This window comes from Dactylosporangium sp. McL0621 (genome assembly GCF_049995355.1).
Classification (GTDB): domain Bacteria; phylum Actinomycetota; class Actinomycetes; order Mycobacteriales; family Micromonosporaceae; genus Dactylosporangium.
Genome location: NZ_CP188259.1, coordinates 8,861,157 through 8,971,990, shown reverse-complemented (window position 1 = coordinate 8,971,990; position 110,834 = coordinate 8,861,157). Strand labels below are relative to the sequence as shown.

Here is a 110,834-nt window from a genome sequence, read left to right as displayed (position 1 = left end):
GCGTTCGACAACGCGGCCCGGGCCATGCAGACGCGCCTGGAGGACGGGCAGCGCCGGGTCGAGCCGCGCCTGGCCGCGCTGCAGCAGACCGTCGAGCAGATGGTGCCGCAGCTGGAGGCACTTGCCGCGGAGCAGGCAGCCAGAAACTCTGTCGCGCAGCAGGCCGCCCAGCGCGCGGTCGAGAACAGTTAACAATCCTGGCGGATAAACCCGGCATAGCGCACCTTTGACCGGACGGATGGTTGACGTCCGGGCGGAGCAGCGTCAACACTCGTCAGGACTTCAGCGGCCGGAGCAGTATCCGCAAACCCCGGCCACTGCCCTCACCCTCCGGTGGTCAGTAGGATGGGGTGCGGCAGCTCGAATACAGTGAGGTGGCTTCACATGGGTGCAGTAAGGCCGTGGCACATCATCGTCCTGGTGGTGGTGCTGATCCTGCTGTTCGGCGCGAAGCGCCTGCCTGACGCGGCGCGTTCGCTCGGCCGTTCGATGCGGATCATCAAGGCGGAGACCAAGGGCCTCGCCGACGACGACGTCGACGCCAAGGCCGAGGCGCAGTCGGGCCGGCAGCCGCTCCAGGGCGAGATCGCCGACAACCAGCCGTCGCCGACTCCTCGCGTCGATCCTGTTGACCACGCTCGCGAGCGCTGAGGCGCGCTCCGGTCGTGAGCATCCTCGCACGGCGGCGGGATAAGCAGCCGTCGAAATTCGAGCGTGCCGCAGATGGCTCCATGACCCTTTTGGAGCATCTGCGGGAGCTCCGGACGCGGCTCTTCCGAGCGTCGATCGCCATCGTGATCGGCCTCATCATCGGATACCTGCTGCACAATTACATCCTGCACATCCTGCAGGATCCGTACTGCCTGCTGTCCGAGAAGCAGGTCCGGCAGGCCAACCACGGGAACCTGCCGGCCGGCTGGCAGTGCCAGTTCGTGGCCCTGAAGGTGACCGACCCGCTGCTGCTGACGCTGAAAATTTCGCTGTACACCGGCCTGATTCTCGCGTCGCCCTTCTGGATGTACCAGCTGTGGGCCTTCGTCGCCCCCGGCCTGCATCGCAGCGAGCGGAAATGGGCCTACGTGTTCGCCGGCCTCGCCGCCCCGCTGTTCGCGGCCGGCGCGGTGCTCGCGTTCGTCGTGGTCTCGAAGGGCCTCGAGTTCCTGATCAACTTCATGCCACCGTCGACGTCGCTGCTGCTGGAGGCGATGTCGTACGTCGACTTCGTCACCGGCATGATGCTGGTCTTCGGCGTCGCCTTCGAGTTCCCGCTCGGGATCATGCTGGCCAACATCGCCGGCATCGCCACGGGCAAGCGGCTCCTGGGCTGGTGGCGCATCGCGGTCTTCATCTTCTTCGTCTTCGCCGCGATCGCGACCCCGACCGCCGACCCGTTCGGCATGACGTTCCTGGCGCTGTGCATGTCGGTCCTCTACTTCGGCGCGGTCATCTTCGCCCTGGTCAACGACAAGCGCCGGGGTCGCAACCGGCCGTCGTACGCGGGCATCGGCGACGACGAGGTCTCCTCGCTGGACGACTACGAGGTCGAACCGGTGGAGGCGGCGAGCCCGATCGACGGGTACGACCCGGTCGACGCCCCGACCCCGGTGGCGGCCCCGACGTCGGTCGAGCGGCCGAAGCCGCTGGACGCCCGGTTCGACGACATCACGTAGGCGCTCCGCGTCTGTGCGGCGCCTCGGTCCAACTCGGACCGGGGCGCCGTTTTCGCGGCGAATCGGGGCCGACGGTGCGGGAAACGGGGTTGAACCTTTACAGTCTCGCCCGTGAACATCGCGCTGCTCGCGAACCCCACCGCCGGCAAGGGGCGGCGCGCCGCGTTGCTGCCCGCGGTCCGTGAACGGCTCGGCGCCGGCGGGGCCGAGGTCACGCTGGTGCCCGGGAGCAGCGCCGCCGCGGTCAAGGAGCAGGCGCGCCGCGCGGTCGCCGAAAAACGGTGCGACGCGCTGGTGGCGATGGGCGGGGACGGGACCGTGCACCTGGGGCTGCAGGCCGTGGCCGGGACCGGGGTGCCGTTCGGGATCGTGCCCGCCGGGACCGGCAACGACTTCGCCGTGCGGCTCGGGGTGCCGCCGTCGCCCGTCGCGGCGGCCGGGAGCGTCGCCGACGCGCTGCGTGACGGGCGGGTGCGGGCGATCGACCTCGCGCGCCTCGAAGGGGGCGACGGGACGAGCGTGTGGTTCGGGGCGGTGCTCGCGGCCGGGTTCGACGCCTTCGTCAACGAGCGCGCCAACCGGATGCGGTGGCCGAAGGGGCCGCAGCGGTACAACCGGGCGATCGTCGAGGAGCTGCTGGCGCTGCGGCCGCGGCGGTACACCATGAAACTGGACGGGGCGGAGTCCGTCTTCGAGTCCGTTCTCGTCGCGATCGGCAACACCGAGAGTTACGGTGGCGGGTTCCGGATCGCGCCCGGGGCCGACCCCACCGACGGGCTGCTCGACGTCGTCGTCGCCGAGCCGCTCGGCCGGCTCACGCTGATGCGGCTGCGGCCCAAGGTGCTCAAGGGCACCCACGTGCGCGACCGGCGGGTCAGCACCCACCGCGCGCGGGTCGTCGAGCTCGACGGGGCGGGGATCACCGCATACGCCGACGGGGAGCGGATCTGCCCACTCCCCGTGACCATCACTTGTGTACCCGGAGCGCTGCGACTGGCCCAGTAGGTCAGGCCGCGTTGCGGATGCGGACCTTCACGCCGTTGCCCGACGGCTCGGTCGACACGTCGGACTGCTCGACGCCGTCGGGCACCGAGAAGCTGCGCGAGAACGACGACGAGCTCGACGAGGACGACGAGAAGTGCGCGCCGCCGGCGTCGTGGCTCTCCGAGGTGCTGCCGCCGCCGGAGCCCTTGATGGTCAGCCGGCCGCCGGAGACCTGGACGTCGACGTCGGACGGGTCGATGCCCTCGACGGTGATGACGAGATCGTCGCCGTCGGTCGCGGTGCGCACCGACGCGGCGTGGGCGTGCTGCGCGGCGCTGCCCATGTCCTGCTCCAGGCGGGCGAGCGCGTTCGTGGGGTCCCAGCGGTTCAACGGCATGACGTACCTCCGCAAATTGAAAGAAGTTGCCTGCACTGTCGTCGGCGGAATCGGCCGCGACAAGCACACAGCCGGTGTTGCGACACTGATTTCCCGGCGCGGCCGGAATTCAATCCCACCTCACAACAACCGCAGGATTCCTCCCAGTCCGTGTACCTTGCCCGGTTCACTCTCCGGGAGGACGAGCACCGGGCAGCCGGCCGCCGCCGCGCCCGCGTCCGCCGGGGTGTCGCCGACCATCAGCGCCCGCTCCGGGTCGACGCGCAGGGCCGCGCACGCGTTCCAGAAGATGGCCGGGTCCGGCTTGATCCGCCCGACCTCGTAGGAGAGCACGAACGCGTCCACGAGGTCGGCGAAGCCGAGATCGTGGGCGAGCGCGCGCAGGTCGAAGCCGATGTTGCTGACCACGGCGACGGGTACCCCGGCCGCGCGCAGGGCCCGCAGCGTCGGCACGGTGTCGGCGTAGAGCTGCCAGCCGTCGGCGAGCAGCAGCCGGTCGTACAGCGGCGTGGCCAGGCCCTCGTCGACGGTCGCGGCCAGGCCCGTGTAGCAGGCGCGGTGCGCGTCGGCCGACAGGTCGCGGTCGGCCCAGACTTCGGCCAGGTGCGCGGGCACCCGCTGCGGCTTCGGCCCGCCGGCGCGGCCGGCCGTGGTGAGCCGGTCGGCCAGCACCGTCGCCCGGCCGCGCTCAAGGGTGTCGCCGAGGCTCTGCGCGGCGCGGGTCACCCACCGCACCGCGTCCTCGACCTGCGCAAGCGTCCCGTGGAAGTCCAGCAGCACCGCCTCGATCGGCCGTCGGGAAGTGAGTGACTCGTCGCTTTCCGGCACGCCAGCACGATACCTATGAGCGGATCCGGGCGTGCTTCGCCTAGCCTTGGGGGCGTGAGCGGTACGGAGCGAAGCGGAGTGGCCGCGAACCAGAGGTGCAGGGCGGGGCTTGCGCCGGCGCCGGAGCTTGCGGAGGCGGTGGCGTGAGCGGTACTGAGGAGTCTGGAATGAGCCCTGCAGACCGCTACGAGGCGGCTCGGCAGCGGGCCGAGAGCGCCTCGCAGCAGCCCGCGCTCACCGAGTTCATCGAGGAGCTGGACTTCGCCCTCGACCCGTTCCAGGCCGAGGCCTGCGCGGCCCTGGAGCGCGGCACGGGCGTGCTGGTGTGCGCCCCCACCGGCGCCGGCAAGACGGTCGTCGGGGAGTTCGCCGTGCACCTGGCCCTGCGGCAGGGGCGCAAGTGCTTCTACACGACGCCGATCAAGGCCCTGTCCAACCAGAAGTACAACGACCTCGTCGCGCGCTACGGCGCCGAGCGGGTCGGCCTGCTCACCGGCGACAATGCGATAAACGGCGACGCGCCCGTGGTGGTCATGACCACCGAGGTGCTGCGCAACATGCTCTACGCCGGGTCGGCGACGCTGCAGGGCCTGTCGTACGTGGTCATGGACGAGGTGCACTACCTCGCCGACCGGTTCCGCGGCGCCGTGTGGGAAGAGGTGATCATCCACCTGCCGGAGTCGGTGATGCTCGTGTCGCTGTCCGCGACCGTCTCCAACGCCGAGGAGTTCGCCGACTGGCTCGTGACCGTGCGCGGCGAGACGTCCGTGGTCGTCAGCGAGCACCGGCCGGTGCCGCTGTGGCAGCACATGCTCCTGGGCAAGCGCATGTTCGACCTGTTCCACGACGCGGAGGCGGCGCAGAAGCACGATGTACATCCGGAGCTGCTGCGGTACCACCGCGAGATGCTCCGCCGCGTCGAACTGGCCGGGGGCGACCTGCGCCGCGGCAAACGCGGCCGCTGGACCGGCCCCTACCGCCAGGAGATCGTCGAGCGGCTCGACCGCGAGGGTCTGCTGCCGGCGATCCTGTTCATCTTCAGCCGGGCCGGCTGCGACGCCGCCGTGCAGCAGTGCCTGGGCGCCGGGCTGCGCCTGACCGGGCCGGACGAGCGCGCCGAGATCCGCACCATCGTCGAGGAGCGCACCAAGCACATCCCGAGCGAGGACCTGCAGGTCCTGGGGTACTGGGACTGGCTCGACGGCCTCGAGCGCGGCCTCGCCGCCCACCACGCCGGCATGCTGCCCGCGTTCAAGGAGGTCGTCGAGGAGCTGTTCGTCCGCGGGCTGGTCAAGGCCGTGTTCGCCACCGAGACCCTGGCGCTGGGCATCAACATGCCGGCCCGGTGCGTCGTGCTGGAACGGCTGGTCAAGTTCAACGGCGAGGCGCACGTCGACCTGACGCCGGGGGAGTACACGCAGCTGACCGGCCGGGCCGGGCGCCGCGGCATCGACGTGGAGGGCCACGCCGTCGTCGTGTGGGCGCCCGAGGTCGATCCCCGCCACGTCGCCGGCCTCGCCTCCACCCGGACGTACCCGCTCAAGTCGAGCTTCCGCCCGTCGTACAACATGGCCGTCAACCTCGTCGGCAGCGTCGGCTCGGCCGCCGCGCGCGAGCTGCTGGAGAGCTCGTTCGCGCAGTTCCAGGCCGACCGCTCGGTCGTCGGCCTGGCCCGCCAGGTGCAGCGCAACGTCGAGACCATGGCGACCTACGCCGGGGAGATGGCCTGCCACCTCGGCGACTTCGAGCAGTACTTCTCCATCCGCGTCGCCATCGCCGAGCGCGAGAAGACGATCGCCCGCCAGGGCGCCCAGCAGCGCCGGGCGGCCGCGCTGGAGTCGCTGGAGCGGCTGCGGGCCGGCGACGTGATCCGGGTGCCGGCCGGGCGCCGCTCGGGCCTGGCGATCGTGATCGACCCGGGCACCGGCGGCTTCGGCGAGCCGCGCCCGCTGGTGCTCACCGAGGACCGCTGGGCCGGGCGCATCTCCGGCGCCGACTTCACCAGCCCGGTCGAGCCGATCGGGCGGGTGCGGGTGCCGCGGCAGTTCAACTTCCGCTCGGCCCAGGACCGCCGCGACCTCGCCTCCCAGCTGCGCCGCGTCGAGTTCGAGCCGGAGGAGCGCGGGCGCCCCGGGCGCTCCCGCAACACCGCCGCGGCCGACGACCACGAGCTGGAGTCGCTGCGCGCGTCGCTGCGCCGCCACCCCTGCCACCGCTGCCCCGAGCGCGAGGAGCACGCGCGCTGGGCCGAGCGCCGCCACCGCCTCGAGCGCGACACCGAGGCCCTGCGCGGCAAGGTCGCCAGCCGCACCGGCTCCCTCGCGCGCACCTTTGACCGGGTCTGCGGGCTGCTGACCGACCGCGGCTACCTCAGCGAGGCCGGCGAGGTCACCGACGCCGGGCGGATGCTGGCGCGGATCTGGTCGGAGACCGACCTGCTCGTCGCCGAGTGCCTGCGCCGCGGAGTGTGGGACAAGCTCGGCCCGGCCGAGCTGGCCGCGGCGGCCAGCGTGCTGGTCTACGAGGCCCGGCGGGAAGCGGAGGACCGGGCTTCGGTACCGCGGGGCGAGGTCACCGACGCCATCGACGCGACCCTGAAGCTCTGGGCCGACCTGCGCGACGAGGAGGACTCGCGGGGCCTGCAGCTGACCCGGGAGCTGGACCTCGGGTTCGTGTGGCCGGTGTACCGCTGGGCCCGCGGCGAGTCGCTCACCAAGGTGCTCGGCAGCGTGCACGGGCTGGAGGGTGACATGCCGGCCGGGGACTTCGTACGCTGGTCGCGCCAGGTTCTCGACCTGCTGGGGCAGCTCGCCGAGGCCTCCGGCGCCCCGGAAACGGTACGGCGCACGGCGCGGCAGGCGATGACGGCGATCACGCGGGGCGTGCTTGCATACAGCCTAATGGGATAATTTTGGCGTTTTCTCACCTGATGTGAATTCGCAAAAATCGTTTGGATCCGCAATGATGATCCGGCCGGCTCGCCGTGCAATTCTGCGCGCGTGCCCTGGACGGAGGACCTCGTGGGTCAGCTGCACCATTTCACGTACGGCGCCATCACGCCGATCTTCGCCTTCGCCATGTCATTCCTGGGCTCCCTGCTGGGCCTGGTGAGCACCGCGCGGGCCCGTATCGCCACCGACACCCGCCGCCGGGCGTGGCTGCTGGTGCTGGCCGCCTGGTCGATCGGCGGCACCGGCATCTGGGTCATGCACTTCATGGCGATGGTCGGCTTCAGCGTGCAGGACAGCCCGCTGCGCTTCGACGTGCCGATCACGGTTGCGAGCTTCATCATCGCGGTCGTCACCGTGGGCCTCGGCCTGTTCATCGTCGGGATGGGCCGGCCGAAGCTGTGGAAGGTCCTCATCGGCGGCCCGATCACGGGCGTGTCGGTCGCGTTCATGCACTACACGGGCATGAAGGCGATGAACATCAACGGCAGCTTCGAGTACAAGCCGAGCCTGTACATCGCCTCGTACGCGATCGCCATCGTCGCCGCGACCGTGGCCCTGTGGTTCACGATCGTCGTGCGCGGCATGATCGCCACGACCGCCGCGGCGGTCGTGATGGGCGTGGCCGTCTGCGGCATGCACTACACGGGCATGTACGCCATGCAGGTCCACCTCGCCCACAGCACCGACACCGTGCCGGGCGTCGACGTGAACTGGTTCCTGGCCCCGATCGTGCTCTTCGTCCTCGTCGTGGTGATCGCCCTGGCCAGCGCCGTGATGGTGGTACCGTCGGAGCGCGAACAGGCCGAGGCGGCCGCGGTGCGCGACAAGATCGCCGCGGGGCAGGCGATCCGCGCGGAGTCGGGTGCGGTCTTCGGGGGCGCCCCGATGCCGGGCAACGCGGCGGGCGGCACGTTCGGCGGTTCGCCGGCGGCGGCGCCGCCGGCTCCGGGCGGGGGCAAGGGGCAGGCCTTTGCGGCTCGGGCGGCCAACGGGATCGCGGACGCCCGTCGGCAGCGGGGGCGTTGATTCGCTGAGGATTGTGCGATAAGTCGGGCGCTGCGCGCCGCGACTTATCGGACTTTTCGCCTGGCGGGGGATATGTCGGTTTGAATGGTTCCCGGCGTATTCTCAGCTCGACGCGGGGCTGACAAAACAACGCGCGCGGAAGCCTCCGGCCCCCTTTCTCGCTGGTGCCCCCGGTCATGCTCTTGGCCGCGTTTTCGGCAGCGGCGGTCGTCGCCAACGACGGCGAGCGGGTCCGGTGAACGTGAAGCCCGGCGGACGCGGGGGTCCGAAGCGGATACTAGAGCGGTGACCGATCCCCGGCCCCGCCCCAGCATGCGCACCGTCGGCAACACGCTCGAGGACTTCGAGCGCGACCTCCTGAGCAACCTGTACTTCCAGCGCGGCACCACGCTCGAGTCCGCCAGCGGCTCCGACGGGTACCACACGCTCGCGCTCACAGTCCGGGACCGGCTGATCGAACGGTATGCGCGCACCGCCGCCGCGCACTACGCCGCCAACCCGCGGTTCGTGTACTACCTGTCCGCCGAGTACCTCCTCGGGCGGCAGCTGCGGCAGAACCTGCTCTACACCGGCACCGAGCGGTTCGCGCGCGCGGTCGCGGGCGAGCTCGGGACCAGTGTCGAGGACCTCGAGCACTACGACGTGGAGCCGGGGCTGGGCAACGGCGGGCTCGGGCGGCTCGCGGCGTGCCTGCTCGACTCGATGGCGACGCTCGACATCCCGGCGGTCGGCTACGGCATCCGGTACGAGTTCGGGATTTTCAAGCAGGCGTTCCGGGACGGCGCGCAGGTCGAGCGGCCCGACGACTGGACGTTCTACGGCAACCCGTGGGAGTTTCCGGCGCCCGACGACCGGCAGCTCATCGGGTTCTACGGTGGCACGGCGCCCGCGCTCGACGACCCGACGGGGCTGCGGCGGCAGTGGACGCCGGGGGAGACCGTGCGGGGCGAGCCCAGCCACATGCTCGTGCCGGGGTACGGCACGCAGACCGTCAACATCATCCGGCTCTGGCAGGCCCGGGCCAGCCGCGAGTCCTTCGACCTGTCGCGGTTCAGCGCGGGGCAGTACAAGGAGGCGGTCGAGGACATCACGAGCGCGGAGAACATCTCCAAGGTCCTCTACCCCGACGACAGCACCGAGCAGGGCCGCGAGCTGCGCCTGAAGCAGCAGTACTTCCTCGTGGCGTGCTCCCTGCGCGACATCATCCGGCGGTACCGGCTGCGCAACTCCGGCTGGGACGCGTTCCCGGCCAAGGTCGTGATCCAGCTCAACGACACCCACCCGGTCATGGCCATCACCGAGCTCATGCGGCTGCTCGTCGACGAGCAGAAGCTGGACTGGGACAAGGCGTGGTCGATCACCCGGCGCACGTTCAACTACACGTGCCACACGCTGCTGCCCGAGGCCCTGGAGACTTGGCCGGTGGCGCTGCTGGAGCGGCTGCTGCCCCGGCACCTGGAGATCATCTACGCGATCAACTACTTCTTCCTGCAGGAGGTCGAGGCGACGTACCCGGGCGATCCCGAGCGCGTCCAGCGCCTCTCGATCATCCAGGAGGCGCCCGACAAGCGGGTGCGGATGGCGCACCTGGCCGTGGTCGGCTCGACCGCGGTCAACGGGGTCGCGGAGCTGCACACGAAGCTGCTCGCCGAGACGACGCTGCGCGACTTCGCCGAGCTGTGGCCGCAGAAGTTCCACAACGTCACCAACGGGGTCACGCCGCGCCGGTTCGTGCGGATGGCCAACCCGCGGCTGTCGGAGCTGGTCACCGGGCGGCTCGGCGACGAGGGGTGGATCACCGACCTCGACCGGCTCGAGGACCTGGCGCCCGCCGCCGACGACCCGGCGTTCCTCGAGCGCTGGCGCGCGGTCAAGCGGGCCAACAAGACCGATCTCGCGGTGCTGGTGGAGAAGTCGACGGGCGTGGTGCTCGACCCGGGCGCGCTGTGCGACGTGATGATCAAGCGCTTCCACGAGTACAAACGGCAGCATTTGAAGCTTTTGCACGTCATCACGCTGTTCAACCGGCTGCGGGACGACCCGGACCTCGAGGTGGTGCCGCGCACGGTGCTGTTCGGGGGGAAGGCGGCGCCGGGGTACCACTCCATGAAGCTGCTGATCAGGCTCGTCAACGCGGTCGCCGAGGCGGTCAACACCGACCCGGTGGTGTCGCGCCAGCTCAAGGTCGTGCTCCAGCCCGACTACAACGTCACCCGCGCGCAGGTGATCATCCCGGCGGCCGACCTGTCGGAGCAGATCTCGCTCGCCGGCAAGGAGGCGTCGGGCACGGGCAACATGAAGCTCGCGCTCAACGGGGCGGTCACGATCGGCACGCTGGACGGCGCGAACATCGAGATCCGGGACCGGGTCGGGGCGGACAACTTCTTCCTGTTCGGCCTCGACGCGCCGCACGCGGCGGAGATGCGCCGGGACTACAACCCGCGGGCGTACTACGAGAGCGACCCCGAGCTGCGCGCGGCGATCGACACGATCGCGCACGGCGTGTTCGCCAAGGGCGACCGGTCCCTGTTCACGCCGGTCGTCGACGCGATGCTCGGCCGCGACGAGTACCTGTCCCTGGCCGACTACCGGCCCTACCTCGAGGCCCAGGAGCGGGTCGAGCGGGCGTGGCGGGACCAGGACGGCTGGGCCCGCATGTCGGTGCTCAACGCGGCCCGGTGCGGCTTCTTCTCCTCCGACCGGACCGTGCGCGACTACTGCGACCGGATCTGGCGCGTCGAGCCGGTCCGCGTCTCAGCCTGAGGCCTGCAGGGCGTCCACGATCCGCTTGGACGCCCCCGCCAGGCCCCACCGCTCGGCCAGGGCGATGAGCCCCTCCGGGTCGGCCGGGGCGGTGGGCAGCTTCGTCTCCAGCGGGGGCAGCGGCACCGCGCGGGAGACCGCCACGACGTCGCGGGCGCTGGCGAGGTACTCCCGGCCGGCCTCGATCTTGGCCCGCAGCCCGGGCGCGAAGCCCGACTCCGGGTCGTCGAGCGCGGTGAGGATGCCGTCGAGGCTGCCGTAGCGGTCCACGAGCCGCGCCGCGGTCTTCTCGCCGACACCGGTGACGCCGGGCAGGCCGTCGCTGGGGTCGCCGCGCAGGGCCGCGAGGTCCGCGTAGCCGGCCGCGGGCACGCCGTACTTGCCGTGCAGCGCCGTGTTGTCGAGGACCTCGAGCTTGGCGACGCCGCGGCCGCAGTACAGCACCCGCACCGGCTTGGCGTCGTCGATGACCTGGAACAGGTCGCGGTCGCCGGTGGCCACCTCGACCGGGCCGGGCTCGCGGTGGGCGAGCGTGCCGATGACGTCGTCGGCCTCGAAGTCGGCCGCGCCGACGGCCGTGATGCCCAGCGCGGCGAGGAACTCGAGGATCACCGGCACCTGCCGGGAGAGCGCGTCGGGCACCTCCTCGCCGCCGGCCGGGGTGAGCCGGTGCGCCTTGTACGAGGGCAGCAGCGCGACCCGCCAGGCCGGGCGCCAGCTCTCGTCGAGGCAGCACACCATCCGGTCGGGCTTGCGGCCCCTGATGAGGGTGGAGAGCATGTCGAGGAAGCCGCGCACCGCGTTGACCGGGGTGCCGTCGGGCGCCTTCGCGGCGGCCTCGGGCACGCCGAAGAACGCGCGGAAGTAGAGACTGGCCGAGTCGATCAGCAGCAGAGGGCGGTCCACCAGGCGGAGATTAGCGCAAGACGTGGATGCGCGTGGTGGTCCCGGTCGTGCTGGTGTGTCGCTGCACGAGGTCGGCCAGGAAGTGGACCATGACCAGGCCGCGGCCCCGGCCGTCCGGCGGGCGCAGGCGGCCGATCATCGGGTTGGCGACGTGGCCGAAGTCGCGGACCTCGCAGACCACGCGCTCGTCGTCGTGCCAGGTGCGCAGTGTCCCGGAGCCGCCGCCGTGCTGGATGCTGTTGGTGGCGAGCTCGTTGACGGCGCTCTGCAGGTCGACGATCCGGTCCGGCACCAGGTCGGCGTCCAGCCCGACCTCGGCCACCCGGCGGCGCACCTCCACGAGGCTCTCCAGCTCGAAGCGCAGCGTGGTCGCGCCGGCCGGCGGCTCGGAGAGGGGCACGTTGTACTCCTCGGCGACGCCGTGCGGGTCGTAGGTGCCCGACGGGTACCGGCCGTTGTCGTCGACCATGACCGGGTGCGTGCGGTAGGCGTCGTCGATGCGCCGCTGGTCGAGGCGGGCGAGGTCGTACGGGCACAGCAGCGTCGCCTCGCGGCCGGCCAGGGCCACGTTGATCATCGCCTCGTGCTGGACGCAGCCGGGGTACTCCTCGGCGGTGCGCTCGGGCCAGATGGGCTGCCCGATGATGCGCACCCGGCGGCCGAAGTGCTGGTCCATGAACTTGCACAGCACCCAGGGGATGATCCGGCCCGGGTTGCGCCCGGCCTCGGTCATGTCGAGGAACTCGACGCCCTCGGCGAACGCGCCCAGCCGCTCCCGCAGCAGGGTGACGTTGCAGGGCGTGGCCGCGACTATCGTGGGCTCATCGAGGGAGAACCCCTCGTAGATGAACTTCATGGTGCCGTCGAGGAAGCCGACCACGCCCTCGTACAGCAGCGCTTCGTGGACGAGCGGGTCTGCGACCCGGTCGCTGGGCGGCGGCGCGCTGGGGCGGCTCATGGAGATGCGGCAGCTCGTCTCGGTTCGGCTTTACTCAAGCGTCGTGCACAGACTACGCCACAACGGGCGGTGGAACACCTATCCATTGGGACGGCACCGCCCACTCGGGCCCCTACCGTCACACAGAAAACCAAACGAACGTTAAGCTGTTGCTCGTGGAGCTGTATTCCCCCGACCGGCTGGCCGCCGCCCGGCGCGCCACGGCCGAGGCCGGGCTCGACGCCCTGCTCATCGGCCCGAGCGCCGACCTGCGCTACCTGACCGGCTACGACGCGCACGCCCTGGAGCGCCTCACCCTGCTCGTGCTGCCCGCCGACGGCGAGGCGGTGCTCATCGTCCCCCGCCTCGAGCGCCCCGCGGCGGAGGCCTCGCCGGCGCAGTCCGTCGGCGCGCGGCTGGTCGACCACGAGGACGGCAGCGACCCGTACGACATCGTGCGGGGCCTGCTCGGCGACCGGGTCAAGGCCGTCGGGCTCGGCGACCGCATGTGGGCCGAGCAGGTGCTGGCCCTGCGCGACGCGCTGCCCGACGCCACCCAGGCCCTGGCCGGGGCCGTGCTGCGCGGGCTGCGCCTGCGCAAGACCCCGGCCGAGGTCGACGCGCTGCGCCGGGCCGGGCGGGCCATCGACGCCGTCCACGAGCGGATGGGGGAATGGCTGCGGCCCGGGCGCACCGAGGCCGAGGTCGCCGCCGACATCGCGGCCGGCATCCGCGCGGCCGGGCACGCCACGGTCGAGTTCACCATCGTGGCCGCCGGGCCCAACGGGGCCAGCCCGCACCACGGCGTCTCCGACCGGGTGATCCGGGCCGGGGAGCCGGTGGTCGTGGACATCGGCGGGGCGATGCCCGACGGGTACTGCTCCGACTCCACCCGCACCTACTGCATCGGCGAGCCGCCCGCGGACTTCGCCGCCTACTACGCCGTGCTGCACGAGGCCCAGCGGGCCGCGGTCGCGGCCGTGCGCCCCGGCGTCACCGCCGAGGCCGTCGACGCCGCCGCCCGCGACCTCATCGCGCAGGCCGGGTTCGGCGCCGCGTTCCTGCACCGCACCGGGCACGGCATCGGCCTGGACGGGCACGAGGACCCCTACATCGTGGCCGGCAACGCCACCCCGCTCGAGCCCGGCATGGCGTTCTCGATCGAGCCGGGCATCTACCTGGCCGGCCGCCACGGCGCCCGGATCGAGGACATCGTCGTGTGCACGGCCGGCGGCGTCGAGCGGCTCAACACCATCGACACGGAGCTGGTGATCCTATGAGCGGTACGCAGCGCAGCGGAGTGGCCGCTCATCGGGGGTCCAGGGATGAGTGTCGATGCCGGAGCGAAGCGGAGGTGTCGGCATGACCGTCGATCGCCCGTTTCTGACCGAGGAGGGCGAGGCGCTCATCGGCCTCGTCCGTGAGATCGCCGACGGCGAGCTGGCGCCGCGCGTCGACGAGTTCGAGGCCGAGCGCCGCTTCCCCCGCGAGCTGTTCCGGGTGCTGGGCCGGGCCGGGCTGCTCGGCCTGCCCTACCCGGAGGAGCACGGCGGGGGCGGCGTGCCCTACGAGGTGTACCTGCAGGTCCTCGAGGAGCTCGCGGCCCGCTGGCTGGCCGTGGCCGAGGGCGTCTCCGTGCACACCCTGGCCTGCTACCCGCTGGCGACGTTCGGGTCCGACGTGCAGCGCAAGCGGCTGCTGCCCGACCTGCTCGGCGGCGAGCTGCTCGGGGCCTACTGCCTCTCCGAGGCGCACAGTGGCTCCGACGCCGCCGCGCTGAAGACCCGCGCCGACGCCGGGCCGGACGGCTTCGTGGTGCGCGGCACCAAGGCCTGGATCACCCACGCCGGGCGGGCGGACTTCTACAACGTGTTCGTGCGCACCGGCGGCCCCGGCCCGGCCGGCATCTCCTGCCTGCTCGTCGACGCCGCCACCGCCGGGGTCGAGGCGCAGGCGCCGGAGAAGACCATGGGTCTGCGCTCCTCGATCGTCGCCCAGCTCGTCTTCGACGGCGCCGTCGTGCCCGGCGACCGGCTGATCGGCGAGGAGGGCCGCGGCTTCAAGATCGCCCTGAGCGCGCTGGACGGCGGCCGGCTCGGCATCGCCGCGTGCGCCGTCGGGCTCGCCCAGGCCGCCCTGGACTACGCGGCCGCCTACGCCCGCGAGCGGGAGCAGTTCGGCCGGCCGATCGCCGACTTCCAGGGCGTCGGGTTCATGCTCGCCGACATGGCCACGCAGATCGCCGCGGCCCGGGCGCTGTACCTTTCCGCCGCCCGCCTGCGCGACGCCGGACGCCCCCACACGGCCGAGGCGGCCAAGGCCAAGCTGTTCTGCACCGACACCGCGATGCGGGTCACGACCGACGCGGTGCAGGTGCTCGGCGGCGCCGGGTACGTGTCGGACCACCCGGTCGAGCGGTACATGCGCGAGGCCAAGGTCCTGCAGATCTTCGAGGGCACCAACCAGATCCAGCGGGTGGTGATCGCGCGGTCCCTGTAATGATTTGCACCGCGGGTTAGGGTTTCGCTCGTGGAAGAGACCGATCGCGCGATCGTGGCCGCCCTGGCCGTCGACGGCCGCCTGTCCTACACCGACCTGGCCGAGCGGGTCGGGCTGTCGGTGTCGGCCGTGCACCAGCGGGTCCGGCGGCTGGAGCAGCGCGGCGTCATCAAGGGCTACGCCGCGCGGATCGACCACGACGCGCTGGGCCTGTCGATGACCGCCTTCGTCGCGATCCGCCCGCTCGACCCGTCGCAGCCGGACGACGCCCCCGACCGGCTGTCCAAGCTGCCGCAGATCGAGAGCTGCTACTCGGTGGCCGGCGAGGACTTCTACATGCTGCTCGTGCGCGTGGAGACCCCGCTCGCCCTGGAGCGGCTGCTGCAGGAGATCCGCACGGCCGCCAACGTCACCACCCGCACGACCGTCGTGCTGTCGACGCCCTACGAGAACCGGCCTAGCGCGCGGCCCGCCTGATGCCGTCCAGCACCTGATCCAGGTCGGCCAGGTCGTCCAGGGTCACGTGGGCGCCCGCGGTCTCGAGCTCGCGGCGGGTGTACCGCCCGGTCGCCACCGCGACCACGCCCGCGCCGCTGCTCAGCGCGGCGAGCACGTCCTCGGGCGTGTCCCCGACCAGCACGACCTTCTCGAAGTGCCGGCCATGGCGGCCGCGGGCGTTGCGCCGCGCGATCCCCACCAGCTCGGCGCGCACCTCGTGGCTCCATCCGTACGCGCCCGCGTCGAGGTCCAGGTGCTCGGCGAACCCGAACGGGGCCACCTTCACCTCGGCGATGTGCCGCACGTTGCCGGTCAGCAGCGACTGCACCGTGCGCGTGCGCACCTCGGCCACCGCCGCGGCCGCCCCGGGCAGCGCCCGCGCCCGCACGGGCAGCAGGTGTGCGAGCTCGTCCATCGCCGCCTCGGCCCCCGCGCGCAGGTCCTCGAGGTTGCCCTCGGTCACCGGCACCGCGTTGAACCGCAGCATGTCCTTCGCGATCGCCCGGTCGGTCCGCCCGGCCATCGGCGGCTGGTGCGCGGGCGCGACCCCGAACCGGCGCGTGAAGGCCAGGTCGTACGCCTCCCGCCCGAGGCCGTCCACGTTGACCAGCGTGTGGTCCACATCCCAGAGCACCAGAACCCCGTCCACCCGGTGGAGCGTAGCCGGAACCGGCACAATGTGGAGATGGGCGAGATCGTGGTCGTACGGCACGGGCAGACCGAGTGGAGCGCCGCGGGCCGGCACACCTCCACGACCGACCTGGACCTCACCTCCGCGGGCGAGGACGGCGCCAAGTCCCTGAGCCGGGTGCTGGCCAACCGCGCCTTCGTGGCGGTGATGAGCAGCCCGCGCCGTCGCGCGCGGCGCACCGCCGAGCTGGCCGGCCTGATCGTCACGGAGGTCGACAACGACATCGCCGAGTGGGACTACGGCACCTACGAGGGCCGCACAACGTCCGAGATCCACGCCGACGCGCCGGGCTGGGACCTGTGGCGCGAGGGCTGCCCCGGGGGTGAGACCCCGGAGCAGGTGACGGTCCGCATCGACCGCTTCATCACGAAGCTGCGCCCGATGCTGGTCCTCGGCGACGTGGCGGTGACGAGCCACGGCCACGCGTCGCGGGCCCTGGCGGCGCGGTGGCTGGAGCAGCCGATCGCGTTCGGCGCGCACCTGACGCTGGGCACCGGGACGATCTCGGTCCTCGGCCACGAGCACGACGCCCCTTCGCTGCGCCTGTGGAACGCCCCGCCGGTCTGACCGGCCGGGTCACCGCGTGAAGCGGAGGCCGTCCATCAGCAGGTCCAGCACCCGGCCGCCCTGGGCCCGGCGGTCCGGCTCGGACACCCACAAAGAGACGGCGCTCAGGGCCACCAGCACGTCGTAGGGGTCGACGTCCTGGCGCAGGCCCGTGTCCGCGCCCGCGGCCAGCAGCGCGCCCAGGGCGGCCTCCATCCGGGCGCGGCTCTCGGCGAACGGGTGCCCGCCCGCCGCGATGACCGTGCGCAGCGCCTCGGCCAGGCCGCGCTTGGCCGCGGAGTAGTCGATGAAGCCGTCCATCCAGGCGCGCAGGGCGGCGTCCGGGGGCAGCTCGGCGAGCAGGCGCGGGGCGGACTCGCACAGGCGGGCGAGCTCCGCGCGGTACACCTCCTCGATCAGCGCCTCCCGGGTCGGGAAATGGCGGTAGAGGGTGCCGATGCCGACTCCGGCGTCGCGGGCCACGCGCTCCAGGGTCACCTCGTCGCTCGGCTCGCGGGAGAACGCCTCCAGGGCCGCCTCCAGCAGCCGGTCGCGGTTGCGGCGGGCGTCGGCGCGCAGCGGTCGGGCCGCGTGGGTCACGTCACACTCCAGGAGGGGGTCAAGCGGAGGCGCCTCCGGTTACGGTTGGAGCATCTGGAGGCTCCTCCGTTTGATGGTACCGCTGAAGGAGACGATCATGCCTATCACCACACCCTTCGGGGCCGGGTCGACCGCGGCCGAGGTGCTCGCGGGCGTCGACCTGGCCGGCCGCCGCGCCGTGGTCACCGGCGGCGCGTCCGGGATCGGGGTCGAGACCGCCCGCGCCCTCGCCGGGGCCGGGGCCGAGGTGACCCTCGCGGTGCGCGACACCGCGGCGGGCGAGCGGGTGGCCGCGGAGATCGCGGGGGCGGTCCACGTGGCGCCCCTCGACCTGGCCGACCAGGCGTCGGTGCGGGCGTTCGCCGGGGCCTGGGAGGGGCCGTTGCACATCCTGGTGCACAACGCCGGGGTCATGGCCCGCCCGCTCGGCCGCTCGCCCGAGGGCTGGGAGCTGCAGTTCGCCACCAACCACCTCGGCCACTTCGCGCTCGCCACCGGCCTGCTGCCGGCGCTGCGGGCCGCGCACGGCGCCCGGGTCGTCTCCGTGGCCTCCAGCGCGCACATCTTCTCGCCCGTGGTGTTCGACGACATCCACTTCGAGCACCGCGCGTACGAGCCCTGGTCGGCCTACGGGCAGTCGAAGACGGCCAACATCCTCTTCGCGGTCGAGGCGACCCGGCGCTGGTCCGGCGACGGGATCTTCGTCAACGCGCTGCACCCCGGCTCGATCCGGACCAACCTGCAGCGGTACGTCGACCCCGCCGAGCTGCAGCGCCTGCGCGAGCAGACCGGCGCCCCCGCGGCGCAGTTCAAGACCGTCGAGCAGGGCGCCGCCACGTCGGTGCTGCTCGCCGCCTCGCCGCTGCTGGACGCGGTCGGCGGGAAGTACTTCGAGGACTGCAACGAGGCCGGTCCGCACCGGCCCAACACCCGTACCGGGGTCGAGTCGTACGCCCTGGACCCCGCGGCCGCCGAGCGGCTGTGGGACGTCAGCGTCAAGGAGGTACAGCGATGAGCAGCTTCGGGTTCGAGTCCACCGCGGCCGAGGTCCTCGCGGGCGTCGACCTGGCCGGCCGCCGCGCGGTGGTCACCGGCGGCGCGTCCGGGATCGGGGTCGAGACCGCCCGCGCCCTCGCCGGGGCCGGGGCCGAGGTGACCCTCGCGGTGCGCGACACCGCGGCGGGCGAGCGGGTGGCCGCGCAGATCGCGGGGGCGGTCCACGTGGCGCCCCTCGACCTGGCCGACCAGGCGTCGGTGCGGGCGTTCGCCGACGCGTGGGACGGGCCCCTGCACATCCTCGTGAACAACGCCGGCGTGATGGCCTCGCCGCTCGGGCGCACCCCGGAGGGCTGGGAGCTGCAGTTCGCGACCAACCACCTCGGGCACTTCGCGCTCGCCGCCCGGCTGCTGCCGGCGCTGCGGGCCGCGGGCGGGGCGCGCGTGGTCGCGGTCAGCTCGACGGCGCACCTGCGCTCGCCCGTGGTGTTCGAGGACATCCACTTCGAGCGGCGCGAGTACGAGCCGTGGCTGGCCTACGGGCAGTCGAAGACGGCCAATGTGCTCTTCGCGGTCGAGGCGGACCGGCGCTGGTCCGGCGACGGCATCCGGGTCAACGCTCTCAACCCGGGCGGCATCCGCACCAACCTGCAGCGCCACGTCGACGTCGACGAGCTGGTGCGGACCGCGACCGCGGCCAACGGCGGGGTGCCGATCCGATGGAAGACCCCGGAGCAGGGCGCGGCGACCTCGGCGCTGCTGGCCGGCTCGCCGCTCGCCGACGGCGTCGGCGGGCGGTACTACGAGGACTGCCACGAGGCCGAGCCCAACCGCCCCGGCACGCGTACCGGGGTCGCCGCCTACGCCCTCGACCCGGACGCCGCGGCCCGGCTCTGGGACGTCTCCACCATCGCCACCCGCGCCGCCGCCTCCGCAAGCTCCGGCAGCGACGCGACGAAGCTGAGCCCATGGTGAGCGCCCCCTCCGCTCCGCTCCGGACCGCTCACATCACGTTGTAACGGCTCAGTGGCTCGACCAGCTCCCGCTCCTCGTACGACAGGTGCGACAGCAGCGTGTCGGTGAGCAGGTCGACCGCGGAGCGCACCGCGACGATGCTCTCGGGCCTGGAGACCATCGCCACCAGCGCCTGGTCGACCCGCTCGAGGACGTCGGCGATCACGTGGTGCTCCGCCTCGAGGCGGTCGACGACCGGCACCAGCCCGGGGTCGGCCGCCCGCAGGCGCGGGAACAGGCTCAGGTCCTCGATCGTGTGGTGGGTCGTGACCACGCGGCAGTAGCTCTCGCAGTACGTGCCGAGGGTCCAGTTGTTCTGCCGCATCGCCATCGTGTTGATCATCGAGCGGGCCCGGCCGAGGTCCATCGCGCCGGCCGCGACCTGCTCGACGAGATCCTGCAGCTGGGTCAGCTCCTCACGCAGATGATTGTGTACGTCGATGAGGTGCTGGCCCGACGCCCGCTGGCGGGCGCTGTAGCGCACGGCGGGGTCGCTCGCCGGGCCGGTCGGGCGTTCGGACTCGTCCCACGGCCGCTCGCTCGAGCGCCGGGTGCCGTCGTCGGGCGTCGGGGTCGCGAGGGTCTCGTTGCGGGTGCGGAGCTCGATCGGGGCCGGTGCGGGCTCCGGGGGTACCACCGCCGCGGTTGTCCCGGGGTGGGTGCGCTCGGCCGCGACGAGCTCGCGCACGGCCGGCACCACCTCCAGCGCGAATCGCTCCAGGTCGCTGTCGCCGCCGGCCTGGGCCATGAGGATGAACGCGCTCATGCCCTCGGTGACCGCCAGCTCGGCGAGCTGCTCGACCCACACCTTCGGCGGGCCCTGCAGGAACTCGCGGCCGTCGCCGCGGAAGGTGCCGGCGATGTTGTACAGCCGGCGCACGTCCCGGGGCCGCCGGCCCGCCGCGTCCGCGGCCTCGTCGATGCGCCGGTTGGACTCGGCGAGCTGCTCCGGCGGCACGTACGGCGAGCTGGGCAGCCACCCGTCGGCGAGCCGGCCGGTGAGCGCGAGCGCCCGCGGCTTGATCGCGCCGACCCAGATGCCGATGTCGTGCGCCGCGCCGGGGCCGGGGTGCGCGCCCTGGAGCCGGTAGTGCTCGCCGTCGACACGGGCCGAGCGCTCGTCGCTCCACAGCGCCCGGATGACCGCGATCGCCTCCTCGAGGGCCTTGAGCGCCTCGCCGCCGGTGCGCCGCGGCCCGCCCATGCCCTCGATCGCGTCCCAGAACGCGCCCGCGCCCAGGCCGAGCTCGACCCGGCCGCCGGTGAGCAGGTCGAGGCTCGCCGCGGCCCGGGCCAGCACCGCGGGCGGGCGCAGGGGCAGGTTGACGACGTTCGGGAACACCGTGATCCGCTCGGTGTGCGCGGCGATGACCGACAGCTGCGTCCAGGAGTCGAGGAAGCGGGCCTGGTACGGGTGGTCCTGCAGGCTCGTCATGTCGAGGCCGAGCTCCTCGGTGCGCACCGCGAGCCGCAGCGCCTCGGCGGCGTTGGCGGCCTCGGCGGGCAGGAAGGTCCCGAAGCGCAGGTCGTGGCCGTAGTCGGTCATGCAGATAATCTTTCGTGCAGAAGGTTCACGGGCAAAGCTTAGCGAACTCCTCGATCACGTCCAAGTGTGCGGGCGTGAGGCCGCGCCGCGGGTCCGGCCGGATGAGCAGGGCCCGGTCGTCGCGCGTGAGCTCGTCGTACAGCGGCCCGGGCTCCGGCACCTCGACGTCGTCGGTCCACACCAGCCGGCGACCCTCGCGCAGCACGGCCCGGGCCGCGGCGAGCTTGGCCACCGAGAAGTCCGGCACCTCGCCGAACGCCCGGTCCAGGCCCGGCAGCTTGAACAGCCGCTCGACCTCGCCGGGCCACGCGCACCACGTCGAGCACCAGCGCACCTCGACCACCCCGTCGCCGTGCAGGCGGCGGATGCGCTGCACGAGGCCCGGGGCCCAGCGCAGCTTCCACTCGGCGCCGAGGGCGTGCGCGCGGCCCTGGAACGGCGCGGCGCCCCAGCCCGGGCGCTTGACATTGATGACCCCGTCGACGTCGAGCAGCCACACCGGCGCTGCGTCCTGCATGGAAGGAAGGTACCGCGACGGCCGCGATAAATACATTGTGCGCGGCGCGGGGAATGCGTAACGTATTCATCAGCACCGGGAAGAACGATCGGAAGAAGGAGGAAGCCATGCAGCGGCGCCGCGAACTCGAAGCCAAGCACGCCATGGGCGGCCTGGTCCTTCCGGTCGCCGGTTATGCCTGTCTGACCGGCGATAACACCTCCGGTCGGTGGAGCGGCTGACAGCCTGTCAGCGACGCCTCCGCCGCCCACCCCACCGGGGACCGGGCGGCTTTTTCGTACCCTTTCACCACCATGCAATTCTGCGCGCCCTCGTGCATTCGTTCGTTTTGACAAATACACAGTGGATGGCACACGCAAATGGGCTCGTGGCGCAGCGGTAGCGCATCGGTCTGGCAGACCGACGGTCAGCGGTTCAAATCCGCTCGGGTCCACGTTCGGGCCCCGGCCCGGGTCGGTCCGCGCGAAGCGGCACCGAGCCGGGCTGGGTGAACTATGCCGTCGTAGCTCAGTGGTAGAGCAAGGCCCTGTCGAGGCCGAGGCCGCCGGTTCGAACCCGGTCGACGGTGCGCAGTTTGTAGTGATCATGCGGTTGTAGCTCAGTCCGGTCAGAGCGCCGCCTCGCCATGGCGGAGGCCCCGGGTTCGAATCCCGGCTGCCGCTCCACACGCCCTCGTAGCCCAACAGGCAGAGGCACGACGTTGAGGACGTCGACGGTGCGCGTTCGAATCGCGCCGGGGGCACTGGTTCGCGTGTGACACGGCGCGGTGGACGAATGGGAAGAGTCACCGGGTTTTCACCCCGGAACGTTGCGGGTTCGAGTCCCGTCCGCGCTTCGACGTGCCGCTAGCTCAACGGGTAGAGCAGCCGACTCTTAATCGGCGTGTTCGGGGTTCGAGTCCCCGGCGGCGCACTTGCAGGGTGGAGGAGTTCGGTCGTCCTCGCCGGTCTCATAAGCCGGAAACCGCGGGTTCGAATCCCGCCCCTGCCTCCAACTTTCCGATGTCGCCCAACCGGCAGGGCAGACGGCTGTTAACCGTCCAGGTCCCGGTTCGAATCCGGGCATCGGAGCCACCATCGCACCACCGCGACGGGGCCGGCCGCGTTCTAACGGGGGGCCGGCCGGTCCCGTCCCTCGCGGGCGCGCCGACGCTGGAGAGTCGGGACTGGCCGTAACCCAGTTGCAAGCGCTCAGGGGGTTCGAATCCCTCCGCCCGCACCTCGCCTTCGTAGCTCAGCGGAGAGAGCATCAGGTTCCGAACCTGAAGGCCGCTGGTTCGAGTCCAGCCGGAGGCACGCACGGCCATATGCCCGAGTGGTCAAGGGGCTCGCCTGCAAAACGAGACATGCCGGTTCGAATCCGGCTATGGCCTCTCAACGCGTGTTGCCATCCACTGTGGACCGTCCACCGCAGGCGGAGCGTCGGCTGCTCGGCCGCCCCTCATAAGGGCGGAGTGCCCGGATCGACACCGGGGCCTGCGACAAACCCTCCCGCTCAGTCGTCGTCGTCCCGCCTGTCCTTCTTCTCCTGCTGCTCCTCGTCCTTGTCGCGCTGGATCGCCAGCTCCAGGGCGAGCACCGCGCACAGGATCAGCAGGTGGTTCTCGCCGTCGGCGATGTTCACCGCGTAGCTGTCGTGGATGCTCAGCCAGCGCTTGGAGACCTGGGCCACCTCGCGGTCGCCGCGCTCCACCGTGAACTCGTGGTCGAAGAGGTCGCCGGACATGGTGAGGTCGTCCGGGCCCGGCACGTCGATGGTGAACTTCTCGCGGAACGGCGTGAAGAGCTTCTTGCGCACCTCGCCGGCCTCCTCGCCGCCGATCTCGATCTGGTACGTCGGGCGCAGCGCGATCAGCTTGCGGCGCACGGAGGCCACCTCGTTGCCGGACGGGTCCTCGATGACGAGCCGGTCGCGCAGGCTCAGCACCTTGCCGTCGACGTGCAGGACCTTGCGCCCGTGGTCGTCGGTGACGTCGAAGTCGTCGCCGAAGTCGAAGAAGCGCTCCTTGATGACATACATGCGTCAATTGTCGGCCCGCGGCGCCACTCCCGCCCGGCTCAGCCCCGCGTCGGCCCCGCGCCCCGCGTCGGCCCCGCGCCCCGCGTCGGCCCCGCGCCCCGCGTCGGCCCCGCGCCCCGCGTCGGCTCCGCGCCCCGCGTCGGCTCCGCGCCCCGCGTCGGCTCCGCGCCCCGCGTCGGCTCCGCGCCCGGCGTCGGCCCGCGCCCGGCGTCGGCCCGCGCCCGGCGTCGGCCCGCGCCCGGCGTCGGCCCGCGCCCGGCCTTGGCCCACGCCCGGCTCAGCCCCGGCGGGCCAGGACGAGGAAGCCGCGCAGGTCGAGCACCGTGCCGCCGCCGAGCGTGTCCAGCGTCGCGGCGAGGACCTCCAGGGTGTGCTCCTGCGCGGCCGGGCTCTTGGCGCGGAACGGCCCGAACGTGCGCACCAGCCGCAGGTACGCCCCGGTGTCCATCGGCAGGGTCCGGCTCGTGGTGTGCCCGCGCACGTCGGCCCACAGCCCGGACGCGAGGACATCGGCGTGGACCCAGGCGTCGTCGCGTACCGCCGCGGGGGCCTGATCCACCGTCGCGAAGGCCGCGTCGAACGCCCGCGCGTGGGCGGGGTCGGCGTAGCCGTAGCGGTGGCCGAACACGGCGAGCGTGCCGCCGGGCCGCAGCGCGTCGAACGCCAGCCGGTTGCGCCGCGCCGGGTCGAGCCAGTGCCACGCGAGGGCGCACCCGACGACGTCGGCGGGCCCGGCGCCGGCGTCCTCGAACGGCGCGACGAGCACGGTCGCCCCGGGAAAGCGCGGCCGCAGCCGGGCCGCCATCCGCGGGTCGGGCTCGACGCAGGTCAGGCGCCCGCCGAGCGCGTGCAGGACCGCGGTGCCCTTGCCCGTGCCGGCCCCGATCTCGAGCACGTCGCGCGGCGCCCGGCCGTGGTAGGCGGCGATGGTCTCGGCGAGCCCGGGCGCGTAGCCGGGCCGCGCGTCGTCGTAGACCTCCGCCACCTCGCCGAACCGCAGCCCCTCGTCCACGCCCCGACGATCCCATACGGCCGGCCGGCACCGTCTGAACCGGGCGGCAGGACGAACCTGAACGGCGAAGTTGTTCATGCGGCGATGTCCTGGCGTGACGGGATCATCTCGGGAGGTAACCGTATGGAGCTGAACGCCGCCGTCGCGCTGGTCACCGGGGCCGGGCGCGGGCTCGGGCTGCACATCGCGCGTGAGCTCCTCGCGCGCGGGGCCAAGGTCTACGCGACCGCGCGCAACCCCGCCGGGGTCGACGTGCCGGGGGGCCGTCGTGCTGCCGCTCGACGTGACCGACCAGGCGTCCGTCGACGCCGCGGCCGCCGCCGCGGCCGACGTGACGCTGCTGGTGAACAACGCCGGGGTCGCCACGTTCACGAACCTCGTCGACGGCCCGCTCGACGACGTGCGGCTGGAGATGGAGACGCACTACTTCGGCACGCTGCGCATGGTGCGCGCGTTCGCGCCGGTGCTCGCGGCCGGCGGCGGCGGGGCCGTGGTCAACGTGCTGTCGGCGCTGTCGTGGGTGACGTACCTGCACGCGACCTCGTACAGCGCCGCGAAGGCCGCCGAGTGGAGCCTGACCAACGGCGTCCGCCTCGAACTCGCCGCGCAGGGGACGGTCGTCAGCGGGGTGCACCTCGGGGCGGCCGACACCGACATGATGCGCCGGTGGGACGTGCCCAAGGTCGCGCCGGAGTTCGTCGCGGCCGCGGTCGCCGACGGTATCGAGCGCGGCGACCTGGAGATCCTCGTGGACGACGCGGCGGTGCAGGCGAAGGCGGCCCTGGCCGCGGACGTCCGGATGGTGTACCCGCAGCTGGGCTGACGTCAGCGGGCGCCGGGCGGCGGCCCCAGCGGGCGCCCGGCGCTGAGGTCAGAGGGTCAGGAGGGCCTCGGAGCCGGCCGGGCGGTAGCCGGCGGCCTGGAAGGCGCGGACGCTGCGCGCGTTGCCCGGCGCCTGCTGGGCCCACACCGGCGCCCCGCCCGGCACCAGGTGCCGGGCCGCGGCCGCCAGGGCCCGGCCGAGCCCCCGGTGCCGCAGCGGCTCGTCGACCTCGACGGCGGCCTCCCACCGGCCCGCCACCCCGCGCCCGAGCACCAGCAGCCCGCCGTCGGCGGACCAGACCCGCACGTCGTCGCGGTGGCGGCGGGCCCGCACCACCCGCGGGTGGTCCGGGTCGCCGAGCTCGCGCAGGGCCAGGGGCGGCGGCCCGGGCCGGGCGGTGGCGACGGTCAGCAGGTCGACGGTGTCGGTCCGGCGGCCGGTGCGCTGCAGCAGCGCGGCCAGGAAGCGCGGGTGCATCGGGGCCGCGAGCTGGTCGCTGCCCGTGGCCGCGAGCTCGGCGCGCAGCCAGTCCGGGTCCTCGTCGACGAAGATCACGGAGTGTGCGGTGAACGCGATGACGCCGGCGTCGCGCGCGCTCGGCTGGGGCGTGAAGGTGACGCCGCCGTCCGCGGGGGGAAAACGGCCCGCGGCGGCGGCGTCGAGCAGGTCCGCCAGTGCTTCGCCCATCGGCCCAGCCTGGCAGACGGGCGGTCAGAACGCGGCGATGGACACCGCGGTGTAGGCCGTGTCCGCGGCCGGGGGCGTGGTGAAGCGGGCGTTGGGCAGGTACAACCGGTGCCCGAACTGCGCGATCGTCGTCGGCACGTCGAAGCGCGGGTCGGTGCGCTCGGCCCGGACGCGGCCCCTCGTGCCGGCGCGGTCGAGCTCGAGCGCGACCACGGTGTTGTCGCGGTTCTGCACCACGTACAGCGTGCGCCCGGCCAGCCAGAGCCCGTCGCCGTTGACGAACGTGCGGCCGCCGGTGTCGATGCGGCGCGTGGCGCCGGTGCGCGGGTCGATGCGCAACAGCAGGCCGGTGTTGGACTGCACGGCGATCAGCGCCCGGCCGTCGGGCGTCGCGGCGATGCCGTTGAGGTTGTTGACGCCCGGCGTGAGCACGAAGTCGCCGGTGAGGGCGAGCGTCGTGAACGACTCCGGCAGCTCGCCGTGGCGGCCGTTCGTCACCTTGTACAGCACCGCCTGCCGCGAGTCGGTGAAGTACGCGGAGCCGTCGAGCAGGATCACGTCGTTCACGAACGTGGTGCCGGTCGTGAACTCGTACGAGGCCAGGACGGACCCGGTGCGGGTGTCCACGACCCGGGCGTCGCCGCCGCCCCCGCCGGCCACGAACAGCCGGCCGCGGCCGTCGGTCTTCAGGCCCAGCGAGGCGGTGCCGACCGGGGGACTGAGCTGGACGCCGGCCCCGCTGACGAGGTTCACGCGGTAGATGCGCCCGTCGGCGCGGGAGCCGAAGTACACGAACGCCCCCGGCCCGATCGCGATGCCCTCGGGCTGGAACCCGTCGGGCAGGTCGAGGGTGGTCGGCAGCGGGCGGTCGGCGCCCGATGCGTTCGCCGCGGCCGGGCCGGCCAGCAGCGAGGCCGTGATCGCGGCGGCCAGGGTGAGCACGACTGTCACGCGTCGATGTACGGTCATGGTGGGTACTACCCCCGGTTCGCGGGACGGGTTCAGGCGCCGCTGTCCACGAACCGCCGGATGCCGGCCACGACCTCCGGCGGCGGGTTCAGCAGCTGTATGCCGACCTCGGTCCGGGTGCCCTGCCGCACGCAGTGCACCACCTGGGCGTGCACGCGCACCGGCACGCCGCCGAGGTCGAGCTCGACCGCCGACGCGGTGGCCCGGTCGGCCTCGGTGACCCGCTCCTCGATGGTCCGCGCGGCCTGGCGGACCTCGCCGACCTGCGCCACGACGTCCTCGAGCTCGGCCGAGATCGCGCCGACGGACTCGTCGACGACCCCCTGGGCCCGCTCCCGCAGCTGCCGCTGGCCCTCGCGCTGCTGCTCGAAGCTGGTGTGCAGCTGCTCCTCGCGCACCTGCTGGGACTGGCGCAGCTGCTCGTCCTGCTCGACGAGGCGCTGCCGGGACCGCTCCAGGGCGCGGCCGATGTCGCCGAGCTCGTCGCGGCCGGCGGGCACCTCCCGCGGACGCAGGTCGCCCTGGGCGGTGGCGGTGACCGCGCCGACGGCGAGGCGCACGTCGTGGGCGGGTGCGCCACCACACCGAGGCGGCGAACCAGATCGCGGCGATCGCGGTGACGCCGGTGACGGTCAGGTTGACCCGGCGGTCGCGCTGCAGGTGCGAGTAGCGGGCGTCCAGCAGCCGCTGCAGCGCCGCGGTCGCGGGCGCGATCGCCGCGCGGACCGCGGCGGCGGCGGCGCTCGCGTCGACCGGGCCCGGCGTCGCGAGGCCGTCGGTCAGCCGGCCCGACAGGTCCGTGAGCGCGTCGGCGGCGGCATCGAGCGGCCGCAGGTCGCCGGCGAGCGCGCCGTCCGCGGTGTGGGCGGTCGCGGTCCTGGTACCGCTGCGCAGTGCGGCCGCGGCGTCGTCGAGCCGGCCCGCGTGCACGGCCTGGCCGGCGACCCGGTCGGCGAGGGGGGCCGACGTGTCCGGGGCGGCCGCCCCCGCGGCGGCGACCAGGGCCTTGGGCAGCTCGATGACGAGCGCGTCCATGACGTAGTAGGTGTCCAGGTCCGGGTCGAGGATCAGGCCGGAGCTGTCGCCGATGCCGGTGATGCGGTCGGCGAGGGTCTGCGCGGCGGCCGGCCCGGCGGCGAGGTCGGTCATCGTCGTGAGCACGGGCCGCACCGCCGTGGTGCCGGCGCGCTCGTTCGCGGCGAAGTCCAGCCGGTCGCCGACGGAGCTGGTGTACGCGTACGTGGTGCCGAGGCCCGGCACCAGCAGGACCACGACGAGGACCGCCAGCCGCGTGCTCGTACGCACCCGGTCCGACAGCCACGGTCCGACAGCCACAGGACCGGCACGAGCAGCGCGGGCCGGTGGAATCCGCTCATATCGGGCCGATCGGCCCGCGCGGGCACACTCCTGAGGAGAATGCGCCGCGCGGGCCGGACCGGATCGGACTACAGGAAGCGGTACGCCGTGCCGCCGCGCACCGGGGCGACGCGGATGCCGGCCGACGGGTTCGCCGCCTCGACCATCTTGCCGCCGCCGAGGTAGATGGCGACGTGCCCGGGCATGTGGATGACGTCACCCGGCATCCACTGCCCGGCCGGTACCTGCCGGCCCTTGGCCGCGATCTGCTCGCTCTGGTGCGGCAGCTTGATGCCGACCCGGGCGTACGCGGCCATCACCAGGCCGCTGCAGTCGTAGGCGTCGGGGCCCGCCTTCGCGTACACGTAGGGCTTGCCGACCTGCGCGAGCGCGAACGACACCACCGTGCCGGCGGCCCCGGAAGGGGGAGCGACCGACGTGGTGGTCTTCGACGACGTCGTGGACTTCGTGGTCTTGTTCTGCGAAGTCGTCGACTTCTTCTGCGTCGTCGTCTTGGTCTGCGCCGGGGCGGGCGGCGGGGCCGGGGCGACCGCCGCGTCGCGCACCGAGGCGGCGAGGCGGACGTACTGGTCGCGGTGGGCGCGGTCGACGCGCTCGTAGGCGGCGAGCAGGGCCTCCTGCTCGGCGAGCGTCGGAGCGGGCGAGCCCGGCTGGGCCGTCTCGGACGACTCCGTGTGCGTCGACGCGGGTGGTGCGGGTTGGGCCGCGGCAGAGGCTGAAGGGCCGAGCCAGACGGCGGAAAGGGCAAGGGCAGCGGTGCCTGCTGCAATGCGGTGCAGCGGCTGGCGTGCGTTCAGTTCGGCTCCACGGTCGGCCCGGTGCACTCTCGCGTGTCTCGGGCGGAGGCGCCGCACGTGGTGGCCGGAGCTGACCCGAAGTACCGGGCGAAACGGTTGGTTTCGTACTGCCGGCCCCAAGCAGGGCCGTTCGCGACGCTAGGCCGGATGTGACGCGCCGGAACCACCTCGTGACATTCCTCACCACCTATCTCACCCACACCTGGGCGGGTATCAACGGATTTGTCCGTACCGACCGGACAACCTTTTCCGGCCGTTAGGACGTCGCGGTTGCGCATCCCCGACCCGCCTGATTCGGGGGCTTTATGCGCTTATGCTGCGTTCATGGGTCTGGCCGCGGTACCGCGGGTCGCCGCCGTAGCCGCGGCCCTCGTCGCGCTCGCCGCATGCGGCACCCCGGGCGCCGAAAGCCCCGCCGCCGACCCCGGCTGCGCCCCCTACGCCGCCTACCGGGGCCACCGCGGCAGCACCGTCACCGTCCGCTCCTCGATCCGCGACGTCGAGTCCGACCAGCTCGTCAAGGCCTGGGAGACGTTCCAGACCTGCACCGGCATCACCATCGACTACACCGGCCGCGCCGACTTCGAGGCCGCACTGCCCGGCGACGTCGCCGCCGGGCGCATCCCCGACCTCGCCCTCTTCCCCCAGCCCGGCCTGCTCGCCGCGATGGCGCACACCGGCCGGCTCAAGCCCGCCGGCAAGGCCGTCGCCGCCAACGTCGCCCGGTACCACCCGGCCGACTGGCAGCGCTACGGCACCGTCGACGGCGTCCTCTACGCCGCCCCGCTGGACGGCAACGTCAAGTCGTTCGTGTGGTACTCCCCGAAGTACTTCGCCCAGCACGGGTACACCGTCCCGCAGACCTGGGCCGACCTGCTCGCCCTCAGCGACCGCATCGCCGCCGCCGGCATCAAGCCCTGGTGCGCCGGCATCGAGTCCGGCGGCGCCACCGGCTGGCCCGCCACCGACTGGCTCGAGGACACCCTGCTGCGCACCGCCGGCCCCGACGTCTACGACCAGTGGGTCGCCCACCGCATCCCGTTCGACGACCCCCGGGTCGTCGCGGCCATCGACCGGGTCGGGAACATCCTGCGCGACCCGCGGTACGTCAACGGCGGCTACGGCGGCGTCGACTCCATCGCCACGACCGCCTTCCAGGAGGGCGGCCTGCCGATCCTGCAGCACCAGTGCGCCCTGCACCGCCAGGCGTCCTTCTACATGAACTGGTGGCCGGCCAACGCCACCGTCGCCGAGGACGGCGACCTCTACGCCTTCTACTCCCTGGTCGTGACCGCGATCTTCACCGCGTCCGGCGTCGTCGGCCTGCTGAACCTGCGCGGGCTCGTCGCCGAACAGGACCGCGAGTACCGCGTCAACGTCGTCGCCCTCGACCGGATGACCACCGTGCGCTCCGCCGTCGGCGCCCAGCTCGAGGCCGTCCTCGCCTACATCCTGTCCGACCCCGGCTTCTACCGCGACACCTACGCCGAGGTCATCACCGAGTCCGACCGCGACATCGACGCCCGCATCGCCGAACTGCGCGCCCTGCCGCTGCCGCAGAGCGAGCAGTCGGGCCTCAAGGCGTTCGCCGCCACCGTCACCATGTGGCGCACCGCCCGCCAGGCCGCCCTCGACGCCGCGAACGCCGGCGACCAGCGCAAGGCCGCCTCCGTCGTCCTCGTGCGCTCCGAGGCCATCGCCCGCGCCGTCAAGGACCGCGCCAACTCCTTCCTCGACCAGCTCGTCGAGGCCGTCGCCGACGGCGCCCGCGAGGCCAAGGCCAACGGCATCCGCAACACCCAGCTCACCGCGGCCATGCTCGCCGCCGGCGCGCTCACCGCGATCCTGCTCGCCGTGCTCACCGCCCGCGCCATCTCCCGCCCCCTGCGCGAGGTCGTCGACGTGCTCGCCCGCGTGGCCCGCGGCGACCTCAGCCGCCGCGTCGAGCTCGACCGGGGCGACGAGGTCGGGCAGATGGGCCGCTCACTCAACGAGACCTTGGGGGTGCTGCGGGCCGCCTTCGAGGAGGTACACCACCGCGCCTCCCACGACGGCCTCACCGGCCTGGCCAACCGCGCCCTACTGCGCGAGCGCATCTCCGCCGCCCGCGCCAACGCCACCCAGGGCCGCCCCGTCGCCATGCTGCTCATCGACCTCGACGGCTTCAAACAGGTAAACGACGCCTACGGCCACAACGCCGGCGACTTCCTGCTCACCGTCGTCGCCGAACGCCTCCTCGCCGGCGTACGCGCCGCCGACACCGTGGCCCGCCTCCGCGGCGACGAGTTCGCCGTGCTGCTCGACGGCGTCGAGTCGGACGAGGCGGTGTACCTCATCGCCGACCGCCTCTGCACCGCCCTGCAGGAGCCGGCCGCGTACCGGCCCGACTGCATCATCACCCCGCGCGCCAGCATCGGCGTGAACCTCTGGGACGGCGAGGTGCCCATCGACGCCCTCATGCACGACGCCGACCAGGCCATGTACGCCGCCAAGACCGGCGGCAAGGGCCGCGTCTCGTTCTAGCCGGGGGCCTTCGCTAGATCGACACCCAGCCGTCGAAGCCGCTCGGGGACATGCAGTGCACCCGCTTCGCCAGGCGCAGCGACGGATCGGTCTCGTACCGCTTCGCCAGGCCCCGCTCCGCCGAGGCGTCCCCCCGGTCCGCGGCCAGCAGCAGCTCGGCCAGCTCGTCCGCGGTACGGTCGGTGATCGCCCCCCACTGGTCCCACAGCAGCGCCTCGTCGCCGTGGCGGTGGGCGACCTCCAGCAGCACCGAGTCGAGCAGGAACTGGTGGCCGTGGAACGGCAGCGCCGGGTCGACGCCGTAGCGGTCCGCGTCGATCAGCCCGCGCCGGTGCGCCGTCCACGCCTGCGCGGCGGTGATGAACTGCGGGAGGTCCGCGGTGTTGAACGGGTAGTCTGCCGGGTCCAGCTGCGCGTCGGCGAGCACCCACCGCGTGCCGTTCCAGTACTCGGCGACGACGTGGTCGTAGTTCCAGTCCTCGGCGAAGTACGGCGAGAACCCGACCCGGCTGCGCGCCGGCACCCCCCGCCGGCGCAGCGCCGCGATCGTGAGCAGCGTGAAGTCGCGGCAGCAGCCCAGCACCCGCTGCTCCGCGGGCCGCGGCTCGCGCAGCGGCAGCGGGAACCGCCCCTGGTCGAGCTCCAGCATCCGGGCGACCCAGCGCGAGTCGATCTCGGCCAGCCGCCCCCCGTCGAACGCGATCCCGGACGCCCGGTAGTGCACGACCAGGTTGCGCACCACCGCCATCAGCCCGGGCAGGTCGGTGGGCAGCTCGTCGAGGAGCTCGCCGAACCGGCCGGGGTCGCTGAAGCGCGACTGCTCGCGGTACCGCTGCAACATAAAACGAACCTAGCAACTTCCGAGCATGATCCGCCCTAGCGCGGCCTGGGCGCGGACGGCGGGGTGGGTCGGGCCGTAGTCGGCCGCGGCCGGCAGACCGTCCGCGAACAGGCTGTACACCACGGCCGGGGTGCCGTCCTCCGCGAAGAAGACGCCGGCCTCGTGCCGGGCCGCGCCGCGGGTGTCGCGGTCCGCGCCGTGCTTCGTGGCCACGCGGGCGCGGGCCGGGCCGGACAGGTCGCGGCGCACGCCGTCGTGGTAGCCGGCCGGGGCGCGCAGCACGCCCAGCATGAACGCGCTGCTCTGCGGGCTCAGCAGCGTGCCCGCGGCCAGGCGCGCGAGCAGGTCGTGGGTCTCGCGCGCGGTCGTGTCGCCGAGGAAGAAGCGGGCCGGGTCGGCGGTGGTCGCGACACGGGTGCGGGCGAACCCGAGCGAGGCGAGGATCTCGTTGACCTCCGGGCCCGGGACGAGCCGCCCGCACAGGCGCACCGCGGTGTTGTCGGACACGAGCAGCAGCGCCGTGAGGACGCCCGCGACCGTGAGCTCGTCGCCGTGGACGGGCTGCAGATGGTACAACCCGGAACCGCCGATGACGTCGGCTGTTTCGAGGCGCACGCGCCGGCCCGGATCCAGCTCGCCGCGGTCGGCCTTGGCCAGCAGGGCACAGGCGAGGGCCAGTTTCTGGATGCTGTACCCCTTGATGAGCCGCTCGTCGTCGTCCTCGACCGCGACGGTGGACCCGAGGGTGATCCGCGCGTGCCAGTCCCCGCCCGCGCGGCGCTTCTGCCGTGTGTACGCCTCAGCGAGTGTCACCATCGGCAGTTTAGGGTTCCTGCCATGGACGTCGTGGCCGCGCTGCAGGAACACCTGGACCGGCTCACGTTCGCCGACCGCGGCACCGACGAGGTCACCGAGCTGCTCATCGCCGCGACCGTCGAGTGGGCGACGGTGTCGGGCTGGCGGGCGTACCGCCGGGCGCGCAGTGTCGTGCCGCTGCCCCCGCCGTACGAGCAGCAGTTCTCCGTCGTCGACGTCGGCGTCGCCCGCCCGTCCGCGCCACCGCTCGTCATCGAGGTGGACCACGCCGACCGGAGGCGCACCCTGGACAAGCTCGCCGCCGAGGCGGCCGCCGGGCGCGAGGCGCTGTGGGTGCGGTGGGGGTCGGGCCGCCTGACGGTACCGCCGCCGCCGATCCGCCTCGTCCCGTTCCCGGTCATCTCGCGCCGCGGCCCGTCGGGCGCGCGGGTGCATTCGCACACAGCGAACACGAACCGGCCCGCGCCGGCGCACACGACGCCGCAGGGTTCGTACAGCATTGTGGCCATGGACCCCTCCGTGGCCACGGACCCCGACCTTGACCTCGTGCTGCGCGCCTACGCCGCCTTCGCCGCGGGCGACATCGCCGCCGCCGTGCGCGACCTCGCCCCCGACGTGGTGTGGATCGAGCCCGACGAGTTCCCCAACGGCGGCCGCCACGACGGGCGCGAAGCGGTCGCCCGGTACCTGCAGGCCTCCTACGACAGCTGGCGCGAGCTGCACTCGTCACCGGCGGCGGCGCGCGCCGAGGACTCCATCGTCGTCGTGCACCGCGTGCACGGGGTGCTGGCCGACGGTACCGAGCACACGGCCGTGGCCACGGACGTCTTCACGGTGGTGGAGGGGCGCGTGGTGCGGATGGAGGCTCAGGCGGGCGGCTGAGCGGCGTACAGCTCCTCGAAGATCGGCATCGGGTCCAGGCTCGCGTACGAGCGCACCCGGCCGCCCACGGTGTCGCCGACGACGAGCGCCGCGCAGTTGCGGTCCCCGACCACGACCAGCGGCGGGCGCTGCGTGCGCGGCTCGAACGTGACGACGAAGCTGAGCTGCGTCGGCAACGCCACGCGCAGGCACGCCTGGTCGGGCTGCGGCGCGGGAAGGCTGTTGAGCAGCTGCACGAAGCTCCCGACCCCGCGGGTGAGCACCTCGGGCGGGGCGACGGTCGGGGCCGGGGTCAGCACGGGGGTGTCGCAGCGGGTGATGGCGTCGGCGCCGTAGGGGACGAACTCGCCGCCCGCGTCGGCGGGGAGAATGCCGGAGTCGTACCGCGGGATGGCCGCACAGTCGACGGCTTGCGCACCCGGCCCGGAGACGACCGGCGACGGGTACGCGGAGGGCGGCGCCATCGAGGGCGACGGCGCGGAACCGGGCCCCCGGGCGGCGGGATGCGCTGGGCCGCCGTCATCAGAACGAGGACCCCCACACCGGCCGCGATGAGGGGCGGCTTTCGTGCGCATGCTGTGACTCAGTGTAGTTGCCTTTGGGCCGGATAAGTGACGGATTGAGCGCATGCTCGGCCTTTCACGGGCCGAGCGGCCGCAGGCTTCGCCACTGGGGGCCCTGGCCACCCTGGCCGCCCTGGCACGAGGCCAGCCACGCGCCCGGCTGGCACCAGCGAATCGCGCGCAACATCAGGCGTGGGCCCGAGAGGCGGAGCCGAGCCAGGCTGCCCCGCGTCGTTGCCGATGTCATGGCGGCCGTGCTCGAGTGGCCGCGTTCGCGGTTCCGGTCGCGGTCGCAAAGTCCGTTGAACCCCGAGACGATCACCCCCGGATGCCGACCGCCGTGGCAACGCCCGCGTGAAGCACGTGGGTCGAAGTGCGTGCCAAAAGCCGGGCCAGACCTGAGGAGCGCTGGCGAGCGACAAGTGCACATAGGTGACTGGCGCCCGCCGACCGTTCCGCTTTCCAAGCCTACCCAACCCGGAAAAGTTGGATCTTGCACCGGCTACCGAGGGCGAACTGTCGTCACGCTCCGGAGGTGGTGGCCTCTGCGGCCTTGCGTAGGCCCTCGGCCTCCATTCGAATGTATCTACGGATCAGGCTGCCGTAGAAGAGGGTTACCGCCCTGGCCAAGGGGCCCGCGAAGGACAAGGTCAGTTCAGCGGTGCACGTTCCGTCGCCGTTGTCAATGGCCCAGTGGCCGCCGATGTTGTGTACGCCCGGGACCGAGGACGAGGACCACTCGAAGCCGTTGGTGTCGACCCTCGTCACCGTCCAGGTGCCCGGGCGCAGCTTCGGCTGGGTCACCACCACGGTCTCGCCCGTCGTCAGGGGGCCTGTTGCCTTGCGGTCCACATGGGACACCGATGCGGTCCAGGACGGCCAGTCCTGGACCGCCTTCATGATGTCGCCGGCCACCGTTGCCGGGGCCGCGATCGTGATGGTGTCGCGGAAATCCACGCTCATGACAGGCAGCGTACGACCCGCCGAAAGCGGCGCTGCTCGTGGCCGGGTGGAGCGGAGCCCCACACCGCGAGCGAAGCGAGCCCGGAAACTCAGCCCAGCTTGAGCCACAGGGCGCCCAGCGGCGGGATCCGGATCTCGGCCGACGCCGGCAGGCCGTTGTGCGGCCGGCCCGTCGCCTCCACCGAGCCCATGTTCCCCACGCCCGAGCCGCCGTACACGTCCGCGTCCGTGTTCAGGATCTCCAGCCAGCGGCCCGTGAACGGCAGGCCGATGCGGTAGCCGTCGTGCGGGTGCGCCGCGAAGTTCACCACCACCGCCACGACCGAGCCGTCGCCGCCCCAGCGCAGGTACGAGAACACGTTGCCGCTCGAGTCCTCGTTGTTGATCCAGCGGAAGCCGTCCGGCGTGATGTCCTGGCTCCACAGGGCCGGCGTGCGGCGGTACGCCGCGTTGAGGTCGCGCACCAGGTGCTGCAGGCCGCCGCGCAGCGGGTCCTGCACCAGGCCCCAGTCCAGGCCGCGCTCCTCGCTCCACTCCTGCTCGTCGCCCAGCTCGCAGCCCATGAAGAGCAGCTGCTTGCCGGGGAAGGACCACATGTACGCCAGCAGCGCCCTCGCGTTGGCGATCTTCTTCCACAGGTCGCCGGGCATCTTGCCCACGAGCGAGCCCTTGCCGTGCACGACCTCGTCGTGGCTGATCGGCAGGACGTAGTTCTCGCTCCACGCGTAGACGGTCGCGAACGTCATCTGGTTGTGGTGGTACTGGCGGTAGATCGGGTCCTTCGCGACGTACGTCAGCGTGTCGTGCATCCAGCCCATGTTCCATTTGAAGCCGAAGCCGAGGCCGCCGGAGTCGGTCGGGCGGGTGACGCCGAGCCAGGCCGTCGACTCCTCGGCGATCATCATGATGCCGGGGTGGTGCTTGTAGACGGTCGCGTTCGCCTCCTGCAGGAAGGAGATCGCGTCGAGGTTCTCCCGGCCGCCGTACTGGTTCGGCGCCCACTGCCCGTTCTCGCGGGAGTAGTCCAGGTACAGCATCGAGGCCACGGCGTCGACGCGCAGCGCGTCGGCGTGGAACTCCTCGCACCAGTACAGGGCGTTGGCGACGAGGAAGTTGCGCACCTCGCTGCGGCCGAAGTCGAAGATGAGCGTGCCCCAGTCCGGGTGCTCGCCGCGGCGCCAGTCGCCGTGCTCGTACAGCGGCGTCCCGTCGAACCGGGCCAGCGCCCACGAGTCCTTGGGGAAGTGCGCGGGCACCCAGTCGAGGATGACGCCGATGTCGGCCTGGTGGAGCTTGTCGACCAGGTGGCGGAACTCGTCCGGCGAGCCGAAGCGCGCGGTCGGGGCGTAGTAGCCGGTGACCTGGTAGCCCCAGGAGCCGCCGAACGGGTGCTCCATGACGGGCAGGAACTCCACGTGTGTGAAGCCCATGTCCTTGACGTACTCGGTGAGCTGGTCGGCGAGCTCCAGGTAGGACAGGCCGGGCCGCCACGAGCCCAGGTGCACCTCGTAGATGCTGACCGGCTCCTCGTGCGTGCGGCGCTCGGCGCGCGCGGCGATCCAGTCGGCGTCCTTCCAGTCGTACGCCGAGCTGTAGACGACGCTCGCGGTGGCCGGCGGGAGCTCGGTGTGCTGGGCGAGCGGGTCGGCCTTCTCCACCCAGTCGTTGTCGGGGGTCAGGAGCCGGAATTTGTACTTCTGGCCGGCGCCCGCGTCCGGGACGTACAGCTCCCACACGCCGCTGCCGCCGAGCGAGCGCATCGGCAGCCCGTCGTGCGCGCCCCAGCCGGTGAAGTCGCCGACGACCCGCACGCCGCGGGCGTTGGGCGCCCACACCGCGAACGCGACACCGCCGGGGCGCACCTGGGCGCCGAGGACGGTCCACAGCCGCTCGTGCCGGCCCTCCTGGATGAGGTGCAGGTCGAGGTCGCCGAGGGTCGGCAGGTGCCGGTACGGGTCGTCGGTCAGCGTGCCGTCGGCGTCGATGCGGTAGTCGCTGACGACCCCCGGCACCTCGACCTCGAACACGCCTTCGCCGTGCACCTGGGTCATCGGGTAGCGCTCGCCGTCGACGACGGCGGCCACGTCCGCGGCACCGCGGCGCACGGCCCGGATGACTGTCACGTCCGGGCCGGGGTGCGCGCCGAGGATGCCGTGCGGGTCGTGGGACCGGCCGGCGATGAGGTCGTCGAGATTCATAGGAGTGCTCACCTTGTCGTCAGGTCGGAACCGTTCAGCATGCGCTCGATCGACTGCAGGGGGATCCGCAGCCAGCCCGGCCGGTACCGAGCCTCGTACGCGCTCTCGTAGACCGCCTTGTCCAGCTCGTAGGCGCGCAGCAGCGTACGGTCGTCGCGCGGGTCGTACCCGGCGGCGGCAGCATAGCCGTCGCAGAATGCGTCCCGGTTACGGTCGACCCACTGCCGGGCCCGGCGGGCGAGCTCCTCGTCGTCCTCCTGGCCGAGCAGGAGCTGGAAGGCGGCGTACTCGTAGGAGCGCAGCATGCCGGCGACGTCCCGCAGTACCGAATCCGGCTTCAGACGCTCTTCCACCGCCACCCCGGGCTCACCCTCGAAGTCGATCAGCAGCCACGACTCGGGGGTCCGCAGGACCTGGCCGAGGTGCAGGTCGCCGTGGATGCGCTGGGTGCGCACCGGCTCCTCGCCGGCGGTGCGGAGCATGGCGGCGATCTGGCCGGCCAGCGGCTCGAGGTCGGGCACGACGCGCACGGCCCGGTCGAGGCGGGCCAGCATCGACTCGACCGGCGGGGGAGCGCTCTGCGTGCCCAGCTCGGCGGCGAGGGTACCGTGCACGTGCGCGACGGCCTCGCCGAGCCGGCTGGACTCGCTGGCGAAGTCGCCGCCGACCTCGTCGGGGTTCAGGTCGTGCTCGGCGTACAGGTCGCGGGCGCTGGTGGTGGCCATCGCCCAGCCCTCGGCGGAGTTCTGCGCGTACTCCGTCACCATCGCCAGGGCCAGGTGCTCACCCTCGGGGGTGGTGCTCTCGATCGCGCCCAGCAGCCGGGCCACGTTCGGGCAGCCGGCCCGGGCGAGCACGCGGTTGAGCTCGAGGTCGGGGTTGACCCCGGCGGTGACGCGGCGGAACGCCTTGAGGATCGCGGCGCTGTCGAAAACGACGGACGTGTTGCTCTGCTCGGCGCCGGAGATGCGGGCGGGCGCGTCGACCGGCAGCGCCACCCCGGGCTCGGGCACGAACCGGACCCCGTCGACGACCGCGCCGGTGTCGATGAGCGCGAGGACGCGCTGGGCCGAGTGCTCGTCGTAGAGGGCGTCGGAGGCGGTGCGGTCGCCGTCGGCGCCGATGAGGGCGGCCGCGGACAGCTCCGAGGCGACGTCGAGGTTCCAGCCGATGAAGACCTGGTACCGCTCCGTGCCGCCGTCCTCGTAGTGCGCGTCGAGCAGCACGTGGTCGAGCCCGTCGGGCAGGTGCGTCACGACGGCGGGCTCGGCCTTCGTGAGGGTGCGGGTGCGCCCCGCGTACCACCGCTGATGCGGCAGCCAGTCGGTGTACGGCAGAGAAGTCATGGCCATCCTCATTGCCTGCGCTATCAGTTCTGCTCGACCGGTGCGGTCAGCTGGAACCAGTAGAAACCGTGCCCCGGGAGGGTCAGCAGGTACGGCAGCTGACCGACCGGCGGGAACTGGACGTGCCCCGTGAGCTCGATGGGTGTGTAGCCCGCCCAGTTCTGCAGGTTCAGCTCGATCGGCTGAGGGAACCGCGACAGGTTGTTCACGCACAGCACGACGTCTTCGCCGTGTATGCGCACGAACGCCAGGATCGAAGGGTTGGAGCCGCCCAGCTCGCGGAACTCGCCGGCGGCGAACGCCTCGTGGCGGCGGCGGACCTGCAGCATCGTGCGGGTCCAGTTGAGTACGGAGGTGGAGTTCTCCTTCTGCGCCTCGACGTTGACGGCCTGGTAGCCGTAGACGTGGTCCTGGATCGCCGGCAGGTAGAGCCGGCCCGGGTTGGCCTGGGAGAAGCCGGCGTTGCGGTCCGGGGTCCACTGCATCGGGGTGCGCACGCCGTCGCGGTCGCCGAGCCAGATGTTGTCGCCCATGCCGATCTCGTCGCCGTAGTACAGCACCGGCGAGCCGGGCAGCGACAGCAGCAGGGCGGTGAACAGCTCGATCTGGTTGCGGTCGTTCTCCAGCAGCGGGGCCAGCCGGCGCCGGATGCCGACGTTGGCGCGCATGCGCGGGTCCTTGGCGTACTCCGCGTACATGTAGTCGCGCTCCTCGTCGGTGACCATCTCCAGGGTCAGCTCGTCGTGGTTGCGCAGGAAGATGCCCCACTGGCAGTTGCCGGGGATCTGCGGGGTGTGGGCCAGGATCTCCGAGATCGGGAAGCGCGACTCGCGCCGCACCGCCATGAAGATGCGCGGCATGAGCGGGAAGTGGAACGCCATGTGGCACTCGTCGCCTTCGCCGAAGTACTCCACGACGTCGGCCGGCCACTGGTTGGCCTCGGCGAGCAGGACACGGCCCGGGAACTCGTCGTCGATGACCTTGCGGCAGCGGCGCAGGAACTCGTGCGTCTCGGGCAGGTTCTCGCAGTTGGTGCCCTCGGCCTCGAACAGGTACGGCACCGCGTCGAGCCGGAAGCCGTCGATGCCCAGGTCCAGCCAGAACCGCAGCACGTCGACCATCTCGCGCTGGACGTCGGGGTTGGCGTAGTTGAGGTCGGGCTGGTGGGAGAAGAACCGGTGCCAGAAGAACTGCCGCCGCACCGGGTCGAAGGTCCAGTTGGACTCCTCGGTGTCGACGAAGATGACCCGGGCGTCGCTGTAGGCCTTGTCGGTGTCGGACCACACGTAGTAGTCGCCGTAGGGGCCGTCGGGGTCGCGCCGGGACTCCTGGAACCACTGGTGGGAGTCCGAGGTGTGGTTCATGACCAGGTCGGTGATGACCCGGATGCCGCGCTTGTGGGCCGCGTCGAGGAGGTCGACGAAGTCCTCGACGGTGCCGAACTCGGGCAGGACCTTGTAGAAGTCCCGGATGTCGTACCCGCCGTCGCGCAGCGGCGAGTCGTAGAACGGCGGCAGCCACAGGCAGTCCACGCCGAGCCACTGCAGATAGTCGAGCTGGCCGATGAGCCCCTTGAGGTCCCCGGCGCCGTCCGCGTTGGAGTCGGCGAAGGCGCGTACCAGTACCTCGTAGAAGACCGCCCGCTGAAACCAGCGCTCCTCGGCGGGCAGTCCCCGCGCCTGGCCGAAGTCGCTTGACGACGGGTGCTCGACTGCATCGCTCATGCTGTACCCACCTTGCCTACCCGCGCCGTCACCGGTTGTTCACCGGTGGCGGTGCACCGTGAACACATGCGCCGGCTCGTAGTAGGGGTCGAGCCGGACCGCGTTGTGCTGTCCCCAGTCGAACGTCGCGCCGGTGACCTCGTCGCGCACCGTGAACCGCTCGTGCCAGTCGAAACCCAGCGCGGGCATGTCCAACGTCGTGTTACCCCACTGCACGTTGTGCGAATCCAGCGACACGATGACGAGGACGGTGTCGTCGGTCTGCGGGTCGCGCTTCGACCAGCACAGGACCTGCTCGTTGTCGATGCCGTGGAACACGGTGTTGCGCAGCCGCTGCAGCGCCTTGTGCTCGCGGCGCACGGCGTTGAGCCGGCGCAGGTAGGGCGCGAGCGACTCGCCGTTGCGCTCGGCGGCCTCCCAGTCGCGGGGGCGCAGCTGGAACTTCTCGTTGTCCAGGTACTCCTCGGCGCCCGGGCGCGCCAGGTGCTCGAAGAGCTCGAAGCCGGCGTACATCCCCCAGGACGGGCTCAGCAGCGCGGCGAGCACGGCGCGGATCTTGAACATCGGCGGGCCGCCGTGCTGCAGGTGCTCGGGGAGGATGTCGGGCGTGTTCGGCCAGAAGTTGGGGCGCATGTAGTCGGCGGCCGCGATGAGCTCCTCGACGTACTCGCGGATCTCCCAGCCCAGGACGCGCCAGGTGAAGTACGTGTACGACTGCGTGAACCCGATCTTGCCCAGCCCGTGCATCATCGCCGGGCGGGTGAAGGCCTCGGCGAGGAACAGCACGTCGGGGTCGGCCGCCTTGACCTTGCCGATGATCCAGTGCCAGAAGCCGACCGGCTTCGTGTGCGGGTTGTCGACCCGGAAGATCTTGACGCCCTGCGCGACCCAGTGCAGGACCACGCGCAGCACCTCGGCGCGGATGCCCTCCGGGTCGTTGTCGAAGTTCAGCGGGTAGATGTCCTGGTACTTCTTCGGCGGGTTCTCGGCGTAGGCGATGGAGCCGTCGGCGCGGGTGGTGAACCACTCCGGGTGCTCGGTGACCCACGGGTGGTCCGGCGCGCACTGCAGCGCCAGGTCCATGGCGATCTCGACGCCGGCCCGGTGCGCCTCGGCGATGAACGCCCTGAAGTCGTCCAGGGTGCCGAGGTCGGGGTGGATGGCGTCGTGGCCGCCCTCGGCCGCGCCGATCGCCCACGGCGAGCCGATGTCCTCCGGGCCGGCGACCAGGGTGTTGTTCGGGCCCTTGCGGTTGACGCGGCCGATGGGGTGGATCGGCGGGAGGTACACCACGTCGAAGCCCATGTCCGCGACCTGCGCCAGGCGCGGGGTGGCGGAGGCGAACGTGCCGTGCTTGACCGGCTTGCCGCGCTCGTCGACGACGGCGCCCTCGGAGCGCGGGAAGAACTCGTACCAGGCCGAGAACAGCGCCCGCTCCCGGTCGCACCACAGCGGCAGCGCCTCGGCGCGGGTCACCTGCTGGCGCAGCGGGTGCCGCCACAGCACGTCGGTGAGGCCCAGCGCGGGCGAGACTCGCGCGAACAGCGGGATGCCGGCGTCGTCGAGGGCGCCGGCCGCGCCGACCACCCGGCCGCGCTCCTGCCCGGGCATCCCCGCGGCCGCCTCGCGCAGCAGCGCCGCGCCCTCGGCCAGGTCGTTGGTGAGGTCCTCGAGGCCCTGCCCGGCGGCGATCTTCTTGGACACGGCGCTGTGCCAGGTGAGGTACGGGTCGCTGAACGCCTCGATCGCGAACTGCCAGGCGCCGACCGCGTCGGGGCGCATCTCCCCGAGCCAGGAGTCGGTGCCGGCCGGGCCGGGCCGCAGCCGGTTGAACGGCTGCTCCGTGCCGTCGGGCGCGATGAGCACGACGTTGCACCCCATCATCGCGTGGCCCTCGCGGTACGACACCGCCGAGACCGGCACCGCCTCGCCGACGACCGCCTTGGCCGCGAAGCGACCGCCCTCGATCTGCGGGGACACCTGTTCGATGGGGAACCGCTGGCCGACCCCGACCGCCGGCGCGTGGAAGAACGCGGCCGGCGACTCGGCCGTCTCCTGGGGCTGCACCGGCTCCTCGGACAGGGCGAGCTCCGTCTCGGTCGGCTTGGTGGTCGCGATCTCGGTCTTGAGCGCCTCGGGGGGATTGCCCATGATCCTCACCGTATCGAATTGTCGGGGTGGCTGCAGGGTGAAGCTACGGCTCGACCCGTTGTCCCTTGCCGATGACCACGATGCCACCCTCCGAGACGGTGAACCGCTGCCGGTCGCGCTCGAGGTCGACGCCGATCTCGGCCCCCTCCGGCACGATCACGTTCTTGTCCAGGATGGCGTTGCGCACCACGGCGTGCCGCCCGATGTCGACGCCCTCCATGAGTACCGAGCCCTCGACGTGGGCCCACGAGTGCACCTTCACGTTCGGGGAGACCACCGAGTTCTCCACCAGCGAGCCGGAGATGACCGCGCCGGGGGAGATCATCGAGCCGATCGCCCGGCCGACCCGCTCGCCCCAGCCGTGCACGAACTTCGCCGGCGGCCACGGGCTGTTGCCGGTGAAGATCGGCCAGTCGAAGTTGTACAGGTTGAAGACCGGCTGCACGTTGATGAGGTCCATGTTGGCCTCGTAGTAGGAGTCCAGCGTCCCGACGTCGCGCCAGTAGCCCCGGTCCCGCTCCGACACGCCCGGCACCACGTTCGTGCTGAAGTCGTACACGGCGGCGTCGTTCTTCTCCACGAAGTAGGGGATGATGTTGCCGCCCATGTCGTGCTTGCTGGCCGCGTCCTGCGCGTCGCGGGTCACCGCGTCGATGAGCGCGTCGGTGGTGAACACGTAGTTGCCCATCGACGCGAAGATCTCGTCGGGGCTGTCGGGCAGGCCCCGGGCGTCCTTGGGCTTCTCCCGGAAGGCGCTGATCTGCTGGCTGCTCCTGCCCGCGCCTCGATTGTCGGCGACCTCGATCACCCCGAACTGGTCGGCGGTGGACAGCGGCTGGCGGATGCCGGCCACCGTGGCCGCCGCCCCGGACTCGATGTGCTGGCGCACCATCTGCTCCGGGTCCATCCGGTAGATGTGGTCGGCGCCGAAGACGATGACGTAGTCCGGCCGCTCGTCGTTGATCAGGTTCAGGCTCTGGTAGATGGCGTCGGCGGAGCCGGCGAACCAGCGCGGGCCCAGGCGCTGCTGCGCGGGCACCGGCGTCACGTAGTTGCCAAGCAGCGTCGACATCCGCCACGTCTTGGTCACGTGCCGGTCCAGCGAGTGCGACTTGTACTGGGTCAGCACGACCATCTTGAGGTAGCCGCCGTTGGCCAGGTTGGACAGCACGAAGTCGATCAGGCGGTAGATACCCCCGAACGGCACCGCGGGCTTGGCCCGATCCGTGGTCAGAGGCATCAGGCGCTTGCCCTCGCCTCCGGCGAGGACGATCGCGAGGACGTTCTTGGCAGCCATGGGCCAGACGCTAAACGTGTCCGGCGTGTTGCGCCAGACGAACAGCAATTACTGTTTGGGGCGTGCGAGTAGACCTGCTCACTCGAGAGTACCCGCCCGACGTCTACGGCGGCGCCGGCGTACATCTGGAGTACCTTGCCCGCGAACTTCGCAACCTGCCGCTGGATGTGCGGGTGCACTGCTTCGGCGCCCCGCGCAGCGAGGCCGGCGTCACCGGCTACCCCGACCCCGCGGGCCTGGCCGGGGCCAACGCCGCCCTGCGCACCATGGGCGTCGACCTGGAGATGGCCGCCGGGTGCGCCGGCGCCGACGTCGTGCACAGCCACACCTGGTACGCGAACTTCGCCGGGCACGTGGCCAAGCTGCTGCACGGGGTACCCCATGTGGTGACGACGCACAGCCTCGAGCCGCTGCGGCCGTGGAAGGCCGAGCAGCTCGGCGGCGGCTATGCGCTGTCCTCGTGGTGCGAGCGGACCGCGATCGAGGGCGCCGACGCCGTCATCGCCGTGTCGGCCGGGATGAAGGCCGACGTGCTGCGCGCGTACCCCGACGTCGACCCCGACAAGGTCCACGTCGTCTACAACGGCATCGACACGTCGCAGTACGCCCCGGACCCCGCGGTCGACGTGCTGGAGCGCCTCGGGATCGACCCGTCCCGCCCGAGTGTCGCCTACGTCGGGCGGATCACCCGGCAGAAGGGCCTGCCGTACCTGCTGCGCGCGGCCCGGTCGCTGCCGCCGGACACCCAGATCGTGCTGCTGGCCGGCGCGCCCGACACGCCGGAGATCGGGGCCGAGGTGACGGCCCTGGCCGACGAGCTCAAGGCGACCCGCTCCGGGGTCGTGTGGGTGCAGGAGATGCTGCCGAAGCGGGAGGTCATCCAGGTCCTCACGCACGCCACGCTGTTCGTGTGCCCGTCCATCTACGAGCCGATGGGGATCGTGAACCTCGAGGCGATGGCCTGCCAGACGGCGGTCGTGGCCACCGCGACCGGCGGCATCCCCGAGGTCGTGGCCGACCGCGAGACCGGGCTGCTGGTGCCGATCGAGCAGGTCGCCGACGGCTCCGGCACGCCGCTGGACCCCGACCGGTTCGTGGCCGGCCTCGCCGACGCGATGACGGCGCTGCTGGAGGACCCGGCCCGGGCGGCCGCGTTCGGGCGGGCCGGGCGGCAGCGGGCCGTGGACCACTTCTCCTGGGCGGCGATCGCGGACCGCACGCTGGCGGTGTATCAGTCGATCACGTGATCCTCTCGCTCCGGCGGCTCAGTCGGTCGCGTGATCCTCTCGCTCCGGCGGCTCAGTCGGTCACGTGATCGGCGATCAGCTGGCTGATCGTCTCCGGCTGTTCGGCGTTGGCCAGGTGGGCGGCGTTGGGGACCACGACCAGCCGGCTGTTCGGGATGCGCCGGTGGATCAGCTCGCCGTGCTCCGGGGGTGTGGCCGGGTCGTCCGCCCCCGCGATGACCAGCGTCGGCGCCTGGATGCGGGGCAGGTCCTCGCGCAGGTCCATTCCGGCGATCGCCTCGCACCCGGCCGCGTAACCCTCGGCCGGGCAGGCGGCGATCATCGCCCGGTACTGGTTGAGCTTGTACGGCAGCGCGGCCCGGTAGCGCGGGGTGAACCAGCGGCCGAGGACGGCGTCGGCGACCGGCTGCATCCCGCCGGCCCGCACCTGCTGGGCCCGGTCCAGCCAGCCCTCAGCGGGCGGCAGGTGCGCCGAGGTGCAGATGAGGACCAGGCGCTCGATGCGCTCGGGGGCGTTCGCGGCCAGCCACATGCCGACCATCCCGCCGAGCGACAGGCCGCAGTAGCTCGCGCGTTCGATCCCCAGCCGGTCGAGCAGGGCGAGCACGTCGCGGCCCAGGTCCTCGATGCGGTACGGGCCCGGGGGGACCGGTGAGCCGCCGTGCCCGCGGTGGTCGAAGCGCACCACCCGCAGGCGGTCGCCGAAGCGCGTCAGCTGCGGGCGCCACATGTCGAGGTTGCTGCCCAGCGAGCCGCCGAGCAGCAGGAAGGGCGCGCCGAGCGGGCCGGTGGTGCGCTGGAACAGCGTCGTTGCCGTCACCGCATCCTTGTACCACCTCGCTTCGCTCACAGCGGAACGGGTTTGCCGCGGTGTGGCGTTATCGTTGGCTTCGGGTAGCGCGCCTACCCGAGCCGCGGCACCGCGGCCAAGAGGCTTCGACTCAGCGCATCCTCCTTCATCTCGATGGCGGGTGCCGTGTTCAGGGGCCCGCCGGGAAGGCGTCGATGCCCCATGTTCGAGCGCTTCACGGATGCCGCGCGCCGCGTCGTCGTGCTGGCCCAGGAGTCCGCCCGCACCCTCAACCACAACTACCTCGGCTCGGAGCATCTGCTCCTGGGCCTGCTGCTGGAGAACGAGGGCGTGGCCGCCGCGGCCCTGCGGGCCCTCGGCATCACCCTGGACAAGGCCCGCCACGAGGTGGAGGAGATCGTCGGCGTCGGCGCGCACGTCCCGACCGGGCACATCCCCTTCACGCCCCGGGCCAAGAAGATCCTGGAGCTGGCGCTGCGCGAGTCGCTGCGCCTCGGCCACAACCACGTGTGCACCGAGCACGTGCTGCTGGGCCTGATCCGCGACGGCGAGGGCACCGCCGCGCAGGTCCTGATCCGCCTCGGCGCCGCCCCCAACGCGCTGCGCGCCCAGATTATGGACGGCCTGACCGGCCACCCGTCGACCCTCGCGCCGGCGGGCCCGGCCGACCGCCCGTCCAGCCCGACGCTCGACCAGTTCGGCCACGACCTGACCGCCGACGCCCGCAACGGCGCCCTCGACCCGGTCATCGGCCGCGACGCCGAGATCGAGCGGGTCGTGCAGATCCTCACCTGCCGGCGCAAGAACAACCCGATCCTCACCGGCGAGCCCGGCGTCGGCAAGACCGCCGTCGTCGAGGGCCTCGCCCAGCGCATCGCGGCCGGGAAGGTGCCGGCCGCGCTGACCGGCCGCAGCGTGTACTCGCTGGACCTCGGCGGGCTCGTGGCGGGCTCGCGGTACCGCGGCGACTTCGAGGAGCGCCTGCGCAAGGTCGTCAAGGAGATCCGCACCCGCGGCGACGTCATCGTCTTCATCGACGAGATCCACACCCTGGTCGGTGCGGGCGCGGCCGAGGGCGCGATCGACGCCGCGTCCCTGCTCAAGCCGCTGCTGGCCCGCGGCGAGCTGCAGACGATCGGCGCGACGACGACGGATGAGTACCGGCGGTACATCCTCAAGGACGGCGCCCTCGACCGCCGCTTCCAGCAGGTGACGGTCGAGCCGCCGACAGTGGCCGAGAGCCTGGAGATCCTGCACGGGCTGCGCGCCGCCTACGAGTCCCACCACGGCGTGACCTACACCGAGGACGCCCTGGCCGCGGCCGTGACCCTGGCCGACCGCTATGTGCCCGACCGCCGCCTGCCGGACAAGGCGATCGACCTGCTGGACGAGTCCGGCGCGCGGGCGGCCCTGGCGCCGCTTCCCGCCGCGCCTCCTCCCGGTTCGTCGGCCCCGTCCCCGATCGTGGTGGACCGCAACCGGATCGCGGAGGTGCTGGCCACGTGGACGGGCATCCCGGTGGGCGCCCTGTCCGCGGACGAGGCCACGCGGCTGCTGACCCTGGAAGACTCGCTGCGGGAGCGCGTGGTGGGCCAGACCCACGCCGTGCGCGCCGTGGCCTCGGCGATCCGCCGCGCGCGCACGGGCCTGAGCGACCCGCACCGCCCGACGGCCTCGTTCATCTTCGCGGGCCCGTCCGGGGTCGGAAAGTCCTCCCTGGCCAAGGCCCTGGCCGAGTACCTCTTCGGCGCCGAGGACGCCCTCATCCAGCTGGACATGTCGGAGTACCACGACCACCACACGGTCGCCCGCCTGGTCGGCGCCCCGCCGGGCTACATCGGCCACGACGACGGCGGCCAGCTGACGGAACGGGTCCGCCGCCGCCCGTTCTCGGTCATCCTCTTCGACGAGATCGAAAAGGCCCACCCGGACGTCTTCAACGCCCTGCTGCAGATCCTGGAGGACGGCCACCTGACCGACGCCCAGGGCCGCCGCGCCGACTTCCGCCACACGGTCCTCATCCTGACGACCAACCTGGGCACGTCGACGACCCCGGCCGGCTTCGCCACGCCCACACACCGGGCCGTCGCCCTCCAGGCCGGCACCGAGGAGCAGGTCCCCGCGGCATCGCCGAGTCCGTCGGCCACCGCACCGACCGATCCCCAGTCCCCGTTCGCCCGCGACCTGCGCCGCCACTTCCGTCCGGAGTTCCTCAACCGCATCGACGACGTCCTGGTCTTCCACCCGTTGACCCCGGCCCACCTGCTGACGATCGTCGACCAGCACCTGAGCCGGGTAGCCCTGGAGCTCGACTCCCGGGGCATAGTCCTGTCGGTCACGAACGCCGCCCGCCACCACCTGGCCACAACGGGCTTGGACCCGACCCTGGGCGCCCGCCCCCTGCGCCGCACCATCCAGCGCGAACTGGAGAACGAACTCTCAACCCAACTCCTGCGCACGACGCTCAACCCGGGCGACACAGTCACCGTCGACACGGCCGCCACCGGCCTGACGTTCACGATCACTCCCACCCTCATCGCCGCGCCACCGCCCGCCGAGGTTCTCGCCTGAAGCCCAGTCAGCAGACAACGCCCCAGCCGCCCGCCGCGGGCAACGACACTCCAGTCGCCTGTTGCTCATGAGCCGGCGGCCGACGCGGGCACACCGCTCCGGCCGGCGGTCGCGGGAGTCAGCGCTTCGGCTGGCTCCCGCTCGCCGGCTCGTGATCGAAGCGGTTGTCGGCGCTCCGGTCGGCGGTCGCGGGAGTGAGCGCGTCGGCTGGGTTCCGCTCGCTGGCTCGTGATCGAAGCGGTTGTCAGTGCTTCGGTCGGCCGTCGCGGGAGTGAGCGCTTCGGGTGGCTTCCGCTCGCTGGCTCGTGATTGAAGCGGTTGTCGGCGCTCCGGTCGGCCGCGGCGGGAGCGAGCGCCTCGGTTGGCTTCCGCTCGCTGGCTCGTGATTGAAGCGGTTGTCGGCGCTCCGGGCGGCTGCCGCGCGCCGACCGGCGGCCGCGGCGGGAGTCCGTGCCGCGGCTGGCTTCCGCACGCTGGCCCGCGACTGAAGCGGTTGTCAGTTCTCCGGTTGGCCACTGCTGGCCGGCCGACTGGGCTCCCGGCGCCGCAGGAGGTCCGGCCCCGAACGCCGCGCCGACGTCTCCCACCCGCATGCACCGGTCGCCTTCGGGCCCGCCCGGTGTGGCGAAGCTGATCGGGTCCGGGCGCGAAGGGGCGATGCCGGGTCGCGGGCAACTGGCTGCGAGCCCGACCGATTGGCGCCGGTTGCCGGGGGTCAGAGGGCGAGGGCGGGGGCGTCGGACTCCTGGCCCGGCAGCACGACGATCTCCGAGGGCGTGACGGTGCGGGTGGCGGGGTCGTCGTCGAAGGTGATGTCGTACGCGGTCGGCGGGCCCGTCGCGGTCCAGTGGGCGCCCAGGACCGTGCCCTCGCGGTGGGGGGTCTGGCCGGGCCGGCGGATTCGGGTGCCTGGGGCGTGGCCGTCCTCGGAGACGATGAGGAGGGCGTCGAGGGTCTGGCGTACGCCGGGCCAGGGGGCCGGTGGCACATGCGGGTCGCCCGCGTGGTCCTCGGTCGGGGTGCACAGGCGGCGGTGGGCGAGGGTCAGCAGGTCCGCGGCGTAGCGGGTGGCCGGCTCGGGGTGATGCTGGGCCGCGGCCAGGGCGGCGTCGATGCGGTGCCAGCGCGCGGCGGCGCGGTCGGACAGCAGGGCGCGGGCGGCGCGGTCGAGGTCGGCGCACGTGGTGTCGACCGCGGTCTCCTCGCCCAGCTCGGCGGTCCAGGCCAGGTCGAGCGGTGGGGGGATGAGGCCGGGGGACTCGTGGGCGATCGCCAGGTACACCAGGGCGAGCAGTTCGGGGCGCAGGTCGCCGCCGTAGAAGTGCAGGCCCGCGAGTTCGCCCGGCGGGAAGCGGTCGGTGAGGTGGCGGGCGCGGCCGGTCGGGATGCGGGCGGCGATTCTCGTGGTCGCCAGCTTGTCCTCGGGGGCGCGGGTCTCGCGGGAGAGGATGGTCCAGCGGCCGTGGGACAGGGCCGCCGGGTAGACGGTGCGGCCCGTGTTGGCCAGGCTCTCGCCCGGGGCGAGGGCGGCGGCGGCCAGTTGGCGGGCGGCGATGGAGTAGGCGACGCCGGTTTGGGCGGCGTGGGCGCGTACCGCTCGGCGGCGGGCCCGGTCGCGGCCGGATCGGGAACCCGGCCGGCCCTGGCGGGCTGCCGGAGGAGTGGAGACCGGGGCTGCCGGGGTGGAAGCCGGGGGAGTGGAGATCGGCGCGGCCGCCGGGGGAGTGGAGACCGGGGCTGCTACGGGGGTGGAGGCCGGCGGAGTGGAGGCCGGCGGAGTGGAGACCGCAGAGCCGGGAGCGGGCGGAGGAAGCGATGGTGGGTCCGCCGCGTCCCCACGCTCAGACGTGGAGTAGCCCGAAGATGGGGTCTCCGCGGCTTCCGGCTGAGGCCCGGGGGAAGGCGGAGCCGTGGGAGGCTCGTGGGCCTCGGCGTCGCGGATTCGGGGCGGTTCGGAGCCTGCGAGCTCGTCTGGTGGTGGGGTCGGGTCCTGCGGCTGGTCGGCCATCTCGAGTCCTCCGGCGTCGACCCACGCTCGCACCGTTCGGACGGCGGCTGCCTCCCGCCGGGCAGGGCGCGGCCCTGCCCGGGTCGGTGCGCTGAGTCGTAGCCTCTTGGCCTCGGGCCCGGTCGGCGTGGGCGGCCGGGTAAGGCTCGGGCAGGCGCACTGCCCGAGCACAGAATACCGCCCCCGCCGCCCCCACGCCTGCCCCGCCCGGCCGTCATTACCGTATGTGGTTACAGGGTTACCAGCGATCGGATGGCCAGGGCGGAGCCGACCAGCAGGACCAGGGCGGCCGTGCCGTTCGGGGCCCAGGCGGCCAGGCGCGGGCCCGGGCGCAGGCGGGCCGGCCACCGCCAGCGGTCGCGGATGCGGATCAGGAGCAGGCCGGCGGCGGTGAGTACCGCGGCCATGCCGGCGCCGTAGGCCAGTACCAGCAGGACGCCGAACCAGGTGCGGCCCAGGCCGATCGCGCCCAGCAGGACCACCAGGGCGGACGGGCTCGGGACCAGGCCGCCCGCCACGCCCATGCCGACGATTGCCCAGCGGCTCGGGCGGTCCGGATGGTGGGAGTGACCGTGGTCCGAGTCGTGGGAATGGGTGTCGTCCGGATGGTGGGAGTGCGCGCTGTGGGAGTCCGAACCGTGGGAGTGGGACGAGTCCGGGCCGTGGGAATGGGTGTGGGAAGCGTGCGGGCCGTGGGAGTGGGAGTGAGCCGGCGCCCCGCGGCGGCGGCGCAGCATGCCGATGCCCACCGCGGCCACCAGCACCCCGCTCACCACCCCCAGCCCGGACAGAATCCGCTCCCCGGCCAGCCCGGCCACCGTCGTCAGCAGCAGGCCCAGCACCAGCACGCCCCCCGTATGCGTGAGCGTCACCGTCGCCCCCACCGCCAAGGCGTCCCGCGGCCGCCCCCGCCGCCCGGCGAGGTACGCCGCCATCACCGTCTTCCCGTGCCCGGGCAGCGCGGCATGCGCCCCGCCCAGGACCAGCGCGAGCAGCACGGCGAGCAGGCCAACCCACGGCGTGAGCGACCGCGACCCCACCCACCCCCGCAGCAGCGACTCCGCACGGCTCAGCCAGGACGGGAGTGCCGGCGCCGAAGGAGCCGCCGACGGCGCCGTCGAACCGCCCGGCACCACGGTGAGCTGCGCGCTGCGCACGTCCAGCGGCGAGCTCAGCAGATCGTCCGGGTACGTCCGCAGGCCGTCCGTCCGCGAGGACGCCGGCAATGACGACTCGAGGTGGACCCCCGACCCGGCCGCCGTGAGCTCGCGCCACCCCACGCGGTCGTCGCGGTAGTGGCTCTCGACCGCAACAGCGGACCGGCGCGACAGGTCGGCCGGCGCGCTCAGGGAACAGGTCAGTCGGGCGGTGCGCAGACCGGCCGCCCCCTGCGAGTACACCAGGGACGGCGAACCGACCGCGAAGGTCAGCGGGGTGGAGGACACGCGCACCGAGAAGGCCGACGCGAACGCCGTGCACTCCGGCGCGGCCGCCAGGTCCAGCTGCACCGTCGGCAGCTCGGCGAAGTCCACGGTCACCGTCACCTCGACCGCGGACGGGGTGAAGGTGAGCGCGGCCAGGCGGTTGACCGAGAAGTTGCCCAGCGGGTGGGCGTGGGCGGTGCCGGGGACGAGGAGCACGCCGGCGAAGACCAGGGCGATCCACAGGTACCTCATGACAGGCCCGCCAGCGTCGACACGGCGACCGGGGCGTCCAGCGGCGAGAAGTGCGGGTTCAGCGACAGGGCCAGCTGCAGCTGCAGGCGGGCGGTCACGCGGTCGCCCGCGCCCAGGGCGATCATCCCGTGGTGGAAGGCCACCGCCGGGTCGAGCTGCCCGAGGGCCTCGGCCTTCTGGATGTACGGCAGCGCCTCCGCCGGCCGCCCGGCCGCGTTCAGGCTCCAGGCCACGGCGTCGGCGACCTCGGCGAACTGGCGCCGGTCCCACTCCTGCCGGGCCAGCTGCACGGCCTCCGCGGGGCGGCCGGCCGCCAGAGCCAGGGCCGAGGCGCCGAGGTCGTCGGTGCCGCCGTTGGCCGTGAACAGCTGGTGCGCCGCCTCGGCGAGGCGCAGCGACGCGCCCGGGTCGCGGCCGGCCGCGGTGAGCATGCGCGCCTGCTCGACCAGGGCGTCGACGGTCGGGGTGCGGGACACGACCTTGTCGAGGTCGGCCAGCGCCGCGGCGAGGTCGCCGCTCGCGGCGTCGACCCGGGCCTTGAGCTGCCACAGCCCGGCGGCCGTGACGTCGGCGGCGAGCCCCAGCGACACCTCCCGCGCCGCGGTGGCCACGTCGCCCGCGGCCCACGCGAGCGCGGCCAGGTGCTGGTGGCAGAAGGCGAGGTCGGCGGGTTCGGTGGCCGCCGCGAGCGCCCGTTGCATGAGGTCGATCGCGTCGGTACGCCGGCCGTGCTGCTCCAGGTCGTAGGACGCCCGCGTGTACGAGGCGAGGCCCGGGCGCAGGTCGAGCATGTGCTGGACCGCGTCCGTCGCCTCCGCGGGGTGCCCGAGCTGGGTCTGGGCGTCGGCGAGGACACCGTAGGCGGTGTCGGAGTACGGGTCGGCGGCGAGGGCCTGCTCGGCCAGGCCCCGCGCGCCGGTGAAGTCGTGCCGGGCGTTGGCCAGCGCGCCCAGCCCGGCCAGGGCGAGCGCGTTGCCCGCCCGCACCTCCAGGGACTTGCGCAGCGCCCCCTCCGCCTTCGGGTAGTAGGACGGGTCGGCCACGGCCCGCGCCTGCTCGAGGTAGGCGGAGCCGAGCGCGGCCCAGGTGGTCCAGTCGCCCGGGACCTTGCGCAGGCGCTGCTGGTAGGCGGCGATCGCCGCGGGTAGCTTGGCGGCCGGACGGTCCGGCGCGCCGAACGCGGTTTCCGTGGTACTGCCGGTGCGTCCGGCCAGCGCCCCGAGCCCGGAGAGCAGGGCGGCGGCCAGCACCACGGTGATGATCATGCGAAGTCGCACGGCGATCGCCTCCTCGTCCACTCAGGCCAACGGTGAGCGGCGGCGCCGCCACCAGCCGACGAACAGGGTCGCGCCGAGCCCGGCGGCCAGCGCCGAGGTTCCGACGGTCACGGCCGTCATGCCCTCGCCGGACTCGAACGCCGACGGCTTCACGTCGAAGGCCGACGCCGAAGGTGCGGCGGTGGGCCCGGACGAGGTCGCGGACGGCGCCGCGGCGCGGGAGGAGTTGGGCAGCGCGACGTACGGGAACGAGCCGGAGAACGCGTTGTCGTTCGCGTCCACCTTGTCGCCCGCCGCGAGCGCGTCGACGAGCTTGCCCGTCACCGCCGCGCCCTCGACCGCCTGCAGCGAGATGTCCACGACGTCGTCGCCTAGGCGGCGGCCGTTCGGGAAGCCCTGCAGGTCGCCGCCGAGCACCCCGAGCCGGTTCGGCTGCGCGGTGACCGGCACGGACAGGTTGAGCCGCAGCATCTCCGACGGCCGGAAGCTCGAGGCGTTCACGTCGGCGTTGTTCAGCTGCGAGTTCAGGTCCGCCTTGATCGGGCCGCCGGCCTTCGTGGTGATGCCGGTCAGGAAGATCTCGACCAGGTCGTTGCGGGGCGTGGCCGGCGCGGGCACCTTGTAGATGCCCTCGATGAGCTTGGGCAGCTCCGGGTCGGTGACCCGCTGCACGACGTCGGGGATGCCGGCGTCCTTGTCGGGGCTTATCGCGTTGAACGCGTCCTTGAGCGCGGCCGGCACGACGACCTCGTTGACCAGCGGGTTGCCCAGCCGGGAGACCTGCACCCGGTCGGCGGTGCGGATGTCGCCGGAGGTGAGCCGGGTCCGCCCCCGCTCGGTGGTGGTCCAGATGCCGACCACCGGGTTGCGCTGCGGGTCGCCCTTGAGCGCCACGTCGGTGAAGGGCACCTGCAGGGCGATGGTGTTGACGTTGTACCCCTCCAGCGTGTCCCGCCCGACCTCGCTCAGGTCCCCGCCGTAGAGCAGGTCGAACACCCGCAGGTCGAGGAAGAACGGGTCGTCGGCCTGCCCGGCGTAGGTGTTCCAGCCGCCCGGCAGGCGCTTGTTCGCGTCGGCGCGCAGCTTCGCGTAGTCCGGCATGGTCGCCCGGCCGACCCGCGACGGGGCGACCGGGGCGCCGGAGATGCGGGTCTTGAACGGCTCGCCGTGGAACGACGACTCGAGGGTGTACGTCTGGCGGAACAGCAGGTTCTCGTCGTCGAGCGACGTCACCGGGCCGTTGGCGTACAGGAAGGTGTTCTTGCCGCGCTTGTCGACGTTCTGGAACGTCCACCGGAACACGGCGTCGGCCTTGGCGTCGCCGTCGCTGTCGACGTTGATGAGGTAAGCGGCGTCGGTGGCGAAGGGGTAGAAGTTCGGCCCGCCGTCGGGGTCGGAGAACGGCTGCCAGTTGGCGATGAACGTGACGTAGCCGGCCCGCTCGGGGCTGACGAAGGCGTAGAGATCGGTGTTGTCGACCGCGGGGTCGGCCGCGATGAGCGGCGCCTCCCGGTGGCTCGACGCCGCCGACGAGACGGGTCCCAGGCCGGCCAGCGCGACGCCGGCGGCCACCGCCGTGGCGGCGCCGGCCCGCAGGACGGTAGCGAGTCGCATCTGTGGTCCTCCCACATCCGTGGCGGTCCGGGCTGTCGGACCGCCTGCGGAAGGACTTCGCATCGAAGGCGGGGGATGATGGGCCGCTGTCGGCTAGCGGTCAGGGACCAATCCGGCGGGGGTTGCGCTACGAACGCTTGATCCCCACCGCGCCGTAGCCGTGCGACGTCGCGTCCTCGCCCGGCGCCGGCCGCCACTGCCCGACCCACACCAGGCCCGGGTCGACCAGGTCGAAGCCGTCGAAGAAGCGCTCGATCTCCGCGCGCGGGCGCGGCACGATCGGGGCGCTCGACCGGCGGTACACCTGCGTGCCCTCGCCGGCCGGCCCCGCGTCGACGCCGTCGAGGGTCAGGTGCGACACCACCAGGTGACTGCCCGGCGCCATCGCGTCGCGCAGCCGGGCGATGATCGCCCACGGGTCGGCCTCGTCGGGGACAAAGTGCAGGATCGACACCAGCAGTACCGCGACCGGCTCGCCGAGGTCGAGATGGCCCGAGACGTGCGGGTCGGCCAGCAGCTCCTCGGGCTCGCGCAGGTCGGCCTGGGCCACCGCCACCCGCTCGTCGTCCTCGACCAGCGCGCGGGCCTGCGCGACGGCGACGGGGTCGTTGTCGACGTACACCACCCGCCCGTCGGTGTGCTCGTGCACGTTGCCCTGGGTCGGCAGCCCGGCGCCGATGTCGAGGAACTGGCGCACGCCCGCCTCGCGGGACAGGTACCGTACCGCCCGCTGCAGGAAGCGCCGGTTGCCGTGCGCGGCCGCCGGCGTGTCGGGGAAGATCGCCAGGATCTTCTCGGCCGCCTCCCGGTCGGCGGCGAAGTTGTGGTACCCGCCGAGGTAGTAGTCGTACATCCGGGCGACGTTCGGGACCGTGGCATCGATCGTCATGGCCGCCACAATATGGCCCGACCGGCGTGGACGGGGCCCCGTCTTTTGTCCTGCGGCAAGTTCTTGTAAGGTGGAAGACGTCCCACCCCGTCGGGTGACGTATATCCCCGTGCGGCCGGGCCCGTCCAGACAGCGGCGGCCCCCCGGAGCGTGGCGACGCCGGAGGTCTGCGCCGGCGCTCAAGACATGGGCGCCCCGCGTTACTCGACCGGAACACTCCCAGGCATATCGCCCTGCCCATCTGCAGGGTTTCCCGCCTGCACGCCACCGAAACGCTCACGCGTCGTGGCCCGGTCGTGCGGTACCCGAAGTGAAAGGCCCGTCAGCCATGAGCATTGCCGTTCACCAGCCAGAGTCCGTCCAGGCCAACCAGCACGGCACCCGCGCCAACCGCGAGACCGATGCCCAGGCCAAGGCGCTGCTGTCCCTGCTGGGCGACCTGCCCGGCGGCCCCGACCGGGACCGTGTGCGCGCCCGGCTCATCGAGCTGTACATCCCGCTCGCCGAGTACCTGGCCCGCCGCTTCCGCAACCGCGGCGAGCAGCTCGAGGACCTCGTCCAGGTGGCGAACCTCGGCCTGATCAAGTCCGTCGACGGCTTCGACCCCAACCGCGGGGCGGCCTTCACCAGCTACGCGATCCCGATGATCGTCGGCGAGCTCAAGCGGCACTTCCGCGACAAGGGCTGGGACGTCCGCGTCCCCCGCCGCCTCCAGGAGCTGCGCCTGGAGATCAGCAAGGTCTCCGGTGACCTGGCCCAGGACCTCGGCCGCTCGCCGACCGTCGCCGACCTCGCCAAGCGCCTGGACGTCAGCGAGGAGGAGGTCATCGAGGGCCTCGACTGCGGGCAGGCGTACCGCGCCCTGTCCCTGGACGCGCCCGTGGGCGACGGCGGCGACGGCGGCGCCAACGGCCTCGGCGACCTGCTCGGCGGCGACGACCCCGACATGCGCAACGTGGAGAACCGCGAGGCCCTGCGCCCGCTGCTGGCCCGGCTGCCGGAGCGCGAGCAGAAGATCATCGCGATGCGGTTCCACGGCAACCTGACCCAGTCCCAGATCGCGGCCGAGCTGGGAATCTCCCAGATGCACGTGTCGCGGCTGCTGGCCGGGGCGCTCAAGTCGCTGCGCGACCAGCTCACCCGCGAAGGCTGACAAACGGCGCCGGCCCCGCGCGCTTACCCGCGCGGGGCGGCCCCCGCCCGTACCGTGGACATTATGGCTAAAACGGGTAAATCGGGCAGATCGCGCGAGTTGAAGTGGGTGCTGCGGCCGAGCCACGCGCAGCTCGCCGAGCACGACGGCAAGGAGATCTACGCCTTCGGCGACACCGACATGGTGGGCCGGGTCGAGGTGACCCTGACCGACGGCACCCGGGTGAAGGTGCGACGGACCGAGCTGATCCCGTGCTGAACTAGGAGCATGGCCGACGAGTTCGAGGTCGTCTGCGAGATCGAGCCGCCGACGCGCCCGGATCTGCGGCACGTGCGGCACCAGATCGGCGTCCTCGCCCCGGTGGCCGACGCGTTCCTCATCCCCGACAACCACATCGGCCGCGCCACGGTGTCCAGCGTCGCCGTGGCGCACGAGGTGGCCGCGATGGGCGGGCGCAGCATCGCCTGCCTCAACTCGCGCGACCGCAACCTCCTGGGCCTGCACCGCGACCTGCTGACGGCCGCGGCCTACGGCGTGCACGAGTTCCTCTTCGTGCACGGCGACCAGCCGACGGCCGGCACGCGCACCAGCGAGCTCACGGTCCGCACGATGATCGCCGAGGCGCGGGCCATGGGGGAGCGCGACGGCTTCCGCCCGCCGCGCATCGGCGTCGCGGCCGGGCTGCGCAAGGTGCCGGCCTGGAAGCGCGAGGCCGACTTCGTCTTCGCCCAGATGAGCTTCGACACGGGCGCCCTGCTGCGCTGGCGCGAGGAGACGGCGCTGACCCAGAAGGTGTACGCGGGCGTCCTGGTCCTGGCCAGCGCGGCGATGGCCCGCCGGCTGGCGGCCACCATCCCCGACATCGACATCCCGGCCGCCCTGGTCGACCGGGTGGCCGCCGACCCGCGGGCCGGCGTGGCCGAGGCCTGCGAGCGGGTGGCGGCCCTGCGCGGGACCGGCGCCTTCGACGGGGTCCACCTCGTGCCGGTGTCGCGCTACCGGGAGGTCGCCCTGACCCTCGAGGGCTGAGGCGTCAGCGGTGGAAGACCTGGCGGTACGTCGTCGGCGTCACGCTCGTCTGCCGCGCGAAGTGGATGCGCAGGTTCGCCGGGGTGCCGAAGCCGGTCCGGTGCGCGATCCGCTCGATCGACTCGTCGGTCGTCTCCAGCAGCTCCTGGGCCAGGCGCACCCGCTGCCCCACCAGCCACTGCAGCGGGCTCGTCCCCACGCTCTCGCGGAAGCGGCGGGCGAACGTGCGCGGGCTCAGCCGTGCCTCCCGGGCCAGGTCGGCGACGGTCAGCGGCTGGTCGAGGCGGCGGCGGGCCCAGTCCAGGGCGCCGCCGAGGCCGTCGTGGCCGCGCGGGCGCGGCGGGGCCGTCGCGAACTGGGACTGCCCGCCGTCGCGGTGCGGCGGCACCACCATGCGGCGGGCGACCTCGTTGGCGACCGCCGCGCCGTGGTCGAGGCGCACCAGGTGCAGGCACAGGTCGATCGCCGCGCCGGTGCCGGCCGAGGTGAAGAGGTTGCCCTCCTCGGTGTAGAGCACGTCCGGGTCGAAGGTCACGCGCGGGTAGCGCTGGGCGAAGTCGAAGGCGTTCATCCAGTGCGTGGTGGCGCGGCGCCCGTCGAGCAGGCCCGCCGCGGCCAGCACGTAGGCGCCGGTGCAGATGGCCACGATCCGCTTGCCGCGGGCGTGGGCGTCGCGCACCGCGGCGACGAGGTCCTCCGGCGGCTCGATCTGCCGGGCCCGGGAGAAGGCCGGCACGATCACGGTGTCGGCGTCGGGCAGGGACGACAGCGGGTACGGCGCGTCGATGCTCAGGCCCGAGCGGGCGGCGTGGCGGCCCGGGTCCGAGGCGGTGAAGCGCAGCTCGTACCAGGGGTCGGCGAGGTCGGTCCGGTCGACGCCGAACACCTCGCACGGCACGGCGAGCTCGAACACCGGCATGTCCGCGGTGACGGCTACGCCCACGACGTGGCGGCTCATGGCAGAAATCTAGCGCAGATCGGCATTCCTGCCACTGGAGCCGCCGGTACCGGACCGGGAAGATCATCGTCGTGATGACCGTTCCGCAGGGCGCCGCGCTCTCGATCGGGGCCGTGCTCGGCACCGGCGTGATCGCGCTGCCCGCGCTCGCCGCGCAGACCGCCGGGCCCGCCTCCCTGATCGCCTGGGCCGCCCTCGTCGCGCTGTCCGTGCCGCTCGCCGCCACCTTCGCCGCCCTCGGGGCGCGCTACCCCGACGCCGGCGGCGTGGCCACCTACGCCCGGCGCGCGTTCGGGCCCCGGGCCGCGGCCGTGGTCGGCTGGTCGTTCTACTTCGCGATCCCGGTCGGCGCGCCGGCCGCGGCGCTGTTCGGCGGCGCCTACGTCGCGGCCGCGCTCGGCGGCGGCACCACCACGACCGTCGCGACCGCCGCCGGGCTGATGCTCGTGGTGACGGCCGGCAACCTCGGCGGCGTGCGCGTCTCCGGGCGCCTCCAGCTCGGCCTCGCCGCGCTGCTCGTCGCGCTGCTGCTCACCGCCACGATCACCGCCCTGCCGCACGCCCGGGCCGCGAACCTGCACCCGTTCGCGCCGCACGGGTGGTGGGCGATCGGCCCCGCCGCCGCCGTGCTGGTCTGGGGCTTCGCCGGCTGGGAGGCGGTCACGTCCCTGGCCGCGGACTTCCGCCACCCCGGCCGCGACCTGCCCCGCGCCACGGCGATCGCCCTGGTCGTGGTGGCCGTGCTGTACCTGGGCATCGCCGCCGCCAGCGTCCTGGTGCTCGGCCCCGGGCTCGCCGCCGACCCCAAGGCCGGCGGCGCGCCCCTGGCCGAGCTGCTCGCCATCGGCGTCGGCGGCCAGGTGCGCACCATCGCCGCCGGCGCCGCGGTGCTGCTCACGCTCGGCACGATGAACGCCTACTACGCCGGCGCGGCCAAGCTCGGCGCCGCCCTCGGCCGCGACGGCGCGCTGCCGGCCTGGTTCGGCCGCGGGGCCGCCCCGGGCGCGGTGCCCCGCCGCAGCCTGCTCGTCGTGGCCGCCCTCGGCGCCGTGTCGCTGGTCGTGGTCGCCGCCACCGGCACCGGCACCCGCGCGCTCGTCCTGCTCACGAGCGGCTCCTTCGTCCTGGTGTACCTGCTGGGCTCGGCCGCCGCCGTCAAGCTGCTGCGCCGCGGGGCCCGGGCCTGCGCGATCGCGGCGCTCGTGTCCTCGGTCGGGCTCATGCTCGTCACCGGCTGGTACGTGCTCGGCACGCTCGTGATCGCGGCCGGGGCGCTGCTGTACACGAGGAAGGAAAAGTCGAGCCGCGTTGTCGATTCCGTCGAGGCCCGTTTGACGTAGGAGTGTCAGTACACACCTTTGCCAGATGGAGACCGCGATGAGCCAGTACCTGATCCTGATCTACGAGGACGAGAACGGCTACGCCACGGCGAGCCCGCAGGTGTACCAGGAGGTCATGGACGCCCACAACCGCTTCGCCGAGCAGGTCGGCGAGCTCGGCGGCACCCTGGCCGGCGGCAACGCGCTGCGGGACACCGGCAGCGCCACCTCCATCCGCGGCGACGTCGTCACCGACGGCCCGTTCGTGGAGACCAAGGAGGTCCTCGGCGGCTACTACCTGATCGACGCCAAGGACCTCGACCACGCCCTCGAGATCGCCAAGCTGTGCCCGGCCCGCTTCGGCGGCGTCGAGGTGCGCCCGGTGATGGTCTTCGAGTAAGCGTTGCCGGAGCCGTCGGACGTCCGGTCGGCGATCGCCGACGCGCACCGCCGCGAGTGGGCCCGCGTGCTCGCCGCGACGGTGCGCGTCGCGCGCGACCTGGACCTCGCCGAGGAGTGCGTGCAGGACGCGTACGTGTCCGCGCTCGACGCGTGGCTGCGCCAGGGGGTGCCGGACAACCCCGGCGCCTGGCTGACGACCGCGGCCCAGCGCCGTGCCCTCAATGCCCACCGCCGGGCGGCCACGCTGCGGAGCAAGCTGCCGCTGCTCGTCATTCCCGAAGAGGCCGACATGACGGAAATGGGCGAAATGTCGGAAATTCCGGACGAGCGGCTCCGGCTGGTCTTCACGTGCTGCCACCCCGCGCTGGCCCGCGAGGCCCAGCTCGCGCTCACCCTGCGGCTCGTGTGCGGGCTCACCACGGCCGAGATCGCCCACGCGTTCCTGGTCGGCGAGCCCACCATGGCCGCCCGCGTCACGCGGGCCAAGAAGAAGATCGCCGCCGCCCGCATCCCGTACCGGGTGCCCGCGGCGGAGGAGCTGCCCGACCGCCTCGACGCCGTGCTCACCGTCGTGCACCTGGTGTTCACCACCGGCCACGCGGCCCCGACCGGCGACGCCCTGCTGCGCGACGACCTCGTCGAGCGCGCCGTCGACCTGGCCCGCACCCTGTGCGCCCTCATGCCCGACGAGCGCGAGGCGACCGGCCTGCTCGCCCTGATGCTGCTGCACGACGCCCGGCGGGCCACCCGCCTGGCCGGCGACGGCCGGCTGCTGCTGCTGGAGGAGCAGGACCGGGGCCGCTGGGACCGCGGGCGGATCGCGGAGGGCCTGGCCCTGGTGCGCGCGGCCCTGCGCGGCGGCCGCCCGGGCCGCTTCGCGCTGCAGGCCACGATCGCCGCCCTGTACACCGAGGCCCCCAGCTACGCCGAGACCGACTGGCGGCAGCTGCTGGCCGTGTACGACCTGCTGCTGGCCGCCTGGCCGTCCCCGGTCGTGGCGCTCAACCGGGCGGTGGTGGTGGCCATGGTCCACGGCCCCGAACGGGCCCTCGGGATCCTCGACGGGCTCGCGGCCGACCCGCGCCTCGCCGGGTACCACTACCTCCCGGCCGCCCGCGCCGGCCTGCTGCACCGCCTAGGCGACGCCGAGGGGGCCCGGGCCGCGTACGCCGAGGCCCTGGAGCGCTGCGACAACGCCGTGGAGCGGGCCTTCCTCCGGGAGCGGATACAACGGACGGGCCGAGCACCCCACTCCCCGGGGTGATCGGCCCGTCCGCGGCGGCGCGCCGGCCCGTGGCAGAACCGGCGACGCCTTCCCACAGGAGGGAGCTACTGGGCGGCCGGCTCGTCCTGGTGCTTGACCGGCTTCACGAGGGAGGCCAGGGCGCCGATCAGGGCCATGCCGATCGCCAGCCAGAACACGATGACCAGCCCGTCGTGGAAGGGTCCGGACACCAGGTGCGGGAAGAACTCCCGGCCGGTGAGCGTGGCCGCGTTCGCCGCCGGCAGCCGGCCCAGCAGGTCGGGGCCGAGCAGCGACTGGATCGGGTTGTAGCCGAGGAACGCCGCGAAGAGCGTGCCCACCGGCGGCAGGCCGGCGATCTGGTGCGCCGCCTCGGGCGGGACGCCCTGCGCGGTCAGGCCGTTGTTGAGCGAGTCGGGCAGCGACGTCGACAGCCCGGCGATCATGAGCGAGAAGAACACGCCGATCGACAGCACCATGCCCGCGTTCTGGAACGTGGCCCGCATGCCCGACGCCGCGCCGCGCAGGTGCGCCGGGACGCTGGACATGATCAGCGAGGTGTTCGGGGCCGCGAAGAGCCCGCCGCCGAGGCCGTTGAGGAACACCAGCAGCGCGAAGGCCCAGTAGCTGAAGTCCGTCGGCAGGATGAGCAGGCCGCCGAAGGACAGCGCCATGACGATCAGGCCGAACGCCGCGAAGAGCCGGGTGCCGTACTTGTCCGAGAGGTGCCCCGCGATCGGCCCGGCCGCGAGGAAGCCGACGGTGAGCGGCAGCAGGTAGATGCCCGCCCACAGCGGCGTGGACTCGTAGGTGTACCCGTGCAGCGGCAGCCAGATGCCCTGCAGCCAGATGATGAGCATGAACTGCAGGCCGCCGCGGGCGATCGCGGCGAGCAGGCCGGCGATGTTGCCGTACGCGAACGCCCGGATCTTGAACAGTCCGAGCGGGAACATCGGCTCCGCCACGTGCCGCTCGATCCACGTGAAGACGCCCAGGACCGCCACGCCGCCGATGAGGCCGGTCAGCACCCACGGGTTGGTCCAGCCCTGGCTGTGGCCGCCGTAGGGCTGGATGCCGTACGTGATCCCGGCCAGGACCGCGGTCAGCCCGGCCGCGAACGTGAGGTTGCCCCACCAGTCGATGCGCCCGGGCCGGCGCAGGCCGGTGTCGTGCAGGCTGCGGTACGCCCAGATCGTGCCGATGACGCCAATGGGCACGTTGACCCAGAAGATGGCCCGCCAGTTCCACTCGGCGAGCAGGCCGCCGAGCACCAGGCCGATGAACGAGCCCGCGATGCCGGCCACGATGTTGACGCCGAGGGCCATGCCGCGCTGGGCGGCCGGGAAGGCGTCGGTGAGGATGGCGGCCGAGTTGGCCATGAGCATCGCGCCGCCGACGGCCTGCAGCACGCGCCAGCCGATGAGCCACATCGCGCCGCCGCCCCCGTCGAACGGGTCCAGCGACAGTGCGATCGAGGTCACCGTGAACAGCGCGAAGCCGAGGTTGTAGATGCGCACCCGGCCGTACATGTCGCCCAGCCGGCCCAGGGTCACCACGAGCACCGCGCTGACGAGCATGTACCCCATCAGCATCCACAGCAGGTAGGACACGTTGCCGGGGGCGAGCGGGTTGAGGTGGATGCCGTTGAAGATGGCCGGCAGCGAGATGAGCACGATCGAGGAGTTGATCGTCGCGATCAGCATGCCGAGGGTGGTGTTGGACAGCGCCACCCACTTGTAGTGCGGGTGGTCGGAGCCGCCCGACAGGGCGCCGCGGAAGCCGGACCGGCCGCCTCCGGCCGCCTTGAGGGTGTCGGTCACTTGGCGAGCCTCTCCAGCGCCGGCAGCGCGGCCGCGATCAGCGCCTCGTCGTGTTCGGACAAATCGACCAGCAGGGCGGCGAGGTGACCGGCGCGCACCGACCGGCGGCGCTCGAGCAGCTCGGACCCGGCCCGAGTGATCCGTACCAGCACGACCCGGCCGTCGGCGGGGTCGGCGGCCCGGTCGGCCAGCCCCTCCCGCTCCAGGCGCTGGACGAGCTGGGTCATGGCGGGCTGGGTGACGCCCTCCGCGGTGGCGAGCTCGGTGAGCCGCCGCGGCCCCGTGCGCTCCAGGCGCCGCAGCGTCGAGGCGGCCGTGAGGCTGATGTCGTTCGGGGGGTTGCCCTGCCGCAGGAGGCTGAAGACGCGTTCGACGGCGACCGTCAGACGCGCAGGGTCCAATGCGGTACGAGCGGCGGGCATGTCTCATTCGTATCACGTACTTATAGAAGTGGCTTATGCATGCGACCAAGTTCACCCGCTCTTGACAGCCAAAGACGCCGGTCGATGCGAGAGTTCCGCATCGACCGGCGTCCAGCCGTCGGGGTGCCTACATGCAGTTCGGGCTCTCGGTGATGGTGAGGCCGCCGACCAGGTTGCCGTAGCCCTCGTCGGTCGAGGCGCTCGAGTCCGCGGTCAGCGTGACCCGGGTCGAGGTCTGGTTCGGGCCGGTCTTGTACCAGCCGTAGAGCCGCTTCCAGCGCACGTCGTCGGAGGAGTTGGCGTACGCGAAGGCCGAGCCGACGCCCATGACGCTCGTGTCGTTCTTCGGCGTGCGCCCGAAGTGGATCGACGTCGCGTCCGTGTCCCGGCCGTCCGAGGTGTCCCGCGCCCGGATCCAGAACGACCAGTAGATCTTCGTGTCCGGCTTGGTCTTGATGTCCTGGTAGATCGAGTCGCCCGTGCCGGTCGCGTTGATCTCGGCGAACTGCTTGCCGAAGCGCGCGGCGACGCCCATCCCGCCGCCCCAGATCTCGATCTTGCCGTCCTGGTCGTCGGTGCGCCAGCCCGGCACGTCGTTCTCGTCGTACTGCATCCAGTCGTGGTTGCCGAGCTTGGGCGTCTCGAAGCCGCCGTCGACGGTCAGCTCGTGGCAGGCCATCCCCGCGGCCTTGCCCTTGTGCTGCTTGACCTGGCCGAACGTGGCGCCGCCGGCCCCGCTGCCGGGCCCGCTGCCGGCCCCGCTGCCTGGCCCGCTGCCGGCCCCGCTGCCTGGCCCGCTGCCGGCCCCGCTGCCGGGCCCGCTGCCGGCCCCGCTGCCGGGCCCGTTGCCCGTGCCGGCCGCGTGGGCGGGCGCCCCGATGAGCGTGGCCAGGAGCGTCGCCGCGCCGATCGCGGGCAGCATCCGGTTGTGCTTGAGCATGGTGATCCCCCGTCGTCCACCACGGCAGCGTTGCCGTGGCACCTCCGACGTGAGCCAAACACGTGCGCCCCGGCCGAACCCGGCGGATGAGATTAATTCCGCATTTCGGGCACAGTTATGCGACTGTTCGTCCGTGGGCGGCCCGGCGCGCGAACAGCCGCGCGACCGGCTCGGCCGCGGGGGCCGCGAGCGGGCCCAGGACGGCCAGGATGAGCACGTAGGCGGCGGCGAGCGGCCCGAGCCGCGGATGGCCCCCGGCCGCCACGGCCAGCCCGGCGATGACGATGTTGAACTCGCCGCGGGGCAGCAGCGCGGCCCCGGCCCGCACCCGCCCGGTCAGCGCCACCCCGGCCCGCCGCGCCGCGATCCAGCCGGTGGTGACCACGTGGCTGGTACCGATCCCGGGCAGGTCGATCCGCTCGTCCATACCTCATGCTAAAAGCGGACAAGCTGCGCAAATGCCGAATTCAGGCGAGAAGAGCGGCCGCCAGGTCGTCGGCCGCGCGGCGCACACCCGCCGCGACGTCGTCGGCGTGGTCGTGGGTCAGCCGCGCCAGCGGCACCCCGCAGCTGATCGCGTCGGTGACGAGCAGCCCGTCGACGCGGACCGCGGCGGCGATGCAGCCGACGCCGGGGACCAGCTCGCCGCGCTCGTAGGCCACCCCGCGCTCCCGGCAGTCGGCCAGCGCCGCGTAGAGCTCAGCCCGGTCGACCACCGAGTCGGCGGTGTGCGCCGCGACGCCGGCGGCGATGATCGCCTCGACCTCGGTGTGGTCGCGGCGGGCCAGGATCGCCCGCCCGCTGGCCGCGGAGATGGCCGGGAAGCGCCGCCCCACCACCGGGCTGCCGGTGTCGTGGGCCGACTCGCGCGCGGCGAGGCAGACGATCTCGGTGCCGTCGAGGCGGACCAGCCGCACCGACTCGTCGAGCTGGTCGCTCAGCCGGCCCAGGATCGGCCCGGCCAGGCGGGCGGTGCGGTCGGCGGACAGGAAGGCGCTCATCGGCCGTAACGCCCCGACGCCGATCGTGTAGGTGACGCCGTCCGCGTCAACCTCGACCCATCCGCGCGCGACCAGCTGGGCCAGGCGCCCGCGCACGAGCGGCTCGGGCAGCCCCATCTGGCGGCATAACGCGTCGACGGTCATCCGGTCGGGAGCCGCGGCGAGCCGCTCGAGGAGGTCCAGGGTGGGGCTGTCGTGGGCCATTCGGGATCTGTTTCCCATCGGAAGCGCAATCAAACTTCTTTATAGCGTGATCGAATTTTAACGTCCGGGCTTCACCAGCGGAAACGGGAGCGTCTCGCGGATCGTCCGGCCGGTCAGCAGCATCACGAGCCGGTCAACGCCCAGGCCGAGCCCGCCGCTGGGCGGCATCGCGAACTCGAACGCGTCCAGGAAGTCCTCGTCGAGCTCCATCGCCTCGGGGTCGCCGGCCGCCGCCCGCAGCGACTGCGCGGTCAGCCGGGCCCGCAGCTCCACGGGGTCGACCAGCTCGGTGTACGCGGTGCCGAGCTCCATCCCGAACGCCACCAGGTCCCAGCGCTCGGCCAGCCGCGGGTCGTCGCGGTGCCCGCGGGTCAGCGGGGAGACGTCGACGGGGAAGTCGGTGTAGAACGTCGGGCCGACCGTCGCGCCCTCCACCAGGTGCTCGTACAACTCCAGCACCAGCTGCCCGTGCGTCCAGCCGTCGAGCCAGGCGATCGCGAGCTTGTCGGCCAGCTCGCGCAGCTCGGCCACCGTCGAGTCCGGGGTCACCGCCGCCCCGGCCGCCTCCGACACCGCGGTGTAGACGGGCACCACCGGCCAGTCCTCGCGCAGGTCGACGACCCGCTCCTGCCCGGCGAACGGGCGGCGCAGCACCGGCTCGTCGCCCGCGGCGGTCAGGATCAGCTCGCGGACCAGCCCGCGCATGGTGGTGTAGTCGCCGTACGCCTCGTAGGCCTCCAGCATCGTGAACTCGGGGTTGTGGGTCGCGTCGACGCCCTCGTTGCGGAAGTTGCGCCCGATCTCGAAGACCCGCTCGACGCCGCCGACGGCCAGCCGCTTGAGGTACAGCTCCGGCGCGATGCGCAGGTAGAGCCGCATGTCGTAGGCGTTGCTGTGGGTCACGAACGGCCGGGCGTTGGCCCCGCCGTGGATCGGCTGCAGCATCGGGGTCTCGACCTCGACGTACGCGTGCGCGTGCAGCGCCCGGCGCAGCGCGAACGTCACCGCGGAGCGGGTGCGCACCATGTCCCGGGCCGGCCGGTTGACGATGAGGTCGACGTGGCGGCGGCGGACCATCGCCTCCGGGTCGGCCATGCCCCGGTGCTTGTCCGGCAGCGGCTGCAGGCACTTCGCGGTCAGCTCCCACGCGTCGGCGAACACCGACAGCTCGCCGCGCCGCGTGGTGCCGACCTCGCCGGCCACGCCGACGTGGTCGCCGAGGTCGACGGTCGCGGCGAAGTCGGGCCGCCCGGTCAGTACCACCTGGACGTCGCCGGTCCAGTCGCGCACGGTGGCGAAGCACAGCCCGCCGTGGTCGCGCACCCGGATCACGCGGCCGGCCACCGCGACCCGCTCGCCGGTGCGCGCGTCCGCGGCCAGGCCGGGGTGGGCGGCGCGGACCTGGGCGACGCTGTGGGTGCGGGGGAAGCCGGGCGGGTACGGCTCGATGCCCCTGGCCCGCAACGCGTCGAGCTTGGCCATGCGGATGCGGACCTGCTCGGGCCGGCGGCGCTGGGCGGGCCCGGCCCCGGCGGCGGTCGCGGCGGCGAGCTCCTCGTCGGTGATGACGAGGTCGCGGCGGTCGGTGGCGAACGGCGACGCCTTGCCCCGCCGCAGCAGGGTGCGCAGCGACGGTACGACCACGAAGCCCTCGGCGACGCCGGAGGCGAGCCCGACCTTGGGCAGGTCCCGCACGTCCTCGAAGCACAGGAACCGGGGCAGCCACTGGGGGTTGTACTTCACGTTGGAGCGGTACAGCGACTCCAGCTGGAACCACCGCGACCCGACGAGCAGCAGCGCCCGCCACAGCCGCAGCACCGGCCCGGCGCCGATGCGGGCGCCCTCCTCGAACGCCGCCCGGAACACCGCGAAGTTCAGCGACACCCGGTGCACGCCGATGCGCGGCGCCTCCCGCATGAGCGTGGCGACCATCGTCTCGATGAGCCCGTTGTCGGACTGCCGGTCGCGGCGCATGAGGTCCAGCGACAGCCCGCCCGCGCCCCACGGCGTGAACGACAGCAGGGCGACCTCGCGCCCGTCGGCGTCGTGCGCCTCGACGAGCACGCAGCGGCCGTCGTTGGGGTCGCCGAGGCGGCCCAGCGCCATGGAGAAGCCGCGCTCGGTCTCGGTGTCGCGCCACTGGGCGGCCAGCTCGATGATCCGCGCCATCTCCTCGGCGCTGATCTCGGCGTGGCGGCGGATGCGCACCGTGTACCCGGCCCGCTCGACCCGGTGCACCGCCTGGCGCACCTGGCGCAGCCGGGCCGACTCGAGGTCGAAGTCGCGCACGTGCAGGATCGCCTCGTCGCCGAGCTCGATGACGCGCAGCCCGGCCCGGGCGTACGCGGTCGCGCCCTCCTCGCCCGCGCCCATCACGGCCGGCGTCCAGGCGTACTCGCGCGCCTCCCGCAGCCACGCCTCGATCGCCGGCCCCCACGCGTCGGGGTCGCCGAGCGGGTCGCCGCTGGCCAGCGACACGCCGAAGACCACGCGATAGGTGACCGCGGCCCGGCCCGAGGGCGACAGGATGACCTCCTTGTCGCGGCGGGTGGCGAAGTACCCCAGCGAGTCCCGCTCGCCGTGCTCGGCCAGCAGCCGGCGCACCGCGCGCTCCTCCTCCGGGTCCAGCGAGGCGATCATGCGCTGCGAGCGCAGCAGCGCAAAGAGGGCCGCGAAGAGCGCGATCGCGCCGAAGACGCCGAGCACGAGGTTGACCCAGCCCGGGGCCCGCCCGTGCCGGCCGACGTCGAAGGCGAAGGCGCCGCCGAGCACGATCCGGCCGCTGTACGCCAGCCGCGTCGCCCCGGGCCCGAGCGAGCCCGGGAACAGCTCGACCAGGCCCCACCCGACGGCCGTGAACGCGAGGAGCAGGACGCCGAGCGTGGCCAGGGCCTTGGGCAGGCTGGCCGGCTGGACCTTGGCGTCGAACTGGGGCCGGCCCAGCCACAGCAGCCCCAGCAGCGCCGCGGTCACCACGAGGTTCACCGCCGCGGCGGTCGTGCCGTGGAACGGCAGGTGCAGCTCGCGGGCCTCGGCGCCGCGCTCGCCCAGGTCCGACAGCACGAACAGGTCGTACAGGCCCTGCACCCCGAACACGCCCACGAGCAGCCAGAACGCGATCCGCTTGCGGTTGTGCACGCCGGCCGCGAGGGTCACCAGGAACGCCGCGTAGCCGACGTTGGCGGGGGCGGGCACCAGCAGCGCGTCGACGCTCGCGCGCACCGGGTGGACCCGGGCGCCGAGCGCGACGCTGACCGCGGCCGTGGCGCACAGGACCGCCACGGCCATCAGGCCGCCCGCGAACCAGTCGGGGATGGCTTTCTTCACCCGGACATCATGCCGTGCGCGCTCAGCTGTGCTCGTTGATGTACCGCTGCGGGTCCTTGTCCGTGAACGTGAGGCCCTTGCCGCTGGGGTGTTCGCCGTAGAAGGCCAGCCACTGCTCGCCGAGCTCGATGCGCAGCTTCGCCCCGGCGTGCCTGCGGAAGTCGGGCAGCACCTCGTCCTCCTCCTCGGTGAGGTGCTCGCTGTTCTCCTTGCGCGCGTCCCAGACCGCCTTCCACCACTCGTCCGAGCCGGCCGGGTGCCGGTTGGCCGCCTCGATCGCGTCGCGGATCTTGTTGTGGTCGCGGATCGCGTCGTCGGTCTCCTCGACGGCCTCGTCGGTGCGCTGGCGCAGCAGGTGCGGGTACAGGATCCGCTCCTCGGCCTCGGCGTGGATCTCCAGGTGCAGCGCCAGCGCGCTCCACACCGCGGCGAGCTGCTCCTCGCCCTCGGCGTCGTCGAGGCGCGCGAAGCCGCGGCGGAAGGCGGCGTGGTCGTCGAGGATCAGCGCGGTGATGTCGTCCATGCCGAACATCTTCACCTGCCCCGGGGGTTTTCAAACCGGAGCTCAGTCCGCGTCGTGCAGGTCATAGCCGCGCTTGGCCAGCTTCGTCTCGACGGTGTGGCAGACCCGCTCCAGGACGGCGACGCGGGCGTAGCGCTTGCTGTCCCCGGGCACGATGTGCCAGCGGGCCCGGGGCCGGTCGGTGCGCTGGAACATCTCCTCGACCGCGGCCTCGTAGTCGCCGCGGCGCTCCCGGTTGCGCCAGTCCTCGTCGGTGAGCTTCCACGAGCGCAGCGGGTCGCCGGCCCGGTCCTCGAAGCGGCGCAGCTGCTCCTCGGGCGAGACGTGCATCCAGAACTTGATGAGGATCATGCCCTCGGCGGTCAGCGTGCGCTCGAACTCGGCGATCTCGTCGTAGGCGCGCTTCCACTGCTTGACGGAGGCGAAGCCCTCGACGCGCTCGACCAGCACGCGGCCGTACCAGGAGCGGTCCAGCACCGCCATGCCGCCCCAGCCGGGCAGGACCCCCCAGAACCGCTGCAGGAAGTGGTGCCGCTTCTCGTCGTAGGTCGGGGCCGCGAACTGGGAGACGCGGACATGGCGCGGGTCGAGCGGGGCGACCAGGCGCTTGATGGTGCCGCCCTTGCCGGAGGCGTCCCAGCCCTCGAAGAGCACGCACAGCGGCGGGCCGATCTTGTGCGCGCCGAGCTGGCCGCCCAGGAGCAGGCGCAGGCGCAGCAGGCGCTGCTGCGCCGCGGCGAGCCGGTCCTCGGCGTCCGTCCGGGAGAGGTCGGCCGACAGGTCGACCTCGGAGAGCCTGCTCGTCGTCATGCTCCGAGCCTGGCACACGTGCGGCCACGGGTCAGCGGGCGCGGGGGCACCGGGGGCAGGATTGCCGGATGCAACCATTCGCGTCCGTCGAGGTGTACACGACCGCGCCCGCCTCGGTGCAGGTCGACGGCCCGTCCTTCCGGCGGCGTCTCGCCGACGTGACCCGGTGGACCGATGCGGCCGGCTGCACCGGGCTGCTGGTGTACTCCGACAACTCCCTCATCGACCCCTGGCTCGTGGCCCAGCTGATCCTGGAGCAGGCCGAGCGGGCCACGCCGCTGGTGGCGGTGCAGCCGGTGTACGTCTCGCCCTACGCGGCCGCGCGGATGGCGGCCACGCTCACCTTCCTGCACGGCCGGCGCATCCACCTCAACCTGGTGACGGGCGGCTCCCGGCAGCACCTGGAGGCGCTCGGCGACGACGGCGTGGAGCACGACGAGCGCTACGACCGCCTGACCGAGTACGCCACGATCGTCCGGCAGCTGCTCGACTCGCCCCGCCCGGTCACCTTCGAGGGCCGCTACCACCGGGTGCGGGCGGCCTCGCTGCCGCAGCGGCCCCCAGCGCCGCTGTCGCCCCGGCTGGTGCTGTCCGGCTCCAGCGAGCGCAGCGTGCGGTGCGCCGGTGAGCTGGGAATTCTCCGGTTCGCCTACCCGAAGCCGGCGAGCGACTACCCGGCCGGCGGCCCGCTGCTGCGCGGCGCCGGCGTCCGGCTGGGGATCATCGCCCGCGCGGACACCGCGGCGGCGTGGCGGGCCGCCCACGAGCGTTTCCCGGGCGACCCGATGGGGGAGCGCCGCCACCGCGTGGTGAGCCGGCTGACCGACTCGCACTGGCACGCCGAGCTGTCCGCGGCCGAGGCCGAGGGCGTCTACTGGCTGCACCCGTTCACGACGTACCGCACGTTCTGCCCGTACCTCGTCGGCTCCTACGACGAGGTGGGCGCCTACCTCGCCGGCTACCTGGCCCGCGGCGTCGAGTCGGTCATCCTGGACATCCCCGCCGAGGAGGACGACCTCCACCACGCCCGGCTCGCCCTCGCCTCGGGCGCCGCCCTCGTGCCGGGGGCGTGACGCGCGCAACTGTGATCCAGCTGAGGATCTTGGCCGTTCAGCAACCTTGCGGTGGCAGCCTGATCTCGTGAGCAAGCAACGCCGAACCGTCCTGCGGGTCACCGGTCTCCTGCTCGTGCTCGCCGTCGCCCTGCTCACGCTGCGCACGAACCTGCCCGATCTGGGCCAGACCCTCGGCGTGCTGCGCTCGGCGCACCCCTGGTGGCTGGTGCTCGCCGCCGCCGCGGAGATGACCTCGCTGCGCCACTTCGCCCTGCAGCAGCGGCGGCTGCTGGCCGGGTTCGGGGTCCGGATGTCGGTACCGCGGGCCATCGCCGTCACCTTCACGCGCTCGGCGATCTCGTTCAGCCTGCCCGCCGGCTCCGCGGTGTCGGCCGGCTTCGCGTTCCGGCAGTTCCGCACCGCGGGCGCCACCCGGCGCACGGCCGGCGCGGTCGCGGTGCTCTCCGGCGTGCTGTCGGCGGTCGCGCTCGTGCTCATGTACGGCGGCGTCGTGCTGATCCCGGCGGGCGGCGCCACGGGCAACGCCGACACCCTGGTGCTGACCGTCGCCATGCTGGTCGTCGCCGGCCTGGTGTTCGGGCTCGACTTCCTGCTCTCGCCCCGCCGCCCCACGCCGCCGCCGCAGCTGGCCGATGACGTGGAGCCGGACCGGGCGGGCGGCTGGGTGGCCCGCTCGAAGGCCTCCGCCCGGCGCACCCGGGACGACCTGCGCCGGCTGCCGCGCCGCTCCTGGGTGCTGTCCCTCGTGCACGCCACCGTCAACTGGGGCCTCGACTTCGCGTGCCTGGCCGCGACCGCCGCCGCGTTCGACATCGACGTGAGCCCGGTGGCGCTGGCCACGGTGTACATCACGGTGCAGCTCGTCCGCCAGGTGCCGCTGAGCCCGGGCGGCATCGGCGTGGTCGAGGTCGCGCTGCTGGCCGGGCTCGTCTCGGCCGGGGCCGGGCACGGGCCCGCGGCGGCGGCGATGCTCGTGTACCGCCTGCTGTCCTGCTGGATCATCATCCCGCTCGGCCTGCTCGCCTACGCCACGTTGCGCCGCGGCCCGAAGCCCGCCGAGGCGCCGCCGGTCCAGCCGCCCGCGCTCGCCGGCCGGCACTGACATCTAACAAAGATCTTTCAAATCTCACACGTTTGCTGTTAGATTCGGGGCGTGTCCAGCGACCGCCTCGACCTGACGCTGCGCCTCGTGCGCGGCAGTGGCCGGCTCACCCTCGCCGAGCTCGCCGAGCGCCTCGGCGTCTCCGAGATGACCGTCCGCCGCGACCTCGACCAGCTGCAGGAGCAGGGCCTCGTGCGCCGGGTCCGCGGCGGCGCCGTCGCCCTCGACGTGCCGGCCGAGGCGGCCGGGTTCGCGGTCCGCGAGCGCTGGTCGGCCGCGGTGAAGGCGCGGATCGGCCGGGCCGCCGCCGCGCTCGTCGAGCCGGGCGGCACCGTGCTGCTCGACGCCGGTACGACCACCGCCGAGCTCGCCGCGCACCTGCCGGCCCGGGCCCCGCTGACCGTCGCCGTGCTCAGCCTGCAGGCCGCCGCACGCCTGGCCGACCAGCCCGGCATCCGGCTGCTCGTCATCGGCGGGGAGTCCCGGGCGGGGGAGCGCAGCCTGGTCGGGCCGCTCGCGCTGAGCGCCCTGGAGCAGCTGCGCTTCGACACGTTCGTGATGTCGATCGGCGCCGTGCACCGGGACGGCTGGTCGGAGTTCGACCTCGACGACGCGGCGGTGAAGCGGGCCGCGCTGCGCCGGGCCGGGCGCACCGTCGCCGTCGCCGACGCCTCCAAGCTCGGGGTGCAGGCCTTCGCGCACGTCGCCCCCCTCGGCGCGGTCGACTCCCTCGTCACCGACGCCACGACCGAGAACGACACCCTGGCCGCCCTCCGCGAGGCCGGCGTCCAGGTCGTCCCCACCGAAGGAGACCCCGCATGATGATTCTCGTGGCCGGCCCCTACCGCTCCGGCACCGGCGACGACCCCGCGAAGCTGCGGGCCAACGTCGACGCCATGAACGACGCCGCCGTGCGGTTGTTCCGGGCCGGGCACCTGCCGGTCACGGGGGAGGCCCTGGCCCTGCCGCTCATCGAGCGGGCCGGCTCCGGGGCCGTCGGCGACCCGGTGTTCGACGAGATCTTCCACCCGATCTCGGCGCGGCTGCTCGAGCGCTGCGACGCGGTGCTGCGCATCGGCGGGGCGTCCGCCGGCGCGGACCAGATGGTGGCCCAGGCCCGGGCCGGGGGCAAGGCGATCTACGCGGCGCTGGCCGAGGTTCCCGCCGCGGGCGCCTGAGAAACGCCGAGGCCCCGGGACCGGCGGTCCCGGGGCCTCGATGACGGGCCTGTCAGTGCAGCATGACCGGCGTCGCACCCTCGGGCTGGCTCTCCGCGAGACGCGTGACCTCCCGCTTGCGCGGCAGGAAGGCGATCGGGATGAACGTGCACAGCACCAGGATGAAGCCGACCCAGTAGGTCGAGGCGAACGAGTCGGCGAGGAAGTGCAGCCCCCGGTCGATCAGGTCCGGACCGCCCGGCATCTGCGCCAGCCGCGGGTCACTGTGCGAGGCGACGGCCAGCTCGGTGATGGTCAGCGGCTTGCCGGTGAGCGGGTTGGTCGAGCCGGGGACGATCGGGGCGTCGTTGGTCTTGCTGGTCAGGATGACCGACATGATCGCGCCACCGACCGAGCCGCCGATCTGCTGCAGGATGTTCACCAGTGTGGAGCCTCTGGCGACCTCGTGCGGGGTGAGCGTCTTCAGCGCCGAGGTCATGATCGGCATCATCGTGCCGCCCATGCCCAGGCCCATCACGAACAGCGAGCCCTCCAGCAGCAGGAACGACGTGTCCGGCTCGACCTGCGTGAAGGAGAAGAACCCGATGGCGATGAGGGACATCGCGAACGGCACCGTGCGCCCGATCGGAATCTTGTCGGCCAGCATGCCGGCGATGGGCATGGTGAGCATCGCGCCGATGCCCTGCGGGGCCATGAGCAGGCCGGCGTGCAGGGTCGTCTCGCCGCGCACCTGGAGCCAGTAGCTCGGGAAGAGCAGGCCGGCACCCATGAACGCGATGATGAAGACGAACAGCGAGAGCGTCGCGAACGTCAGGTTGCGGTTGCGGAACAGCCGCAGGTCGAGCAGCGGGTGCTTGGGCTTGAACGAGTAGAAGATGAACCCGATCACCAGCAGGCCGCCGATGAGCATCGGCAGCCAGACCTTGGTGGCGCTCATGGTGCCGGTCTCCGGCAGCGACGACACGCCGAACAGGAACAGCGCGAGGCCGGGGGAGAGCATCAGCATGCCGATGAAGTCGAAGGACTCCGACGGCTCGGTGTTGTCCTTCGGCAGCGCGAACCAGGCGTAGACCAGCGCGATGGCGCCGATCGGCAGGTTGATCAGGAAGATCCAGTGCCAGCTGGCCACGTCGATGAGCCAGCCGCCGAGGATCGGGCCGCCGATGGGGCCGAGCAGCATCGGGATGCCGAGCACGGCCATGAGCCGGCCGATGCGCTGCGGGCCGGCCGCGCGCGTCATGATCGTCATGCCGAGCGGCATCAGCATGCCGCCGCCGAGGCCCTGCAGCACCCGGTAGCCGATCAGCTGGTTGATCGAGTCCGCGGTGGCGCACAGGCCGGAGCCGACCGTGAACAGGAAGAGCGCCAGCATGTACAGGCGTTTGGTGCCGAAGCGGTCCGCCGCCCAGCCGGACAGCGGGATCACCGTCGCCAGGGCCAACGTGTAGCCGGTCATCGTCCACGCGACGCGCGCGTACGTCGCGTCGAACTTGTCCATGAACGTCGGGATCGCCACGCTGACGACCGTCACGTCGAGAATCGACATGATCGCGCCGAGCACGACCACGCCCGCGATCTTGAATACGGCGGCGTCCAACTTGTCAGGCACCGCCGCCGCGCCTCCACCGGAGGCGACGGCTGCTTCCTGCTGAGCCACGTCCTTGCTCCCCCCACCGTGTGCGACCCACACGTACAAGTGTTTGGTTTCGGCGTCAGCGTACGCGGCCCGCGATGGGCCCCGCGATCGAGATCCCCTGCTTACGCTGCGGGCGCAAGCGGCGTCCCGGCGGAGACTCAAACCTTCTAAGGGTACGCTAAGCTCTACGGGTGAACGACCATGCCCACGACCTGGATGCGCACCCCGTCCGCCGCAACACGAAGCAGCGCGACGCCGTGATGACGCTGCTCGGCGACGTCGACGGCTTCTACAGCGCCCAGGAGCTGCACGTGATGCTGCGCGAGCGCGGCGCGAACGTGGGCCTCACGACCGTATACCGCACGCTGCAGCTGCTCGCCGAGAACAACGAGATCGACGTCATGCAGGCGCCGGGCAGCGACACGCGGTACCGCCGCTGCAGTGACCGGCATCACCACCACCTCGTCTGCCGCGGCTGCGGCCGCACGGTCGAGGTGCTCGGCCCGGCGGTCGAGCGCTGGGCCGACCGCATCGGCGACGAGCACGGCTTCACCGACGTGAGCCACACCCTGGAGATCTTCGGCACCTGCGCCGCCTGCAAGGACTGAGCGCGGTGGACCGGTCGGCGCGGTGGACGGCCGCGGCCCGGGCGCGGGAGTCGGCGCGCCCCGACCGCCTCTTCGACGACCCGTGGGCCGCGGCGCTCGCCGGCGGCGTCGACGCGGGGCCGGAGAACCGCTACCTGCCGGTCCGGACGCGGTACTTCGACGACGCCATCCTCGCCGCCCGGTGCCCGCAGGTCGTGCTGCTCGGGGCCGGCCTCGACACCCGGGCCTGGCGGCTGCCGCTGCCGCCCGCCACCACCGTCTTCGAGGTCGACCGGGCGGGCGGGCTCGGGCCCAAGCGGAGCCTTGTCCCCGTTCCGCCGGGGTGCGCCCGGCGGGAGGTCGAGGCCGACCTGTCCGCCCCGGACTGGACCGTTCCCGGCCTCGACGGGGGCGCGCCCGTGCTGTGGGTGGCCGAGGGCCTGCTGTTCCACCTCGCCGCCGACGCCGTCGAGCGGCTGCTCGCCCGCGCGGCCGCCCTGTCGCGCGGCGGCGGCCGGCTGCTCGCCGACGTGTTCGGCACGGGACTGCTGCGGCTGCCGTCCCTGGCCGGGCGGCGGCCGGCCCCGTTCTGCACCGACGACCCCGCGGGGCTGTTCGGCCGGGCCGGCTGGACGGCGTGCGCGTGGGACCTGGCCGGGTCGCCGGCCGCGAACTACGGCCGCCTGGGCGGCCGGGCCGGGGTCGGGGACCCGGGGATGCGCACCTACCTCGTGAACGCCTCGGTGTAGGCGTCGATCTCGGCGATCAGGGCGGCCTTGCGCGGCTCCTCCAGGAACGAGTACCGCACCCCCTGCCGCGCCAGCTCCGCCACGCCCTCGGCGGACAGGCCCAGCAGGGACGCCGCGACCAGGTACTCCTGGTTGAGCGTGGTCGAGAACATCGGCGGGTCGTCGGAGTTGACGGTCACCGGCACGCCCGCGGCCACCAGGGCCGCGAGGGGGTGCTCGGCGAGCGACGGGACCGAGCGGGTGCACACGTTCGAGGTCGGGCACACCTCGAGCGGGATGTCGTGCTCCTTCAGGTGGGCCATGAGCGCGGGGTCGGACGCGGCCGCGATGCCGTGGCCGATGCGCTCGGCGCCCAGGTGGCGCAGCGCGTCCCAGATGGTCTCGGGGCCCGTGGACTCGCCGGCGTGCGGGACGCTGCGCAGGCCGGCCGCGCGGGCCTGGGCGAAGTGCGGCGCGAACCACTCGCGGGGCACGCCGTGCTCCGGGCCGCCGAGACCGAAGCTCACCAGGCCCGCGGGCCGGTACTTCAGCGCCGTCTCCAGGGTCACGTCGGCCGAGGGGATGCCGGCCTCGCCGGGGATGTCGAAGCACCAGCGCAGCTCGGTGCCGTGGTCGCGGGCCACGCGGGCGCGGGCGTCCTCGACCGCCTCGCAGTAGGCCTCGGCGGGGATGCCGCGGGTGATCGACGAGTACGGCGTCAGGGTCAGCTCGGCGTAGCGGACGTTCTGCGCGGCCAGGTTCGCGCCGATGTCGTACGTCAGGGTGGCCACGTCCTCGGCGTCGCGGATCAGGTCGACGACCGACAGGTACACCTTGATGAAGTGGGCGAAGTCGGTGAACGTGAAGTACTCGGCCAGCCGCTGCGCGTCGGCCGGGACCGGGGTGCTGCCGGCGTGGCGCTCGGCGAGGCGGGCCACCGTCGCCGGGGCGGCGGAGCCGACGTGGTGCACGTGGAGCTCGGCCTTCGGCAGGCCGGCCACGAACTCGGTGAGGTCGTGCATGGGGAGAATGCCCTCCGCGTCGGAAGGCGCCCTTCGTTCCCGTGGACGGCCCGAGCGTGGCGGATGAGAGCACCCGTCGCAGCGCCTCTCGGCCCGCAGCCCGACGATAACAGGTAGCCGTTCGTCGCGGTTCAGTAACGCGACGGGCCCCGAACACCGATCATGTTCGATACCCTCGGCCGAATGACGATCATGGAAGCGACGCCGACGGTGAAGGGTCTGCCCTTCCTCGGCAGCGCCCTCGAGATGGGCCGCGACCCCGCGGCGTTTCTCGTGAAGGCGTACCGCGAGCACGGGCCGGTCTTCCGGGTCAAGCTGCTCGGCCGGGCGTACACGGTCATCGCCGGAGCGGACGCGGCCGAGTTCATGAACTCCCGCGAGGGCCGGGAGTCCCTGCGCTCCAAGGAGTACTGGCAGGGCATGATCGACGAGTACGGCGCCACCCGGACGCTCACCGGCGAGGACGGCGAGAGCCACAAGGAGCTGCGCGAGCTGATGCGGCGGGGGTACTCCCGCGACGCCATCAAGGGCCGCGGGCCCGAGCTCGTCGAGATCACCGACCGGGTGCTCGAGCGCGACTGGCCGGCGGGCACGACCGTCCCCGTCGTGCGGGGCATGCAGTACCTCGTCACCGAGCAGCTCGGCGAGCTGCTCACCGGCTCCGCGCCGCACGAGTACGTGGCCGACATCCGGCTGCTGACCCTGTACGTGCTCAACGTGCTCGTCACCCGGCAGCGGCCGCGGATCCTGCTGCGCAACCCGAGGTACAAGCGGGCCAAGGCACGGGTCTTCGAGCTCGGCGAGCGGATGGCGGCCGAGCTGCGGGCCCGCCACGGGCAGACCCCGGAGGCCGAGCGCAACCTGGTCGAGGACCTCATGGACGCCCACCTCACGCGGCCCGGGCTGGTGCCGGCCGAGGACCTGGTGCTCACGCTCACCGGGCCCTACGTGGCCGGGCTGGACACGGTGGCCAACACGACGGCGGCGTTCGTCTACGCGGTGCTCAAGCACCCCGACGTCCTGGCTCAGATCCGGGCCGAGGCCGACGCGCTCTTCGCCGGCGGCGAGCCGATCGGCGACGACGCCGCGCGCCGGCTGCCCGCGACGCGCTACGCGCTGATGGAGACGATGCGGCTGTACCCGGTCGCGGTCACCCTGATCCGCACCGCGGCCCGCGACTTCGAGTTCGCCGGGCACACCGTGCGGGCGGGCGAGCCGGTGTACATCGGCACGACCGTCCCGCACTTCATGGAGGAGTACTTCGCCGAGCCCGCGAAGTTCGACATCACCCGCTACGACAAGCCCCGGGCCGAGCACCTGCAGCCGGGGGCGTACTCGCCGTACGGCCGCGGGCCCCACACCTGCCTCGGCAAGAGCTTCGCCGACGTGCAGATGGCCCTGTCCATGGCCCGGCTGTTCCACCGCCTCGACCTGGAGCTCGAGTCCCCGGACTACACCCTGGCGACGCGGACGGCCCCGACCCCGGGCCCGGCGATGTCGTTCAAGGTGCGCGTCAAGGGCCTGCGCAACTAAGTTCTTAGGCCATGAGCGGCCTCGCGTTATCCAGTGCCTCCGGCCGGTGGGTGCTCACCGCCACCATCCTGGGCTCCGGCATCGCCTCGATCGATGCGACGGTCGTCGGCATCGCCCTGCCGGCGATCGGGCGCTCGCTCGGCACCGGCCTGCAGGTGCTGCAGTGGGTCGTCACCGCCTACACGCTGACGCTGGCCGGGCTGCTGCTGCTCGCCGGGGCGCTCGGCGACCGGTACGGCCGGCGCCGGGTCTTCGCCGTCGGCGTCGTGTGGTTCGCGGTCGCGTCCGTGCTGTGCGGGATCGCGCCGGGCGGCTGGACGCTGGTGGCCGCCCGGGCGCTGCAGGGCGTCGGCGCGGCCCTGCTCACGCCGGGCAGCCTGGCGATCCTGCAGGCGTCGTTCCGGGCCGAGGACCGCAGCCGGGCGATCGGCGCGTGGTCGGGGCTCGGCGGCGTCGCCACCGCGATCGGGCCCTTCCTGGGCGGGTGGCTCGTCGGGCTCGGCTCGTCGTCGTGGCGGCTCATCTTCGCCATCAACGTGCCGATCGCGGCGGCGGTGGTGTACCTCACCTGGCGCCACGTCCCCGAGTCCCGCGACGAGGCCGCGAGCGGCCGGGTCGACCTGGTCTCCGGGCTGCTCGTCACGGCCGGGCTCATCGGCGTCACCTACGGGCTCATCGAGGGCCAGGCGCTGGGCTGGGGCAGCGCCCCCGTGCTCGCCGCCCTGGCCGCCGGCGCCCTGCTCATCGCCGGGTTCCTGTGGCGCCAGACCCGCCTGGAGCACCCGATGCTGCCGCTGGAGCTCTTCGGCTCGGCCCAGTTCACCGCGACGAACGTGGTCACATTCGTCATCTACGGCGCCCTGGGCGGCGCGCTGTTCCTGCTGCCGATCCAGCTGCAGCAGGTCGCCGGGTACTCGCCGCTGCAGGCCGGCGTCTCGCTGCTGCCGGTGACGGTCGTGATGCTGCTGCTGTCCGCGCGCTCGGGCGCCCTCGCCGCGCGGATCGGGCCGCGGCTGCAGATGAGCGTCGGGCCGGTCGTGGCCGGGGCCGGGATGGCGCTGTACGCGCGCATCGACGCCGACGGCGCCTATCTGACCGAGGTGCTGCCCGCGGTACTGGTGCTGGGTCTGGGTCTGTCCATCACTGTCGCGCCGCTGACCTCCACCGCGCTGTCCGCGGCGCCGGCCACCCACGCCGGGATGGCCTCGGCGGTGAACAACGACGTGGCCCGGGCGGCCGGCCTCATCGCGGTGGCGGTGCTGCCGGCCGCGGCGGGTATCACGGCCGCCGCCTACGCCTCGCCGGACCTGCTCTCCGCGGGCTTCCACCGGGCGGTGCTCATCTGCGCGGCGCTGTGCGTGCTGGCCGGCGCGCTGGCCGCGGCCACGATCCGCAACCGCCCGGCGGCGCCCCCCACGCCTACGGCGCCGGGGGAGCAGCCCTGGCGGCACTGCGCCCTGGATGCTCCTCCGGCGGTGGTCACACCGTCTGCAGTTGCTCCCGCGGCTCCGGGGTCGTCACCGCCGGCGTCCTGAGCCGCGCCGCGGCGCTCAGACGGTCTGCAGCTGCTCGCGCGGCTCCGCGGCCGTCTCCGCCGCCGCCGGCTCCGGCGTCCTGAGGCGGCGCAGGGCCACCAGCGCGATCGGCACCCCGACGGCGACCAGGGACGCGGCCACGACCAGCGAGAACTGGTACCCGGCCAGGAAGCGGTGCAGCGGTACGCCGCTCGCCGAGGACTGCCGGTTGGACAGGATCGCGCCGAGGATCGTGATGCCGAGCAGGCCGAAGACCTCACGGGACACATTGAGCATGCCGGAGGCGATGCCCGCCCGGCCCTGCGGCAGCGCGCCCAGGATCACGTTGTTGAGCGGCACCAGCAGGCCGCCGCCCAGGCCGAAGACCAGGAACCAGGGCAGGAGGTCGGTGTACCCGGAGCCCTCGCCGACGGTCGCCAGCCCGCCGACGCCGGCCGCCATCAGCGCCATGCCGGCCGCGACCGTGGCCCCGGCGCCGAAGCGCGACTCGAGCCGCGGGGCGACGGTGGCCATGACCGCCATGACGAGCGCCATGGGGATGAACGCCGAGCCCGCCTCGGTCGGCGAGAAGCCGAGGACGTTCTGCAGGAAGATCGCGGTGAAGAAGTAGATGCCGAAGACACCGAACGCCCAGAGGCCCATGGTGGCGAGGCCGCCGCTGAAGACCCGCATCCGAAAGAACGCCAGGTCGACCATCGGGTGCTCGGTGCGCAGCTCGATCACGACGAAGCCGATCGCGGCGAACGCGGCGAGCGCGAACGCGCCCAGGATGACGCCGGAGGTCCAGCCGCGCGACTCGCCCTCGATCAGCCCGTAGGTCAGCGCGAACAGCGCCAGGGCGCTGGTGGCCAGGCCCGGCAGGTCGAGGCTGCGGTTGGCGCTGCGCCGGCCCGCGGGCAGCGTCAGCGCGCCCAGCACGGCGGTGGCCACCCCGATCGGGGCGTTGATGAGGAAGATCCAGCCCCAGGAGGCGTGCTGGCTCAGGTACCCGCCGGTCAGCGGCCCGATCGCGAGGGCGAGGGCGCCCACGCCGCCCCACACGCCGATCGCCGCGCCGCGCTCCTTCGGGTCCGGGAACAGCTCGGTGATCAGGGCCAGCGCGGTCGGGGTCAGCAGCGCCGCGCCGACGCCCTGCAGCGCCCGCGCCCCGATCAGCATCTCCTGACTGCCGGCCAGGCCCGCGGCGACCGAGGCGGCGGTGAAGATGCCCAGGCCGAGGAAGAACGTGCCGCGCATGCCGAACACGTCGCCGAGGCGGCCGCCGACCAGCAGCAGGCCGGCGAAGACCAGGATGTACGCGCTCGCGATCCACTCCAGCCCCGAGATGCTCAGGTGCAGGTCGCGCTGGATCGACGGCAGCGCCACGTTGACGACGTTGTTGTCGAGGTACGTCATGAAGGTGCCCAGGGCCACGGCGACCAGGGCCAGCCAGCGGTTTCTCATAGCTCGTCATCCCCCTATACGGTGTACCTGTACGTCGTACATGTACGTTGTAGAGGAGAACCCATACGTTGTACAGTTGTCAAGTGCCGCCCAAGACCTCATCCCTCACCAAGGCCGCCGTCGCCGAGCGCGCCCTGCGCATCGGCGACGCCGACGGCCTGGAGGCGATCACCATTCGCCGGCTCGCCACCGAGCTCGGCGTCACCCCGATGGCGCTCTACTGGCACTTCAAGAACAAGGAAGAGCTGCTGCTCGGCCTCATCGACCACGTGATGGCCGACGTGCGCGCCGACCGCGCGGCCACCGACCCCTGGCCCGTGCAGCTGCGCGCGATGGTCGAGGCGCTCGTCCGCGCGATGCGGGCCCACCCCTGCCTGCCCGACCTGCTGCACGCGGCCGACAAGAAGGACGTCGAGAGCTTCACCCGGGCCACCGACGACTCCCTCGCCCTGCTGGAGCGGGCCGGGTTCTCCCTCGAGGAGGGGTACTGGGTCGCCTCCTACCTGCTGCACTCGGCCATCGGCCTGGTGCACGCCCAGCCCGGCTGCCCGATGGCCGTGCCCCCGGACCAGGTCGGCGAGTGGCTGCGCAGGCAGCGGATCCAGCTGCAGAGCCTCTCCGCCGAGCGGTACCCGCAGATGGTCCGCCTCGCCGACACCTACCAGACGCTGCCCGACCTCGACCGCTACTACGCCTTCGGGATCGACCTGGTGATGGGCGCGGTGGAGAAAATGGCTGCGGGCCGCCCGGTAGCATCCTGAGCGACCAGGTTATTTCTCTGTTTTGTCTGGGAAAGGTGCGCGGCGGCATGCTCGACATCGAGTTGATTCGCAAGGACCGGGCCTCCGTCGAGGCCGGACTGTCCAAGAGGCTCGACCCGTCCGAGGTGTCCCGCGCGCTGAGTGTGATCGCCGACCTGGACAAGCAGCGCCGCGAGCTCATCGGCGAGATCGACGCGGAGCGGGCCCGGCGCAAGGAGGAGGCCCGCGCGTTCGCCGCGGCCAAGGCCGCCGGCCAGGCCATCGAGGCCACGCGGGACGCCAAGGCGGCCCTGGCCGAGCTCGAGGAGCGCCTGGCGCAGACCCAGCGCGACCTCGACACCGCCATGAGCGTGCTGCCCAACCTCCCCGCCGACGACGTCGTCGCCGGCGGCAAGGAGGGCAACCAGGTCATCAAGGTCTACGGCGAGGCCCCGAAGATCGACAACCTCCGCGACCACGTCGAGCTCTCGACCGAGCTCGGCCTGGTCGACTACGAGCGCGGCACGAAGCTCGGCGGCTCCGGCTCCTGGATCTACACCGGCTGGGGCGCCCGCCTCGAGTGGGCCCTCGTGAACTGGTTCATCGACCGGCACTTCGCCGCCGGCTACCAGTTCATGCTCCCGCCGCACCTGCTGCTGGACTCGGCCGGCTTCGCCGCCGGGCAGTTCCCGAAGTTCTACGACGAGGTCTTCCACATCGCCGTCGGCGAGGGCGAGCGCGGCAAGTTCCTGCTGCCCACGTCGGAGACCGCGATCCTGGGCGCGTTCCAGAACGAGATCTTCGATACCGCGGACCTGCCCCACCGGGTGTACGCGTACACCCCCTGCTACCGCGACGAGCGCGCCGGCTCGCACTCCGACGAGCGCGGCACCGTCCGGGGCAACCAGTTCAACAAGGTCGAGATCTTCCAGTTCACCGCCCCCGAGGACGGCGAGAAGACCCTCGAGGAGATGGTCGACTACGCCGAGGGCCTCGTGAGCGACCTCGGCCTGCACTTCCGCCGCTCCCTGCTGGCGGCCGGCGACGCGAGCGCCTCCATGCGCAAGACCCTCGACATCGAGGTGTGGATGCCGAGCATGGGCAAGTACAAGGAGGTCTCGTCGGTCTCCTGGGCCGGCGACTACCAGGCCCGCCGGGCCGGCATCCGCTACCGGGTGCCCGGCTCCAAGAACAACCGCTTCGTGCACACGCTGAACGGCTCCGCGCTGGCCACGAGCCGGCTCGTGCCCGCGATCCTCGAGCAGTTCCAGCAGGCCGACGGCTCGGTGCTGGTGCCGGAGGTACTGCGGGACAAGGTCGGCACCGACCGCATCACGAAGCCGGCCAGGCGCCGATAACGGGACCCGGGCCCCGCACGACGTGAACGTGATCACGTCGTGCGGGGCTTCTTGATCGGCTAGGCTTTCGGGTGAACGAAGGGGAGTAGTCCTCAACTGCCCGGTCGACATACTGGTGACGCTCGCGACACCCGGCCGCGCGGCTTCCGTTTTCGGAAGCGGACGAGACTTTCGGCCTCGCTGTCAGCTGTGTTTTCGAGCTGGACGGCCGGGTCGAGGTCGTCTTCCGGCCCCTCGCCTCCCGGCTGGTCCCGGGAAGGGTTCCACCTTGAGCGCGTTCCTCTCCGCCCTCGCCATCAGCTTCGGTGTCATCTTCGTCGCCGAACTGGGCGACAAGTCCCAGCTGATGGCGCTGACGTTCGCCACCCGCTTCCGCACCATGCCGGTGCTGGTGGGCATCACCATCGCCACCGCGGTCGTGCACCTCGTCTCCGTGGCCGTCGGCTACGGCCTCGGCGCCGCCCTGCCGACCGCCTGGATCTCCCTCGTGGCGGCCGTGGCCTTCTTCGCGTTCGGCGCCTGGACCCTGCGCGGCGACAAACTGACCGAGGAGGAGCGAGGCAAGGCCGAACGCACGACGCGCTCGGCAATCGTCGCCGTGGGCGTGTCGTTCTTTCTGGCCGAGCTGGGCGACAAGACCATGCTGGCCACGATCACCCTCGCGACGCAGCACGGCTGGCTGGGCACGTGGATCGGCTCGACCGTGGGCATGGTCGCGGCGGACGCCCTGGCGATCCTGGTAGGCCGCCAGCTGGGCCGGCACCTGCCGGAGAAGGCCATCAAGTACGGCGCAGCGGCCCTCTTCGCCATCTTCGGCGCCTGGCTGCTGTTCGAGGCCCTGCGCGAGCTCCTCTAACCGATCCCGCCCGCCAAGCCGAACACTTCGCGCCCCGAAGTGCTTCGGCAGCCGGGCAGCGCGCGTGCCGTGCGCTTAGCGCCGAGCCGTGCCCGTGTTGGCCGTGCGCCGAACACTTCGCGCCGTGCCATATCGGCCGTGCGCTTCCCGCAGTGCGGTGCTGTGCTGTGCTGTGCGCTTCGTGCGGTGCTGTGCGCTTCGTGCCGTGCCGTGCCGTGCCGTGCCGACCGTGCGCAGTGCGCCGCGTGCTGTGCGGTGCCGGTCGGCCGTGGGCCGTGCGCCGTGCGCTTCGTGCCGTGCCGTGCGCCGTGCCGGCCGTGCGCTTCGTGCCGTGCCGTGCCGTGCGCCGTGCCGCGCCGGCCGTGCGCTTCGCGCCCTGCCGTGCCGTGCCGTGGGCCGTGTGCCGTGCGCCGTGCCGCGCTGGCCGTGCGCTTCGCGCCGTGCGATGCCGTGTCGGCCGTGCGCTTCGCGCCGTGTGCCGTGTGCCGTGTGCCGCGTGTCGGGTGTGCGCTTCGCGCCATGCCGTGTGCCGTGTGCCGCGGGTCGGCCGTGCGTCGTGCGCCGTGCGATGCCGTGTCGGCCGTGCGGTTCGCGCCGTGCCGTGCGCCGCGTGCCGTGCCGTGCGCCGCGTGCCGTGCCGTGCGCCGCGTGTCGGCCGTGCGCCGTGTGATGCGGTATCGGCCGTGCGCTTCGCGCCGTGCCGTGCCGTGCGGCGCGTGCCGTGTGGCGCGTGTCGGCCGTGCGCCGTGCGATGCGGTATCGGCCGTGCGCTTCGCGCCGTGCCGTGCCGTGCGGCGCGTGCCGTGTGGCGCGTGTCGGCCGTGCGCCGTGCGATGCGGTATTGGCCATGCGCGCCGCGCCGCGCCGCGCCGCGCCGCGCCGTGCCGTGCCGTGTGCCGCGTGCCGTGTGGCGCGCGCCGTGCCGTGCCGCGTGCCGCCTGCCGTGCGGGGCGTGCCGTGCGGTGCGTGCCGTGCGCCGCGTGTCGGCCGTGCGCCCTGCTATGCCGTGTCGGCCGTGCGCTTCGCGCCGCGCCGTGCCGTGCAGCGCGTGCTGCGTGTCGGCCGTGCGCCGTGCGGTGCCGTGTCGGCCATGCGCTTCGCGCCGCGCCGTGCCGTGCGCCGCGTGCCGTGCCGCGCCAGCCGTGCGCCGCGTGCCGTGCCGCGCCAGCCGTGCGCCGCGCCGCGCCGTGCGGCGCGTGTCGCGTGTCGGCCGTGCGCCGTGCGGTGCCGTATCGGCCGTGCGCTCCGCGCCGTGCCGTGTGCCGCGTGCCGTGCCGCGCCGGCCGTGCGATGTCGTGCCAACTGTGCGCCGTGCGCCGGCCGTGCGCGGTGCGATGCTGTGCCGGCCGTGCGCTGTGTGCTTCGTGTTGGGCTTCGGTGGCCGGGCTGTGCGGTGTGCGACATGTCGGATTTTTCGCCCAAGGGCAGGGGATTAGCGCGACCAGCGAGCGGTTCCTGCGCGGCCGGGGTGTGCGGTGGTTCAGGCGAACTGCGTCAGCGACAGGTTGTTGCCGTCCGGGTCCGGGAACCACGCGATCAGGTCGCCGCCCGGTGTGGTCCATACGCCGTCCGGGTCCTGGGGCATGCCCTCGTACCGCGTGAACACCACTCCCGCCGCGACCAGCCCCGCCAGGGTGGCCCGCAGGTCCGGCACCGCCCAGCCCAGCACCGTGAACGGCTGCGCGCGCAGCTCATCCACCTTCGTCACACGCAGCATCGCCGGGCCCGCGCGGAACACGCACGCGAACGGGGTCTGCTCGGTCAGCTCCAGGCCCAGCACCCCGGCGTAGAAGGCGCGCGACCGGTCGAGGTCGGTGGACGGGACGAACGCGATGGCGGTGGCGTCGGTCAGCATGGCGCCCATCGTCTCATGCGTTTTTGACAATGATTGTCATCGCCAGGGAGACTTGCCGGCATGTACCTGCGGGCGGCGGCACTTGCGGCGGCCGTGCTCGCGCTCGCCGGCTGTGCGGTGCACCAACCGGCCGACGACGGACGGGTGCACGTCGTGGCCGGGTTCTACCCGCTGCAGTTCGTGGCCGAGGAGATCGGCGGCGACCGCGTCGGCGTGCAGAACCTGACCCGGGCCGGCGCCGAGCCGCACGACCTGGAGCTGCAGCCCAGCCAGCTCGCCGCGCTCGAGGACGCCGACCTCGTGCTGTACCTGCGCGGCTTCCAGCCCGCCGTCGACGAGGGCGCCGGCCTGCAGGACAAGGCGAAGACGTTCGACGTGTCGGCGATCGCGTCCCTGCGCAACGCCGACCCGCACGTGTGGCTCGACCCGGTGCGGCTGGCCGCGATCGCCGGCGGCGTCGCCAAGCGCATCGCCGCGGCCGACCCCGCCCACGCCGGCGAGTTCGCCGCGCGCGCCGCCGATCTCGAGCGGCGGCTGGGGGAGCTTGACGGGGAGTACCGCCAAGGGCTGGCGCAATGCGTCCGGCACGACGTGGTCACCAGCCATGAGGCCTTCGGCTATCTCACCGCGCGCTACGGGCTGACCCAGGTCCCCGTCACCGGCCTGAACCCCGACGAGGAGCCCGGCCCGCAGCGCGTGCGCGACGTGGCCCGCATCGCCCGGGAGCGCGGCGTCACCACGATCTTCTTCGAGTCGCTGGTCAGCCCGAAGCTGTCGGAGACCGTGGCCCGCGAGATCGGCGCGAAGGCCGCCGTGCTCGACCCGATCGAGGGCGTCGAGACCGGGGAGACGTACTTCACCGCCATGCGCACCAACCTCGCGACCCTCCGTGACGCGCTGGGCTGCGGTTAACCTGGGTTCGGTGCGACGCGCCCTGGCAACGACGGTCACGGTACTGCTCCTCGCCGGCTGCACGCCCGGCGAGGCACGGTCCCAGGGGCAGCCGCTGACCGGGGCGAGCACGACCGTCGAGGACCGCAGCAACCGCGACGGCACCTCGGCCCCGGTGGCCGACCCGCTCTACCCGGCCTACGGCAACCCCGCGCTCGACGTGCTGCACTACGACCTGGCCCTGACCTGGGCGCCGCAGCCGCGCACCCTCACCGGCACCGCCACCATCCGCGTCCGGGTCGTGCGCGCCGTGCCGTCTTTGCGGCTCGACTTCTCCAGCGCGTACACCCTGGGCAATATCAGCGTCGACGGAGCCCCGGCCTCCGGGCGGGTCGCGGACGGCGACCTCGTCGTCGACAAGGCGCTGCCGGCGGGGGCGGTGGCGACCCTCGCGGTCGGGTACAGCGGCACCCCGGCCACGGTCCCGATGCCCTCCCACCGCGGCGACGTTGAGCCGCTCGGCCTCACCGTCACCGCGGACGGCGGCCTGTGGACGATGCAGGAGCCGTACGGGGCGAGCACCTGGTACCCGGCGAACGACCAGCCGTCGGACAAGGCGCTGTACGACATCGCGGTGACGGTGCCGGCGGGCTGGTCGGCGGTCGCGAGCGGCACGCCCGGCCCCAGCGGCGACGGCACCTTCCGCTACACGTCCGCCGCGCCGGTCGCCTCGTACCTGACCACCCTGGCCGTCGGGCAGTACACGAAGACCGTCGTCACGGGCCCGCACAACCTCCCGATCACGCTGTGGACCCGCCCCTCCGACGACGCCACCCGGCTCGATGCGTTGCGCCGGATGCCGGTGTACGTCCAGTGGCTGGAGGACCGCTTCGGCCCCTACCCGTTCCCCTCCACCGGCGTCGTGCTCGTCCCGTCGCAGTCGGCGATGGAGACGCAGCAGATGCTGACCGTCGGCGGCGACGTGGTCAAGGACCCCGCGGGCGCGTCCGGCGTGCTGGTCCACGAGCTCGCCCACCAGTGGTTCGGCGACGCGGTCGGCCCGGCGACCTGGCAGGACGTGTGGCTGAACGAGGGCTGGGCCAGTTACACCGAGCAGTTGTACCGTGCCCAGTCCGACCCCGCCGCGATGAACCGCTGGGAGCAGGCGGCCCGCAGCGCCGACACCGACCTACGCCGCCGCCTCGGCCCGCCGGGGAGCCCGCGCGCGGACAGCTTCGCGGAGAACAACGTGTACGTGTGCCCGGCCCTGATGCTGCGCCAGCTGCACAAGTCCCTGGGCGACGCGCGCTTCTTCGCGCTGGGCCGCGCCTGGGCCGCGTCCAACGCCGGTACCGCCCGCACGCGCGCCGACTTCATCGCGTTCGTGAACAAGCAGACCGGCCGCGACTATACGGGCCTCATCAACGCCTGGCTGGACTCCCCGACCACGCCGGTCTAGGCCCTGTCCTGCCGATCATGCCCGCCTGCGCCGGGCCCAGATTCCCCCTGCGCGCACCCCGCGAAGGCCGGGTTACAACACCGGTAGCCAGGCCTCCGCGGGGCACACGCAGGCGAAATCTGGACCTCGTCTCGGCTCGACATGATCGGCAGGACAGGACCTAGTGCACGCGTTCCCGGGCCCGGATCGCCCGGCCGACCATCCAGGGCGTGACCGGCCGCCCCAGGCGCCCGGTGAGCGTGCGGGCCGCCCGCTCGAGGACGGCGCGGCCCTCGTCCGGTGTCGCCGGTACGCCGTGGCGCGCGAGCCACCGCAGGATCAGCCGGTCGGGCTCGCCCGCCGTGTCGTCGCCGCAGTGCATCCACAGGCAGCCGCGCCGGATGCCGAGCCGCCCCTCGCCGGGCACCGCGGCCAGGGCCAGGTTCACCGCCTCCCAGCGTTCCCGGTCGGCCCGCAGCCCCGCGACGGCGTGGAGGTCCGGCACGTCGTGCGCGTCGAGGATGCCGGCGTACCGCAGCGCCGCGTCGGCCTTGCTGATGCCGCCGGTCGTGGACGTCCGCTCGCCGTTCGTGTCGGCCCGCAGCGCCATTGCGTCGGGGTAGCGCGCCCGGAACACGGCCAGGGGCAACGGATCGGCGGGCAGCGGCTCGCCGGCCCCGACGAGCGGCCGCGGGTCACCGTTGCGGGCCGCGACCCGCCCGACGAGGGGGAGCACGACCTGGTCGTACCGCGCGGAGATGGACCACACCGCGTCGACGACGCAGTAGGAGAGACTCGCCCACCGCGGCCCGCGCGGCTCGAGCGCCATCCCGGCGAGGGCCTCCACGACCAGATCGAACCCCATGACGCGCACGATGCCGGATCGCCAACCGGAACGGCATCGACGGACAGCGGGCCGGATCTGGCTGATTCCCTGCTCGCTGCGCTCGCGGTGGGGGAGCTTCGCTGCACCCACGCCCCCTCAACATCTGCGCCGTGCCGCCCGGCACCGCTGCTGGGCGAAGCCGGGCGCCAGGGTCAGGCTGTGCCGTCGAGGATTTCGGCGATGTGCAGCATGCGCGGGTCGGCCGTCAGGGACTCCAGGCTCAGCGGCAGCGGGATGCGCCAGTTCGGGTACTGCCCCATGGTCCCCGGCAGGTTGGGCTGGCGCGGCTCGCCCAGGACGTCGTACGGGGACGCCAGCAGGATTCGGCACGGGGTTCGGGTCAGCAGGCGGTGCATGGCCACCACGATCTCAGCGTCCGTGCTGTCCGGGGCAGCCAGGCCCTCGGCCGTGAGCAGGTCGAGCAGGGCCGTGCGGTCCTTCTCGGCCGCGGCCCGCTCCTCGGCCACCGGGCGGGTCAGCACGCCCGCCTCGGCGCGGGCGGTCACGTGCTCGCCGGTGAGGAAGCCCGTCGCGGTCGGGAGGTCGTGGGTCGAGATGCTCGCCATGGCGTTCGCGGGCCATCGGGCCGGCGGGATGAAGCGGCCGTCGTCGTCGCGGGTGAACCACAGGACGGCCGAGCCCAGGATGTTGCGGGCCTGCAGGGTCTCGGTCACGACCGGCTCCACGGTGCCGAGGTCCTCGCCGACGACCACCGCCCCGGCGCGCACGGCCTCCTCGATCAGCACGCCCAGCATCGCCGAGGCGTCGTAGTGCACGTAGGCGCCGCCGGCCGCGCCGTGGCCCGGCGGGATCCACCACAGCCGCCACAGGCCCGCCACGTGGTCGACGCGCAGGCCGCCGGCGTGGGCGAAGATGCCGCGCAGCAGGTCCCGGTACGCCTCGTAGCCCGTGGCGGCCAGCCGGTCGGGGCGCCACGTCGCCAGGCCCCAGTCCTGGCCCTGCTGGTTGAACGCGTCCGGCGGGGCGCCGACCTTCGCGTCCTGGGCGATCACGTCCTGCAGGGTCCACGCGTCGGCGCCGCCGGGGTCGATGCCCACGGCCAGGTCGTGCACGATCCCGACCGCCATCGTGGCGGCGGCCGCGTTCGCCGTGGCCAGCTGCTCGGCGCAGCGGCGCTGGAGCCACACGTGGAAGGCGGCGCGGGCCGGGTCGGCGGCGGCGTACGCGGCGGGCCCGGGGCGGCGCAGCTCCTCCGGCCAGGCGCGCCAGTCGACGCCGTGGACCTCGGCGAGCGCGGTGTAGGTGGCGAAGTCCCGCAGCGCGGGCTCGATATCCGAAATGCCGGACATATCGGAGATATCGGAAAATAGCAGCTCCAGCGCCGCCCGCTTCGCGCGCCACACGGCGTCGTAGTCGATCAGGTCGGCCGTCGGCGGGCGGAGGGCGTCGACCCGGTCGCGAAGGGCGGGAGCGGCGGCCCTGTACTCGGGCAGGTCCGCGATCCGCAGATAGATCGCGTTCACGAAGCGCCGCGACGACGGCGAGTACGGCGACGACGGCATCGGGTCGACCGGCGCCACCGCGTGCAGCGGGTTGACCAGCACCGCGCCCGCGCCGGTGAGCGCCGCCCAGCGCGAGAACGCCGCCAGGTCCGCGAAGTCGCCGACGCCCCAGGACGCGGCCGAGCGCAGGCCGTACAGCTGGATCATCCAACCCCAGGTGCGGGGCACCTCGGGGAGCACGACCGGCGCGGTGGCCGGGGTGACGCCCGCGGTCCGCGGCTCGAGCAGCGCCATGACGGCCCGCACGACGTCGGGTTCGATGTCGACGCGCCGGTGGCCGGCGGTCTCGTACCAGGTGGCGACGCCCCGGGCGGCGGCCTCGGCATTCAGGGACTCATCAGGCGAAAGCGGCACGCCGCCAGTCTTACCCCAACGGTGCGGTCACGAAGCGGCCGACACGGAAACCGCCGGGACCCGGTCGCGCAGCACGAGGCTCGGTACCGACTCCGCGCCCACCAGCTCCAGCGCCTGGCGCACGGCGCGGCCGCAGCGCACGACGGTGTGGCGGTGCGGGCGGGACGCGGCGAAGCGGACGATGTGCCCGGCCCCGGCCGCGTCGACGAAGTCGAGGTCGCTCGCGTCGAGCATGACCACCGAGTCGGCCCCGGCCACGAGCTCGAGGATGCAGGGCAGCGACTCGGCGTTGGAGGCGTCGAGCTCGCCGGTGAGCCGCAGGTGGGCCCCCCAGCCGCCGAGGGTGAACGCGAGCAGCGGGCCCGGGTGGACGGCGCCGATGCGGGCCAGCAGCTCCTTGCCGAAGCGGCGGCGGTCGTAGAGGCACAGCCCGGTGACGCGCGGGTCGCCGAAGAGGCGGTCCACCTCGTGCTCGTACGCGAACAGGTCGGTCGGCGTCCACGCGGGCCGGTCGGTCCAGGTCATCTGGCCGGCGACGGAGACCGCCGGCCAGCCGCCGCCGAGGGTCTCGTCGGCGAGCCGGGTGAGCAGGTCGAGCATGTCCGCCACGCCGAAGACCGGGCCGCCGAAGGCGCCGAGCGGGGCACCGGTCTGACCGGTGCTGAAGCGGACCGTCGTGAACTGCCCGGTCACGGCCCCGGTCACGCCCTCGGCCAGTTCCCGGGCCAGGTCGCCCGATTCGGTGTCCAGGAAGACCACGACGCGGTGACCTGCGGTGACCGCCCGTTGCGCGAAGTCCGCCAGCAGCCCGCGAATCTCGTCGTCACTTGAGTAAGCGAGCGTGACGTGTTTGCCGAACAACGCCGCCCCAAGCTCCCGCACGGGCTACACATTACGACGTGAACAACCGGGCCGTGAATGCCGCGGGCGTGAATACCGAACTTGCCCTACTCAACCGTTCGGCGTGTTGTTACTCAAGGAAAGCGAATCATCTCCTACAACTTATAGGCGCGGCGCGTCGTCGGCCTTGTCGTCGGCGAGCGCGGCCGGGCCCAGGATGAGCGGGTCGGGCGCGGCGACGATCTCGTTGTCCTTGTTGTCGTACTGGAAGCGGCTCAGCACGTGCCGCATCGCCTCGAGCCGGGCCCGCTTCTTGTCGTTGCTCTTCACGACGGTCCACGGCGCGTCGGCGGTGTCGGTGTAGAAGAACATCGCCTCCTTCGCCTCGGTGTAGTCGTCCCATTTGTCCAGCGAGGCGAGATCCATCGGCGACAGTTTCCATTGCCGTACCGGGTCCACCTGGCGGATCAGGAATCGGGTGCGCTGCTCGTTGCGCGACACCGAGAACCAGAATTTGACGAGCTTGATGCCGGAGCGCACCAGCATCCGCTCGAGCTCGGGGGCCTGGCGCATGAACTCGAGGTACTCGGCCCGGTTGCAGAAGCCCATGACCCGCTCGACGCCGGCCCGGTTATACCAGGACCGGTCGAACAGGACGATCTCCCCCTTGGCCGGCAGGTACTGGATGTAGCGCTGGAAGTACCACTGCGTGAGCTCGCGCTCGCTGGGCTTCTCCAGCGCGACCACCCGGGCGCCGCGCGGGTTGAGGTGCTCCATGAACCGCTTGATCGTGCCGCCCTTGCCGGCCGCGTCGCGCCCCTCGAAGAGGATCACGAGCCGGTCGCCGCTGTCCTTGATCGAGTTCTGCAGCTTGAGCAGCTCGATCTGCAGCAGGCGCTTGACGCGGTCGTACTCCGCCCGCGTCAAGCGCTCGTCGTAGGGGTAGTCCTCCCGCCACGTGTCGACCGGCTGGCCGTCCTTGCGCAGCAGCACCGGGTCGTCATCGTCGTCGTCCTCGACCAGGTAGTCGTCGAGCGAGAGTTCCGTCATACTTTCGATGTACCCCACGCCCCGGCGTTTCACCACTGCCGGGGCTTGAACACCGCGTTACAAGATCACTGGTACCCGCGGATCTCCTTGAACGCCGCGGGCAGCGAACCGGTGCGCGCGTCGAAGGTGCGGCCCCCGGTCAGGTCGGCGATCTGCTGCATCTCGGCGACGTTGCCCTCGCCGAAGAGGATCGTGAACACCGGTACCTTCGCCAGCTGCGGCACCCGCGACCTGAACGCGTCCAGGCGCGCCCCGGCGGTGACCTCGCCGTCGGTGAGCAGGACGATCGACGTGAACCGGTCGGGGTCCTCCTTGGCCAGGGCGGCGGCCTGGTCGTAGGCGGTGAACAGGGCGTCGTAGATCGCGGTGTCCCCGGAGACCTTCAGCCCGCCGACGTACCCGCGGATCTGCTCGAGGGTCGGCTGGAAGTTGTCCTCGGGCACGTCGAACCGGCTCACCTGGCCCGGCTTGCTGCTGAACGGGATCATGAGCACCTGCTCGCGGCCGTTGAACCGGCTGAACTGCCCGGAGAGGCTGGTGTCGGCGCCGGTGAGGCCGATGAGGGCGTTCTTGAGGCCCTCGATCCGCTCGCCCTTCATCGATCCGGACAGGTCCAGCACGTAGATCGTGCGGGCCGGCTTGCGCAGGTCGTCGCCGAACGCCCCGATGAGCGCGTTGGCCGCCTCGAGCTTGCCCGGGAAGGGCAGCTCCGGCAGGCTCCCGCCGCCCTTGGGCCCGAACTCGGCGCCGAGCGCCAGGTTGGGCACCGCGGGCCGCCGCCACGTGCGCTCCATGATCTGCTGCTGCACGCTCGGGCGGCGCAGGTAGTCGGCGATCGCCGCGTAGTTGGTCTTCGTCTGCTCCGGCACCCCGGCGAGCAGGGTCAGCGGGTAGTCGGCGGTGACGACGCCGTCGGACGGGTACACCACGGAAAGCTTTTCGGGCAGTTTGCCTGACGCGTTGAGCGACAGGATCACCGACTCGTAGTTGACGAGCCCGTCGACGGCGTGGTCGTTCTTCGCCACGGCGTTCTTGGTGAAGGCGTCGGCCAGCCAGCCCGACGAGCCCGCGGTCAGGTTCTGCCCGGCGAAGAACGCCCGCAGCCGCGGGGTCAGCGGGGCGATCTGCTCGGCGCTGAGCGCGGCGCCGGTGCCGGACAGCGCCGCGGCGACCCCGACGAGCGCGGAGAAGCCCGAGTTCGAGCTGGCCGGGTTGGTCATGCCGTAGGTGAACTTGTGCTCGCCGGCCGCGACCGCGATCTCCGACCACGTCGGGCGGTGCTGGTCCCAGCCGAGCTGCTTGGCCACGGTCTCGCGCAGGCCCAGCACGACCGGGGAGGTCGCGACCTTGGTGGCGGTGCCGATCTTGTCCCCGGCGCCCGGGTGCAGCTGGAGGTACCGGTTGCTGGCGAACCAGATCGCGTCGTAGCTCTTGGCGGCGTTGCCCGACACCACGTTCTCGACGCCGTCGAGGGTGCCGGTGGCCTGGAGCTTCACCTCGACCCCGGTGGCCTGCCGGGCCTGGTCGAGGATCGGCTGGAGGTCGGCGAGCTCGCTGCCGGCGAGCACGCGCAGGGTGCCGGAGCCCTTGAGGAACGCGCCCTCGCTCGCGGCGGGCTCGGCCCCCTTCGGCTTCTCGGTGCAGGCGCCCAGCAGGAGGGTCGCCGCGATCAACGCGACGCCGAGCCGCCGCATGCCGCCGCCTCCGCTTCGCTCGGTACCGCTCACGCCATCTTCTCCTCAAGCCTCGCCAGCAGGTCGTGCTGGGCGTCGTAGTCGGGTTCGGGCACGGCGCCGGCGATGGAGTCCGGGAGCGCGGCGTCGCCGGGGCGTACCTTCGCGAAGACCGGCGCGGTGAGCGTGCTGTCCGCGGTGCGGAAGCCGTGCTTGGCCGCCAGGCGCTGCAGGTCGGGGTCGCTCGCGAGGAGCTTGGCCACCGTCGCGCCGGCGTCGCTCAGCGGCACGATCGTGTGCTCGCACATGAGGGTCGGGTTGGGGTACAGCACCGTCTGCCCGTTGCTCAGGCCCTGGTTGACCGCGTGGTCGACGAACTGGGCCTCGTAGATGAGCACCATCGGCGCGAAGTTGGTGCCGCGGCCCAGGTAGCTCTCGAACGGCTCCTCGCTCGTGGTGTCCACGGCGCCCTGGTCGGTGAAGAGCTTGGCCACGGCGCCCAGGTCGCCGCCGGTGACCTGGCTGACCAGCGCGGCGAACATCGCCGCGGAGTTGGAGTCGGCCGGCCGGGTCGTGGCCACGAGCACGTTCTGCGCGACCGGCCGCGTCGTGTTGCCGGGGATGTCGGTCCACTTGAGGTTGCGGCGGTTGGCGTCGACCAGCGCCTTGAGGTCGAGCCGCCAGACCCGCGCGCTGTCGCGCTCGGCGAGGTGGGCGCTGTTGAGCAGGTCCACGATCGGCTGGAAGGTCGCGACGGCCAGCGGCGAGGAGAACACCGCGACGTTGTCGCCCTTCGGGGCGCTGTGCCGGCGGACCTCCTCGGCGGCGGCCTTGCTGCTGGGGAAGGCGAAGTCGTACCCGGCCGTGCGCGTGGGCATCTGCCGGGACCCGGCCGCGTCGGCCCGCACCGCCCACCCGTGCCGGGCCAGGGCGGCCTTGACGTCGGGGTCGGCGAAGTACGGCAGCTTCTCGGAGCCGACGATGGCCGTGAGCTGCTTGACGCCGCCCGCCCCGGCCCCGCCCCCGCGGCCGAGCAGGTGCCCGGCGACGGCGCCGATGACGACCAGCACGAGCACCAGGACGATCAGGGGTCCGGTCCGCTTCACGGCCCCGATTGTGCCCCATCGGTACAAACCCCGGCCGTCAATGTCCAGTTCAAATGACGTTCATGTCGTCCACAGTGGAGGAATAGGCGCCGGCCCCGGCGGCCCGGCCGGCCGGTCTGACCTGTTTCCGACGGAACCGGAGCATACGTGTCGATGTCGTCACCCTGCGTCGCGCACTGCGGCTGATCTGCGCAGAATGCACCATCCGAACGGCCGAGGCTCGCCTCCGACCGGCTGACCAAGGGCCGGAATCCGCCCTGCTCGATGTCATACTTGCCGGCGGCCAGGGGGAGTGTGGCGAAAATGGGTAGGCATCAGGCGGGTACGCGCTCGCTCGGCGCGGTCATGCGCGGGCTCGTGCTGCTGCTCGCCGTCGGGCTCGTCGCCGGCGCGGGCTGGTACGCCCTGCGCGGGCGGCCCGCCGGCGACGACGGCACCGGCTGCCCCACCACGCTGCGGGTGGTGACCGCCTCCTCGTTCTCCACCGTGGTCTCCGCCGCCGGCCGCGTGCTGCGCTCCGGCCCGGACTGCGTCCTGCTCGACATCACCGCCGCCGACGGCCGCCCCGCGGGCGGGCAGCTCGCACAGGTCAACGCCGACGTGTGGATCCCCGACGACGCCTCCTGGGCCACCGTCGCGCCCCCGGGCCTGCTCGTGCCCACCGACAAGGACAAGGGCGGCGCCGTACGGCAGGAGACGAGCGCCGGGGCCACGATCGCGACCACCCCGATCCTCATGGTCACCGACCAGGCCACCGCGGACAAGATCAAGGGCGGGGGCGGCGGCTGGCTGGCCCTGGCCGGGCTGCTCGACGGCAAGAGCAGCGGCGTGCGGCTCGTCGTCCGCGACCCGTCGCTGTCCGGCGACGGCCTGGTCGCGGCCGGAGCCGTGGGCGAGGCGGTCTGGCTCAAGGACGGCATGGACGCCTCCTCGCTCGCGCTGAACACCACGCGGGCGGTGACCCGCACCGTCAACCACGACCTGGCCGCCACCCCGAACGAGGTGGGCGAGGTCGGGCTGGTTCCCGAGTACGCGCTGTTGCCGATCATGAACGTGGCGCCGAACCGCGTCTATCTCAGCGGGGCGGACCATACCGCGCTCATGCGGTACACCTGGCTGCCCACCGCCGCGGCGGCCCGGGACCCGCAGCGGGCCGTGGCCCTCAAGCGCCTGCTCGCGAGCTTCGAGACCACCGAGGTCCGCCAGGCCATCTCCGCCGCGGGCCTGCGCGGCCCGGGCCAGGTCCGCCCGCCGTTCGAGGGCGGCTCCGCCCTGCCCGAGCCGACCGCGCCGCCGTTCGACGTGCTCGCCGCCCACCACGTGCAGCACGTCTTCGCCACGTGGGACCCCGAGGACCGGCGCAGCAACCTGCTCATCGCCGTGGACATGGCCGGCCCCGGCACCGGCGCGGGCTCCAGCCCCGCCGTGATCGGCAGCGCCGCGCCCGGCGGCAAACAAGCGCCGATCGACGTGCTCAAGTCCGGCTGCCGCGTGGTCGGCGACCTCATGCCGGTCGGCTCCCGCCTGGGCCTGTGGGAGATCAGCCCCGGCCAGCCCGGCGGGTACCGCAAGCTGCTGCCGTCGGACCGCCTCGACGAGACCTCGAGGGCCGCGTTCGCCCGCTCGGTGAGCACCCTGACGACCCACAAGGCCGGCGCGGGCCTGCTGGACACGGTCGTCGCCGCGTACCAGTCGGTGCGCGACGACTGGCACGACGACATGTTCAACCAGATCTTCATCCTGACCGACGACGCGAACAAGGACAGCACGAACGCCCAGGCCGTGGCCGCGATGGTGCAGAAGCTCACGGAGCTGCAGGACAAGGAGCGCCCGGTCACGATCAGCGTGGTGGTCCTGGGCAAGAAGGACGCGGCGGACCGCTTGAAGGCGGCCCTGCAGCCGCTGGGCGCGTACGTCGACTTCGCCCAGACGGTCGACGACGTGCAGGCCGCCTTCATCCACGTCGTGGCGGGCGGCCTGCACGAGTAGCGGTACACGTTGACGCCCTTTGATACGAAGGGCGGTGTCGGCAGGAGCGCGCCGTCCCGGCACAGCCGCTCCCGTGACGCAGGAGGGGCCCCGCGGCACGCGGCCGGTCGAGCACCGGCAACGGGGGCGCGCCGCGGGCCACCCTCCTGTATGCGGCCACGGACAGGCGGGGTCAGACCGGTACGTCTCCGCAGAGGTGGACCTCCACGCCCAGTGCGGACAGCATCGCGGCCTTGGCCAGTAGGGCCTTGTCGGCGGTTTCGGCGTCCGGGGCGTAGGCGACGTTCAGGTGGTTGGCCTTGTGCCGGGCCATGAACTGGTCGCGGGTGACGCCGTGCAGGACGGCGTGCATGATGGGCCACGCCGGGGTTGTCGCGTTGGAGCGGCGCTGCGACTCCTCCGCCGGCAGGGATACGGCTGATGCGCGGCCCAGGTCGGCGTGCAGGGTGCCGCCCTGGATGAAGACCCGGCTCCAGACGACCTCGCCCGGCTTGCAGATGCCCTTGATGGTCGAGCCGCCGAGCGGGAAGTACACGGGGTCCTGGCGCCAGCCTTCGGCTTCGGCGTAGCCGGTGGCGAAGTGGGACGCCGGGACCGAGCCGGAGATTTCCCAGACCCAGACGAAGTCGTCGCCGTAGGTTTCGCCCCAGCGGACGTCGTGGAGGGTGGTGGCCGGGTCGAGGCCCATGGCGGTCCAGATGCGGTTGGTGATGAGGGCGTCGACGGCGACGCCTTCGTCGGCTTCGTTGAAGTGGGGTAGCGGGACGCCGTCCCACAGGACGCGGGTGCCGTCGCGGGTGGTGACTGGGTGGCGTTGTTGAGGAGGCCCTCGGCGAGGTCGGAGGCGGGGCTGAGGTCTTTGAGGCCTTGCTGGTATTGGATGCCGACGGCGTCGAGGCCGTAGTCGTCGGCGATGCGTAGGGCGGACCCGTTCGCGAACGTCACCTACGACGACCCCGGGCTGCCCGTCGCGATCCGGCTCGAGGCGCACACGCCCTTCGTGCCGCTGGACGCGGATGCGAGCGCGCTGCCGATCGTGCGGTACCGCTTCACGGTCCGCAACGACAGTGCCGGGTTCCGGCACGGCTTCCTGCTCGGCGCGCTGCAGAACGCGGCCGGCTGGGACGGCGTGACGCCGATCCGCGGCACCCGCGGCGCCGGCTACGGCGGCAACGTGAACCGGCTCCTGCGCCGGCCCGGCCAGTCCGGTGTGCTCATGGACCACCCGGGCCTGGCCGAGGACGACCCCACCGCCGGCGAGCTGCTGCTGTGGACCGACGCGCCCGCCGCCGTGCTGCCCCGCGCGCACGACGCCGACGCCCTGCTGCGGTTCGTGGAGACCGTCCGGCTCGTCGCCCCGACCCAGCTCGGCGACTACTCGGACGCGGCGCTGCGCTCGGCGCTCGGCCCGGGCGCGTCGCCGATGCGGGCGCCGAGCGGGCCGAGCCCGGCCGGGCACACCTGGGACGCCGGCGTCGCGGCCGCGTTCGCCCTGGCCCCGGGGGAGTCCACCACCATCGACATCGTCCACGCCTGGTGGTTCCCGAACCGGTACGCCGACTTCGACCGCTTCGGCCCCCAGCACCACTACGGCCCGAGCCGCTTCTGGGTCGGCAACCACTACGCGACCCGGTTCGGCGGCGCCCTCGACGTGCTCGACGCCTACCTGGCCGGCCGCGACCGGCTCGACGCCGCGTCGCGCGCGTGGGCCGACGCGGTGGCGGGCAGCGACCTGCCGGAGCCGCTGCGGGAGACGATCGCGGCCCAGCCGGCCCTGGTGCGCTCGCCGAGCGTGTTCCGCACCGCGGACGGGCGCACGTACGCGTTCGAGGGCGCCCTGGGCGCCTCGACCCGCAACTGGAACGGCGACGCGGGCGGCTCGTGCCCGCTCAACTGCAACCACGTGCTGAACTACGAGCAGGCCCTGGCCCGGCTGTTCCCGTCCGTGGGGCGGGACATGCGCGAGACGGAGTTCGCGGTGCAGGCCGCGGACGGTTCGATCCCGCACCGGGTCGTCCTGCCGCTGTACCTGCCGCAGCTGCACGGGGTGCCGATCGGCGGGCCGGAGCGGCCGGCGCTGGACGGCATGCTGGGCGCGGTGCTGAAGACGTACCGCAGCGTCCTGGACGGTGCCGGCGTCGAGTGGCTGTCGTCGCACTGGGCCTCGCTGGTCGCCCTCATGTCCTACGTCTCGGACACGTGGGACGTCGCCGGCGACGGGGTGCTGCGCGGCGACCAGCCGGTCACGTACGACATCTCGCTGCACGAGCCGAACATGTACGTCGGCGCGCTGTGGCTGGCGGCGCTGCGGGCCATGCGGGAGATGGCGGGCCGGCTGGGTGTGGCGGCCGCCTACGACTTCGAGCGGGCCTCGGAGGCGTACGACCGGCTGCTGTGGAACGGCGAGTTCTACGACTTCGGCGGCGGCTGCCTCGCCGACCAGCTGCTCGGGCAGTGGTGGGCGCACGAGCTCGGGCTCGGCCACCTCCTGCCGGCCGGGCGGGTCCGGGCGGCACTGCGCTCGATCGTGCGGTACAACCTCCGCACGCACTTCGAGCCGCACGGATACCGTTCGTTCGCCGACGGCGACGAGACCGGCCTGGTGGTGTGCAGCTGGCCGCACGGGGGGCGCCCGGCCGTCCCGCTGCGCTACTGCGACGAGGTGTGGACCGGCGTGGAGTACCAGGTCGCCGCCCACTGCTTCCACGAGGGCCTCGACGAGGAGGGGCTGGCGATCCTCCGCGGCGTGCGGGCGCGCTACGACGGCACGCGCCGCAACCCGTTCAACGAGATCGAGTGCGGCGACCACTACGTGCGGGCGATGGCCGGCTGGTCGCTGCTCACCGCGTGGAGCGGGGTCCGCCACGACGCGACGGCCGGGACGCACACCAGCGGCGCGCGCCCCGGCCGGTACCCCTACGTCGCCGGCACGTCCTGGGGCACGCTCACGGTCGCCGCGGACGGCGGGATCTCCTGCAGCATCCACGAGTTGCCGTCGGGGTCGGCGAACCCGACGTAGAGGATCCCGCCCATGTCCATCACCTCGCCGGCCTCGACGCCCCGCTTGAGCAGCGCCTCGCGGACCTGGCGGACGTCGTCGACGACGAGGTGCAGGCCCTGCACGGCGCCCGGCGCCTGCCGCAGGCCGGGCAGGCCCGTGGAGAGCAGGACGGAGCAGGCCGAACCGGGCGGGGTCAGCTGCACGATCCGCGCACCGTCTCCGGGCTGGATGTCGTGGTCGACGTGGAAGCCCAGCTTGTCGGCGTAGAAGGCCAGGGCCGCGCCGACGTCGGCCACGGGGACCGGGACCAGCTCCAGGCGCATGGTGAACTGCCCGGCGAGGTAGGCCTCGAGGTTGGCGTAGCCGGCGTCCATGCCCTCGCGCATCCCGCTGTGCAGCGCGCTGTCCCGCGCCTCGGCCGACGGGTACGCGATGTGCGTGGTGATCCGGGTCCGGCCGCCGAGGTCGGTGAACGTGAGCGTGTTGCGGGTGGTGGCCCAGCCGCCGCTCCACGCCTCGGTGCTCACGAGCCGCCCGGGCCGCTCGATCTCCTCGAACGTGCCCGAGATCGTCAGCTCCTCGCCGGCCTCGGTGCGCCAGACGTACCGGAACGGCCCGCCCGGCCGCAGGTCGATCTCGCACACGGGCATGGTCCAGCCGGGCGGGCCGAGCATCCAGTGCGGCAGGTGCCGCGGGCTGGTGTGCACGTCGAAGACCAGCTCGGGCGGGGCGGCCACGACGCGGGTGACGCGCACGCCCAGGTCGCCGTCGAGCTCGAAACCGGTCACGCCGAGGGTGTCAGTGCTCATCGTCGGACTCCTTGATGTCGTCTTGCAGAAACTGCAGGTAGGCGTCCAGGCGCGAGTAGCTCTCGTCCCAGAACCGCCGGTACTCCTCGGTGAACGCGGCGACCTCCTTCAGGGGCGCGGCCTCCAGCCGGCAGGGCCGCCACTGCGCCTCCCGCCCGCGCGAGATCAGCCCCGCCTGCTCCAGCACCCGCAGGTGCTTGGAGATCGCGGGCCCGCTCATCGTGAACGGCGCCGACAGTTCCTTCACGGTCGCCTCGCCGGCGCTGAGCCGGGCCAGGATCGCCCGCCGCGTCGGGTCGGCGAGCGCCGCGAAGGTCATACTCAGCCGATCAGTGCTCATCCTGTACCTAACCAAGTGGTTATCTAACCTGTTGGTTACTCAAGCAGGTCAGCCGCCCTTCGTCAAGAGGAGTCACTCGTGCGGATCGACGCCGCCCGCCCCATGGCCGCCTGGGTCGCGGTGCTGGCGACCCCGGACGGGCCGCTGCTCGCGCCGTGCGGGCCGCTCTTCGACGCGCGCACGAAGGCGCTGCGGGGCAACTGGGCGGCGGTGGTGCGGGCGGCGGCGTCGCTGCCCGGCGGGCGGACCGTGCTGCTGGCGGCGGGGGTCGCCGGGCCGCGCCGGTTCGACCTCGGCACCGGTTCCGAACTGCCGCCGGTCGACGACCCGGCCGAGGTGACGGACGTGGCGGTGGCCCCGCTGCCGGACGGGCGGGTGGTGCTCGCCGGGGCCGGGCCGGGGGGCGTGCACCGCTGGGACGCGGCGACGGGGGAGCGCCTGGGCCGCCGCCCGCTCGTGGGGCCGGCCCTGCGCGCGGTGACCGCGGCCCTGCGCCCCGGCGGCGTGACCCTGATCGCGTGCGACGACACCGCGCTGTACCGCTGGGACGCCGCGACCGGCGACCCGCTGCGGCCGCCGCAGCAGACGGCCGCCGAGTCCCTGGGCGGCCTGGCCCTGGCTCCGACCGGCCGCGAGATGCTGGTCGGCGGCGACTGGGACGGTGCGGTACACCGTTGGGACCCCCACACGGGCCAGGAGCTCGGCGATCCGATCCCGGTGCCGTCGCCGGCCCGCCTGGCCGGCTGCTTCGCGGGGCGCCTCGACCGCCCGTGCGCCCTGCTGCTCGCGGCCGACGCCCGCTACGACACCGCGGTCGCCGTCGACCTCGAGCGCGGCGAGCGCATCCCGATCCCGGCCGGGGCGCGGGCGGTCTTCGCCCTGGACGGCGAGACCCTGGCGGTACTGGTCCACCCGGGCGGGCAGCTGACGGTCGAGCCCCTCTACGGCTGACGGCGCAGGCCGTCCAGGGTCGTGGCCGTCGCCTGCTCCCACACGCGGCGGGCGGTGTCCTCGTCGCCCAGGACCCCGCGCAGTTCCAGGGTCGCCAGGCCGTGCACGAGGGCCAGCAGGTGCCGGCCGACGGTGAACTCGTCGCGGCCCGGGAACAGGCCCAGGGCGAGGCACCGGCGGATCGTGCCCAGGACGCGGTCGAAGCTCGCGTACACCAGCCGGAACACGGGATCGCCGGGGTCCGCGCCCGCGTGGACCTGGGCCATGAACAGGTCGTAGAGCTGCGGCTTCTCCCGTGCCGCGGCCCGGAACCCGGCGACGAGCAGCGGCAGCTCGGCGAGCGGGTCGGCCCGCTCGGGCACGGCCGCGTGGTGGCGGCGCATGGTCTCGGCGACGTCGAGCGAGAGCGCCCGCAGCAGGCCGTCCTTGTCGCCGAAGAGGCTGTACACGGCCCGGGTCGTGGTCCCGACCGCGTCCGCGACCCGCCGCACCGACACCCCGGCCGGCCCCTCGGCATGCACGAGCTCCCCCGCGGCGGCCAGCAGCGCCGCCCGCGTGTCCGCGCCGTGTTCCCGGGGTCGTCCCATCGCTTGCCAGCATATCGTGACGCTGTTACGTTACGTTGTATCAAAACCGGGAGGAGCCGATGGTGTACGACGTGATCGTGGTCGGCACGCGCCCGGCGGGGGCGGCCACGGCGCTGCTGCTGGCCCGCGCGGGACTGCGGGTCCTGGCGGTGGACCGGGCCCGGTTCCCCAGCGACACGCTCTCCACGCACCAGATCCAGCCGCCGGGGGTTGCCCTGCTGCGCCGGTGGGGCCTGCTCGAGGCGCTGCTTGCCGCCGGTACACCCATGATCCGAACGGCCCGTTTCGACCATCCGGCCGCCGTGCTGCACGGCGCCTACCCGGGCCCGGACGGCGTGCTGAGCCCGCGCCGCACGCTGCTGGACGCGCTCCTCGTCGACGCGGCCCGGGCCGCGGGCGCCGAGGTCTGGGAGGGCTTCGCCGTCACGGATCTCCTGTGGACGGACGGCCGCGTGACCGGCGTCGAGGGCGCCTTCCGGCGCGGCGCCCCGGCCTCGGCCTCGGCGGCGGTCGTGGTCGGCGCCGACGGCAAGCGCTCGACGGTCGCCCGGCGGGCCGGCGCCCGCTCGTACCGCGTGCGCCCGCCGACCTCGGGCGCCTGCTACGCCTACGTCGAGGGCCTGGAGCTGACCGGCGGCGAGGTGTACCCGCGCGCGGACCGGCTCGCCTCCGTCTGGCCGACGAACGACAACCTCGCCGTCGCCTTCCTCTCGGTACCGCGGGCCCGGTTCGACGACGTGCGCGGGCGCGGGTTCCGGGCCGGCTTCGGCGAACGGCTCGCGGGGACCCGCCTGGCCGGGCCCGTCCGGGCGACGGTGGACCTGCCGAACGGGTACCGTGTGCCGTTCGGCCCGGGCTGGGCCCTGGCCGGGGACGCCGGCCTCGTCATGGACCCGATCACCGGCCAGGGCATCGGCAACGCCCTGCGCGACGCCGACGCGCTGGCGGCCGCACTCGTTTCCGGCCTCGGCGGCGGGCGCCCGCTGCGCGCGGCCCTGGCGGCCTACCAGCGCCGCCGGGACCGGGAGCGGCGCGCGATGTACCGCATCACGACCTCGATGGCGGCGTTCGGGCCGGACCGGGCCGGGCGGTGGCTGTACCCGGCCCTGGCCCGCGACCCGGCCGGCGTGACGTGCTTCCTGGGCGTGCTGGCGGGGCTGACGCCGCCGAACCGGCTGTGGCCGGCCGCGCTGCGGGGCCTGCGGCTCACCGGGCCACGAGCTCAGCCGCTGAACACGGCCGACGAGCGGTTCGGAGCCGGCTGAGGACAGCGGGCGTGGACAGCGGCGGTGAGAGTGCCCGGCGCCGGCCGGTCGGCGCCGCGGAGCGAAGCACCTGGACACCGGGCGAGGTCTCGCAAGGGCGCAAGGTCAGCGGGCGGGAGCCGGCTCGGACGGCGGCCGCCACTCTCGCCTGATCAGCCCGTAGACCCACGAGTCGGAGACCTCGCCGTTCACGACGCAGTCTTCCCGCAACGTCCCTTCGCGCACGAAGCCGAGCTTCTCCAGCACGCGCGCAGATGCCACGTTGCGCGTATCGGTCTCCGCCTGGACGCGATTGAGGTCCAGCGTGTCGAACGCCCACCGCAGCAGAGCGCGTGCAGCCTCCGTCGCGTTGCCGTGGCCCCACGCGGCAGCGTCGAAGCAGTAGCCCAGCGACGCGCTGCGGTAGTCCGGATTCCACCGGTTCAAGCTGCACCAGCCGATGAACGCCCCGTCGCAGACGCGATCCACGGCCAGCCGCACCCCGGTGCCCTCCGCTGCCATCTCCCGGCAAGCCGTGATGAACCGCTCGGCGCGCGCGCGTTCGCTCCATGGCGGCGCGTCCCAGTAGCGCAGCACGTGAGCGTTCCTGTGCAGCGCGAAGAGGTCGTTCGCATCCGCGTCGTCGAAGGGGCGCAGTCGAAGGCGAGCGGTGCGCAGCGTGGGAGCGGTCAGCGACATGCGCGTCTTTGTTCCCTCCCGTGAGTGGTGGCCGAACCAGCAGACATCGGATGCCAGCCACCGGCAACGGGTTTCCCCGGCGGGCGGCCAGTACGACGTGCGTGACCCGGTCGATGGCCACGCACGCCGCCGGCTACCCGGAGGAGGGTGTGGACGCGGCCGGGGCGGTGATCCGGGGCCGCGACGACTCGGGTGGCGTCACACCGATCGGAGCGGTCATGTGACGAGGTCGAGCGTGCGGTCGTCGCGATCCCGCGTGGCTGTACGGCGTTGCCGCGCAGGACGGTAGAGCGGGGTGAGCGCCATGCCGGCCGCGAACGCCCAGCCGTGGTGGTCCCCGGCCCCGATCAGTACCGCCGCGGCGAGCACCGAGGCCCCGATCAGCACGAGGTCGGCCCGCCGCGGCCAGCGGCCCCGCGCGAACTGGTAGAGCCACGCACCGGCCACGATGACCACCACGGCCGTGATCAAGTTCGTGAGGCTGACCAGGGTGATCGCGGCCAGGAAGTAGCCGACGAACATCAGGGAGACCGACGGGGCCCGTTCGCCGAGCACGACGGCCATCGCGAACAGCGCCGCGACGCCGAGGACCGCGACCGAGGTGCCACCGCCGGGCGGCTCCAGCCAGTAGCCGGTGGCCTGCCCGGCGATGCCACCCACGGCGTAGGCGGCGAGCCACCAGCGCGGGCCCAGCACGCGTTCGGCGCCGATGCCGATGACCGCGAGGAACACCATGTTGCTGGCGAACTGCGCGGTCCCGGAGACGCCGGGCGACGCCATCTGCGTGAGCAGCGGTGAGAACAGTCGCCACCAGTGCGCCCAGCTGAGGCCGTCCGGGTCGCGCTGCAGGGCCGGTCCCCAGCCCTTCACCGTCCACTGTAGAATTTCCGCGACCGCGGTCAGGACCAGCACGATGGTCGTGACGATCGGGAACCGGCGATCTCTCATGTGATCAATGTATGGCGGGCCGGTACCGCCGCGGTACTGACAAATGTCACCGAAGACCCAGGTCAGATCGACCACGGCCGCCCGGGCCGGGGGTCAGCGCGGCCGGGCCGCCCGCGCAGCGGCGACCGCGTAGGTGAGCAGGACCACGGCCTCGGCGACCACGCTCAGCGCGGCCTGCGGGGCGGGCTGCCAGCCGCGTTCCACGAAGCCGAACACCCCGACGGTGCGGGACAGCGCGAAACCGGCCAGGGCGCCGCCGGCGAGCGCGACGCCGGCCGGCAGCAGCCACGGCGGCTCGCGCAGCCAGGCGCCGGCCAGCAGCAGCAACGTCAGCGCGGCGCTGCCGCCCGCCTGGATCAGGAACATCGGCCCGATCCAGGCAATGTGTTCGTACCCGTGGATGTACCGCTCCGCGTGCACGTAGCCGCTGACCGCGAGGGCGAGCACGACCGTGAGCCGCAGCGGCAGGGCGAGCCGGGGCGCGGCGGCGACCGTGAGCCGGGACCCGAGCGCGACGAGCCCGGTCACGCCAGGCTCCGGTCCCGCAGCGCGAGCGGCTGCCGGCCGCGCACGTAGCCGACCTCGCGGATGCCCAGCGCCTCGCGCAGTTTGCCGGCCGACAGCGTCACCGGCGCGGGCGCCGGCCCGTCGCCCGGGTGGGGCAGCGGGTAGGCGGTGGTGGTCGCGCTGTGGAACGTCACGTTTCCCTCCGTCTTGGTGAACAGCTGGTGCACGTGCCCGTTGAGGCAGGTCACCGAGGCGAACCGGCGCAGCAGGGCGAGCACCTGGGCCGCGTCGTCGGTGCCCCAGCCCCAGGCCGGGTACATCGCGAACAGCGGGATGTGGCTGAAGACCACGATCGGTGTGTCGGCGGACAGGCCGGCCACGTCCTGGCGCACGAAGTCGATCTGATCGGTGCCCAGGTGCCCGAGCTTCTCCAGGCTCAGCGTGTTCACCAGCGCGATGAAGTGCACGCCGGCCAGGTCGAAGCTATACCAGCCGTCGCCCCGGGTGCCGGCGCCGAAGGCCGCGCGGTACTTCTGCCCCGAGTCGTCGACCGAGTCGTGCTCCCCGGGCACGGTCAGCACCCGCCCGGTGCGCAGCCCGGACATCATCTGCTTGACCTGGTCGAACTGGGCCGGGGTGGCGAGGTGGGTGAGGTCACCGGTGTGCATGACGAAGGCCGGTCGCTCGGGCAGGCCGTTGATCAGGTCGATCGCCTCGGTGAACGACGCCTCCACGGCGGTGTTGGCCGGGCCGGTGAAGCCCAGGTGGCTGTCGCTGATCTGGACGAATCGCAGCGCGGTCGGATCGGCGGCGGCGGCCGGCGCGTCACCGGCGACGTGGCTGATCACCTCGCCGCCGCTGACGGTGAGCACGACCGCCGCGCCGAACCAGGCCGTGTGGCGCAGCAACTGCCGCCGGCTCATGCCCTGCGGGTCCCCGGGGGCGGTCATGCCGTCACCGTCACGGTCGCGGTCATGAACGGGTGGATGCTGCACAGGTACTCATAACGGCCGGGCGCGGTGAACGTGAACGTGAACGTGTCGCCGGCCTTCAGCGTCCCGGAGCGGAACCCGCCGCCGGGCGCGCCCGGCTGGGTGACCACCGTGTGCGGATCCTGGTCGTGGTTGGTCCAGGTGACGGCGGTGCCGACCGGCACGGTCGCGTTCGCCGGGGCGAACGCGAAGCTCTTGATGTCGATCGCGTTGGCGGCGGCCGGTGCGTCCTGGCCCGCCGCGTCCGCGGCCGACGCGCTCATGCCCGGCATCCCCGGCATCGGCGTCGCGGCCCCCGTCGTCGCCGGCGCCGGCGCCGGATCGCTCCCCGGTTGCCCACCGCCCTTCCCGCCACCGCAGCCGGCGAGCGCGAGCGACGCGGCCGCCGCCATCGCGACCGACACGTACCTGGGGTGTCTCACGTGGTACCTCCGTCCGGTTCGGACCCACGCTCGGGTCCCTCACCGGGAGATAGCGCTCCGGGTTACACCCGGCGGCCGGACCGCTATGCCGGAGCGAGCACCTGCACCACCCCGTCGACCTCCCGGACCACCAGCCGGGGCAGCGGGGCGGGCGCCTTCCTGAGCTGGTGGCGCACCAGCATGCCGTCGAGGTCGAAGGCGGCGTTGTGGCACGGGCAGGCCAGCTCCCGCCGCGGCTGGTCGAGCGCCAGGCGGCAGCCGAGGTGGGTGCAGACGCCGGAGACCGCGGAGAGCCGGCCGCCCGTGCGACGGACGAATCCGTTGACGGCGCCCA

Annotated in this window: 99 protein-coding genes, 11 tRNA genes and 4 pseudogenes (2 of these 114 cut by a window edge); 56 read left to right on the top strand and 58 right to left on the bottom strand. The window is 72.9% G+C overall.

Features of this window, described 5'->3' with window-relative positions:
- The 4 genes from ACPPVO_RS42585 to ACPPVO_RS42570 form a co-directional block, all read left to right on the top strand.
- Window positions 1-192, top strand: partial view of a hypothetical protein gene (locus ACPPVO_RS42585; RefSeq protein ID WP_426504245.1) — the 3' portion only. Its footprint begins 87 nt before the window's first position; the window shows 192 of its 279 coding nt (coding positions 88-279); its start codon lies off the left edge, out of view; its stop codon occupies window positions 190-192.
- 192 nt (window positions 193-384) lie between these two features.
- On the top strand, window positions 385-651 hold the full coding sequence (gene tatA / locus ACPPVO_RS42580) for a Sec-independent protein translocase subunit TatA (RefSeq protein ID WP_360382386.1): 267 nt from the start codon (window positions 385-387) through the stop codon (window positions 649-651).
- An 80-nt stretch (window positions 652-731) separates the two neighbouring features.
- Window positions 732-1,670, top strand: coding sequence for a twin-arginine translocase subunit TatC (tatC, locus tag ACPPVO_RS42575; RefSeq protein WP_426504244.1), 939 nt, complete (start codon window positions 732-734; stop codon window positions 1,668-1,670).
- A gap of 111 nt (window positions 1,671-1,781) precedes the next feature.
- Window positions 1,782-2,675: a diacylglycerol kinase gene (locus tag ACPPVO_RS42570; protein WP_426504243.1), complete on the top strand. Its 894-nt coding sequence runs from the start codon at window positions 1,782-1,784 to the stop codon at window positions 2,673-2,675.
- Between the two features lies 1 nt (window position 2,676).
- On the opposite strand, the gene ACPPVO_RS42565 is transcribed toward ACPPVO_RS42570, so the two are convergent.
- The gene (locus ACPPVO_RS42565; RefSeq protein ID WP_426504242.1) at window positions 2,677-3,051 is read right to left on the bottom strand and encodes an Hsp20 family protein; all 375 of its coding nucleotides are present in this window, start codon (window positions 3,049-3,051) and stop codon (window positions 2,677-2,679) included.
- 120 nt (window positions 3,052-3,171) lie between these two features.
- Window positions 3,172-3,879 carry an HAD family hydrolase gene (locus ACPPVO_RS42560; protein WP_426504241.1) on the bottom strand — a complete coding sequence of 236 codons (708 nt, stop codon included), beginning with the start codon at window positions 3,877-3,879 and terminating at the stop codon, window positions 3,172-3,174.
- Between the two features lie 167 nt (window positions 3,880-4,046).
- Here ACPPVO_RS42560 and ACPPVO_RS42555 point away from each other — a divergent pair, with 167 nt between their 5' ends.
- From ACPPVO_RS42555 to ACPPVO_RS42545, 3 genes are all read left to right on the top strand, one after another.
- Window positions 4,047-6,788, top strand: coding sequence for a DEAD/DEAH box helicase (locus tag ACPPVO_RS42555; protein ID WP_426504240.1), 2,742 nt, complete (start codon window positions 4,047-4,049; stop codon window positions 6,786-6,788).
- A gap of 90 nt (window positions 6,789-6,878) precedes the next feature.
- On the top strand, window positions 6,879-7,856 hold the full coding sequence (locus tag ACPPVO_RS42550; protein WP_426504239.1) for an MHYT domain-containing protein: 978 nt from the start codon (window positions 6,879-6,881) through the stop codon (window positions 7,854-7,856).
- Window positions 7,857-8,141: 285 nt separating this feature from the next.
- Window positions 8,142-10,619 (top strand): glycogen/starch/alpha-glucan phosphorylase, encoded by a 2,478-nt coding sequence (locus tag ACPPVO_RS42545; RefSeq protein ID WP_426504238.1) that lies wholly within the window; start codon window positions 8,142-8,144, stop codon window positions 10,617-10,619.
- Here the strand turns inward: ACPPVO_RS42545 and ACPPVO_RS42540 are convergent.
- The gene (locus ACPPVO_RS42540) at window positions 10,611-11,525 is read right to left on the bottom strand and encodes a 5'-3' exonuclease (RefSeq protein WP_426504237.1); all 915 of its coding nucleotides are present in this window, start codon (window positions 11,523-11,525) and stop codon (window positions 10,611-10,613) included. The genes ACPPVO_RS42545 and ACPPVO_RS42540 overlap by 9 nt on opposite strands.
- Window positions 11,526-11,535: 10 nt before the next feature.
- The gene (locus tag ACPPVO_RS42535; RefSeq protein WP_426504236.1) at window positions 11,536-12,483 is read right to left on the bottom strand and encodes an anti-sigma factor RsbA family regulatory protein; all 948 of its coding nucleotides are present in this window, start codon (window positions 12,481-12,483) and stop codon (window positions 11,536-11,538) included.
- A gap of 146 nt (window positions 12,484-12,629) precedes the next feature.
- On the opposite strand from ACPPVO_RS42535, the gene ACPPVO_RS42530 reads away from it, so the two are divergent.
- From ACPPVO_RS42530 to ACPPVO_RS42520, 3 genes are all read left to right on the top strand, one after another.
- The gene (locus ACPPVO_RS42530; RefSeq protein ID WP_426514793.1) at window positions 12,630-13,742 is read left to right on the top strand and encodes a M24 family metallopeptidase; all 1,113 of its coding nucleotides are present in this window, start codon (window positions 12,630-12,632) and stop codon (window positions 13,740-13,742) included.
- Between the two features lie 82 nt (window positions 13,743-13,824).
- On the top strand, window positions 13,825-14,961 hold the full coding sequence (locus tag ACPPVO_RS42525; RefSeq protein ID WP_426504235.1) for an acyl-CoA dehydrogenase family protein: 1,137 nt from the start codon (window positions 13,825-13,827) through the stop codon (window positions 14,959-14,961).
- 30 nt (window positions 14,962-14,991) lie between these two features.
- Window positions 14,992-15,438 (top strand): Lrp/AsnC family transcriptional regulator, encoded by a 447-nt coding sequence (locus ACPPVO_RS42520; RefSeq protein ID WP_360382400.1) that lies wholly within the window; start codon window positions 14,992-14,994, stop codon window positions 15,436-15,438.
- On the opposite strand, the gene ACPPVO_RS42515 is transcribed toward ACPPVO_RS42520, so the two are convergent.
- The gene (locus ACPPVO_RS42515) at window positions 15,419-16,108 is read right to left on the bottom strand and encodes an HAD family hydrolase (protein ID WP_426504234.1); all 690 of its coding nucleotides are present in this window, start codon (window positions 16,106-16,108) and stop codon (window positions 15,419-15,421) included. The genes ACPPVO_RS42520 and ACPPVO_RS42515 overlap by 20 nt on opposite strands.
- Window positions 16,109-16,144: 36 nt before the next feature.
- Between ACPPVO_RS42515 and ACPPVO_RS42510 the strand changes: the two genes are divergently transcribed.
- Entirely contained in the window at window positions 16,145-16,717 is a 573-nt protein-coding gene (locus ACPPVO_RS42510) for a histidine phosphatase family protein (RefSeq protein WP_426504233.1), read from the top strand.
- Window positions 16,718-16,726: 9 nt separating this feature from the next.
- Here the strand turns inward: ACPPVO_RS42510 and ACPPVO_RS42505 are convergent, their stop codons facing one another.
- Window positions 16,727-17,296, bottom strand: coding sequence for a TetR/AcrR family transcriptional regulator (locus ACPPVO_RS42505; protein ID WP_426504232.1), 570 nt, complete (start codon window positions 17,294-17,296; stop codon window positions 16,727-16,729).
- A gap of 97 nt (window positions 17,297-17,393) precedes the next feature.
- Between ACPPVO_RS42505 and ACPPVO_RS42500 the strand changes: the two genes are divergently transcribed.
- Window positions 17,394-18,311, top strand: a complete 918-nt coding sequence (locus ACPPVO_RS42500) for an SDR family NAD(P)-dependent oxidoreductase (protein WP_426504231.1) — start codon at window positions 17,394-17,396, stop codon at window positions 18,309-18,311.
- Entirely contained in the window at window positions 18,308-19,267 is a 960-nt protein-coding gene (locus ACPPVO_RS42495) for an SDR family NAD(P)-dependent oxidoreductase (protein ID WP_426504230.1), read from the top strand. Before ACPPVO_RS42500 ends, ACPPVO_RS42495 begins: the two co-directional genes overlap by 4 nt.
- Window positions 19,268-19,295: 28 nt before the next feature.
- Here ACPPVO_RS42495 and ACPPVO_RS42490 read toward each other — a convergent pair whose 3' ends face one another.
- Both ACPPVO_RS42490 and ACPPVO_RS42485 read right to left on the bottom strand, forming a co-directional pair.
- On the bottom strand, window positions 19,296-20,852 hold the full coding sequence (locus tag ACPPVO_RS42490; RefSeq protein WP_426504229.1) for an LLM class flavin-dependent oxidoreductase: 1,557 nt from the start codon (window positions 20,850-20,852) through the stop codon (window positions 19,296-19,298).
- A gap of 25 nt (window positions 20,853-20,877) precedes the next feature.
- Complete coding sequence (locus ACPPVO_RS42485; protein WP_360382413.1) at window positions 20,878-21,369, bottom strand: HAD domain-containing protein; 492 nt, start codon at window positions 21,367-21,369, stop codon at window positions 20,878-20,880.
- Between the two features lie 53 nt (window positions 21,370-21,422).
- On the opposite strand from ACPPVO_RS42485, the gene ACPPVO_RS42480 reads away from it, so the two are divergent.
- The 12 genes from ACPPVO_RS42480 (at window position 21,423) to ACPPVO_RS42425 (ending at window position 22,741) form a co-directional block, all read left to right on the top strand.
- A complete protein-coding gene (locus ACPPVO_RS42480) occupies window positions 21,423-21,590 on the top strand; it encodes a hypothetical protein (protein ID WP_426504228.1) in 168 nt (55 codons plus the stop codon).
- Window positions 21,591-21,730: 140 nt separating this feature from the next.
- Window positions 21,731-21,802 (top strand) — tRNA-Ala (locus ACPPVO_RS42475).
- A 63-nt stretch (window positions 21,803-21,865) separates the two neighbouring features.
- Window positions 21,866-21,937 (top strand) — tRNA-Asp (locus ACPPVO_RS42470).
- A 19-nt stretch (window positions 21,938-21,956) separates the two neighbouring features.
- Window positions 21,957-22,034, top strand: a tRNA-Gly gene (locus ACPPVO_RS42465).
- Window positions 22,035-22,037: 3 nt separating this feature from the next.
- Window positions 22,038-22,111 (top strand) — tRNA-Leu (locus ACPPVO_RS42460).
- A gap of 18 nt (window positions 22,112-22,129) precedes the next feature.
- Window positions 22,130-22,204, top strand: a tRNA-Glu gene (locus ACPPVO_RS42455).
- Window positions 22,205-22,208: 4 nt separating this feature from the next.
- Window positions 22,209-22,281: transfer RNA gene (locus ACPPVO_RS42450), tRNA-Lys, on the top strand.
- A gap of 2 nt (window positions 22,282-22,283) precedes the next feature.
- A tRNA-Met gene (locus tag ACPPVO_RS42445) sits at window positions 22,284-22,362 on the top strand.
- 4 nt (window positions 22,363-22,366) lie between these two features.
- A tRNA-Asn gene (locus ACPPVO_RS42440) sits at window positions 22,367-22,442 on the top strand.
- A gap of 63 nt (window positions 22,443-22,505) precedes the next feature.
- A tRNA-Tyr gene (locus ACPPVO_RS42435) sits at window positions 22,506-22,587 on the top strand.
- Window positions 22,588-22,591: 4 nt separating this feature from the next.
- Window positions 22,592-22,664, top strand: a tRNA-Arg gene (locus ACPPVO_RS42430).
- 5 nt (window positions 22,665-22,669) lie between these two features.
- Window positions 22,670-22,741, top strand: a tRNA-Cys gene (locus ACPPVO_RS42425).
- Between the two features lie 122 nt (window positions 22,742-22,863).
- Here the strand turns inward: ACPPVO_RS42425 and ACPPVO_RS42420 are convergent.
- Together ACPPVO_RS42420 and ACPPVO_RS42415 are read right to left on the bottom strand one after the other, a co-directional pair.
- Complete coding sequence (locus tag ACPPVO_RS42420; RefSeq protein ID WP_426504227.1) at window positions 22,864-23,388, bottom strand: LURP-one-related/scramblase family protein; 525 nt, start codon at window positions 23,386-23,388, stop codon at window positions 22,864-22,866.
- 277 nt (window positions 23,389-23,665) lie between these two features.
- On the bottom strand, window positions 23,666-24,400 hold the full coding sequence (locus ACPPVO_RS42415) for a class I SAM-dependent methyltransferase (protein WP_426504226.1): 735 nt from the start codon (window positions 24,398-24,400) through the stop codon (window positions 23,666-23,668).
- 84 nt (window positions 24,401-24,484) lie between these two features.
- Here ACPPVO_RS42415 and ACPPVO_RS42410 point away from each other — a divergent pair.
- Window positions 24,485-24,595 (top strand): annotated as a pseudogene (locus tag ACPPVO_RS42410) (hypothetical protein); the annotation flags it as partial.
- A 73-nt stretch (window positions 24,596-24,668) separates the two neighbouring features.
- Window positions 24,669-25,223, top strand: a complete 555-nt coding sequence (locus tag ACPPVO_RS42405; RefSeq protein WP_426504225.1) for an SDR family NAD(P)-dependent oxidoreductase — start codon at window positions 24,669-24,671, stop codon at window positions 25,221-25,223.
- 48 nt (window positions 25,224-25,271) lie between these two features.
- Here the strand turns inward: ACPPVO_RS42405 and ACPPVO_RS42400 are convergent, their stop codons facing one another.
- The 4 genes from ACPPVO_RS42400 to ACPPVO_RS42385 all read right to left on the bottom strand — a co-directional run bounded on the left by ACPPVO_RS42400 (window position 25,272) and on the right by ACPPVO_RS42385 (window position 29,080).
- Window positions 25,272-25,910 (bottom strand): GNAT family N-acetyltransferase, encoded by a 639-nt coding sequence (locus ACPPVO_RS42400; protein WP_426504224.1) that lies wholly within the window; start codon window positions 25,908-25,910, stop codon window positions 25,272-25,274.
- A gap of 24 nt (window positions 25,911-25,934) precedes the next feature.
- Window positions 25,935-26,861 (bottom strand): superoxide dismutase, encoded by a 927-nt coding sequence (locus tag ACPPVO_RS42395; protein ID WP_426504223.1) that lies wholly within the window; start codon window positions 26,859-26,861, stop codon window positions 25,935-25,937.
- Window positions 26,862-26,911: 50 nt separating this feature from the next.
- Window positions 26,912-27,439 (bottom strand): HAMP domain-containing protein, encoded by a 528-nt coding sequence (locus tag ACPPVO_RS42390; protein ID WP_426504222.1) that lies wholly within the window; start codon window positions 27,437-27,439, stop codon window positions 26,912-26,914.
- 885 nt (window positions 27,440-28,324) lie between these two features.
- Window positions 28,325-29,080 carry a C40 family peptidase gene (locus ACPPVO_RS42385; RefSeq protein ID WP_426504221.1) on the bottom strand — a complete coding sequence of 252 codons (756 nt, stop codon included), beginning with the start codon at window positions 29,078-29,080 and terminating at the stop codon, window positions 28,325-28,327.
- Window positions 29,081-29,377: 297 nt separating this feature from the next.
- Here ACPPVO_RS42385 and ACPPVO_RS42380 point away from each other — a divergent pair, with 297 nt between their 5' ends.
- Complete coding sequence (locus ACPPVO_RS42380; protein ID WP_426504220.1) at window positions 29,378-31,576, top strand: extracellular solute-binding protein; 2,199 nt, start codon at window positions 29,378-29,380, stop codon at window positions 31,574-31,576.
- A gap of 13 nt (window positions 31,577-31,589) precedes the next feature.
- Here the strand turns inward: ACPPVO_RS42380 and ACPPVO_RS42375 are convergent, their stop codons facing one another.
- Both ACPPVO_RS42375 and ACPPVO_RS42370 read right to left on the bottom strand, forming a co-directional pair.
- The gene (locus ACPPVO_RS42375; protein WP_426504219.1) at window positions 31,590-32,417 is read right to left on the bottom strand and encodes a transglutaminase-like domain-containing protein; all 828 of its coding nucleotides are present in this window, start codon (window positions 32,415-32,417) and stop codon (window positions 31,590-31,592) included.
- Between the two features lie 9 nt (window positions 32,418-32,426).
- Entirely contained in the window at window positions 32,427-33,284 is an 858-nt protein-coding gene (locus ACPPVO_RS42370) for a serine hydrolase (RefSeq protein ID WP_426504218.1), read from the bottom strand.
- Between ACPPVO_RS42370 and ACPPVO_RS42365 the strand changes: the two genes are divergently transcribed.
- The gene (locus ACPPVO_RS42365; protein WP_426504217.1) at window positions 33,255-34,115 is read left to right on the top strand and encodes a nuclear transport factor 2 family protein; all 861 of its coding nucleotides are present in this window, start codon (window positions 33,255-33,257) and stop codon (window positions 34,113-34,115) included. The two genes, ACPPVO_RS42370 and ACPPVO_RS42365, sit on opposite strands and share 30 nt — an antisense overlap.
- On the opposite strand, the gene ACPPVO_RS42360 is transcribed toward ACPPVO_RS42365, so the two are convergent.
- From ACPPVO_RS42360 to glgC, 7 genes are all read right to left on the bottom strand, one after another.
- Window positions 34,100-34,579, bottom strand: coding sequence for a hypothetical protein (locus ACPPVO_RS42360; protein WP_426504216.1), 480 nt, complete (start codon window positions 34,577-34,579; stop codon window positions 34,100-34,102). The genes ACPPVO_RS42365 and ACPPVO_RS42360 overlap by 16 nt on opposite strands.
- 621 nt (window positions 34,580-35,200) lie before the next feature.
- Window positions 35,201-35,641 carry an SRPBCC family protein gene (locus tag ACPPVO_RS42355; RefSeq protein ID WP_426504215.1) on the bottom strand — a complete coding sequence of 147 codons (441 nt, stop codon included), beginning with the start codon at window positions 35,639-35,641 and terminating at the stop codon, window positions 35,201-35,203.
- Window positions 35,642-35,730: 89 nt separating this feature from the next.
- The gene (gene glgB / locus ACPPVO_RS42350) at window positions 35,731-37,839 is read right to left on the bottom strand and encodes a 1,4-alpha-glucan branching protein GlgB (protein WP_426504214.1); all 2,109 of its coding nucleotides are present in this window, start codon (window positions 37,837-37,839) and stop codon (window positions 35,731-35,733) included.
- 8 nt (window positions 37,840-37,847) lie between these two features.
- Complete coding sequence (locus ACPPVO_RS42345; RefSeq protein ID WP_426504213.1) at window positions 37,848-39,185, bottom strand: maltokinase N-terminal cap-like domain-containing protein; 1,338 nt, start codon at window positions 39,183-39,185, stop codon at window positions 37,848-37,850.
- A 23-nt stretch (window positions 39,186-39,208) separates the two neighbouring features.
- Complete coding sequence (treS, locus tag ACPPVO_RS42340) at window positions 39,209-40,909, bottom strand: maltose alpha-D-glucosyltransferase (RefSeq protein WP_426504212.1); 1,701 nt, start codon at window positions 40,907-40,909, stop codon at window positions 39,209-39,211.
- A gap of 39 nt (window positions 40,910-40,948) precedes the next feature.
- Window positions 40,949-43,060, bottom strand: coding sequence for a maltotransferase domain-containing protein (locus ACPPVO_RS42335; RefSeq protein WP_426504211.1), 2,112 nt, complete (start codon window positions 43,058-43,060; stop codon window positions 40,949-40,951).
- 43 nt (window positions 43,061-43,103) lie between these two features.
- Window positions 43,104-44,357, bottom strand: coding sequence for a glucose-1-phosphate adenylyltransferase (glgC, locus tag ACPPVO_RS42330; protein ID WP_426504210.1), 1,254 nt, complete (start codon window positions 44,355-44,357; stop codon window positions 43,104-43,106).
- Between the two features lie 62 nt (window positions 44,358-44,419).
- On the opposite strand from glgC, the gene glgA reads away from it, so the two are divergent.
- A complete protein-coding gene (glgA, locus tag ACPPVO_RS42325) occupies window positions 44,420-45,604 on the top strand; it encodes a glycogen synthase (protein WP_426504209.1) in 1,185 nt (394 codons plus the stop codon).
- Window positions 45,605-45,656: 52 nt separating this feature from the next.
- On the opposite strand, the gene pcaD is transcribed toward glgA, so the two are convergent.
- On the bottom strand, window positions 45,657-46,424 hold the full coding sequence (gene pcaD / locus ACPPVO_RS42320; RefSeq protein WP_426504208.1) for a 3-oxoadipate enol-lactonase: 768 nt from the start codon (window positions 46,422-46,424) through the stop codon (window positions 45,657-45,659).
- Window positions 46,425-46,616: 192 nt separating this feature from the next.
- On the opposite strand from pcaD, the pseudogene ACPPVO_RS42315 reads away from it, so the two are divergent.
- Window positions 46,617-47,013, top strand: a pseudogene (locus tag ACPPVO_RS42315) (Clp protease N-terminal domain-containing protein); the annotation flags it as partial.
- Window positions 47,014-47,102: 89 nt separating this feature from the next.
- Window positions 47,103-48,986 (top strand): annotated as a pseudogene (locus ACPPVO_RS42310) (ATP-dependent Clp protease ATP-binding subunit); the annotation flags it as partial.
- 715 nt (window positions 48,987-49,701) lie between these two features.
- On the opposite strand, the gene ACPPVO_RS42305 reads toward ACPPVO_RS42310, so the two are convergent.
- The 5 genes from ACPPVO_RS42305 to ACPPVO_RS42285 form a co-directional block, all read right to left on the bottom strand.
- A complete protein-coding gene (locus ACPPVO_RS42305) occupies window positions 49,702-50,994 on the bottom strand; it encodes a hypothetical protein (protein WP_426504207.1) in 1,293 nt (430 codons plus the stop codon).
- A 230-nt stretch (window positions 50,995-51,224) separates the two neighbouring features.
- Window positions 51,225-52,670, bottom strand: a complete 1,446-nt coding sequence (locus ACPPVO_RS42300; RefSeq protein ID WP_426504206.1) for a nickel/cobalt transporter — start codon at window positions 52,668-52,670, stop codon at window positions 51,225-51,227.
- On the bottom strand, window positions 52,667-53,968 hold the full coding sequence (locus ACPPVO_RS42295) for a hypothetical protein (protein WP_426504205.1): 1,302 nt from the start codon (window positions 53,966-53,968) through the stop codon (window positions 52,667-52,669). The genes ACPPVO_RS42300 and ACPPVO_RS42295 overlap by 4 nt, the downstream gene beginning before the upstream one ends.
- Window positions 53,969-55,561 carry a DUF4331 domain-containing protein gene (locus tag ACPPVO_RS42290; protein ID WP_426504204.1) on the bottom strand — a complete coding sequence of 531 codons (1,593 nt, stop codon included), beginning with the start codon at window positions 55,559-55,561 and terminating at the stop codon, window positions 53,969-53,971.
- A gap of 127 nt (window positions 55,562-55,688) precedes the next feature.
- Window positions 55,689-56,450, bottom strand: a complete 762-nt coding sequence (locus tag ACPPVO_RS42285) for an SAM-dependent methyltransferase (RefSeq protein WP_426504203.1) — start codon at window positions 56,448-56,450, stop codon at window positions 55,689-55,691.
- Between the two features lie 328 nt (window positions 56,451-56,778).
- Here ACPPVO_RS42285 and ACPPVO_RS42280 point away from each other — a divergent pair, with 328 nt between their 5' ends.
- From ACPPVO_RS42280 to ACPPVO_RS42270, 3 genes are all read left to right on the top strand, one after another.
- Window positions 56,779-57,603 (top strand): SigB/SigF/SigG family RNA polymerase sigma factor, encoded by an 825-nt coding sequence (locus ACPPVO_RS42280; protein WP_426504202.1) that lies wholly within the window; start codon window positions 56,779-56,781, stop codon window positions 57,601-57,603.
- Window positions 57,604-57,702: 99 nt separating this feature from the next.
- Window positions 57,703-57,861, top strand: coding sequence for a hypothetical protein (locus ACPPVO_RS42275; protein WP_426504201.1), 159 nt, complete (start codon window positions 57,703-57,705; stop codon window positions 57,859-57,861).
- Window positions 57,862-57,870: 9 nt separating this feature from the next.
- Window positions 57,871-58,632 (top strand): methylenetetrahydrofolate reductase, encoded by a 762-nt coding sequence (locus ACPPVO_RS42270; RefSeq protein WP_426504200.1) that lies wholly within the window; start codon window positions 57,871-57,873, stop codon window positions 58,630-58,632.
- A 4-nt stretch (window positions 58,633-58,636) separates the two neighbouring features.
- Here ACPPVO_RS42270 and ACPPVO_RS42265 read toward each other — a convergent pair whose 3' ends face one another.
- On the bottom strand, window positions 58,637-59,590 hold the full coding sequence (locus tag ACPPVO_RS42265; protein ID WP_426504199.1) for a GlxA family transcriptional regulator: 954 nt from the start codon (window positions 59,588-59,590) through the stop codon (window positions 58,637-58,639).
- Window positions 59,591-59,664: 74 nt separating this feature from the next.
- Here ACPPVO_RS42265 and ACPPVO_RS42260 point away from each other — a divergent pair, with 74 nt between their 5' ends.
- From ACPPVO_RS42260 to ACPPVO_RS42250, 3 genes are all read left to right on the top strand, one after another.
- Window positions 59,665-60,930 carry an amino acid permease gene (locus ACPPVO_RS42260; protein WP_426504198.1) on the top strand — a complete coding sequence of 422 codons (1,266 nt, stop codon included), beginning with the start codon at window positions 59,665-59,667 and terminating at the stop codon, window positions 60,928-60,930.
- A 37-nt stretch (window positions 60,931-60,967) separates the two neighbouring features.
- The gene (locus ACPPVO_RS42255) at window positions 60,968-61,309 is read left to right on the top strand and encodes a YciI family protein (protein WP_360393313.1); all 342 of its coding nucleotides are present in this window, start codon (window positions 60,968-60,970) and stop codon (window positions 61,307-61,309) included.
- Window positions 61,310-61,375: 66 nt separating this feature from the next.
- On the top strand, window positions 61,376-62,575 hold the full coding sequence (locus tag ACPPVO_RS42250) for an RNA polymerase sigma factor (RefSeq protein WP_426514792.1): 1,200 nt from the start codon (window positions 61,376-61,378) through the stop codon (window positions 62,573-62,575).
- A 65-nt stretch (window positions 62,576-62,640) separates the two neighbouring features.
- Here the strand turns inward: ACPPVO_RS42250 and ACPPVO_RS42245 are convergent, their stop codons facing one another.
- From ACPPVO_RS42245 to ACPPVO_RS42210, 8 genes and pseudogenes are all read right to left on the bottom strand, one after another.
- Complete coding sequence (locus ACPPVO_RS42245; protein WP_426504197.1) at window positions 62,641-64,374, bottom strand: MFS transporter; 1,734 nt, start codon at window positions 64,372-64,374, stop codon at window positions 62,641-62,643.
- Entirely contained in the window at window positions 64,371-64,796 is a 426-nt protein-coding gene (locus ACPPVO_RS42240) for a MarR family winged helix-turn-helix transcriptional regulator (RefSeq protein ID WP_426504196.1), read from the bottom strand. Before ACPPVO_RS42240 ends, ACPPVO_RS42245 begins: the two co-directional genes overlap by 4 nt.
- A gap of 127 nt (window positions 64,797-64,923) precedes the next feature.
- Window positions 64,924-65,736, bottom strand: coding sequence for a hypothetical protein (locus ACPPVO_RS42235; protein ID WP_426504195.1), 813 nt, complete (start codon window positions 65,734-65,736; stop codon window positions 64,924-64,926).
- A 115-nt stretch (window positions 65,737-65,851) separates the two neighbouring features.
- Window positions 65,852-66,112: pseudogene (locus tag ACPPVO_RS42230) on the bottom strand (cation:proton antiporter); the annotation flags it as partial.
- 91 nt (window positions 66,113-66,203) lie between these two features.
- On the bottom strand, window positions 66,204-66,941 hold the full coding sequence (locus tag ACPPVO_RS42225; protein ID WP_426504193.1) for an IclR family transcriptional regulator: 738 nt from the start codon (window positions 66,939-66,941) through the stop codon (window positions 66,204-66,206).
- Window positions 66,942-66,998: 57 nt separating this feature from the next.
- The gene (lysX, locus tag ACPPVO_RS42220) at window positions 66,999-70,229 is read right to left on the bottom strand and encodes a bifunctional lysylphosphatidylglycerol synthetase/lysine--tRNA ligase LysX (protein ID WP_426514791.1); all 3,231 of its coding nucleotides are present in this window, start codon (window positions 70,227-70,229) and stop codon (window positions 66,999-67,001) included.
- Window positions 70,230-70,290: 61 nt separating this feature from the next.
- Complete coding sequence (locus ACPPVO_RS42215; RefSeq protein WP_426504192.1) at window positions 70,291-70,791, bottom strand: hemerythrin domain-containing protein; 501 nt, start codon at window positions 70,789-70,791, stop codon at window positions 70,291-70,293.
- A 42-nt stretch (window positions 70,792-70,833) separates the two neighbouring features.
- The gene (locus ACPPVO_RS42210; RefSeq protein WP_426504191.1) at window positions 70,834-71,601 is read right to left on the bottom strand and encodes a polyphosphate kinase 2 family protein; all 768 of its coding nucleotides are present in this window, start codon (window positions 71,599-71,601) and stop codon (window positions 70,834-70,836) included.
- 68 nt (window positions 71,602-71,669) lie between these two features.
- Here ACPPVO_RS42210 and ACPPVO_RS42205 point away from each other — a divergent pair, with 68 nt between their 5' ends.
- The 4 genes from ACPPVO_RS42205 to ACPPVO_RS42190 all read left to right on the top strand — a co-directional run bounded on the left by ACPPVO_RS42205 (window position 71,670) and on the right by ACPPVO_RS42190 (window position 74,957).
- A complete protein-coding gene (locus ACPPVO_RS42205) occupies window positions 71,670-72,674 on the top strand; it encodes an LLM class flavin-dependent oxidoreductase (protein ID WP_426504190.1) in 1,005 nt (334 codons plus the stop codon).
- 67 nt (window positions 72,675-72,741) lie between these two features.
- Window positions 72,742-73,779: a lysylphosphatidylglycerol synthase transmembrane domain-containing protein gene (locus ACPPVO_RS42200; RefSeq protein WP_426504189.1), complete on the top strand. Its 1,038-nt coding sequence runs from the start codon at window positions 72,742-72,744 to the stop codon at window positions 73,777-73,779.
- A 51-nt stretch (window positions 73,780-73,830) separates the two neighbouring features.
- Window positions 73,831-74,601, top strand: coding sequence for a DeoR/GlpR family DNA-binding transcription regulator (locus ACPPVO_RS42195; RefSeq protein ID WP_426504188.1), 771 nt, complete (start codon window positions 73,831-73,833; stop codon window positions 74,599-74,601).
- Window positions 74,598-74,957, top strand: a complete 360-nt coding sequence (locus ACPPVO_RS42190; protein ID WP_426504187.1) for a DUF4406 domain-containing protein — start codon at window positions 74,598-74,600, stop codon at window positions 74,955-74,957. The genes ACPPVO_RS42195 and ACPPVO_RS42190 overlap by 4 nt, the downstream gene beginning before the upstream one ends.
- Window positions 74,958-75,009: 52 nt before the next feature.
- Here ACPPVO_RS42190 and ACPPVO_RS42185 read toward each other — a convergent pair whose 3' ends face one another.
- Window positions 75,010-76,614 (bottom strand): DHA2 family efflux MFS transporter permease subunit, encoded by a 1,605-nt coding sequence (locus ACPPVO_RS42185; protein WP_426504186.1) that lies wholly within the window; start codon window positions 76,612-76,614, stop codon window positions 75,010-75,012.
- 239 nt (window positions 76,615-76,853) lie between these two features.
- On the opposite strand from ACPPVO_RS42185, the gene ACPPVO_RS42180 reads away from it, so the two are divergent.
- Both ACPPVO_RS42180 and ACPPVO_RS42175 read left to right on the top strand, forming a co-directional pair.
- Window positions 76,854-77,201 carry a Fur family transcriptional regulator gene (locus tag ACPPVO_RS42180; protein ID WP_426514790.1) on the top strand — a complete coding sequence of 116 codons (348 nt, stop codon included), beginning with the start codon at window positions 76,854-76,856 and terminating at the stop codon, window positions 77,199-77,201.
- A 5-nt stretch (window positions 77,202-77,206) separates the two neighbouring features.
- Window positions 77,207-77,929 carry a class I SAM-dependent methyltransferase gene (locus ACPPVO_RS42175; protein ID WP_426504185.1) on the top strand — a complete coding sequence of 241 codons (723 nt, stop codon included), beginning with the start codon at window positions 77,207-77,209 and terminating at the stop codon, window positions 77,927-77,929.
- On the opposite strand, the gene ACPPVO_RS42170 is transcribed toward ACPPVO_RS42175, so the two are convergent.
- Window positions 77,905-78,930 (bottom strand): adenosine deaminase, encoded by a 1,026-nt coding sequence (locus ACPPVO_RS42170; RefSeq protein WP_426504184.1) that lies wholly within the window; start codon window positions 78,928-78,930, stop codon window positions 77,905-77,907. The two genes, ACPPVO_RS42175 and ACPPVO_RS42170, sit on opposite strands and share 25 nt — an antisense overlap.
- A gap of 183 nt (window positions 78,931-79,113) precedes the next feature.
- Here ACPPVO_RS42170 and ACPPVO_RS42165 point away from each other — a divergent pair, with 183 nt between their 5' ends.
- On the top strand, window positions 79,114-80,463 hold the full coding sequence (locus tag ACPPVO_RS42165; protein WP_426504183.1) for a cytochrome P450: 1,350 nt from the start codon (window positions 79,114-79,116) through the stop codon (window positions 80,461-80,463).
- Between the two features lie 11 nt (window positions 80,464-80,474).
- The gene (locus ACPPVO_RS42160; RefSeq protein WP_426504182.1) at window positions 80,475-81,998 is read left to right on the top strand and encodes a DHA2 family efflux MFS transporter permease subunit; all 1,524 of its coding nucleotides are present in this window, start codon (window positions 80,475-80,477) and stop codon (window positions 81,996-81,998) included.
- A 15-nt stretch (window positions 81,999-82,013) separates the two neighbouring features.
- Here ACPPVO_RS42160 and ACPPVO_RS42155 read toward each other — a convergent pair whose 3' ends face one another.
- Window positions 82,014-83,441 carry a DHA2 family efflux MFS transporter permease subunit gene (locus tag ACPPVO_RS42155; RefSeq protein WP_426504181.1) on the bottom strand — a complete coding sequence of 476 codons (1,428 nt, stop codon included), beginning with the start codon at window positions 83,439-83,441 and terminating at the stop codon, window positions 82,014-82,016.
- 83 nt (window positions 83,442-83,524) lie between these two features.
- Between ACPPVO_RS42155 and ACPPVO_RS42150 the strand changes: the two genes are divergently transcribed.
- From ACPPVO_RS42150 to ACPPVO_RS42140, 3 genes are all read left to right on the top strand, one after another.
- A complete protein-coding gene (locus tag ACPPVO_RS42150) occupies window positions 83,525-84,202 on the top strand; it encodes a TetR/AcrR family transcriptional regulator (protein WP_426504180.1) in 678 nt (225 codons plus the stop codon).
- A 47-nt stretch (window positions 84,203-84,249) separates the two neighbouring features.
- The gene (serS, locus tag ACPPVO_RS42145) at window positions 84,250-85,539 is read left to right on the top strand and encodes a serine--tRNA ligase (RefSeq protein ID WP_426504179.1); all 1,290 of its coding nucleotides are present in this window, start codon (window positions 84,250-84,252) and stop codon (window positions 85,537-85,539) included.
- Between the two features lie 268 nt (window positions 85,540-85,807).
- Window positions 85,808-86,395, top strand: a complete 588-nt coding sequence (locus ACPPVO_RS42140; protein WP_426504178.1) for a TMEM165/GDT1 family protein — start codon at window positions 85,808-85,810, stop codon at window positions 86,393-86,395.
- 1,480 nt (window positions 86,396-87,875) lie between these two features.
- Here the strand turns inward: ACPPVO_RS42140 and ACPPVO_RS42135 are convergent.
- Window positions 87,876-88,250, bottom strand: a complete 375-nt coding sequence (locus tag ACPPVO_RS42135) for a VOC family protein (protein ID WP_426504177.1) — start codon at window positions 88,248-88,250, stop codon at window positions 87,876-87,878.
- Window positions 88,251-88,310: 60 nt separating this feature from the next.
- On the opposite strand from ACPPVO_RS42135, the gene ACPPVO_RS42130 reads away from it, so the two are divergent.
- Window positions 88,311-89,162 (top strand): metal ABC transporter substrate-binding protein, encoded by an 852-nt coding sequence (locus tag ACPPVO_RS42130; protein WP_426504176.1) that lies wholly within the window; start codon window positions 88,311-88,313, stop codon window positions 89,160-89,162.
- Window positions 89,163-89,172: 10 nt separating this feature from the next.
- Window positions 89,173-90,600 carry a M1 family metallopeptidase gene (locus ACPPVO_RS42125; protein ID WP_426504175.1) on the top strand — a complete coding sequence of 476 codons (1,428 nt, stop codon included), beginning with the start codon at window positions 89,173-89,175 and terminating at the stop codon, window positions 90,598-90,600.
- 160 nt (window positions 90,601-90,760) lie between these two features.
- Here the strand turns inward: ACPPVO_RS42125 and ACPPVO_RS42120 are convergent, their stop codons facing one another.
- The 6 genes from ACPPVO_RS42120 to ACPPVO_RS42095 form a co-directional block, all read right to left on the bottom strand.
- On the bottom strand, window positions 90,761-91,444 hold the full coding sequence (locus tag ACPPVO_RS42120; RefSeq protein ID WP_426504174.1) for a hypothetical protein: 684 nt from the start codon (window positions 91,442-91,444) through the stop codon (window positions 90,761-90,763).
- Between the two features lie 173 nt (window positions 91,445-91,617).
- Window positions 91,618-93,342, bottom strand: a complete 1,725-nt coding sequence (gene malQ / locus ACPPVO_RS42115; protein WP_426504173.1) for a 4-alpha-glucanotransferase — start codon at window positions 93,340-93,342, stop codon at window positions 91,618-91,620.
- A gap of 27 nt (window positions 93,343-93,369) precedes the next feature.
- Entirely contained in the window at window positions 93,370-94,224 is an 855-nt protein-coding gene (locus tag ACPPVO_RS42110; protein WP_426504171.1) for an MEDS domain-containing protein, read from the bottom strand.
- 120 nt (window positions 94,225-94,344) lie between these two features.
- Window positions 94,345-95,232 carry a polyphosphate kinase 2 gene (gene ppk2 / locus ACPPVO_RS42105; RefSeq protein ID WP_426504170.1) on the bottom strand — a complete coding sequence of 296 codons (888 nt, stop codon included), beginning with the start codon at window positions 95,230-95,232 and terminating at the stop codon, window positions 94,345-94,347.
- 65 nt (window positions 95,233-95,297) lie between these two features.
- Window positions 95,298-96,959: a VWA domain-containing protein gene (locus tag ACPPVO_RS42100; protein ID WP_426504169.1), complete on the bottom strand. Its 1,662-nt coding sequence runs from the start codon at window positions 96,957-96,959 to the stop codon at window positions 95,298-95,300.
- The gene (locus tag ACPPVO_RS42095) at window positions 96,956-98,011 is read right to left on the bottom strand and encodes a hypothetical protein (RefSeq protein WP_426504168.1); all 1,056 of its coding nucleotides are present in this window, start codon (window positions 98,009-98,011) and stop codon (window positions 96,956-96,958) included. Before ACPPVO_RS42095 ends, ACPPVO_RS42100 begins: the two co-directional genes overlap by 4 nt.
- Before the next feature lie 303 nt (window positions 98,012-98,314).
- Between ACPPVO_RS42095 and ACPPVO_RS42090 the strand changes: the two genes are divergently transcribed.
- The gene (locus ACPPVO_RS42090) at window positions 98,315-100,000 is read left to right on the top strand and encodes a substrate-binding domain-containing protein (RefSeq protein WP_426504167.1); all 1,686 of its coding nucleotides are present in this window, start codon (window positions 98,315-98,317) and stop codon (window positions 99,998-100,000) included.
- Between the two features lie 172 nt (window positions 100,001-100,172).
- Here ACPPVO_RS42090 and ACPPVO_RS42085 read toward each other — a convergent pair whose 3' ends face one another.
- Entirely contained in the window at window positions 100,173-100,688 is a 516-nt protein-coding gene (locus ACPPVO_RS42085) for a hypothetical protein (RefSeq protein WP_426504166.1), read from the bottom strand.
- Between the two features lie 225 nt (window positions 100,689-100,913).
- Between ACPPVO_RS42085 and ACPPVO_RS42080 the strand changes: the two genes are divergently transcribed.
- Window positions 100,914-103,019 (top strand): GH116 family glycosyl hydrolase, encoded by a 2,106-nt coding sequence (locus ACPPVO_RS42080; protein ID WP_426504165.1) that lies wholly within the window; start codon window positions 100,914-100,916, stop codon window positions 103,017-103,019.
- Here the strand turns inward: ACPPVO_RS42080 and ACPPVO_RS42075 are convergent.
- Both ACPPVO_RS42075 and ACPPVO_RS42070 read right to left on the bottom strand, forming a co-directional pair.
- A complete protein-coding gene (locus tag ACPPVO_RS42075) occupies window positions 102,917-103,810 on the bottom strand; it encodes an SRPBCC domain-containing protein (RefSeq protein ID WP_426504164.1) in 894 nt (297 codons plus the stop codon). The genes ACPPVO_RS42080 and ACPPVO_RS42075 overlap by 103 nt on opposite strands.
- Window positions 103,800-104,150, bottom strand: coding sequence for an ArsR/SmtB family transcription factor (locus tag ACPPVO_RS42070; RefSeq protein ID WP_426504163.1), 351 nt, complete (start codon window positions 104,148-104,150; stop codon window positions 103,800-103,802). The genes ACPPVO_RS42075 and ACPPVO_RS42070 overlap by 11 nt, the downstream gene beginning before the upstream one ends.
- Before the next feature lie 78 nt (window positions 104,151-104,228).
- Here ACPPVO_RS42070 and ACPPVO_RS42065 point away from each other — a divergent pair, with 78 nt between their 5' ends.
- The gene (locus ACPPVO_RS42065) at window positions 104,229-105,101 is read left to right on the top strand and encodes a WD40 repeat domain-containing protein (protein ID WP_426504162.1); all 873 of its coding nucleotides are present in this window, start codon (window positions 104,229-104,231) and stop codon (window positions 105,099-105,101) included.
- On the opposite strand, the gene ACPPVO_RS42060 is transcribed toward ACPPVO_RS42065, so the two are convergent.
- Window positions 105,092-105,688 carry a TetR/AcrR family transcriptional regulator gene (locus tag ACPPVO_RS42060; RefSeq protein ID WP_360388225.1) on the bottom strand — a complete coding sequence of 199 codons (597 nt, stop codon included), beginning with the start codon at window positions 105,686-105,688 and terminating at the stop codon, window positions 105,092-105,094. The two genes, ACPPVO_RS42065 and ACPPVO_RS42060, sit on opposite strands and share 10 nt — an antisense overlap.
- A 59-nt stretch (window positions 105,689-105,747) precedes the next feature.
- Here ACPPVO_RS42060 and ACPPVO_RS42055 point away from each other — a divergent pair, with 59 nt between their 5' ends.
- Window positions 105,748-106,953 carry an NAD(P)/FAD-dependent oxidoreductase gene (locus ACPPVO_RS42055; protein ID WP_426504161.1) on the top strand — a complete coding sequence of 402 codons (1,206 nt, stop codon included), beginning with the start codon at window positions 105,748-105,750 and terminating at the stop codon, window positions 106,951-106,953.
- Window positions 106,954-107,058: 105 nt separating this feature from the next.
- Here the strand turns inward: ACPPVO_RS42055 and ACPPVO_RS42050 are convergent, their stop codons facing one another.
- Complete coding sequence (locus tag ACPPVO_RS42050; RefSeq protein ID WP_426504160.1) at window positions 107,059-107,631, bottom strand: GNAT family N-acetyltransferase; 573 nt, start codon at window positions 107,629-107,631, stop codon at window positions 107,059-107,061.
- A gap of 101 nt (window positions 107,632-107,732) precedes the next feature.
- Here ACPPVO_RS42050 and ACPPVO_RS42045 point away from each other — a divergent pair, with 101 nt between their 5' ends.
- Window positions 107,733-107,855, top strand: coding sequence for a hypothetical protein (locus ACPPVO_RS42045; RefSeq protein ID WP_426504159.1), 123 nt, complete (start codon window positions 107,733-107,735; stop codon window positions 107,853-107,855).
- Here the strand turns inward: ACPPVO_RS42045 and ACPPVO_RS42040 are convergent.
- The 5 genes from ACPPVO_RS42040 to ACPPVO_RS42020 all read right to left on the bottom strand — a co-directional run.
- Entirely contained in the window at window positions 107,848-108,579 is a 732-nt protein-coding gene (locus ACPPVO_RS42040) for a rhomboid family intramembrane serine protease (RefSeq protein ID WP_426504158.1), read from the bottom strand. The two genes, ACPPVO_RS42045 and ACPPVO_RS42040, sit on opposite strands and share 8 nt — an antisense overlap.
- Window positions 108,580-108,672: 93 nt before the next feature.
- Entirely contained in the window at window positions 108,673-109,107 is a 435-nt protein-coding gene (locus tag ACPPVO_RS42035) for a hypothetical protein (protein WP_426504157.1), read from the bottom strand.
- Window positions 109,104-110,036 (bottom strand): metallophosphoesterase family protein, encoded by a 933-nt coding sequence (locus ACPPVO_RS42030; protein WP_426504156.1) that lies wholly within the window; start codon window positions 110,034-110,036, stop codon window positions 109,104-109,106. Before ACPPVO_RS42030 ends, ACPPVO_RS42035 begins: the two co-directional genes overlap by 4 nt.
- A complete protein-coding gene (locus ACPPVO_RS42025; protein ID WP_426504155.1) occupies window positions 110,033-110,500 on the bottom strand; it encodes a cupredoxin domain-containing protein in 468 nt (155 codons plus the stop codon). Before ACPPVO_RS42025 ends, ACPPVO_RS42030 begins: the two co-directional genes overlap by 4 nt.
- An 83-nt stretch (window positions 110,501-110,583) precedes the next feature.
- Window positions 110,584-110,834: the end of a ubiquinol-cytochrome c reductase iron-sulfur subunit gene (locus ACPPVO_RS42020; RefSeq protein WP_426504154.1), read on the bottom strand. It continues 421 nt past the right edge of the window; 251 of the gene's 672 nt are visible here — the last part of the coding sequence; its start codon lies off the right edge, out of view — the gene reads right to left on this strand; the stop codon is at window positions 110,584-110,586.

Excerpts from the sequence above, each read along its gene's own strand:
- tatA (WP_360382386.1), top strand. The coding sequence starts at position 385 with ATGGGTGCAGTAAGGCCGTGGCACATCATCGTCCTGGTGGTGGTGCTG.
- tatC (WP_426504244.1), top strand. The coding sequence starts at position 732 with ATGACCCTTTTGGAGCATCTGCGGGAGCTCCGGACGCGGCTCTTCCGA.
- ACPPVO_RS42565 (WP_426504242.1), bottom strand. The coding sequence starts at position 3,051 with ATGCCGTTGAACCGCTGGGACCCCACGAACGCGCTCGCCCGCCTGGAG.
- ACPPVO_RS42555 (WP_426504240.1), top strand. The coding sequence starts at position 4,047 with ATGAGCCCTGCAGACCGCTACGAGGCGGCTCGGCAGCGGGCCGAGAGC.
- ACPPVO_RS42535 (WP_426504236.1), bottom strand. The coding sequence starts at position 12,483 with ATGAGCCGCCCCAGCGCGCCGCCGCCCAGCGACCGGGTCGCAGACCCG.
- ACPPVO_RS42525 (WP_426504235.1), top strand. The coding sequence starts at position 13,825 with ATGACCGTCGATCGCCCGTTTCTGACCGAGGAGGGCGAGGCGCTCATC.
- ACPPVO_RS42510 (WP_426504233.1), top strand. The coding sequence starts at position 16,145 with ATGGGCGAGATCGTGGTCGTACGGCACGGGCAGACCGAGTGGAGCGCC.
- ACPPVO_RS42500 (WP_426504231.1), top strand. The coding sequence starts at position 17,394 with ATGCCTATCACCACACCCTTCGGGGCCGGGTCGACCGCGGCCGAGGTG.
- ACPPVO_RS42495 (WP_426504230.1), top strand. The coding sequence starts at position 18,308 with ATGAGCAGCTTCGGGTTCGAGTCCACCGCGGCCGAGGTCCTCGCGGGC.
- ACPPVO_RS42490 (WP_426504229.1), bottom strand. The coding sequence starts at position 20,852 with ATGACCGACTACGGCCACGACCTGCGCTTCGGGACCTTCCTGCCCGCC.
- ACPPVO_RS42485 (WP_360382413.1), bottom strand. The coding sequence starts at position 21,369 with ATGCAGGACGCAGCGCCGGTGTGGCTGCTCGACGTCGACGGGGTCATC.
- ACPPVO_RS42480 (WP_426504228.1), top strand. The coding sequence starts at position 21,423 with ATGCGTAACGTATTCATCAGCACCGGGAAGAACGATCGGAAGAAGGAG.
- ACPPVO_RS42420 (WP_426504227.1), bottom strand. The coding sequence starts at position 23,388 with ATGTATGTCATCAAGGAGCGCTTCTTCGACTTCGGCGACGACTTCGAC.
- ACPPVO_RS42400 (WP_426504224.1), bottom strand. The coding sequence starts at position 25,910 with ATGGGCGAAGCACTGGCGGACCTGCTCGACGCCGCCGCCGCGGGCCGT.
- ACPPVO_RS42380 (WP_426504220.1), top strand. The coding sequence starts at position 29,378 with ATGGGTCTGGCCGCGGTACCGCGGGTCGCCGCCGTAGCCGCGGCCCTC.
- ACPPVO_RS42375 (WP_426504219.1), bottom strand. The coding sequence starts at position 32,417 with ATGTTGCAGCGGTACCGCGAGCAGTCGCGCTTCAGCGACCCCGGCCGG.
- ACPPVO_RS42365 (WP_426504217.1), top strand. The coding sequence starts at position 33,255 with ATGGACGTCGTGGCCGCGCTGCAGGAACACCTGGACCGGCTCACGTTC.
- ACPPVO_RS42360 (WP_426504216.1), bottom strand. The coding sequence starts at position 34,579 with ATGGCGCCGCCCTCCGCGTACCCGTCGCCGGTCGTCTCCGGGCCGGGT.
- ACPPVO_RS42355 (WP_426504215.1), bottom strand. The coding sequence starts at position 35,641 with ATGAGCGTGGATTTCCGCGACACCATCACGATCGCGGCCCCGGCAACG.
- glgB (WP_426504214.1), bottom strand. The coding sequence starts at position 37,839 with ATGAATCTCGACGACCTCATCGCCGGCCGGTCCCACGACCCGCACGGC.
- ACPPVO_RS42345 (WP_426504213.1), bottom strand. The coding sequence starts at position 39,185 with ATGACTTCTCTGCCGTACACCGACTGGCTGCCGCATCAGCGGTGGTAC.
- treS (WP_426504212.1), bottom strand. The coding sequence starts at position 40,909 with ATGAGCGATGCAGTCGAGCACCCGTCGTCAAGCGACTTCGGCCAGGCG.
- ACPPVO_RS42335 (WP_426504211.1), bottom strand. The coding sequence starts at position 43,060 with ATGGGCAATCCCCCCGAGGCGCTCAAGACCGAGATCGCGACCACCAAG.
- glgC (WP_426504210.1), bottom strand. The coding sequence starts at position 44,357 with ATGGCTGCCAAGAACGTCCTCGCGATCGTCCTCGCCGGAGGCGAGGGC.
- ACPPVO_RS42305 (WP_426504207.1), bottom strand. The coding sequence starts at position 50,994 with ATGGCCGACCAGCCGCAGGACCCGACCCCACCACCAGACGAGCTCGCA.
- ACPPVO_RS42300 (WP_426504206.1), bottom strand. The coding sequence starts at position 52,670 with ATGAGGTACCTGTGGATCGCCCTGGTCTTCGCCGGCGTGCTCCTCGTC.
- ACPPVO_RS42290 (WP_426504204.1), bottom strand. The coding sequence starts at position 55,561 with ATGCGACTCGCTACCGTCCTGCGGGCCGGCGCCGCCACGGCGGTGGCC.
- ACPPVO_RS42285 (WP_426504203.1), bottom strand. The coding sequence starts at position 56,450 with ATGACGATCGATGCCACGGTCCCGAACGTCGCCCGGATGTACGACTAC.
- ACPPVO_RS42280 (WP_426504202.1), top strand. The coding sequence starts at position 56,779 with ATGAGCATTGCCGTTCACCAGCCAGAGTCCGTCCAGGCCAACCAGCAC.
- ACPPVO_RS42270 (WP_426504200.1), top strand. The coding sequence starts at position 57,871 with ATGGCCGACGAGTTCGAGGTCGTCTGCGAGATCGAGCCGCCGACGCGC.
- ACPPVO_RS42265 (WP_426504199.1), bottom strand. The coding sequence starts at position 59,590 with ATGAGCCGCCACGTCGTGGGCGTAGCCGTCACCGCGGACATGCCGGTG.
- ACPPVO_RS42260 (WP_426504198.1), top strand. The coding sequence starts at position 59,665 with ATGACCGTTCCGCAGGGCGCCGCGCTCTCGATCGGGGCCGTGCTCGGC.
- ACPPVO_RS42255 (WP_360393313.1), top strand. The coding sequence starts at position 60,968 with ATGAGCCAGTACCTGATCCTGATCTACGAGGACGAGAACGGCTACGCC.
- ACPPVO_RS42240 (WP_426504196.1), bottom strand. The coding sequence starts at position 64,796 with ATGCCCGCCGCTCGTACCGCATTGGACCCTGCGCGTCTGACGGTCGCC.
- ACPPVO_RS42235 (WP_426504195.1), bottom strand. The coding sequence starts at position 65,736 with ATGCTCAAGCACAACCGGATGCTGCCCGCGATCGGCGCGGCGACGCTC.
- ACPPVO_RS42225 (WP_426504193.1), bottom strand. The coding sequence starts at position 66,941 with ATGGCCCACGACAGCCCCACCCTGGACCTCCTCGAGCGGCTCGCCGCG.
- lysX (WP_426514791.1), bottom strand. The coding sequence starts at position 70,229 with ATGGCCGTGGCGGTCCTGTGCGCCACGGCCGCGGTCAGCGTCGCGCTC.
- ACPPVO_RS42215 (WP_426504192.1), bottom strand. The coding sequence starts at position 70,791 with ATGGACGACATCACCGCGCTGATCCTCGACGACCACGCCGCCTTCCGC.
- ACPPVO_RS42210 (WP_426504191.1), bottom strand. The coding sequence starts at position 71,601 with ATGACGACGAGCAGGCTCTCCGAGGTCGACCTGTCGGCCGACCTCTCC.
- ACPPVO_RS42205 (WP_426504190.1), top strand. The coding sequence starts at position 71,670 with ATGCAACCATTCGCGTCCGTCGAGGTGTACACGACCGCGCCCGCCTCG.
- ACPPVO_RS42190 (WP_426504187.1), top strand. The coding sequence starts at position 74,598 with ATGATGATTCTCGTGGCCGGCCCCTACCGCTCCGGCACCGGCGACGAC.
- ACPPVO_RS42180 (WP_426514790.1), top strand. The coding sequence starts at position 76,854 with ATGACGCTGCTCGGCGACGTCGACGGCTTCTACAGCGCCCAGGAGCTG.
- ACPPVO_RS42170 (WP_426504184.1), bottom strand. The coding sequence starts at position 78,930 with ATGCACGACCTCACCGAGTTCGTGGCCGGCCTGCCGAAGGCCGAGCTC.
- ACPPVO_RS42165 (WP_426504183.1), top strand. The coding sequence starts at position 79,114 with ATGACGATCATGGAAGCGACGCCGACGGTGAAGGGTCTGCCCTTCCTC.
- ACPPVO_RS42160 (WP_426504182.1), top strand. The coding sequence starts at position 80,475 with ATGAGCGGCCTCGCGTTATCCAGTGCCTCCGGCCGGTGGGTGCTCACC.
- ACPPVO_RS42155 (WP_426504181.1), bottom strand. The coding sequence starts at position 83,441 with ATGAGAAACCGCTGGCTGGCCCTGGTCGCCGTGGCCCTGGGCACCTTC.
- serS (WP_426504179.1), top strand. The coding sequence starts at position 84,250 with ATGCTCGACATCGAGTTGATTCGCAAGGACCGGGCCTCCGTCGAGGCC.
- ACPPVO_RS42135 (WP_426504177.1), bottom strand. The coding sequence starts at position 88,250 with ATGCTGACCGACGCCACCGCCATCGCGTTCGTCCCGTCCACCGACCTC.
- ACPPVO_RS42130 (WP_426504176.1), top strand. The coding sequence starts at position 88,311 with ATGTACCTGCGGGCGGCGGCACTTGCGGCGGCCGTGCTCGCGCTCGCC.
- ACPPVO_RS42120 (WP_426504174.1), bottom strand. The coding sequence starts at position 91,444 with ATGGGGTTCGATCTGGTCGTGGAGGCCCTCGCCGGGATGGCGCTCGAG.
- ppk2 (WP_426504170.1), bottom strand. The coding sequence starts at position 95,232 with ATGACGGAACTCTCGCTCGACGACTACCTGGTCGAGGACGACGACGAT.
- ACPPVO_RS42090 (WP_426504167.1), top strand. The coding sequence starts at position 98,315 with ATGGGTAGGCATCAGGCGGGTACGCGCTCGCTCGGCGCGGTCATGCGC.
- ACPPVO_RS42085 (WP_426504166.1), bottom strand. The coding sequence starts at position 100,688 with ATGGGCCTCGACCCGGCCACCACCCTCCACGACGTCCGCTGGGGCGAA.
- ACPPVO_RS42080 (WP_426504165.1), top strand. The coding sequence starts at position 100,914 with ATGCGTAGGGCGGACCCGTTCGCGAACGTCACCTACGACGACCCCGGG.
- ACPPVO_RS42075 (WP_426504164.1), bottom strand. The coding sequence starts at position 103,810 with ATGAGCACTGACACCCTCGGCGTGACCGGTTTCGAGCTCGACGGCGAC.
- ACPPVO_RS42070 (WP_426504163.1), bottom strand. The coding sequence starts at position 104,150 with ATGAGCACTGATCGGCTGAGTATGACCTTCGCGGCGCTCGCCGACCCG.
- ACPPVO_RS42060 (WP_360388225.1), bottom strand. The coding sequence starts at position 105,688 with ATGGGACGACCCCGGGAACACGGCGCGGACACGCGGGCGGCGCTGCTG.
- ACPPVO_RS42055 (WP_426504161.1), top strand. The coding sequence starts at position 105,748 with ATGGTGTACGACGTGATCGTGGTCGGCACGCGCCCGGCGGGGGCGGCC.
- ACPPVO_RS42050 (WP_426504160.1), bottom strand. The coding sequence starts at position 107,631 with ATGTCGCTGACCGCTCCCACGCTGCGCACCGCTCGCCTTCGACTGCGC.
- ACPPVO_RS42040 (WP_426504158.1), bottom strand. The coding sequence starts at position 108,579 with ATGAGAGATCGCCGGTTCCCGATCGTCACGACCATCGTGCTGGTCCTG.
- ACPPVO_RS42030 (WP_426504156.1), bottom strand. The coding sequence starts at position 110,036 with ATGACCGCCCCCGGGGACCCGCAGGGCATGAGCCGGCGGCAGTTGCTG.